A 115343-nucleotide genomic window follows, 5' to 3' on the forward strand; every position below is an offset into this window, starting at 1 on the left:
TGAAAGTCTCATCATACGGCTTACGACTAAGTTTTGGCATATTGTTTCTTCTTTGATGCCTACAAATAGGTGTCAACCTATATCAGTGTAAGACAGCAATACAGATACAACGCTATATTACTTTTAATCAAGCACTACAATGCAAAGAAGCAAGGCCTTCATACATTTAGAACCGCCTCTCCAAATCTCCTTGACAACTAAGCGCCTCAAATTTCGGAAATCGTTTTTAAGGCAATATATGATAGGTGAGAAATTAAAAGAAACTTCATTGAAATACGGTTGTCCTGCAACCCAACAGAAACTTTTTCCGAAAATATAAATAAAAGATAAGTTGCCAAAATAGAGGATAAACATAGAAAAGCCGAAACTAAATGGAAATATAAGATATTTCAGAACAGTAATTCAATACTTTAGCTCCCAAAATACCTGCTCACAGAATTTGTTTTTTTAAGTATATTTTATAATATTTGTAGTCAAATCATTCAAAATCGAAAGCAAGAGCAACAGACCTGAATGATTCATTAATAAGTATATACAACATTTTACTTCAACATCATAAATTAAATGGCTTATGAAAAAAATTACTACTCTATTAACGGCCATTATCGGAATGGCACTCATGAACCAAGTATCAGCAACCCATATCACAGTAGAAGTCCCTACTGCCGGGCAACTGAGCTTTTTAGTACAAGATGCGAACTGTGACAGTATCACCATTTCGGGAAATCTGAATGGAAATGATTTTAGATTCATCCAGAACAATATGCCCAACTTAATATACCTGAACATAGCAAAAACAATCGTACCGGACAATAAAATTCCAAGTTCGGGGCTTCAGAGCAAAACAACTTTACAGCAGGTCATTCTTCCGGATAACGTAGAAACCATAGGAGAATATGCTTTCGACCGATGTTCGAATCTGAGAGAGGTCACTTTTCCAAAAGCATTGACAACAATACTAACACAGGCATTTTCAGAATGTGCCCTTTCGGGAGAGTTGAAGTTGCCAACCATAACGACCCATATAGGTGAGTTAGCATTCGATTATAACCGGATAACCCAAGCCATCTTACCAGACAGTTTAAAAACAATCGACTCCGAAGCATTCAGAGGATGCCAGTTGTTGCAGGAAGTCGTATTCCCGGAAAAACTGACCGCCATCGGCCAATACGCCTTTTACGACTGTATCCGTCTGCATACCGCTACGTTAAAAAGCAAAACCCCTCCGGAAATATTCAACCAGACATTCAACTATACGAAGACATTTTATGTGCCGGAAGGTAGCGGAGATGTTTACTCAAAAAGCCCCAATTGGTCAAATTTAATAGTAATCAATGGGAATACTCCGAAAAAAGTAACTGTAACCTTGACCGCAGCCGGAACTTTAGGAGAAGAAATCCTGAAACAGGTGGATTATGTAACCGATGTAAACGAATTAGTAATAAACGGCCCGCTAAATGACGACGACTTTTATCAGATCAGACAACAAACCACCCATTTGATTTCTATCGACATGACGGGAGCCACCATAGAAACATTACCCGAGAGTTTCTTCTACGAGAGAGCCGCATTACTTGACATAAAACTCCCTGCTACTCTAAAAAGTATCGGAAGATATGCTTTTTACCGATGCTACGGACTGACCCAAATAACTATACCAGAAGGGGTAACGAGTATTAAAGATCATTCCTTTGAGCAATGCCTCTCGCTGAAAGGAATTAAATTGCCGACAAGTCTGACGGAAATCCAGGAGTATGCTTTCCTGGAGTGTAAAAGTCTGGAAAGTATTGAATTTCCCGCTAATGTAGCCAATATCTCCCCCGGAACTTTTTACAATTGCACCGCGCTGCAACAAGTAAAATTCCCGGCCAATCTGAATAACATCTCAAACAATTCGTTTTATCAATGCACGGCATTGGAGAAAGCAAATCTCCCCGAAGGGCTAACAAAAATAGAACATTATGCTTTTTATCAATGCAGTGGATTAAAAGAAGTATCTTTTCCCTCAACTCTGACAACATTAGAAGATCAATCCTTTCGGCGCTGCACTAGTCTGACAGAAATCACTCTGCCCGCCTCACTGACTTATTGTTACCGTCCATTTTACGAATGCCACAACATCAAGAAAGTCACCTGCCTGGCCTCCGTCCCTCCGACACTACAGGACAACTATGATATTCTCTACAATGTAGATAAATCCGGTGTAGAGCTTTCAGTCCCTTTCTGGTCCGTGAACAGCTACAAACTGGCTCCGGGTTGGGATGCTTTTCCCACAATCAGTCCTTTGGACTATGAAACAGACATCATCAATGTGCCCGGCGAACTGGTTATAGCGGCAGACATCCGCTTCAAAAACAACCCGACTGTATCCGTATTTGACAACGGCCAACTGACCGTCAGAGGCACTGATGCACTCTCCATGAAGAAGTACACACAAAGCCACACACTTAGTGGATATGACGACAATAATTGGTCCTATCGCAATCCCGTTTATACGAACTTGCTCAGCGAATCCGGAGCCATGCGTGCCGACAGTGTCATCTACAAGCTGAATCTGAAAAGAGAGTACTGGCAGTTCATCACACTTCCTTTCGATGTGAACAGGGCAGATATGCAAGTGGACAACGACGCCCTCTTTGTCATCCGTTACTACGACGGTGAAGCACGAGCCAACGGCGAAACCGGCAACTGGAAAGACGTACCCGCCGACGGAACGTTGCAAGCCGGAACCGGCTATATCATCCAAGCCAACAAACAGACCCAACTCACCCTGAAAGCCATCAACAATGACAACAAGAACCGACTCTTCTCCGGCAATGCCTTAAAACGGACACTGGATGAATACGCCTCCGAGTTTGCCCACAATGCCAGTTGGAACTTCATAGGCAACCCCTATCCATGTTTCTATGACATTTACTACATGGACTACACCTCTCCTATTACGATATGGGACACCCGCAACCGGACTTACACCGCCGTCTCCACCGAAGATGACAACTACATACTCAGCCCGATGCAGGCATTCTTCATTCAGAAGCCGGTGGAAATGAAAGAAATCAGTTTCTCCGCCGAAGGCCGCCAACTGAATGCCACTGTACGCCAACGCACCACGACCCGTTCCGCCGTTTCACCGGACCGTACCGTCTTCAATTTCACTTTGGACGATGGCACCTACACCGACCGCACCCGCGTAGTTATCAATCCCGAAGCAAGTATGGATTATGAAATGTCCCGCGACGCCGCCAAATTCATGAGCGATGACAAAGACGTGCCACAACTCTTCACACTGGACGCTACTGGTAGATATTACGCCATCAACGAACGACCGTTGGGCAACGGAACTGTCTCCGCAGGCATTTATGCAGGAAAAGCCGGCACATATACCCTGAGCCTGGCAGACGCCACGGTTACAGCAGACGAAGTGACCTTAACGGATAAGCAGACAGGAAGCCAAACGCGTCTTGACCTCTACAGCTACACCTTTACGGCAGAAGCCGGCTTCTGCACCGACCGCTTCGAACTGCGTCTGACCACCCGTACCATCACCGGAATGGAAGAGGAGCGCCAAGATGCGGATGCCACCCAAGTGACAGCGGGAATCGGGCAAATCGTCATATCCGCCCAGGCTGGAAGCGAAGCGATGGTCTGCAATGTTGCCGGGCAAGTTATTGACCGCCGGACACTGACGCAATCAACAACTACCCTTGCCGTGGCCCCCGGATTCTACATCGTAACCATCGGCAAAGAGACATTCAAGATTATGGTAACCAAATAAAAACAGAACATCCATGAAATATATACTCAGCCTATTCATTGCTCTCTGGAGCATCGCGGCGTGGGGACAAGAAGGAGGGGATGGGTTTAACCCCTCCAACCCCGGCGAACCGGGCCAGAGATACAATCTGACGGTCAACGTCACCCCCGACGGAGCAGGCAGCACCTCGCCTTCGGGGAAGCAGCAATACGCTTTGGGAGAATCTGTTTACCTCAGCGCCAATGCCAACAACTATTACCAGTTTGTCGGTTGGGTGCAGGACGGAGATACGATCTCCCGCAACCGCTCTTTCAATTATACCATGCCGGCAAAGAATACGGCCATAACCGCCGTGTTCAAAGCTACCGACAGCTTCAACCCCGACAATCCCGACGATCCGTCGCAGGAAGTCATCAAATATAAACTGATGCTGACGGCCTCTCCGCCCGAAGGGGGAAGTTTCAATATCACTTCAGGAGAACGCTTCAGTGAAGGAGCTTCGATTTCAGTCTATGCCTACCCGAGCAGCAACTATCAGTTTGAAGGGTGGAAACAGGGAGATAAATTACTGTCTACGGAAGGAATATATTCGTTCGTAATGGGGAAAGAAGACGTTTCCATCACCGGTTTATTCCACTTCAATCCGGCAAACCCGGGAAATCCGGGAGCCAATCACTGGGATGCGGAAACAGGCGAACTGATTATTGACGACTTCACTCCGGGAAGCATCATGAATGCCGTAGACCAGGTAACCGGCGGTTCAAACAACTATGGCAAAGTTTCGATGGCCATTGTCAGCGGTCAGATGAATAGCCAGGACTTCGGTATCGTAGACAGGTTGAACAATTGTACATTGATTGACCTAAGCCGGACAGGCGGATATACGGAAATTCCCCCATATGCATTCGACAATACTAATTTATCAACGGCCATCCTACCTGCCTGTACGGAAAAAATAGGTTACCATGCTTTCGGAAATTGCAAAAACCTGACAGACATCAGTTGTTACGCCATCACTCCGCCGATAGCGGATGAACGTGCCTTCGAAGGAATTGCCGAAAATGCCGTCATCCGTGTTCTGTCCTCTTCCATTCCACTCTATGCAGAAGCTGCGGTTTGGAAAGACTTTACCATTCTGCCGCTGACTGAAGATGTCAGAACGTTGGAAGTAAACCTCCCCGCCGGAAGTGGGAGCACTTACAAGAACATGACTATAGAATTACAAAACTTGCAGAACGGACAGAAACAGCGCTACGTTGTATCCGACCGCGTCACTTACACTTTCAACGGGCTACTGAAAAACTGCACTTATAATGTTTATCTGAAAACTCCTGCAGATGTAGTGTTGGGACAAATAGAGAAGATTGAAATAAAAGAGGAGAACCAGTCCGTTACTTTCAGTTCACTGCTAACCCTGCTCGACGTGAATCTGAAGGTGCAGACGCCGGATGGAACAGACGTTACCGATCAGGTACAAGTCACATGGCTGGATGATAAACAGGCATATTTATCACAAGGCAGTTCGCTGAAAGCGCAAACAGCAGGGACGAAGTTGAGCTACCGAATCGTATTGAATCAAGATTTAGGGATGCAATACGCAACGCCGGAGAATCAAGCTTATAGTGTAAAAGAAGAAGGAAACCAACTGGTTTACACTCTAACTCCCATCGAAAAGCTGACTGTTTCGGGACTTGTCAAAAATACCAATGGTGACGCATTACCGGGAGCTGTTATCTCCATCTCCCAAAAGTTAAACGGCAAGTACTCAAAATCTTTTATAGCACAAACCGATACCCAAGGGAAGTTCGGACTGGAAGTCTTTAATGATGAAAGCACGATTTCGGTTTCTGCCACTGACTATATCAGCCAGACACTGACGAAAGCAAACTTCAACGCGGGGACGGATTTGGGAACGGTTGAACTAAAAGCCATATCCGGCACAACAATCAACCTGAGCCTCACTTACACCCCCAGCGTAGCAACTGGCGAGGAAGCCAGAACAGAGAATTGGTATTCCGATTATGCCAATATAGCTTATACTATATATAATGAGACACAAGAAAAAGAAATCACTAATTTCTCAGTACAATATCCTTCCATTGTGCTTTTGGAAGAAGTAGCAGCGGGTGACCGGCTCCGCATCACCGTTAGCAGTAAAAACGAAGCTTTCCGTTCCGTAACAGCCACCGCAACAGTGGACGAGAATGCAGAGAAAGCAAACGTTCTGCTCAACATTATAGCATTGGGCGGTATTAACGCTTCCTATACCGATACTGACAATACCGATATAGTAGGTATCCTCTACGACAGTAAAGGAGAATTACTGAAGAAATATGCTTACTCCAATCAATGCCTTTCCATCAGCAATCTCTCTGACGGGGAATATACCCTGGTCAGTATGGTCAACAGCGCTTTCTTTAATTCTATTTTGAAGATATCCCAATTGGCCGCATCCGGACTGACGGAAGGAACAGATTATGTACAAAACACCGTAACCGTAAAAAGCGGCATTCTCTCTTCCATTACTAACAGCCATATTCCAATGCTGGATGAAAGTAAGCTTTATTACACGGGAGATAACACGTCATTTACTGCCAACAAAGCCTCCATCGTAGCCGGCAATTATCTGACGTTGAAAGGGAAAATTGATTTTAAAGAAGAGTACGCCGCCTCGGTCAGTAACGTGCAACTGATAGTTGACCTACCTGAGGCGTCTTTATATGTGGAAAACTCAGCCATGGCAGGCAGCAACATAGCGAGTTATACTTTGGACAATAATCGACTGACAATTCCATTACACAACTATACCGAATTGGTTCGTTTCTGTGTAATCCCAACCGCCTCCGGTGAGTATATCCCCAATGCTTTTGTACAGTTTACGCTGAACGGGAAAGAATTATTGCAACCTATTGGAGCCGCCACCTGTACAATAAAGGACTTGTCCATCTCCATACCATCAACTGTAGCTAAGAAAACTTTTTCAATCAATGGCACAGCTATTGGAAAATCAGAAGTCGAGATTTACGATAACGGCATATTAATAGGCCAAACAACCTCATTAGCTAATGGACTATGGTTCACCACATGCGAACTTTATAACGCAAAGAATCTATCCTCGCACGATATATACGCTAAGATTAGAACCAAAGACGGAGCAGAGTTACAAACAGAAACTTGTCCTGTGCTCTATAATGAGAACGCAATAGAGGTATCTAAAGTAACGATGATTAATATTGCTCACGGAGCATCTTCGCTGGATCTATTAGAATATGTGACGACTTTTGATTTCATCAATCCGATAACCTCTGCCCAAACATATTGGTATTGGCCTAATTATCCGGATTTTACCTTCAAGATTGATTTCACCAATAATAGTCCGGAAATAATAACAAATGTTGCACTTCATGTGAAAACCTTTTCCAATAATATTGTCCGCATACCCGCAAGCTATAATCAGACTAAGGATATTTGGGTTGCAACTCATCCATTCCAGTCAGAAGCATTGCCTGTGAACCTGAGCGTAACCTACGATTACATCGATTATAGCATGTGCGACTCATTGGCTTACATCAACACGTTAGAAAAGAATATAGGGATTCCTGTAATAGAAGATTATGACGATACAGACAACATATTTACCTACTCTATGAAGTCAAAATCTAGCGACATCGCCCTTAAATGCTTTTTTATTAAAACGGATATAAAGAATAAAGAGGCAATAACAAAGAAAATAGCAAATTCAACATTCAAATTATGCATAGAAAAAGATCCGTTCAAGTATTATGTGAATGATACAGATGCTTATCAGATAACAAGAGAAACAAGCGACAGTCTGTTCGTTTATGCATATTTCGGCTATGATGATGTCCAATCATACAAGGATTATGTGGCTCTATTCGGAAAGAATATAAATACCACAACAAGGATAGCCGGCTTTGACCCCGGAAGTGATCGGATTGCTCCCTCAACGGACCGATTAAACCAATGGCGTGATCATATCATTCAAGGGGCTATAGACGAAGCTAACAGAAAATTGAAATGTGCAGATGATATCACAAATATAAATCTGCACTCAGATATCATGCATTTAAGGCAATGCGTAGGTTTCTCTTTAGGTAGTTTCTTAGCATATTCGGCAAATCTCATCAGTTCATCAAGCGGACGTCCTGAGAATGTCATTGATGCAGGAAATACCCTTTGGGGTGCCGCCGACGCTGCAAGTAGTTTTGGAGATGGAATGCAGGATTTAACAAGGGCAGGACATGCCTACCTGCAACGGATTCATGATGCCCCCGATTGTCCTGATGACAACGGTGGAAAAGGAAGCGATTCCGGAGAATCAGGCAATCCAAATCCTAATTACGTAATGGATCCATCCGGCTATGTTTACGAAGCCGTTGCCAGCAACCGCCTGCAAGGCGTAACCGCCACTTGTTACTACAAAGAAATGGTGGAAGACATGTACGGCGACCTGCACGAGAATATTGTACTTTGGGATGCTGCCGAGTATGCTCAGGAGAATCCACTATTCACAGACGAAAACGGCATGTATGCCTGGGATGTCCCCCAAGGTCTCTGGCAAGTGAAATTTGAAAAAGAAGGTTACCAGACCACTCACAGCGAGTGGCTCCCCGTTCCTCCCCCACAACTGGAAGTGAACATCGGCATGGTGCAAACGATACAGCCCAACGTAACAGCCGTGCGTGGTTATGAGACAGGCATAGAAATTGATTTCAGCAAGTACATGTTGCCCGAAACCATGACTCCCGAACTCATTACCATTACTCGCAACGGAGAGGCCATAACCGGAGAAGTGACATTCAAAAATGCCGAAGCAAATCCGCAAAACAAGGACGAACAATACGTCTCCAAAGTGCGCTTTGTACCTGCCGAGGCTCTGGCTACCACCGACAAAGTGATACTGACCGTCAGCAAACGGGTGAAAAGTTATGCCGGCATACAGATGGAAAGTGATTACAGCCAAGAGATAGCCATTGAAAAAGAACCCAAGGCAGTGGTCGCTTCCGAGATTGAAGTTGTCTATAATGAGACGGCGGAAATAACAGTAACCGTAGAACCCGCAGAAACCTCAACAGGCAAGAAAGTGACCGCAATTTCCGTTTCCTCCACCATTGCTGCCATAGAACCGGCAGAAGCCACATTGGACGAAGAGGGCAAAGCCACCTTCACCATATCGGGCGAACTTCCGGGACAAACCATAATACAGTTTGTCGTCGAAGGTATGGATATGAAGCCGGAGGTGAAAGTGAGCGTTGTGGAAGCCGGAGAAAAAGAAATCACCCGCAACTACACCCTCTCTATGGGTTGGAACTGGTTCTCCGTCAATGTACAAGACCGGAATCTGAATGACCTGTCCGCTCTGCTGTCCCCCATTCAGGAATCCGCCCTCGTCCTGAAAGGAGCGAACGGGGAACTGGCGAACAACGGTGAAAACGGATGGGAAGGTTCACTGAGCAGTCTGAGCGCCACACAGGCTTATAAAATAAAGATGAAGAAAGACGCCACACTTGAACTAAAGGGAAAGGTTGCCGCCCCGGTAAGCAGCACCATCACTTTAGGACAAGGCTGGAACTGGATAGGTTATGTGCCTGCCGTCACCTTACCGTTGGAACAGGCCCTGCAAAACCTGCAAGCCGAAGAAAACGACATCATCAAAGCGTTGGACAGCTTTGCCGTATACGATGGTATCACCTGGAGAGGAAGTCTTACGCACTTAGTGCCCGGTGAAGGCTATATGTACTATTCCAAATCCGTAAAGTCTTTCAATTATGTTACAACCGATACAGACTCCGAAGTATCTTCTTCCTCACCACAGTGGGATTACGATGTCCATCAGTCCGAAGACAATATGATTGTCGTGGCAGAGCTTCATAACGGGGATCAGAAAGCCGAAGCGGGAAGATTCCTCGTCGGAGCCTTTGTAGATGGAGAGTGCAGAGGAATAGCCGTTGAGAAAGATGGTCACCTGTTTATCACTGCCCACGGAGAACAAGCTGATGGCAAACTGACGCTCCGTGCTTTCGATACCGCCGAACAACAAGAGTACAACATCAAAGAGGAAATAGAATGGAGCAGTACCCTGACCGGCACTTTAGATTCCCCCGCCAACCTGCACATAGGCGAGTTGACCGGAATCACTCCTGTATCGGAAAGCCTGTTGATCTATCCAAGTCCGGTCCGCGACCGCCTGTATATCCGAGGGGATATCGGCAACATCGAAGAGGTGCGTATCTCCAATGCTGCGGGGCAGACCTTGATTCTGGAAAAGCGGGTACTCCCCAATGAAGGAATAGCCGTATCTTCTTTGAACAAAGGCATTTATTTCATTACGGTGAAAACCGGGAATGACGTTATACAGCAAAAGTTCATGAAGATAGATTAAGCTTTATTTCGTTCATAATCCTAAAGCCTCCTTTCGATAAATGATTTGAAGGGAGGCTTTTGATTATTATCAAAACACATTCCTAAAACAGCTCTTAACTAACATCATCCCACATTACCATTTTGACAAATTGCATTTCTAATCGACCGAGAATCGGCTATTTCCACCCGAACCCCTTGAGGATAAAAGCAAACGAATAAAAATGAGCAAACGACATTCTATTAGACCATTATCTAAATACTTACATTTCTTTTAGAATGAAATATACCCTGAAAAGTATACAGATTAGTCCTAAGCATGACACAAATAAGTGTTTTACTAGTAAGTAGTAACCCTTTTATCGATAAGTAGTAACCATACCACCTATAAGTAGTAACCTTTTCACCCGTAAGTAGTAACCCTTTTCTGCATAAACAGCTTTCAAACATGCAATAGTATGCAAAAATAGCACATATCTATCCCCTACTTATGCACCGAACATTCCAGAATGAAGATTTATAAATTAACGCATGATAGAGAAAATGACGATATGCCATCACTTCGAAGCGACAAAGAGGCTATTTACTATCAATTAAACAAACTGCAAATTCATAGAGTTATCGAATATACTCGATAAAATACGCATGTTTTTATCGAGTATATTCGATAACTATTCGTATATTTGCTTGTTACCAATTACAAAAAGAGAAATAAACCAAATTAACGATCAAGTTAGCAAGATAGAAGATTCAAACCCAATATTCAATCATTTATGGAACATCCCCTATCCCAATTCAAATACTGCCCCAAGTGTGGCTCCGTACATTTTGACATAAACAACGAAAAGTCCAAACGCTGCGCCGACTGCGGATTTGTCTATTACTTCAACCCGTCTGCCGCCACCGTAGCATTGATTATGAACGAACGGAACGAACTGCTGGTATGCCGCCGTGCCAAAGACCCCGCCAAAGGAACACTGGACCTGCCCGGTGGTTTCATCGATATGGCGGAAACCGGAGAAGAAGGAGTAACACGCGAAGTAAAGGAAGAAACAGGAATGGAAGTGACAAAGGCGAAATATCTCTTTTCCTTACCTAATATATATGTGTATTCCGGTTTTACCGTACACACACTGGATCTGTTTTTCCGTTGCTCAGTCGCCGACACCCTGCATTACAAAGCCATGGATGACGCGGCAGATGTTTTTTTCCTGCCACTAAAAGACATACATACAGAAGATTTCGGATTGGGGTCTATCCGGAAAGGATTAGAAATATTCCTGAAAGAAAGGGGCGAATAATCATTCACCGGACATCCCTATATCCTAAAAAAGCCAAACAGGTGTAACAAATTCGACTTAAAACCCGTACTTTTGTAAAAACGCGTTGTATCATGAAGAATAAACTCTCCCGAATACTATGCACAGCCCTCTGCTGTGCACCTTTGCTCGCAACGGCACAGACCAGCGAGAAAATCACTTCCCCCCAACGGCTTTATCAGGAAGGGCAATCACTGTTCCAACAAAAAGCGTATGCCGCAGCCATCCCGCCGCTGCAAGCATTCATACGCCAAACAGACGCAGAAGGGAAACCGCTGCCTGCCGCAGGCGAACGGATGGAAGCGGAATATATGCTGGTGTGCGCCGCCTATGAATTGAAAGACGGCAAAAGTATAGACAAGTTACAGTCCTATCTGGACGAATATCCCGATACTCCTTACGCCAACCGCATTTATGCACTCATGGCCTCCGTATATTTTTTCGAAGAAAACTATGACGCAGCCATGGCTATGTTCAATGCTGCCCGCCTCGACCTGTTGGGAAATGAGGAGCGCGACGACATGACATACCGCCTCGCCACCTGCTACTTAAAGACAGGTAATGTGAAGGAAGCCGCCATATGGTTTGAAACCCTCCGCAGCACCAGTAAGAAATATGCCGCTGACTGTACCTACTATATTTCCTATATCCGCTATACACAACAACGCTATGACGATGCACTGACCGGGTTCCTGTCCTTGCAGGACAACGGGAAGTACAAAGAATTAGTCCCTTACTACATCGCCGAAATCTATCTGATTAAAAAGAATTACGACAAGGCGGAAATCGTGGCACAGAACTTTCTGTCAGCCTATCCCGACGGTCATTCTTACAGAGCTACGGCAGAGATGAACCGCATACTCGGCACGGCAGAGTACCACTTCGGAAAATACCATGAGGCCATGAAGTCTTTTGAAACATATCTGGAACATAATGGCGAACCCACCCCCAGAAGAGACGCCCTTTACATGCTGGGACTTTCGTACTACAATTGCGGAGTGTTCTCCAAAGCAGCCAACACCCTCGGCGAAGTAACCGCCGAAAACGATGCTCTCTCGCAGAACGCTTATCTTCACATGGGTTTGTCCTATCTGCAAATGTCGGACAAGAACAAAGCGCGTATGGCATTCGAGCAGGCCGCTGCATCCAATGCCGATATGCAAATCAAAGAGCAGGCCGCCTACAATTATGCCCTTTGCATTCACGAAACTTCCTATTCCGCCTTTGGTGAATCCGTTACCGTTTTCGAAAAGTTCCTCAACGAATTCCCAAGTTCGCAATATGTGGATAAAGTAAGCAGCTATCTGGTAGAGGTATATATGAACACCCGCAGTTACGAAGCTGCCCTGAAATCTATCGAACGCATCGCCCATCCAAGTGCCGCCATTCTCGAAGCAAAACAGAAGATCCTGTTCCACCTTGGTACACAGTCTTTCGCAAATGCGCAATTCCAGGAAGCTATCGGCTACTTCAACCAGTCAGTCGCCCTAGGACAATACAACCTGCAAACCAAAGCTGACGCCATCTACTGGCGGGGTGAATCTTATTACCGCCTGAACCGGATGCAGGAAGCCGCCGCCAATTTCAGCGAATACCTGAACCTCACTCCGGACAGAAATACGGAAACTTATGCGCTGGCATACTATAACCTGGCATATATCGCTTTCCATGAGAAAGATTATACCCTCGCCCAAAACCGTTTCCTGAAATTCACGCAACTGGAAAAAGGAGAAAATCCCACCGCACTTGCCGACGCTTACAACCGCATAGGCGACTGCCACTTGCACGTGCGCCGCTTCGATGAAGCCAAACAATACTACACCAAAGCAGAAAGCATGGGAACCCCTGCAGGAGATTATTCCTTCTACCAGTTGGCTTTGGTTGCTGGTCTTCAGAAGGATTACGACGGAAAAGTGGCCTTACTCAACCGTCTGGCAGGCAAATACCCGACTTCACCTTATGCCGTGAATGCCCTTTACGAAAAAGGACGTTCGTATGTGCAGACCAACAACAGCCGCCAGGCGATAGCAACATTTAAAGAGTTGCTGGAGAAATATCCGGAAAGTCCGGTCAGCCGCAAAGCTGCCGCCGAAATCGGTTTGCTCTACTATCAGAATGACGAGTACGACCGTGCAATAGACGCTTATAAACATGTCGTAACCCAATATCCGGGCAGTGAAGAAGCCCGCCTCGCCATGCGCGACCTGAAATCTATTTATGTAGACGCCAACCGCGTGGATGAATTCGCCTCTCTGGCAGCCAAGATGCCGGGTGAAATTCGCTTCGACGCCAGCGAGCAAGACTCTCTGACGTATATCGCCGCCGAAAAAGTATATATGAAGGGAGACATCGCACCTGCCCAATCAAGTTTCGCACGTTATCTACAAAGTTTCCCCAACGGTGCTTTCAGCCTGAACGCACATTATTACCTCTGCATCATCGGCAAAGAGCAGAAAGACGAAGCAGCTGTACTGGAACATGCCGGCAAACTTTTGGAATATCCCGACAATCCTTACTCGCAGGAAGCGCTCATCGCCCGTGCGGAAATCCTGTTCAACCGCAAGCAATACGACCAGGCTCTTGCTGACTACAAACAGTTGAAAGCCAAAGCAACAACCGCCGAACGCCGCCAACTTGCAGCAACAGGTATGCTGCGCAGTGCCGCCTTGATGCAGGATGAGATAGAAACAATCGCTGCCGCCACAGACTTGCTTGCCGAAGCCAAACTGCCCCCGGAGCTCCGCAACGAAGCCCTTTATTTCCGTGGAAAAGCCTACCTGAACCAACGTGCCGACAAAAAAGCGATGAACGACCTTCAGACATTGGCGAAAGATACCCGTACTCTTTATGGGGCTGAAGCTAAATACCTGGTTGCCCAACAACTGTATAACGCGAAAGACTATGCCGCCGCCGAAAAGGAAATACTCAATTTCATCGAGCAGAGTACGCCGCACGCCTACTGGCTGGCACGCAGCTTCATCCTCCTGTCTGATGTGTATGTAGCGATGGATAAGAAACTGGATGCCCGCCAATATCTATTGAGCCTGCAACAGAATTATCATGCTGATGATGACATCGAACAGATGATTAATGAAAGACTGGAAAAACTGAAGTGAGAAAAGTAGGTTAGTAGTAAGTAGTTAGTAGAAAGTAGAATAGCTATATGAAGAAAATACAATGTATATTCGGGACGTTGGCACTCATAGCCTTCCCGACCTGGGTACAAGCCCAAACGCAAGCTAAAGATACTACCCTGAGCCGTACGGTTGTGGTAGAACAAGAATATAACCCGGACATCATGGATGCTTCCAAAGTAAACGTGTTGCCCAAAGTGACACCGCCGACAGTCAGCAAAAAGACTGTAGAATATGACGCCACCCTTGTGCCGGCAGGAAACATCCCTGCAAGCACCATGCAAGCCTATACAGGAGCGGAAAGCCAGGATAAGGCGCAACGCGGATATGCCCGGCTGGGATATGGTAATTACGGTAATCTGGATGCCCGCGCCAATTATCTGTTCGTCCTGCCCAACAGTGACAAACTGAATCTTAATTTCCACATGAACGGCATGGATGGAAAGCTGGACATCCCCGACGCCAAAAAATGGGATGCGCGCTATTATCGTACACACATCGGTATGGACTATGTACATGCTTTCCGGAAAGTGGATTTGAATGTAGCCGGCAACTTCGGAGTAAGCAACTTCAACTTCCTGCCTGAAAGTATAAATAGCAAGCAGAAATTTTTGTCGGGCGACGTACACTTCGGAGTAAAATCGACAAGTGACGAATTACCTCTTCAATTTCATGCCGAAACCAATCTGATGTTCTACGAACGCCAGCACGATTTTCAATACGAGAATGCACAGGAAGCAATGGTACGGACAAAAGCCGGTGCAAGAGGCTCCATCTCCGAAGAACAATTTGTAGGGGTAGACCTGGCAATGGACAATGTGTTCTACAAAAACAACAAATTCAATGATTACACATCAGTGGAACTAAACCCCTATTACCTATATCAGAATGACGACTGGAAAATCCGCCTCGGTGCCCATGTAGACTTTGCTTTCGGATTTGGCAAGAAGTTCCGGGTGGCACCTGACGTAACTGCCCAATACGTCTTCTCCGACAGTTATATACTCTACGCCCAGGCTACAGGCGGACGGCGGGCGAATGATTTCCGCAGACTGGAAATAATTTCCCCTTACGGTCAGACCGAAACACAATTAGATGCTACTTATGAGCAGTTGAATGCGGCCCTCGGTTTCAAGACCAGCCCCGTAACAGGCTTGTGGTTCAACCTCTATGGCGGATATCAAGACCTGAAAAGTGCAATAGCCCCTGTCGGAACTACAGTTATTAATAATTATGTAAGTAGCTACGACTACCTCGATCTGATGCAAGGGAATATGCACAATATATATGCAGGTGCCGAAGTCAGTTACAGTTACAAAGATATTATCTCTTTTTCTGTTTCAGGCATTTATCGTGACTGGAAGACAGCGAAAACAGAGAATAGTAGCGAAGAATGCCTACTTGTCTATATGCCCTCTTTCGAGGCAAATATAAAAGCGGACATCCGCCCCATCCCATCGGTTCTGATTAATTTCGGTTATCAGCACGCCACCCGCGAAAAAGTGGAAGACACACGTGTAGACCCTGTCGGGAATCTATATCTTGGTGGCAGCTACGAAGTCTTTAAAGGCATATCTATTTATGTCCGCACAAACAATTTATTGAACAAAGACTATCAATATTATTGGGGATATCCCACAGAAGGTATCAATTTCATGGGTGGAGTGAGTTTTCGTTTTTAACAAACAGGGAGGCAAAAAAAGTCATTTTTACTAAAAAAGAATATATTCTCCACATATTATAAGGTGGAAACAATTGTTTTTTTCTACTTTTGCGGGCGAATTCAGTGGCAGGAGTCACTATAAAACAGAAATTTATGCCAAAAAACCTTGTCATTGTCGAATCACCGGCAAAAGCAAAAACAATTGAGAAGTTCTTGGGGAAAGATTATAAAGTCCTTTCCAGTTACGGACACATACGCGATTTGAAGAAAAAAGAATTCAGTATTGACGTCGAAAAGAACTTCGAACCGGACTATGAAATTCCGGAAGATAAAAAAGCGCTGGTAAAGACACTGAAATCTGAAGCAAAAGAAGCTGATACCATTTGGTTGGCTTCCGATGAGGACCGCGAGGGAGAAGCCATCGCGTGGCACTTATATGAAGTACTGAAACTGGAACCGGAACACACCAAACGTATCGTATTCCACGAAATTACCAAAACCGCTATTCTGAAAGCTATCGAGCAGCCGCGAAATATCGACACCAACCTCGTCAATGCACAGCAGGCACGCCGTATCCTCGACCGCATTGTAGGTTTCGAGTTATCACCCGTATTATGGAAGAAAGTAAAACCTGCACTCTCCGCCGGACGTGTGCAATCGGTAGCCGTACGCCTCATTGTAGAGCGCGAACGTGAAATACATGCTTTCCAAAGCGAGGCTTCCTATCGGATTACTGCCATATTCCTCGTTCCCGATGCCGACGGCAAACTGGTAGAGATGAAAGCGGAACTTGCACACCGGCTCAAAACTAAAGCGGAAGCCCGGAAATTACTGGACAGTTGCCAGTCGGCCATATTCACCATTGAAGATATTACGACGCGCCCGGTAAAGAAAAGCCCGGCCGCACCGTTCACCACCTCTACCCTGCAACAGGAAGCTGCACGTAAACTCGGTTTCACCGTAGCGCAAACCATGATGGTGGCTCAGCGGCTATATGAATCAGGACGCATCACTTATATGCGTACCGACTCTGTGAATTTGTCAGAATACGCCATCAATGGCAGCAAAGAAGCCATTGCCAATATGATGGGGGATAAATATGTACATCCGCGCCACTTCAGCACTAAAACCAAAGGAGCACAGGAAGCACATGAGGCCATCCGCCCCACCTACATGGAGAATGCACAGATAGAAGGCAGTGCACAGGAAAAGAAACTGTACGACCTGATATGGAAGCGTACCATCGCTTCGCAAATGGCAGATGCCGAACTGGAAAAGACAACCGCAACCATCAGCATCAGCAATGCGTCCGAGACTTTCAGCGCTGCCGGAGAAGTCGTTAAATTCGACGGTTTCCTGCGTGTCTACAGAGAATCTTACGACGATGATGTAGAGCAGGAAGATGAAAGCAACCTGTTGCCTCCACTGAAGAAAGGTCAGAAATTGCAGTACCAGAACATCACTGCCACCGAACGTTTCACGCAACACCCACCCCGCTATACGGAAGCAAGTCTGGTGCGTAAACTGGAAGAACTGGGCATTGGCCGCCCTTCCACTTATGCGCCCACCATTTCTACCATCCAGCAACGCGAGTACGTAGAAAAAGGCGACAAGACCGGAGAGGAACGTTCCTACAACATAATTACGCTGAAAAAGGATAAAATCACAGATGATACCCGCACCGAGATCACCGGAGCCGAAAAAGCGAAGTTGCTGCCTACGGACACAGGTACAGTGGTTACCGACTTCCTGATACAGTACTTCCCCAGCATCATGGATTATAACTTTACGGCAAGCGTAGAAAAGCAGTTCGACGAAATAGCTGAAGGTGAAACGAAATGGACAACTATCATGAAGACGTTCTACAAAACGTTCCATCCGTCCGTAGAGAGCACCCTTGCTGCCAAGAATGCACATAAAACAGGAGAACGTTCATTAGGGAATGATCCCGTCAGCGGCAAGCCTGTTTCGGTAAAAATCGGACGTTTCGGCCCTGTGGTACAGATAGGAAGTGCTGAGGATGAAGAAAAGCCCCGCTTCTCTCCCTTGAAGAAAGGACAATCCATCGAAACAATCACTCTGGAAGAGGCTATGGAACTGTTCAAATTGCCCCGCACCCTCGGCGAGCACGAAGGTAAAACCGTCTCTGTCAATGCAGGACGTTTTGGTCCGTATATCTATTATGGCGGAACCTACACTTCACTCCCCAAAGGCGCAGACCCGATGGAGATTGAACTGGAAGAAGCTTTGGAACTGATAAAAGAAAAAGCGGAAGCGGAAGCCAAGAAGCACCTCAAGAAGTTCGAGGCAGAACCGGAACTGGAAATCATGAACGGAAGATACGGTCCTTACATTGCCTATAAAGGCAGCAATTACAAGATTCCGAAAGATATTGTTCCGGAAGATTTAAGCCTGGACGCTTGCATGGAGATTATCAAACTGCAAAGCGAGAAAGCTGCATCTGCTCCGGCAAAACCGAAGCGCGGAAAGTATGCTAAGAAAAAAGCATAAAACCGATAAGAGTATAAAAACAATCAGCCCCGGAATGACGATGTCTATTCCGGGGCTGATTGTTTTTATATGCGGGCGAATAATTATTCGCCCCTACAAGCATAACGTTTTCTACATTCTGTCCGGCACCTCGATACCCAACAATCCCATACCAAGGCGAACGACTTTCGCCACATTCTCCGACAAAGCAAGGCGGAACACTTTCACGGCCTCATTCTCTTCACGCAGAATGCTGAAATCATGATAGAACTGATTGTATTCCTTCACAAGGTCATAAGTATAATTGGCTATAATAGAGGGGCTATAATCTTCGCCAGCCTGCTTCACAACAGCTGCAAAATCAGCCACCATCTGAATCAGGCCTTCTTCCTTCTCACTCAACTCGATGCCTACAGGAATCTCAGACGGAATGACGATGCCGGCTTCTGCTGCTTTACGCAACACTGATTGAATACGTGCATACGTATATTGAATAAACGGACCTGTATTTCCATTAAAGTCGATTGATTCTTTCGGATTGAACGTCATATTCTTACGTGCATCTACTTTCAAAATGAAGTATTTCAGAGCACCCAATCCTACGATACGGGCGATGTTATCAGCTTCTTCCTGAGTCAGTCCGTCCAGTTTGCCCAGTTCGTTAGAAGTCTCCTTAGCTGTGCTTACCATTTCTTCAATCAAGTCGTCGGCATCTACTACCGTACCTTCGCGGCTCTTCATCTTACCCTCGGGCAATTCCACCATACCATACGAGAAATGCACAAGACTCTTTCCCCACTCAAAGCCGAGTTTATCAAGCAAAATGGAAAGTACCTGAAAGTGGTAGTTCTGCTCGTTTCCTACTACATAAATCATTTTGTCAATAGGATAATCTGCAAAACGAAGCTTAGCCGTACCGATGTCCTGGGTCATATAAACAGAAGTACCGTCAGCACGAAGCAGAAGCTTGTGGTCCAAACCTTCAGGAGTCAGGTCTGCCCATACCGAGCCATCCTCTTTCTTATAAAAGAAGCCTTTTTCAAGACCTTCCACCACCTTTTCCTTACCTTCAAGATAAGTATTTGACTCGTAATATATCTTGTCGAAGCTAACACCCATCTTACGATAAGTTTCATCAAAACCTTCGTACACCCAATTATTCATCTTTGCCCAAAGCGAGCGTACTTCCGGGTCACCGGCTTCCCATTTCACCAGCATCTCGCGAGCTTCATTCATCAAAGGAGAAGCTGCCTCAGCCTCTTCTTTTGTCATGCCTTTTTCCATAAGCCCGGCAACTTCGGCTTTGAAATGTTTATCAAAAGCTACGTAATAGTCGCCTACCAGATGGTCGCCCTTTTTACCGGAAGATTCCGGTGTTTCACCGTTTCCATATTTCAGCCACGCCAGCATGGACTTACAGATATGAATACCCCGGTCGTTCACAATATTCGTCTTTACAACCTTATTGCCATTGGCCATAACAATATTAGCTAAAGCATTACCCAGCAAATTATTACGGACATGTCCCAAGTGAAGCGGCTTGTTGGTGTTAGGTGAAGAATATTCAATCATTACCAACGGAGAATTATCCGTGGCAGCAATAATACCGTACTGTTTGTCAGCATGAATGTTGTTCAGTAATTCTATCCAGGCGGAAGAAGCGATAGTCAGGTTCAGAAAACCTTTGATGACATTGAATGCAGCTACTGAAGGTTCATTGGCTTTCAAGTATTCACCAATCTCTTGTGCAGTCTGTTCCGGTCCCTTCTTCGATATACGCAGGAAAGGAAAAACTACCAGTGTGAGGTGTCCCTCAAATTCTTTTTTGGTTTTTTGCAGTTGCACCTGTGCGACAGGCACATCCTGTCCGTACAGCGCTTTCAGTCCGTTGATGACGGACACTACCAGTTTATCTTCTATATTCATGATTTAAAAGTATTTTCAAGGCGCAAAGATACTATATTTTGGCGAATTACGCGCTGCATCCGTAACGGATAATAAAAAAGGAGACACACGATGCGCCTCCTTCCCTATGTTTTACTCATGAATTAATTCTTTATTCGATAGCCAAAGTCAATTCCGTACCAGGTTTAAATTTAGCCACCTTCTTTGCCGGAATCGTAATTTTTGCTTTCGTCGAGGGATTAATGCCTGTACGCGCCGCTCTTTCCGATACACTGAATGTACCGAAACCAACCAATGAAACTTTTTCACCGGCTTTTAGGGCATTCGTAATTGATGCCATGAAAGCATCCAATGCCTTCTTTGAATCCGCCTTCGTCAAACCGGACTCCGCTGCCATAGCACTGATAAGTTCTGACTTGTTCATAATTTTAAAATTTAATAATTAATATGTTACACAAAAGATATCTGCAATAGTTTATTCACGTACTTCTACAAAAATAGAGCAATATTTCTGAATATCAAATAAAAACATTAAAAAAAGATTGTGTTTTAGCGAAAAAAAAGGAATAGAAAGCCGTTTTTCTGTTATAGAACAGAATTTATTCGTATTTTTGTGACCTATTGATTGAAATAACAAATTATGAATGCTATACCAACAGTTACTAAGAACCTATTAATCATTAATGTACTGGTCTTTCTTGCGACCTTTGTTGCTCAAACTTACAACATAGATTTAGCCCGGTATTTAGGACTTCACTTTTTTCTTTCCGATGATTTCAACGTAGCGCAGCTCATCACATATATGTTCATGCATGGAGGGTTCACACATCTATTCTTCAACATGTTTGCCGTATGGATGTTCGGCCGCATTCTTGAACAAGTATGGGGACCGAAGCGTTTTCTGTCATATTATATGATTTGTGGTATAGGTGCGGGTCTGATCAGTATGTTGGTCACCTACATACGTATCCAGTCAGCAAAAGTAGGAATGACCCCGGAAATGATTGATACCGTATATCGGGAAGGAGCAGGAATATTGCATGACAATATGAACTATACTTATCCGGCTATGGCAAACCTGAACGCACTTCTGAATGGTGTCACCGTAGGAGCTTCGGGAGCTGTATACGCCATCCTGCTGGGTTTCGGAATGTTATTCCCCAACCAGCCGTTGTTCATATTCCCGTTGCCGTTTCCCATCAAAGCGAAGTATTTCGTAATGGGCTACGCACTGATTGAACTGTATGCAGGCTTTGCCAACAATCCGAACGACAACGTAGCGCACTTCGCACATTTGGGTGGTATGATATTTGGGTTTATACTGATAATGTACTGGAGAAAAAAAGACAGAGGAAATGGGTACTATTATAACTGACCTTAAAGAAGCGTTTCGCAGAGGGAATATTTACATCCAGCTGATTTATATCAACGTAGGTGTCTTTGTCATCACTACGTTGACGGAAGTTATTCTGCAATTATTCAACCGCAGCCTTGGCGGCGTATTCGAGTGGCTGGAACTACCGGCTTCACTGACGCGGTTCATCATACAGCCCTGGTCCCTGCTCACCTATATGTTCATGCACGCAGGATTTTTGCATATCCTGTTCAATATGTTATGGCTGTATTGGTTCGGAGCGCTGTTCCTCATGTTCTTCTCGGCAAAACATTTGCGCGGAGTATACATATTGGGAGGTATATGCGGCGGATTGCTGTATATGGCGGCATTTAACATTTTCCCGTATTTCCGTCCGATGGTTGATTATTCACTCATGCTGGGTGCATCCGCTTCCGTACTTGCCATAGTAGCGGCCACGGCCTATCGTGAGCCAAACTATCCGATACGATTGTTCCTTTTCGGCACGATACGGCTGAAATACCTGGCACTTATCGTTATCGGTACGGACTTGCTGTTCATCACATCCAGCAATGCTGGCGGGCATATATCTCATTTGGGGGGTGCGTTGGCAGGTATCTGGTTCGCCGCCGGAATCAGTAAAGGGAGAGATATGACAGCCTGGATCAATAAAATCCTGGATGCCATCGTCTCACTATTCAGCTTCAAGCCCCGCAAGCCTAAAATGAAAGTGCATTACGGAAACAGTCGCCAGCAAGACTATGACTACAACGCCCGCAAAAAGGTGCAATCCGAAGAAATAGACCGCATCCTCGACAAACTGAAGAAATCGGGATATGAAAGTCTGACCACGGAAGAAAAGAAAAGCCTGTTCGATGCGAGCAAACGATAGTATAAGGAAATGGGAATAAAGCATATTGGCAAAGTCGTCGCATATCTGATTTTAGCGGTCAACATCTTCTTCATAGGCTTGTTGCTCCTTACCGCTTACAGCCCGCATATCAAGCCGGTTGCCCATCCTGTTGAGTCCTGCCTCGGATTGACATTTCCTATTTTTCTGGTAATAAACATCTGTTTCCTCATCTTCTGGCTTATCATTCAGAAGTATAAATTCGCGTTATTCCTTCTGGTGGCTCTTCTCTTTTGCTATCCGCAGATGCGCGCTTACTTTCCTCTCAATTTTCATACAAACAAATTGCCGGAAAATAGCTTCAAAGTATTATCATACAACATAATGGGATTTGACGGAGCTGTCAAGAAAGACGGAGAAAACCCTATTCTGAACTATTTGAAAGAAAGTGGAGCAGACATCCTGTGCCTGCAAGAGTACCAAACGGTAGAATCTCCCCGCCACCTCAGCCAAAAGGATGTAGAGAAAGCCCTAAAGGAGTACCCTTACCACAAAATACAGATTGTTGGAAGCGGGAAAGGACATACTAACCGGATAGCCTGCTATTCTAAATTTCCTATCCTTTCGGCACGTAAACTGGATTATGCCAGCGAATACAACGGCTCTGTGGTTTACGAACTGAAAATAGGCGAAGATACCGTAATGCTCATCAACAACCACCTGGAATCCAATAAGCTGACTAAAGAAGATAAAGTAGTATATGAGAGCATGCTCAAAGACCCGGAAACGGAAAAAGTGAAAAGCGGCGCACGCCTGCTTATTCGCAAACTGGCAGAAGCATCTGCCATCCGCGCTCCGCAAGCCGACAGCATTGCACAGGAAATCTCATCGTCACAGCATCCCTACATCATCGTCTGCGGCGATTTCAACGATACGCCTATCTCTTATGCCCATCGGGTGATCAGTAAGGGGTTAAACGATACTTTTACCCAATCGGGCCGCGGCCTGGGTATCTCTTACAATCAGAATAAGTTTTATTTCCGGATTGACAATATCCTGGCAAGCAAAAACCTGAAATCCTATAACTGTACGGTGGACCGCTCGATAAAAGAGTCCGACCACTATCCAATCTGGTGTTACTTGAAGAAGTTGAGAGTGGAGAATTGAGAGTTGAGAGTTTGCAAGTCAATAATTTATAATTAATACTTTATACCTAATACTTATGTTTAAGAAGTGTATTTTTATTTTAGCAACAAGTTGTATGATGTACTCCTGTGCCACACAGACGGAAACCAATCCGTTCCTGACCGAGTTCCAAACTGAACATGGCGTACCGCCTTTCGATAAAATCAAACTGGAACATTACGAACCGGCCTTCCTGAAAGGTATTGAAGAGCAAAACGCGAATATCGATGCCATAGTGAATAACTCCGAAGCGCCGACTTTTGAAAATGTAATTGTTGCCTTTGACAACAGTTCCCCGATACTCGACCGTGTCGGCGCCATTTTTTATAATATGACGGATGCGGAAAAGACGGACGGGCTGAATGAGCTATCTATCAAGCTCGCTCCGACCTTGTCGGAACACAGTGATAACATCTCACTAAACCAAGAGTTGTTCAAGAAAGTAAGCGCCGTATATCAACAGAAAGAATCTTTAGGATTAACCACCGAGCAACAACGTTTGCTGGAGGAGACCTACAAAGATTTCGTTCGTTCCGGTGCAAACTTGTCTCCCGAAAAGCAAGCACGCCTGCGCGAGATTAACAAGCAGTTATCCACATTGGGACTTCAATTCAGCGATAACGTCTTGAATGAGAACAACGCTTTCAAACTCTATATAGATAAGGAAGAAGACCTTGCCGGACTGCCCGAATGGTTCCGCCAAAGCGCAGCCGAAAAAGCTAAAGAAGACGGACAAGAAGGAAAATGGTTGTTCACACTGGGCAATGCCAGCCGCATTCCGTTCCTGCAATACTCCGCCAACCGTCCCTTGCGCGAACAGATGTACAAAGCCTACATCAGCCGCGGCAACAACAACGATAAGAATGACAACAAGAAAATCATAACAGACATCGTCAGCCTGCGCCTTGAGAAAGCACAATTGCTGGGCTTCGATTGCTACTCCAACTTCGTATTGGACAACACGATGGCTAAGAATTCCGCCACCGTTATGGACTTTCTGAACAATCTATGGAATTATTCTCTGCCGAAAGCCAAAGCCGAAGCAGCCGAGTTGCAGAAAATCATGGACAAAGACGGCAAAGGTGAAAAGCTGGAGGCATGGGACTGGTGGTATTACACCGAAAAACTCCGTAAAGAGAAGTACAACCTCGAAGAAGACGAAATCAAGCCTTACTTCAAACTGGAGAATGTGCGTGAAGGTGCTTTTGCCGTTGCCAACAAACTATATGGCATCACGCTGACCAAGCTGGAAGGTATTCCCGTATATCATCCCGATGTAGAAGTTTTCGAAGTGAAAGACGCCGACGGCTCACACCTGGGAGTGTTTTATGTAGATTATTTCCCACGTCCGGGTAAAAGCGGAGGTGCATGGATGAGCAACTATCGCGAACAGCAAGGTGACGTCCGCCCGTTGGTATGCAACGTATGCAGCTTCACCCAACCCGTAGGCGATATACCTTCACTGCTCACCATTGACGAAGTAGAGACTCTATTCCACGAATTCGGCCATGCCCTGCACGGGTTACTAACCAAATGTAACTACAAAGGTATTTCCGGCACGAACGTAGTACGCGATTTCGTAGAATTACCTTCTCAAATCAACGAGCACTGGGCCACTGAACCTGAAGTGCTGAAAATGTATGCCAAACATTACCAGACCGGTGAAACTATCCCCGACAGCCTTATCGAAAAGATTCTGAACCAGAAAACCTTCAACCAAGGCTTTATGACCACCGAACTGCTGGCCGCCGCCATTCTGGATATGAACCTGCACAACCTGACAGACACCAAAGCTCTGGACGTGTTAGCCTACGAAAAAGAAGCCATGAACCAACTGGGACTTATCCCTGAAATCGCTCCGCGCTACCGTACCACCTACTTCAACCACATCATCGGCGGTTATGCCGCAGGCTATTACAGCTACTTGTGGGCAAACGTACTGGACAACGATGCTTTCGAAGCCTTCAAAGAACACGGTATCTTCGATAAAAAGACAGCCGACCTCTTCCGCCACAACGTCCTTGAAAAAGGCAACAGCGAAGACCCGATGACTCTTTACAAGAATTTCCGCGGCACAGAACCGCAACTGGAACCGATGTTAAAAAATCGCGGAATGAAGTAAAAACAATGCTGTACAAAGGTGGTAAATTCTTTGCCGGGTGCAAATATTTGAGTTCCTTTTACTTCCGAATGTGAAAAAAAAACTATATTTGCAGCCTTGTACGCAACAGAAATTAATTAAAAAAGTAATCATAATAAACTAAAAGTAACATGCAAAACAAAGGATTCGTAAGGATTTTTGCAGTATTGCTCACACTGGTGTGTGTGTTCTACCTTTCCTTCTCTTTTGTTACTCGCCATTATAACAATAAGGCAAAAGAGTACGCTAAAGGAGATTTGAAGTTAGAACAAGACTACCTGGATTCTCTGTCAAACGAGAAGGTGTGGTTCGGCAATTGGACACTGAAACAGTGTCGTGAGATGGAAATCAGTTTAGGTTTGGATTTGAAGGGTGGTATGAACGTCATCCTCGAAGTTTCCGTACCCGATGTAATCAAGGCATTGGCGGATAACAAATCCGACGAAGCATTCAACCAAGCATTGGCAAATGCCGCCAAACAGGCTATTACCAGCCAGGATGACGTCATCACCTTGTTTGTGAGAGAGTATCGCAAGATAGCTCCGGATGCACGCCTTTCCGAGCTTTTCGCCACTCAACAATTAAAAGATAAAGTCAACCAGAAGTCTTCTGACGCTGAAGTTGAAAAAGTATTGCGTTCGGAAGTAAAAGCCGCAGTTGATAACTCATACAACGTACTCCGTACCCGTATCGACCGCTTTGGTGTAGTTCAGCCCAACATCCAGAGTCTGGAAGACAAAATGGGTCGTATCATGGTGGAGCTTCCGGGTATCAAGGAACCTGAACGTGTAAGAAAGTTACTACAAGGTTCTGCCAATCTGGAGTTTTGGGAAACATACAATGCAAAGGATGTTGCACCCTATTTGCAAGCCGCTGATAACAAACTGCGCAGCATTTTGGCTAACGAAGTACAGAATGACAGTGTAGCCGTTGACAACACAGCTGCTGCTCCTGTCGTAGCACAAACAACTACCAGCACAGCCGACAGCCTTGCCGCCGCATTGAAAGGCGAAACCAAAGCACAGACTGCCGACCTTGCACAAATCAAGAAAGAACATCCGTTGCTGGCTATCCTGCAAGTTAACGGAGGCGGACAAGGTCCCGTTGTAGCTTATGCCAACTATAAGGATACAGCCGACATCAACAAATATCTGTCTATGAAAGAAATTCAGGCAGAACTCCCGAAAGACCTTCGTCTGAAATGGGGTGTTTCCGCTTACGAATATGATCCGAAAGGACAAACTTTCGAACTTTACGCTATCCGCTCAACCGAACGTAACGGACGCGCTCCACTGGAAGGTGACGTAGTTGTCAGCGCAAAAGACGAATATGACCAGTTTGGTAAACCCGCTGTAAGTATGTCAATGAACACAGACGGTTCACGTCGTTGGGCTCAGTTGACAAAACAGAACATCGGCAAGAGCATCGCTATCGTATTGGATGGTTATGTATATTCTGCACCGAACGTAAACACTGAAATTACCGGCGGTAACTCACAAATCACCGGTCACTTCACTCCCGAACAAGCAAAAGACTTAGCGAACGTGTTAAAATCAGGTAAGATGCCTGCTCCCGCACGTATCGTTCAGGAAGACATCGTAGGTCCGTCTTTGGGACAGGCCTCTATCAACGCCGGTGTATTCTCGTTCGTTGTGGCATTGGTGCTGTTGATGGTTTACATGTGTATCATGTACGGTTTCATCCCGGGTATGGTTGCCAACGGTGCACTGGTACTGAACTTATTCTTTACACTGGGTATCCTTTCGTCCTTCCAGGCGGCACTGACAATGTCCGGTATTGCCGGTATGGTGTTGGCGTTGGGTATGGCTGTGGATGCGAACGTGTTGATTTACGAACGTACAAAAGAAGAGTTGCGTGCAGGCAAGGGTGTGAAGAAAGCTCTCGCCGACGGTTATTCTAATGCGTTCTCAGCTATTTTTGACTCCAACTTAACGTCTATCATCACAGGTATTATCCTGTTCAACTTCGGTACAGGTCCTATCCGCGGTTTCGCCACGACCTTGATTATCGGTATCTTGATTTCGTTCTTTACAGCCGTATTTATGACACGTCTGTTCTACGAGCACTTCATGAGCAAAGACAAGTTGTTGAACCTGACATTCTCTTCAAAGGTTTCTAAAAACCTGATGGCGAACGTACACTTTGACTTCATGGGTGGAAACAAGAAATGGTTGACCATCACAGGTGTTATTCTTGTAATCTGTATCGGTTCACTCTTCGTACGCGGCTTGAGCCAGAGTATCGACTTCACCGGTGGACGTAACTTCAAGGTACAGTTTGAAAATCCTGTAGAACCGGAACAAGTACGCGAATTGATCGCCAGCAAGTTTGGTGATGCCAACGTAAGTGTAATTGCTATCGGTACCGACAAGAAGACAGTACGTATCAGTACCAACTACCGTATCGAAGAAGACGGTAACAACGTTGACTCTGAAATCGAAGCATATTTGTACGAGACTCTGAAACCAGTATTGACACAAAACATCACACTGGAAACATTCATCGACCGCGAAAACCACACAGGTGGTAGTATCGTCAGTTCACAGAAGGTAGGTCCGAGTATCGCTGATGATATCAAGACTTCTGCAATGTGGTCTGTTGTTCTCGCTTTGATTGCTATCGGTCTGTACATCTTGATTCGTTTCCGTAACATCGCATATAGTGTGGGCTCTGTAGCCGCACTGACCAGTGATACATTGATGATTCTCGGTGCCTACTCATTATGCTGGGGATGGATGCCGTTCTCTCTGGAAATCGACCAGACTTTCATCGGTGCTATCCTGACCGCTATCGGTTACTCTATCAATGATAAGGTGGTAATCTTCGACCGTGTGCGTGAGTTCTTCGGTCTGTATCCGAAACGTGACAGAAAGCAGTTGTTCAATGATTCATTGAATACGACTCTGGCACGTACCATCAATACTTCATTGAGTACATTGATCGTGTTGCTGTGTATCTTCATCCTCGGTGGTGACTCTATCCGCAGCTTCGCATTCGCAATGATTCTCGGTGTTGTGATTGGTACACTCTCTTCTCTGTTCGTTGCATCTCCTATCGCATACATGATGCTGAAGAATAAGAAGATTGCTGAACCGGTTGCAGAAACAGCCAAATAAGGAAAATATATAATATAATCCAAACAAAAAGGGGAAGCCGACAGTCGGCTTCCCCTTTTCGTTTTCGCATCTTCCAGTAGTCCCGAGGGGAATCGAACCCCTATCTAAAGTTTAGGAAACTTCTATTCTATCCGTTGAACTACAGGACCAGAATCATTTGCGGTTGCAAAGATAAAGCATTCTCCCGATTTAGCAAGGCAGAACGAATCTTTTATCAAGAAGATTATGGTCAGAAAAGCAATACCACAGACACACAGGGTATCCAAAACTGAAAAGTTAAGGAAAACCACATCTTACAAGATTTTATCAAATTGTAAAGCGACATTCGCTACCTACAGCAGCATCAGTTGTTAAATCAGCTACATTTTGTCAATCCGTATACATTCAAAAACAAATGATAATATGCAACTTTTATTCCTCCATCCCGTACACATAGTTAGAGTTTTGTTCACTCCAAATATCAAAAAATACTCATTTTGCAATTCTTTTAGTACACAATCACAGATTAACTCCAAAAGATTTTGCCAAGTCGCATAACTTTACGACATTTGCAAACGCATCTTTAAAAGCGTAGTACTTTTTTTGTAAGTACCCAACCAACATGAGAACAGATTTTAAGTGATCCTATAAATTAATCATAGTAATACGAAATTATGGCAAACGACATGATGGTAAAAGAACTGGATCAAGTGGTAGTCCGCTTTTCCGGAGACTCCGGCGATGGTATGCAGCTCGCCGGCAACATCTTTTCAACAGTATCGGCTACGGTGGGAAATGACATCAGTACTTTCCCCGACTATCCCGCAGATATCCGCGCCCCGCAAGGCTCTCTGACCGGCGTATCAGGTTTCCAGGTACACATCGGCGCCAACAAAGTATTCACCCCGGGTGATAAATGCGACGTATTGGTAGCTATGAACGCTGCCGCATTGAAAACACAGTATAAGTTTGCTAAGTCTACTGCTTGCATCATTATCGACACAGACTGTTTCCAAGCTTCCGATTTACAGAAAGCCGCTTTCAAGACTGACAATCCTATCGAAGAAATGGGTATCAAGCAAGATGTTATTGCCGCTCCTATTTCTCAAATGGTGAAAGACTGTCTGGCAGAAACAGGTATGGACAACAAAGCAATGCTGAAATGCCGCAACATGTTCGCTCTCGGCCTGGTATGCTGGTTGTTCAATCGTGATTTGAAGATTGCAGAAGACTTCCTTAAAGAGAAGTTTGCGAAAAAGCCGGAAATAGCGGAAGCCAACATCAAAGTTATCCATGCCGGTTACGACTACGGACACAATACACACGCTTCCGTAGCGCATACTTATAAGATAGAGAGTAAGATTAAAACTCCCGGTGTCTATATGGACATCATGGGCAACAAAGCTACAGCCTACGGTTTCATCGCCGCTGCCGAGAAAGCAGGTCTGAAACTGTTCCTGGGTTCTTATCCTATCACTCCTGCTACGGACGTATTACATGAACTCTCCAAACATAAATCCTTAGGTGTCATTACCGTTCAATGCGAAGATGAGATTTCCGGCTGTGCTACGGCTATCGGTGCATCTTTTGCAGGTGCATTGGCTGTAACTACCACTTCCGGTCCGGGTATCTGCCTGAAATCAGAGGCTATGAACCTGGCAGTGATTACAGAACTTCCACTGGTTGTTCTGGACGTACAGCGCGGTGGTCCTTCCACAGGTTTGCCGACTAAATCGGAACAAACAGACTTGTTGCAGGCTTTATTTGGCCGTAACGGTGAAAGCCCAATGCCGGTTATTGCTGCAACTTCACCGACAAACTGCTTCGATGCAGCCTATGCAGCTTGTAAGATGGCTTTGGAACACATGACTCCGGTGGTTCTGTTGACAGACGGTTTCGTTGCCAACGGTTCCGGTGCATGGAAACTGCCGAACCTGGATACATATCCTGAAATCAAACCTCAGTATGTTACTCCTGAAATGAAGGACAACTATACTCCCTATAAACGCAACCCAGAGAACCAGGTACGTTACTGGGCTGTTCCGGGGCAAGAGGGCTATACCCACATCCTCGGTGGCCTGGAAAAAGACAGCAACACTGGTGCGATCTCTACCGATCCTGAAAACCACAACCTAATGTGCCACCTGCGTGCAGAAAAAGTTGCAAAGATTGTTGTGCCCAATGTAGAAGTACAAGGCTGTGCAGATGACGCAGACCTGCTGATTGTAGGTTTTGGCGGTACTTACGGACACTTGTATTCTGCTATGGAAGAGATGAACAAAGCCGGACAAAAAGTAGCTTTAGCCCACTTCTCTTATATCAATCCGTTGCCTAAGAATACGGCTGAGGTATTGAAAAAATACAAGAAAGTGGTAGTTGCCGAACAGAACCTGGGACAATTTGCCGGTTATCTCCGCATGAAGGTAGATAATTTCACTCCGTATCAATTCAATGAAGTCAAGGGACAGCCGTTCGTAGTAAGCGAATTGGTAGCTGCCTTCACCGAGATTTTAAATAAATAATAACCCCGTAAAGTATCGAAAGACATGAGCGAATATACAGCTAAAGATTTCAAAAAAGGACAACCTCGTTGGTGTCCGGGTTGCGGTGACCACTTCTTCTTGAATTCACTGCACAAAGCGTTGGCAGAAATCGGCGTAAAACCTTGGGAAACTGCCGTTATTTCGGGTATCGGTTGTTCCAGCCGTCTGCCTTATTATATGAATACGTATGCGATGCAGACTATCCACGGACGTGCTGCCGCCATCTCTACCGGATGTAAAGTTACCAATCCTAATCTGAGCGTCTGGCAGGTTTCAGGTGATGGTGACGGTCTGGCCATTGGTGGTAACCACTTTATCCATGCTATCCGCCGCAATATAGATATCAACATTCTGTTGCTGAACAACCGTATCTACGGTTTGACAAAAGGACAATATTCTCCGACGTCTCCCCGTGGCTTCGTCAGCAAATCTTCTCCTTACGGTACGGTAGAAGATCCGTTCCACCCTGCTGAACTCTGCTTCGGTGCCCGTGGACGCTTCTTTGCACGCTGTGTAGCTACAGATGGCCCCGGCACAGGAGAAGTGTTGAAGGCTGCTGCCAATCATAAAGGAACTGCCGTATGTGAGATTCTGCAACACTGTGTAATCTTCAATGACGGAACTTACGACTCTGTATACAACAAAGACGGACGTGCCAAAAACGCCATCTACCTGGAACACGGCAAACCAATGCTTTTCGGTGAAAACAAAGAGTTTGGCTTGATGCAGGAAGGCTTCGGACTGAAAGTTGTGAAGTTGGGCGAAAACGGTATCACAGAAAAGGATATCCTCGTTCATGACGCACACTGCATGGATAACACGCTACAACTGAAATTGGCTCTGATGGAAGGTCCTGACTTCCCGGTTGCCCTCGGTGTAATCCGCGACGTGGAAGCTCCGACTTACGACGACGCCGTAATGGAACAGATTGAAGAAGTATCAGCAAAGAAGAAGTATCACAACTTCAAGGAACTGTTGATGACAAATGATATTTGGGAAGTAAAATAAGCTATACGCAAGTACAAATCCGCTTCCCTCTTATAACACCTCATTGCCAAGCTACAAAATAGTGATGGCAATGAGGTGTTTTTCATATAGCCCACAAAATAAATATATTTCGCCCTTTCTCTTTGATAATAAAAGAATTAGTGTATATTTGCATCAGGCATACATTAACCTTTAACATCACTGTACTATGGGTAGAAGATTAATCTTTGACCGGTTTTCGCAGCAAGCTCTCCAGACCTTGCACCGGTATCGTGCCGTAATGTTCAGTCCTACCCTTTATTCATGTTTTTAGTTCGCGAGTGATACTTATTTCAATCATTTACTAAACATGAATAAATTATGGATAATAGACCTACCATAGCCGAGGTACAAGAATGGGTACTGAAGCTACACAACACGTGTGAGCAAACCATCACAAACGAAGAGCGCAAAGAACAGCATAAATATGCCGTCATGGTGCAACGTCCGCAGGACAAGAAGTTCCTGGTGAAGATGCTGGATGAATCTTCACAGATACGTGACCGCAAGAAACTTGCCGCCCGTATTAAAACCTTGATAGACCGCTATGGAGTACCTGAATTCCTGAATAGACGGGATACTTTCCTCTTTAAAATGTACCAGGCCTTCGGACATCATTTCGACTTCATCGCCATACCTATTATAAAGAAGCGTTTACGCATGGATACGTCTAAAGTCATCCTTGACGAAGCGCGTCCCAAGTTAACCCGGCACCTGTCTGAACGTGCACAACAAAAGGTCGGACAAAATGTTAACCTACTGGGCGAAGTCGTTTTAGGCAATGGGGAAGCAGATCATCGGTACCATCATTACTTGGAAGCATTGGAAGCTCCCGATATCAACTATATTTCAGTAAAGATATCCGGTATCTATGCCCAGACACATGCTTTGAATTATGAAGAGAGTTTCCCGGAACTGGTGAAACGTATGTCCGCCCTCTACCAAAAAGCAATGGACTTCCCACATACAGATGAAAACGGAGTGAAACGCGCGAAATTCGTCAATCTGGATATGGAAGAATATAAAGATTCACACTTTACCCTACGCCTGTTTAAAACTGTACTGAGCAAACCGGAATTCAAAGACTATTCAGCCGGCATCGTTGTACAGGCTTATCTGCCCGATGCTTATGATTTCCAGACGGAACTGCTGGAATTTGCAAAGGCACGCTTGGCAGAGGGAGGCGCACCACTCAAAATGCGCCTTGTAAAAGGCTGCAACCTGGAAATGGAAACAGTGATTTCTTCCTTACGCGGCTGGCCCAACCCCATACTTTCCACAAAGACGGAAGTGGACGCAAACTACCTGCATATTCTGGAACGTGCCCTGCTGCCCGAAAATGCAAAAGCGTTACACATCGGAGTGGCTTCGCACAACCTGTTCACAATAGCCTACGCTTATCTGCTAAGTCAGAAGAACGGCAGTTCAGAGTACATGACATTTGAGATGCTGGAAGGTATGGCCGACCATGTATGGCGCGCACAGTCGCAACTGGGTAATCACATCATACTATATGCACCGGTAGTGAAAGATGAACATTTCCTGAATGCAGTCTCTTATCTGGTACGCCGCATGGACGAAAACACGGCTCCAGACAACTTCCTCACTCATTCATTCAATCTGCAACCGGGAACCGACACCTGGAATTTCCTGCAAAAGCAGTTTGAAGAAGCATACCACAAGAAAGACAACGTTTCTCATATCCCTACGCGCACGCAGAACAGGCTTTTGCCGTATTCTCGCGTTCCCCCATCCGATGTGATGAAAAACGAACCGGACACGGATTTTGACCTGCCTCAAAACCAGGAATGGGTACGAAACATCTTTGCCAAATGGAAAAAGTCTTCCAGTGATACTCCGGAAATCATTCCTCTGCAAATAGGAGCCGAAACCATCGTTTGTGAAAAACGCCACAAGTACATGGACCGTTGCCAGAATGATGAAGTATGCATTTGCGAAATGTCGCAAGCCGGTACGGAACAAGTAAAGCGGATCATCGACATTGCAGAGAAAGATCCCGCAGGCTGGCGGAACACTACTTTAGAGGAACGGCATGGAATCATGTTCGAAGCAGCCAATCGCCTGGGTGATATGCGCGGAGACCTGATAGGCAGCATGTGTGCCATAACAGGCAAAACAGTGGTAGAAGGCGATGTAGAAGTCTCCGAAGGCATTGACTACGCCCGCTTCTATACCACAACCATGAAAAAATTCACCGCACTGCATGATGTGGACATCACCTCCAAAGGAACAATCCTCGTCATTTCGCCATGGAACTTCCCATGCGCCATTCCTATCGGTGGCATTGTAGCCGGATTGGCCGGCGGCAATACCGTAATACTGAAACCCGCAACAGTAGCCGCTCCCGTAGCATGGCTATTTGCCAAGGCTTTCTGGGATGCAGGAGTGCCCAAAGAAGCATTGCAAGTCATTATTACCGACCGTGAAGCACTGAAAGAGCTGACCACTGCTCCGGCTATCAGGCATATCATCCTGACAGGTGGCACAGATACAGCCCAAAGCATTGCACGTACCAATCCGTCTACCCCACTTTCCGCCGAAACCGGTGGAAAAAATGCTATTATCCTTACAGCCTCGGGCGACCGTGACCATGCCATTATGAATATCGTTGCTTCCGCTTTCGGAAATGCCGGACAAAAATGCTCCGCATGCTCCCTGCTGCTTGTAGAACGTTCTGTATACGAAGACAAGAACTTCCAGGATAAGCTGAAGGATGCCACCACCAGTATGAAAGTAGGCAGTGTATGGGAAGCCGGTAACATAGTAGGTCCCATGATTACCAACCGGAACGACAAGTTGCTGCAAGCCCTCACACTGGAACCCGGTGAGTTCTGGCTGGTTCCGCCCAAGTTTATCGACGAGAAGCAATACATCCTCGCTCCCACCGTGAAGTGGGGAGTGAAACCGGGCAGTTATTCATTCCGCACAGAATTATTCGGCCCCATGTTAAGTGTAGCTTGCATTGACAATCTCCAACAGGGAATAGAGTTGGTGAACAGTCTGGACTACGGTTTGACTTCCGGCCTGCAAAGTCTGGATGAAAACGAACAGAAACTCTGGAAGAACTCTATTCAGGCAGGTAACCTTTATATCAATCGTGGCATCACGGGCGCTATTGTCAACCGCCAACCTTTCGGTGGAATGAAACTGTCCGCTTTTGGTGGTGGCGTAAAAGCAGGCGGGCCAAACTATTGCGCCTGCCTTGTGAAGATTACCGACAAACCGGAAAGTAATACGGATTATAAGCAAAGTTACCCTCATGCTTATGAAGAAGAATTTGCGCATGCACGGGATATCAATAAGTTATATGGCGAACAAAATGCATTCCGCTATCTGCCATTAAAGAATATGGTGCTCCGCCTTTTCCCGGGCGATAGTAACGAAGAAGCTGAAATGATCGCACTTGCCGCAAAACTCTGCCACACGCCACTGACTATCAGTTTTGACCCGAATGATGATCGCACGGCTGCATTATCACCGGCCGGTTGTGCACTAAAGAAAGAAACGTTCGATGAATTCCTCAAAACAATGAGAACCTATGAACGCATCCGTACTTGTGGCGCCGATATTCCGATGGAAATGTATGAGGAGGCAGCTCGTAGAAATAAATACATTGCCACGGCAAAACCTGTAAAAAACGGACGTGTAGAGTTGATACATTATATCAAGGAGCAAAGCATCTCCTTCGAATACCATCGATATGGTAGTATTCTGGATGTGCCGCCTGTAGAATAACAATTAAAGAAGAGTGTGTTCCGGCTTGTCTGTGGAAAAACAGACAGGCCGGAGCACGCTCATTCCCCGCTCTCCACCGGCAACGGCAAAGAAACAGTAAATTCGCTATATTTTCCTTCTATGCTCTCCACGCTGACATATCCACCATGTTCCCGGGCCACATTCATCACATAGTTCAGCCCCAGACCAAAGCCGGAAACTTTCTTCTTCGCATCCTCATGCCGGGTAATGACACGTTCAAACTTATCAAATACAATCCGTTGAGCTGCAAGCGGAATGCCGATTCCATTATCCCGCACCCTGATCTGAGTATACTGCCCGGAAAGACAGGAAGTAATTTGTATATCTACCGTATCCTTAGAGTATTTCACAGCATTATCTATGAGATTGCTTAAAGCCTCTTTCAGGTATTCTTCATCAGCATAAACTCCCTCTTCCTGCAAGTCAACCTGAAATGTGATAGGCTTTTCCGCCTTAGCAGTGAACGTGTGTACCAGTTCATCCACCATCGGATGAAGTTGAATCCAGTTCTTATCCAACAATAATTGCCCATGTTCCAACTTAGAGATAGTCAGCACTTTATTGGCCAGTGCAAGCAAATGCTGCGCCTCTGCCTCCAGTATATCGAAGTGTTTTTCTTTCTTCCCGGGCTTATCATCCACTTTTCCGCTGCGAAGCACTTTAAGGCCAATCAGGATGGAACTGATTGGATTCTTCATGTCGTGAACCATAGCATAAGAGAAATCTTCACGCATTCGTGCCAATTCATCTTGCCGGCGGATAATATCCACCTGCTTACGTATGGCAAATAACAGAAGCCCCAAAGCCACTATCGTTCCGAAAAACATATAAAGCAACTTGCCGATGAACCCGGCACGAAGATTCCGGACGTAAGCATGTACTCCCTGGGTATCATTCACAGGACACACGAAAGTATAGTGCTGTTCCAATAGTTTCCGGTAATCAGAAAAATATCGTAAATCCTGCTTCAATACGATGGAATCGTTGTGTAAAGATACTGTATCCAAGCGGAACTTGATCCGCTTCAAATTCACTTCATCCAGCTCGTGACGGAAAAAGGTAGCCAGGTCCTTAGTCTGACCGGCCTCAAATGCATCCGTCGCACGTCCGTAAGCTTCATGGATATTACGTATTACTTGTTGCCGGTTCAGTCCGAAACTTCGTCCCACCCAATTTCCAAGCAAGTACAGTACAGCGGCAGTTGCAGTTATTGTAAAGAGTATATAATACGACTTTTTCATCAATAATTCTATATTTCAGGCAAATATAGATAAACTTTTCTTTCCATCTTAACATAAAGATAACATTCTGATAACCTAAATTAATTTCATACTCTTACTATCTTTGCAGCGTAGAAAACAATAAAAAGGAATGATGGAAAAGAAAGAAGTAAATAAAGAAACATTCAACCGCCCGGATGGAGTGGAAGTGAAACTCACAGCAAAGTCCATTAATATAAAAGGATTTCTATTTTTTTTCATTCTGTTCCTGACAGGTAGTTATCTGTTTGTTTATGTATGGGATGAATATTCGTCGTTTAATGCCGGACTTTTATTAGGTACTACTATAAAAGGGATCATCAGTCCTAAATCACTGATTTGCACATTGTTACTTGTCACATTTTACACATTGCTCCAAGCAGGAGTTCTTTATTGGTTTAGCGGAAAAGATAAAAAAGTCCTGCACTGGCATTCAGACTGGACAAGCGTAGGGTTTATCCCAACCCGTCCAATCCCATTGAAATTTTATCGGGTATCCTTATTATTGCCAGGCATCTTATTGGGAATAATGCCCGCAATTCATGGATTCTGCACAGGAGAGGCCAATATATTCTTTTTAGGATTATTGGGAATTTTGGGTGGTACAGGAGATTTTCTTTTTTGGTACAGCCTTCGTGCCTTTGATGATGAAGATCTACTCTTGGCCGGTAAAAAGGCTTTTCAGGCCACTATTATAAAACGCAATTACGGGAAGAATGACTAAAGAGAACTCCGGGGAGAACTACTAAACAAACAGGCTCTCCTTTGCTTTTGCTCAAGACCTTTTTACCGCCAGCACTAAGCCTTATTGGATGTCAACCAAGATTAACAGGCCTGTCAACCTTGGTTAACGGATCCATCAACCTTGGTTGACAAGCCTGTTAACCAAGGTCAACACCTGACTATTCCTTAGGGGAAAGGGATATTTCACTGATTATAAACAGAATATCCCCTTATATAAAACAACAGAACACCTTGTTTGCCGGACGATACAAAGTGAGGGTAAAAAAACTGCCCTCACTCTTTTTTCTGCTCTCACTCACGCTTAACATTCTAATTATTATCGATTTATTCCAGAAGTGAGGGCAGTGAGGGTAGAATGAGCCAACTTTTTACTGGTATTTATTCCTTTTCGCCGAAAGCCAAATCTCCTGCATCCCCCAGTCCCGGAACAATATACGAATGCTCGTTAATCTCCGGATCAATGGCTGCACACCAAATGGTGGTCTTATCTGCAGGCAGTGTCTCAGCAATGTGTTCCACAGCCTGCCGACTGGCAATGATAGAAGCGACATGAATCTCCGCCGGATGCCCTTTCGTCAGCATAGCCTGGTAACTCAACTCCATACTGCTACCGGTGGCCAACATTGGGTCTGTGATTATCAGCGTTTTTCCGTCAATGCGCGGTGAAGCGATGTATTCAATATGAATATCAAACTTCAGCGTATCCTTATACTTCCGGTAAGCGGAAACAAAAGCATTCTCCGCACCGTCGAAATAGCTTAGAAAGCCTTGATGGAAAGGTAGTCCCGCACGCAGGATGGTGCTTAATACCAGTTGGTTATCCGGGGTCTGCACAGGTGCTATTCCCAGCGGAGTCTGGATATTCTTCTGAGAATAGGCGAACTCCTTACTCATTTCATAGGCCATAATCTCCCCGATGCGTTCAATGTTCCGGCGAAAGCGGAGACGGTCGTTCTGTACTTGCACATCCCGGATCTCGGCAACATACTGGTTCAGGATGGAATTTGTTTCGGCAAAATTGATAACTTTCATTATGTGATTTGAATTTATATGCGCAAAGTAAACGATTTCCTGCGCAATTTGCAACATTCAGTTTGCAGATATTGTTATGGAGTTATAAAAGACTTCTCATTAAAGAAAAATTTCTCTAATCAAGTGATTGTTTCGAAAGAAAATACTACTTTTGTACGCGAAAAACAAGGGGCTGTTTGGAATAAGACCCAATTCATACCAATTCCCCCTTGAAACAAGTCAAGGTAAAAAGATATTAGCAAGAGATTAATAAACCAAATACCAAAATTTTAAATCATTAAAAGAAATGGCAAATTTAGATTTAAGCAAGTACGGTATCACGGGTGTGACTGAAATCATTCACAATCCCTCATACGATGTACTCTTCGCAGAAGAAACCAAACCAAGTTTGGAAGGTTTTGAAAAAGGTCAGGTAACTGAACTGGGTGCTGTAAACGTTATGACTGGTGTTTACACCGGCCGTTCTCCTAAAGATAAATTCTTCGTTATGAATGAAGCCAGCAAAGATTCTGTATGGTGGACTTCAGACGAATACAAAAACGACAATAAACCTTGTAGTGAAGAAGCTTGGGCTGACTTGAAAGCTAAAGCTGTTAAAGAATTGAGCGGCAAGCGTCTGTTCGTTGTTGATACTTTCTGTGGTGCTAACGCTGCAACTCGCATGAAAGTACGTTTTATCGTAGAAGTAGCTTGGCAGGCTCACTTCGTAACTAACATGTTCATCCGCCCGACTGCTGAAGAACTTGCTGCTTACGGAGAACCTGATTTCGTTTGCTTCAATGCTTCTAAAGCAAAAGTTGAAAACTACAAAGAACTGGGTCTGAACTCTGAAACAGCTACTGTATTCAACTTGAAGACGAAAGAACAAGTAATCCTGAACACTTGGTACGGTGGTGAAATGAAGAAGGGTATGTTCTCTATCATGAACTACATGAACCCGCTTCGTGGCATCGCTTCTATGCACTGCTCTGCCAACACCAACATGGAAGGCACTGACTCTGCTATCTTCTTCGGTCTGTCCGGTACAGGTAAGACTACTTTGTCAACCGACCCGAAACGTAAGTTGATCGGTGACGACGAACACGGATGGGATGACGAAGGTGTATTCAACTACGAAGGTGGTTGCTACGCTAAGGTTATCAACCTGGACAAAGAAAGCGAACCCGATATCTATGCTGCCATCAAACGTGACGCTCTGTTAGAGAACGTAATCGTTGACGCTGCCGGCAAGATTGACTTCGCAGACAAGAGCGCAACTGAAAACACTCGTGTTTCTTATCCTATCTACCACATCGAAAATATCGTTAAGCCTATCTCCAAAGGTCCTCATGCTCATCAGGTTATCTTCCTGTCAGCTGATGCCTTCGGTGTATTGCCTCCGGTATCTATCCTGAGCCCGGAACAAGCTCAGTATTACTTCCTGTCTGGTTTTACAGCTAAATTGGCTGGTACAGAACGTGGTATCACTGAACCGACTCCGACATTCTCTGCTTGCTTCGGTGCTGCTTTCCTGAGCTTGCATCCTACCAAATATGCAGAAGAATTGGTTAAGAAGATGAACAAGGTTGGTGCTAAGGCATACTTGGTAAACACTGGTTGGAACGGTAGCGGCAAACGTATCTCTATCAAAGATACTCGTGGTATCATCGACGCTATCCTTGACGGTTCTATCGACAAGGCTCCTACTAAGGTTATTCCTTTCTTCGATTTCGTTGTTCCGACTGCATTGCCGAATGTTGATCCGAAGATCCTTGATCCTCGCGACACTTACGAATGTGCTTGCCAGTGGGAAGAAAAAGCAAAAGACCTGGCTGGCCGCTTCATCAAGAACTTCGCTAAGTTCACCGGTAACGAAGCTGGTAAAGCATTGGTTGCTGCTGGTCCGAAACTCTAATCTGAATAAAACCAGTTTTAGATATATACGCGAAAGCGGCTCTTGGTATCAAGAGCCGCTTTTCTTGTTTTTATCTGTTTCGTTTGTTCTTCCTAATTATTTTCCTACTTTTGCGCTATACGTAATATCTAAGAATATGACTTATCTGGATACGGACAAGCAAACGCAGGCTGACTTGAGCATTACAGAAGGAATATATGACGAATATCCCCTCTACTCCTTATTCTCCGAAACGGAGACTAAAAACGGAAAACGCGTGATGCTCGATTGGATCACCTCTCCCCTGAACGATGTATCTGCCATACGAAAAAGACAAGAGGCGATAGCCTGGAAGGAGTTGCCTGACCTCCCTTTGGATGAAGAAGAACTCGACTTCATCGAATATTATCTGGAATACCGTGACCAAATCAGAAGACCTAATATCTTAGTATCGCTGACTTCAGCAATCGACCGTTTATTAAGACACGACGCTCAACGCTATATCATCAGACGAGGCGTGACCTTAATTATCCTGTTATTGAACCGGTTGGAATCATTGCGAAAAAACACTCCGGAAAATGCCCCTTTACTATTGCAAGAATTAGCGCAAAGCATTCAGGACACTATACATAGCAGCGAACTGAAAGAAGTTATCGACCTCTATAAAGATAAAGAGAAATCTCTCTCCAACTATATCATCGACAAATACGACTACCAGTTTCGCTGTATCCATTTTGAACTGATCAGAGGGTTACTTTCTCAAATTTATATACTGGACGTATGCCGCACAGCGCAGCATGTAGCAATCAGCAGAGGTTTCTGCTGCTGTCCGGAAATGACAGAAACGATGGATTTATCTATTACCGGCTTTGTACATCCGTTCACAAAAGAGGGACGAAGTAACGATTGGAAAATGTCAAACGGCAATATATGTATTCTTACAGGCTCTAATATGGCCGGTAAATCAACAACCCTCAAAGCCATCACAATCGCCGTATGGCTGGCGCATTGCGGATTACCGGTTCCAGCCCGTTCAATGACCTGTCCTGTCTTTGACGGAATCTATACTTCAATCAATCTCCCGGACTCCCTGCGCGATGGCAGAAGTCATTTTATGGCGGAAATTCTACGGATCAAAGAAGTACTTCAAAAAGCGAAATCCGGTAAGCGATGCCTGATAATATTGGATGAAATGTTTCGCGGAACCAATGCACAGGATGCCTTTGAAGCCTCTGTCGCAGTAAACGAATTACTCAGAAAGTATCTGCATTGCTCATTCCTTATATCAACCCACATTCTGGAGTATGCCAAACATTTTGAGAAAGACAGTGCATGTTCTTTCTATTATATGGATTCAAGAATTCAGAACGATCAATTTATATGTCCTTATCAACTGCTTGAAGGTATATCCGAAGCACAAGTTGGCTACTGGCTGGTAAGAAAAGAATTGGAAGGTTTAATATAAAAAATCCTCTCTTTTTTAAAGTAACCACTTCATTACTAAATCTTTTTTGTTAGCTTTGCGAAAACCAATATTAAACAAAGCAATATGAAAAGTATCAAATTGATGTTAGCAGGTGCCAGCCTGTTGCTGTGCTGCGGATGTGGCATGCAAGTAAAAGAGAGTACAACTGTGACTGAGAAAGCAAGCAATGAAAATGCAGTGATCGAGAATATGATGTCACGCCGCAGCATCCGTAAATACAAGCCGCAAGCAGTGAACCGCGATACTATGCAGATTATACTGAACTGCGGCATCAATGCACCCAACGGTCAGAACAAGCAGTCCTGGGAAATCCGGGTAGTGGATAATCCGGAATTTATCAATGGCATAACCGAAGTTTACAAGAAACAGAATCCGAAAGCTGCTGAAGATCCTAACTTCAAGAATATGTTCCGCAACGCTCCTACAATAGTATTTATCGCCAATGACAAGTCTTATGATTTGTCACAGATAGACTGCGGTTTGCTGGGTGAGAACATGATTCTTTCAGCCTGGTCTATGGGGATAGGCTCCTGTTGTTTAGGAGGACCGACACGATTTATAAACTCCACACCGGATGCAGCAGAATATTTGAAGAGACTTGAAATCCCGGAAGGATATGAGTTACTCTATTGCATCGCATTCGGTTATCCGGATGAAACTCCGGCAGCTAAGCCGAGAAATGCGGAGAAGATTAAATTCATAGATTAAATATCTCCTGTAAGTCACGCATAAATAAAAAGGAGTGCCACCATTACAGTGAAGCACTCCTTTTCTATCTATTTACAAACAACTTTAGTTTTTATTCGCACGCTTACGTTCTATCTCGTCCAAAATCACTTTACGCATACGCATCGCCTTCGGCGTAACCTCTACGTACTCATCTTCCTTGATATATTCCAGCGCCTCTTCCAGAGAGAACTGTACGGGCGGAATCAGACGAACCTTATCATCCGAACCGGAAGCACGCATATTCGTCAGCTTCTTGGATTTCGTAACATTAATCACGAGGTCGTTATCGTGGGAGTGTTCACCTACCACCTGTCCGGCATACACGTCTTCCTGCGGGAAGATAAAGAACTTGCCACGATCCTGCAATTTATCAATGGCATAAGCAAAAGCAGTTCCTGTTTCCATGGCAATCATAGAGCCATTGGTACGACGTTCAATCTCACCTTTATGCGGTTGATATTCTTTGAAGCGGTGCGCCATGATAGCTTCACCGGCAGAAGCGGTCAGTACATTGGTACGCAAACCGATAATACCACGTGAAGGCATATTAAATTCCAGGTTTACACGTTCGCCTGCACTCTCCATCTTCACCATCTCACCCTTACGGCGGGTTACCATATCGATAATCTTACTGGCATACTCTTCGGGAACGTTCACAGTCAATTCTTCAATCGGCTCGCACTTCACACCGTCAATCTCCTTGAAGATAACCTGCGGCTGGCCTACCTGAAGCTCATAACCTTCGCGGCGCATGGTCTCAATCAATACGGAAAGATGGAGTACACCACGACCGGAAACCACCCATTTTCCGTCTTCCTCACTCTTACGCACACGCAGAGCAAGATTCTTATCTAACTCCTTCATCAGACGGTCGTGGATGTGGCGGGAAGTCACGAACTTACCATCACGGCCGAAGAAAGGAGAATCGTTGATAGCAAACAACATACTCATGGTCGGCTCATCGATAGCGATAGGCGGCAATGCTTCCGGATTTTCAAAATCGCAGACCGTATCTCCAATTTCAAATCCTTCGATACCTACCAATGCACAGATGTCACCGGAAGAAACTTCCGATACCTTCGCGCGTCCCATACCTTCAAACGTATGCAGCTCCTTGATTTTTGATTTCACAAAACTTCCGTCACGCTTGGCCAAAGATACATTCATACCCTCTCTAAGCGTACCACGGTGCACACGGCCTACGGCAATACGTCCGGTATAAGAAGAATAATCCAAAGAAGTCACCAACATCTGCGGAGTGCCTTCCAATTGCGTGGGAGCCGGTATATTCTCTACAATGCAGTCCAGCAATGCGAAGATATTATCAGTAGGAGTCTTCCAGTCCGTACTCATCCAGTTGTTCTTCGCAGAACCATAGATGACGGGGAAGTCCAACTGATCTTCCGTAGCCTCAAGACTGAACATCAGGTCGAACACCATTTCATATACTTCCTCCGGACGGCAGTTCGGCTTATCCACCTTGTTCACCACAACGATAGGTTTCAGACCAATCTGCAAAGCTTTTTGCAATACGAAACGCGTTTGCGGCATAGGACCTTCGAAAGCATCCACCAAAAGGATACATCCGTCTGCCATATTCAGCACACGTTCCACTTCACCTCCGAAGTCGCTGTGGCCCGGAGTATCAATGATGTTGATTTTAGTTCCTTTGTAATTGATAGAAACGTTTTTGGAAAGGATCGTTATCCCTCGTTCACGTTCCAAGTCGTTGTTATCCAGCATTAATTCACCTGTGCTCTGATTGCTGCGGAAGAGATTTCCCGCCAAGAGCATCTTATCGACGAGCGTCGTTTTCCCATGGTCAACATGGGCAATGATTGCAATGTTTCTAATATTTTGCATACAATACCTATATATTTGGGTGCAAAGGTACGAATTTTGCATTAGATATAAGTGTAGCAAGAGAAAAATTTCATTGAATATCATTGCAGTATAAAAGATTATCTCTATCTTTGCAGCCTCTTTAAGAGAATATTAATATATCAATTTAATTAAAAGTTATGTATTTAGACGCTGCTAAAAAGCAAGAAATCTTTGGCAAATACGGAAAGTCTAACACTGATACTGGCTCAGCTGAGGCCCAGATAGCTTTGTTTTCATACCGTATTTCCCACCTGACTGAGCACCTGAAGCTCAACAGAAAAGATTATAGTACTGAAAGAGCCTTGACAATGTTGGTAGGAAAACGCCGTGCGTTGCTGAACTACCTGAAGGATCGCGACATCACAAGATATCGTGCCATCGTTAAAGAGCTCGGCCTGCGTAAGTAATCCGTTACTTGCAGCAAAAGCATTAAGAAGGGAAGCCGTCAAAAGCTTCCCTTTTTTGTTTTCACACCTCTCAAATCTCCATACGGTAAACAAAAGACAAAGGACATAGAAGACATATTAGCGACATACCATGTCTTCTATAAAAGACATATTTCAACTCAAACATGCTTCTTATAGAATTATTTCCTATATTTTGCATATCAAGCAAGTTGAAGTATGGAAAAAGATATCATCAAACAAATCATCCTGAACCAGCAAGAGTCCACCAGCCAAGTGATAACACACTCTCAGCCAACAGAAAATACAAATTGTCAAAATGATAAATCGCGCCTTCTTCGCTCTCTTCTTCCTTCTTATAGAAACAAGAGAGAGATGAAGAAGATACAGTCTCTTTTTATCCGGACACGAAACTTTTCTCCGTGTATTGTTGCACCAAGTAAAAGTTTGTTTTATTTTTGTGCCTTAACAATACAATTTATAACCTAATAGGCGAAAAACATTATCAATTATGGATACAAGCAAGATTGTCGGAGAAAAGATTAAGTCACTCCGTGAAAGCCAGTCAATCAGCATTGAGCAATTGGCCGAACGTTCCGGTTTAGCCGTAGAACAGATTGAACGCATTGAAAATAACATCGACTTACCTTCATTGGCTCCGCTCATCAAAATAGCGCGTGTTCTGGGTGTACGCCTGGGAACTTTCCTTGACGATCAGGATGAAACGGGTCCGGCCATCTGCCGCAAGACGGAGGCCAAAGATAGTATCAGCTTCTCCAATAATGCTATCCAGAGCCGTAAGCACATGGAATATCATTCCCTGTCCAAGTCGAAAGCAGACCGCCACATGGAACCTTTCATCATCGACGTAGCCGCCACAGAAGACAGCGACTTCGTACTCTCCTCACACGAAGGTGAAGAGTTTATTATGGTTATGGAAGGTATTATGGAAATCAGCTACGGCAAAAACACATACTTGCTTGAGGAAGGAGACAGCATCTATTATGACTCCATCGTTCCACATCACGTACATGCCTACGAAGGACAAGCGGCCAAAATTCTTGCAGTAATCTATACGCCCATTTAATATCTATGTTATACGAAAGAACACTCGGCCAATGGCTGGAGCACTGGGCAGAGACTACGCCCGATAAAGAATATATTGTTTATTCCGACCGTAACCTGCGCTTCACCTGGAGCCAGTTCAACCGACGGGTAGACGACATGGCAAAAGGACTAATCTCCATCGGCGTAGAACGCGGAACCCATGTAGGTATATGGGCTGCCAATGTGCCCGACTGGCTTACACTGCTGTATGCCTGTGCCAAAATCGGTGCCGTCTATGTTACCGTAAACACCAACTACAAGCAAGCCGAATTAGAATATTTGTGCGAAAACTCGGATATGCACACCCTTTGCATTGTGAACGGTGAAAAGGACAGCGACTTCGTACAAATGACTTATACCATGCTGCCGGAGCTGAAAACCTGCGAACGCGGCCACTTAAAGAGCGAACGTTTCCCGCATATGCGTAACGTTGTTTATGTAGGACAGGAGAAGCATCGCGGTATGTACAACACCTCAGAAATCCTGTTGTTGGGCAATAATGTGGAGGATGAGCAATTAGATACTCTGAAAAGCCAGGTAACCTGCCATGATGTGGTAAACATGCAATATACATCAGGAACCACCGGTTTTCCGAAAGGCGTCATGCTTACTCACTACAACATCACCAATAACGGCTATCTGACCGGAGAACACATGAAGTTCACGGCCGATGACAAACTTTGTGTCTGCGTACCCCTGTTCCACTGTTTCGGTGTGGTGCTGGCTACTATGAACTGTCTGACACACGGCTGTACGGAAGTTATGGTGGAACGCTTCAATCCGCTGGTAGTGCTTGCTTCAATCCATAAAGAACGCTGCACAGCTCTATACGGTGTACCTACCATGTTTATTGCCGAATTGCACCATCCCATGTTTGATATGTTCGACATGTCTAGCCTACGCACAGGTATCATGGCAGGTTCGCTCTGTCCTGTGGAACTGATGAAGCAAGTGGAAGAAAAGATGTATATGAAGGTTACCAGCGTATACGGTCTGACCGAAACGTCCCCCGGTATGACGGCTTCGCGCATTGACGACCCGTTTGATGTACGCTGCAACACCGTAGGACACGATTTTGAACATACCGAAGTCAGAGTTATCGACCCCGAAACCGGCGAGGAATGCCCGGTAGGGGTGCAAGGTGAAATGTGCAACCGGGGATATAATAATATGAAGGGCTATTATAAGAACCCGCAGGCTACTGCCGAAGTCATCGACAAGAATGGTTTCCTCCACTCCGGAGACCTCGGCATAAAAGATGAAGATGGCAACTACCGTATCACCGGACGCATCAAAGACATGATTATCCGCGGCGGTGAAAACATTTATCCACGTGAGATTGAGGAGTTTCTCTACAAGCTGGAAGGTGTGAAAGACGTACAGGTGGCAGGCATTCCATCAAAGAAATACGGTGAAGAAGTGGGTGCTTTCATCATTCTGAAAGAAGGTGTGGATTTACATGAATCGGATGTGCGCGACTTCTGCACAGGCAAGATTTCACGCTACAAGATACCGAAATATGTATTCTTTATTGATGAATTCCCCATGACGGGTAGCGGTAAGATACAGAAGTTCAAATTGAAAGATGTGGGATTGCAGCTCTGCAAAGAACAAGGGATCGAAATAATTTAAAGAATTAAGAATAAAAACAGGCTGCAGTTTAATCTGCAGCCTGTTTTATATTTACTATAATTCATCAGGCATAGGAACCTTTTGCCCTGTTGCCCTCACGGTAGGCATCGAAGCATCCCAACCGCGAAGACGAGTGCCGAGTTCTTTTGCCATTTCCTTGACTATTTCTGGATGCTGAGCAGCCATATTATTACGTTCACCAATATCTTCACGAAGATTATAGAGTTCAAGCTCAGCAGTATGCATACGGTAGACTAGTTTCCAATCTCCTTTGCGGATAGCACTCATGAAGTCGATGTCATCCTGATCCTCAAAACGGAGCTGATGAGGAAAATGGAAGATGATGCTACGTTCAGGGTCAATGCCTGAAATAGCTTCGGGGATAACAATGGCATTAGCCTCACGTTGATTAGTAATTTCTCCACGTTTCTGAGCTTTAGCCACATATCGGGAACCTTTCTGAATCAGCTTCACTAAACTCCGGCCATCCCGTTCCTGAACAGTTTCGTATTTCTTCACCCCAGCCATTTCAAGAATTGTAGGAAAGACATCCTCCGTTGAAACAGGCGTATTGATACGCGTTCCGGCACTAACCTTGCCAGGCCAGCAAAAGAGCATAGGAACACGAATGCCACCTTCATAAACCGATCCTTTCCCTTCGCGTAACGGAAGATTCTGAGTGTGAGGTTCCCCACCCTTCTCATTCCCAACGCTATGTCCTCCATTATCAGAGTAGAAAATGATAACAGTATTGTCAGCCACCCCCTTAGTTTCAAGGAAATCAAGTACATCCCCTAAACTTTTATCCATACCTTCGACCATGGAAGCATAACGCGCCTGTCCTTCATCCATTCCAGCATCAAGATAGGGCTGAATATAACGTTTATCACGTTGAATGGGGGTATGATTAGAATAATGAGAAAAATAGAGATAGAAAGGAATCTTTTGCCTAATGGGATTTTCAAGCGTTTTGAGTGCTTCACGGGTCATAGCTTCAGTTAAGTGTACATCAGTACCATAATATTGTGACATATTCTGTACCGAGCCATAATCACCCTTACCCGGTAAATTGCCAAAATTATCTTCTGGAAGATAGCTTTTGGGATGGCCATTGCTCGAACCGGCAATGTTAACCACAAACCCCATATTATAAGGATTCGAACCGGGTGTTCCCGCAGGTCCCCAATGTGCCTTGCCTACATGGATGGTGTGATAGCCGGCATCACGTAGAATTTCAACCATAGGAGTTGCATAGAGGGTATGATTGAGACCATATGTTTCGCGTTCCGGTTCAAGAGAAACAGGACAGAAAGCATTATAATTCCACTCCGGATGAGCAAAAATGTCACCAAGATTCTCATTGGTGGCACCAGGGTGACCGCCAATTGCATCCGGAACAACATCCTTATAGAGTGAAATGAACGATGTAATCTTCATGTGGGCAGGGTTCATACCTGTCATCAAAGATGCACGTGTAGGCGTCGAAACCGGACAAGCATAAGCATTTGTCATCATAGTACCCATTTGGGAGAGACGCTCCATATTAGGAGTTTTGAAACGCAAGTTATTTGGATAAGTTTCTTCACCGAAAGGCAGAGAAGATTCTGTCCACCCAAAATCATCTACTAAAAAGAAGACAATATTAGGCCGCTGTCCGGCATAGGCACTCTGCAAGAGAGCGAAGGGAGCAGCCAATGCCAGGCCGTATATTGATTTATTGATTTTCATATGTATTTATTTTTTAGACCATGAGTCACTACGGAACGGGGTAGCTGGTAACCCTTCCTTATTATAAAGATTCGCACGAAAGAAATTCGCAAATGCATAACGCACCGCCACGGGCTCCCGTACTTGAGAAGAGAAAACTTCAATACGGTTGCCGTTGATAATTGCCTTTGAAGGATAAAACTGCTGATCTGCACCAGCTATGTAAAAACCTTTCACGGGTTCATTGTCAGGTGTCATTAAACCGTTGTCCGCATAATCAAAACTCAAGATAAGTTTGTTTCCCGATAATTTCATTGACTTAAACAGCGGACCGGAATACGCTATATTCTTACCATATTGTTTAGCCAACGCCCATAAAGCTAATCGTTCTCCCGGAACACGTTTGTTGCGAGGATGAATATCAAGCGAATCGCCAACGTCAGTGGTAACGACCATCCCCAAATTCTTCACCCCACCCTGCCATGTTTGAAGCTGAGCTTCCCGGATACCGGCGGGTTGATCTTTGAAGGGCGCAATCTGAACGAAGTAGAATGGCAGATCCGGTTGTTCCCATTCTTTACGCCAACTATTAATCATATTAGTAAATACCTGCTGATATTGTGCATAGCGCATAGCATTAGCTTCACCTTGATACCAAATAGCCCCCTTAACAGTGTAACCCAGAATAGGTTTAATCATACCGTTCCACAACGTAGATGGAACTTTATAGAGTTTATTCTGTTTCACGTTCTCTACTCCAAACTCATCGAATACATCCGTATAAAGTGGATTATTTTTCATCACATCCATCTTAGTCCATGATTCTACATGCGTATCACCTTTAGCCGAAAGAATGAGTCCGACAGGAGTATGGAGTTCATTGAAAAGACGACGACCGAAAACAAAACCCACTGCAGAGAAGTTGTAAGCACTTTCCGGAGTACAAACAAGCCACTTTCCTTCACAATCATCGCGTTCACCATCAGGTGCCAGACAATAAGGCACGGTGAAAATACGGATTTCAGGATAATTTGCGTCCTGCAGTTCTTTTTCGGCCTCTTCCATACCGGTTTGCCACTTCACATCCTCTTGTCTGCCAACCGGGAAAAGCATATTACTTTGCCCACCGCAAAGCCACACCTCGCCAATCAAAATATTACTGACCGTTATGATGTTCTCTCCACTAACGGTAATCGACTGTTTTTTCATTGTCGCATGGGGTGTTTTCAATTTCATAGTCCATTTACCATCACCGGAAGCAATGGCAGTCACGGCTTTGGCAGCCCATGAAGATTTAACAGTGATGGTTTCACCCGGTTCTGCCTTACCCCAAATATTGACTCTGGTACCTTGTTGCAAGACCATATTATCAGAAATGATAGCGGGAAGTGTGACTTTAGCCACCACTGGGTTACAAGCAATAATCACCAGCACCGCCAACAATACCCATTGTTTTTTCATTGTTCTATTCATTTAGTAACCAATTCTTTTTTCTTTCCAATACAACAAACAAGGAAACTGATACTACCACCAACAACGACCCACCAAGGCCAGGCAAGTTTGAGAGTTACACCGAAGCAGAATGTACTCCACCAACTTAAAATGCCAGGTTGAAGAAGTAAAACAACCAGACATCCGGTAATCAATGCAGCTACCACACTGTAAACGTTGCCACGACGAGTCAAAACGGCACAAAGGAATATACCCAACATACCGGCATAAGAGAAACTCATGATACCAAGCGCAAAATCAACCAATGACTGATCACCCGCTTCTTGCATCAAAGCAGCAATAATAGCAAAAGCCGTCAATACAATCCCCATAATGATCACAAGAAAGCGTGACTCCTTCAACTCTGATTTAATTTTCACGGTACCCTTATCGCGTTTTTGCCTCCAAGGAAGATAAAGATCGGAAAACAAGCTACTGGTCATTGAGTTAATGGCCGAGTTAAAGCTTGACAATGCAGCAGCAAGCAAGCCCACCACCATCAAACCAAGGATACCCGTTGGCATGTGGTTGAACATATATTGCGGAAATACCTGACGACTATCATTCAACAAGTCACTTGGTGCGGCTGCCCCAAGCAGCTCCGGGCGTGAATAGAACACATATAGCAGTGAGCCGATAATCATAAAAATCACAACAACTGGAAGAGAGATTACCTGGGAATATACAAGTGAGCTTGCTGCCTTTTTCACTGACTTACAAGTCAGCTGACGTTGTACAAACTCCTGATCCGTGCTATATTGTGCAAATTTAAAGATGGCACAAGCAAAGAGAGCCCCAATCAGATTATAGGGTTCAGTCAATGAAAAACTCGTGTCAATCACCTGTAGTTTATTGCCAGACTCCGTATTTTCAAGCACATTGACGATCTCGCCCAATGACAGCGGGATTGCGCTAAAAAGCAGATAAATGGCAATCATACCAGTACCGATTACGAGCAGAATCTGAATTGTATCAATGTAAATCAAACCTTTTATGCCTCCAGCCATCGTATAGATTGTACTAATAATGCCAAGAATCACAATTGAAGCAATCAGATTAGGAAATAATATATCATTATAGAGCATCACAGACACTGCAATGGCAGCAATGAACAGGCGCGAACCGGATGTGAGTAATTGTCCCAACAAGAACATGACACTGGTTGCTGTTTTGGCGCCATCACCAAAACGATTACCCAGATAACCATAGATGGTAATTGTATTGGCTTTATAGAGGGCAGGCAAAATAATATAAGCTGCCATCAAACCGCCAACTATCGCCCCAACGCTAAGCATGATATAAGTAAAGTTACCGTCGAAAGCAATCTGAGGTGCACCGACAAATGTACCGGCACTGATTGATGTTCCAACCGCAGCAAAGGCTACCAACCACGTCGGCATACTTCGTCCGCCAAGGAAATAATCTTCAACATTTTTATTTTTACGAGAGAAGAGGAATCCTATCGTTGTCAAGGCTCCCAGAAATAGAATTACTATAATCCAATCTAATAATTGCATGATATCAGGTTTTAGCGTATTAATTACATATATAAGGTCCATGAATGGAGGTCACAGTATAGTCATCGCCTGCATCATCGAGGGCATAGACATAGAACTCATTACCTCCGGGATGTACGCGAATCACAATATGCCCCTGTTTAGCAGCCATCTGTTTAGTATTAGGATAGGCAACAAGTGCTGTTGCAGGATGAAAGTTGGTCGAGAAGACATCTTTCTTTCCGGGATAAGCCTTCGTCGTAGAAAGAATGCGACGTAATACTTCAATATCCGGCTGCTGCGCCTTGCGATTGTGAACCACAACCACCTGAGGCCGAAGGGCTTTGAGAAGCGTAACGCCCATTGCATCGTAATTCATATGATGGTTACTTTTGCATGCCTCGACTGGACCGGTCACCAAACCAACCGGCAACTCCAGGTTCTGCCAATCCAAATTGGTTACAGCAGGCAGGTCGGCACCGGTGAAGTAATCAAACTTACCATAAGAAACACGGAAAACAATGGAACACTGGTTTTCATCCGGCCATTCACTTTGGGACAGTTGATCAGTGGAAATGAAATAATTACGCTCAATATCTTCAACCCCAGTCCACACACGTCCGTTGGCCGCTATATTACGAATTTCGAAAGTGGGATATTTAGCAGCATTATGAACAAGCACAAGCTGATCTTTCTTACCAACTTTAAATTGCTCAATCTCCATACCGTTTTTCTCCTTCTGCCATTTTATAAAATTCAAATAATTCGGAAATGCTTTACTTATAGGCGCTATAGGATCGTTATAGTCCGGCCAACCACGATCAATGGCCTTCTTGAAAGGGATACAATCGCCCACACCAGATATACCAGTTAGCTGATAGGCTTTATTCTCCGCCCACTTGCATCCTTTATTAACTTCCCCCATGTGATCGATATGAAAGTGAGTCAGAAGCATATAGTCAATTGCCTTATGTTTAGTTCCCTTCATGAAATGGGCAATATATTTTGCATAGGTTTCATAAGGAGCTGTTTCTTCATTTGGTTTTTGTGGTACAATGTTAGGTGATTTTTCTCTAATTTCACCGGCATCAACCAACATCGTAGTACCGTCGGGTAATATAAAGAAAGTACACTCCCCCTGCCCGGTATTGATGGCATGGATATCAAGATAGCCTTCCTCCCACGCAGGTAATACCTTGCCTATTTTCACATCCTGGGCCCGGATAGTCATTGAAAAGAGAACTAATAATGCTATAACCGGTATTTTAAATGGGATATTCATAGTATCTTCTTGTTATTTTATTCAATAATAGCCTTTTGATTCAATATTTCTTTTTGAACCTCTTTGTAAGAGAGATTACGGGGAGTGCTTCCCGCTTGCGCCGCCAAGGCTGCCGCTACACCAGCCGCATGTCCTGTAGCTCCACAAGTAGCCCCTACCCTGACAGTGCCGAGAGCCTCGCGATCAACTGAGATGCAACGACCACCCACCAGCAGATTATCAATCTTGGCAGGTAACAAACTGCGATAAGGTATTTGGAATGGAAGGGGTACATACATGTCATGCATACCGTTTTGATTTTTAGGAGGATGCACATCAATGGGCCAAACACCCAACGCTATTGAGTCCTCAAACTTGCGGTTGGACACAATGTCATCTTTGGTCATGGTGTAAACCCCATCGAGCCTACGGGTTTCGCGAATGCCGATAGTAGCCGACGTATTCATAATCCAACTGTTCTCAAAGCCTTTGCAATGTTTTTTGTAATAGTTGACAATACGGTGAGCATCACTACGTGCCTCCATTTCAGCAGCAGTCAACTCGTTTGCATTAACCGCCGATCCATAAACACGTGTCGTATTAACCCAAGGATAGTTTTTTCTTAAACCACCAAACCAAGGACCACCAAAGAAAGGAAGTTCACCGACTTCACAAGCATGGCTAAGCATCTCACGGTCAATTCCAACATCTCTCCTTCGCGAGGTATATTCGGTCAGCAATTGCTTCCCTAAAAAGCCGGGGTCGGGACCAAACGGTATTGTCAATTCATCTTCATAGTCTACACTTCCCTGTGGGTTAACTTCCGCAAGAAAAAAGGGTAATGTCATAGGCTGAAGTTCAGGTGATATATTAAATCCGGCTCCGGCACGTGCTACGACATCCCCATTTCCGGTACAATCCACTACGATCTTAGCCATAATTGCTTTACGCCCATCCACATTCTCTACAATGGCACCCTTCACTTTATTCCCTTCAACAATGACATCGGCCATCCAGGTATGCAGCAGACATCTTACCTGATATTTCAACAGTAGTTCATCAGCAGTCAGTTTCATTATCTCAGGGTCAGAACTCAATACCCAACTACGGTTATTCTCAACTCCTCCCCGCTTTTCAGCCATTGCAATCCATTCGCCCATGACCCCATCCACACAACGGCGATAAGGACGCAACCAACTGTTGAACCCGGCCAATGTGATCACCAGGCCATTGGTCCACATGCCACCAAACGAACCCATCGCCTCAACAAGCATGGTCGAAGCTCCGGCCTTAGCAGCACCGATAGCAGCACCGACACCGGCAGGGCCACCACCAACAACCAAGACATCAACGTCATTGATGACTTCTATTTGCCTTTCTTTTTCTGTATACGTTTTCATTAATTCCATGATGATAATATGTTATAATAGTATTTTCAAAATTGTACGATTTTCAACATTAGTCTCTTAATTTCAGATTCATCAGAAAGCGACTTAACCTTAAATACCGGAAAAGCATTATATATAAGAACTTGATGTTTACCAACATTCCCGGTTTTCACATTAAAAATCTGATTTCCCAACTCAATTTCAACGTTTCCTTTCAGTTCAATCTCTAAATAGATTCCACCAAAGGTTACGCAAGGTAACGGCTCGTTGAGTACTACCGTTTGATTCTTTTTTAGCAATATATTCCCAACCGTAGTTATGGTCGGGCAAATAAAATCTTTAATTTCATGTTTATCAACCAAAAGGGTTCCCTGACCGTTCAAGTCGGGAGCCAACAAATCCGTAGAAATAAAATTAATATCATTGCGATTAATTTTATTGAAATGCACGAATTTGTCAGCATGTGATTCTCTCATAAGACCATGCGACTTGGCTAATGCAACGTATCGGTCATACTCATCCTCATCAAAGCGGGAAGCACTAATAGCCATAATGCAATCTCCTTGGTTCTGTATCTTTTCAAAGACAGTCTGATATAAAATTCCCATTAACCGGACATCGTAAACTCCAAGATCTCGAATAATCTCATTAGCACGATTATTGGAAGTAATAACGTAATTTCCCTTTCCAAGCACTTCATCTGCAAGAGCGATTATATCTTTATAATGCCGACCTGTTTCATCGAGTAATTTAGGTTCAATAAATGTATAAAGTCCGTTCCGTTTACAGTCGATTAGAAATTCCCTTAATGTAGGTATCCGACTTCTCATTTCCGATTTATCAGCCTTTAAGATAAAATCCTGTTTCAGCTCTATCAGTGTCTTTGTTTTAACTGGAACTTGAACGGAAAGTATTGTTCCGTCAGCATTCAGGCAAGTACGATTTAGTGTACTGTCATGCATCACTACCAGATATCCATCAGCTGACAGGCGTACATCGGTTTCAATAGCTTGAAAACCGGCGCGTTTGGCTAATGAGATAGCCTCCAAAGAATTCTCTCCGGCAATTGTGCCATGCATATTGACACCTCGATGAGCTATAAAGACACGCTGAGCATGTAATCCCGTTGTCCAACTACAGATTATAAAACAGAAAAAGATGAATTTCTTCATTGCTAATATACATTATTCACTGAAAATAAGTAGCAGAACTCCAGATATTTTTCCATACCACCATTAGCTCTGCCACTTATATCATTCTTTAGATAAAACAATTTATGAACTAATATCCTGGATTCTGAGTCATATTAGGATTAATCACCAGCTCTTTCGCCGGAATAGGCCATAAATATTGTCTTTCAGAGAAAGCTCCCTTAGAACAAACCTGTACATAGCCATCGCTTACCATTCTTGAAAAATCAGCAATACCATCTTCATCTATTTCTGGAGCATAAGGCCAGAACCAATGCCCCGGTTTTACCACTTTATCTATCAATTCATTTCCGGGATAGAGTACACCACAGTTTGGTTTATTCAACGCTTTTTGAGCCAATCCCCAACGAATCAAATCGTAATAGCGAAGTCCCTCAAAGGCTAATTCAACCCTCCGTTCACGACGAAGAACCGTTCGGAGCTCTTTCTGATTGGTTGTTGTAATGGCAGGATAATTAGAAACATCACCCAATTCCACGCCATAGGCACGTGCACGCACCTGATTAATAGCATCCAAAACGCTTTGGTCAATCTGGTTCAACTCAATCTTAGCCTCAGCATAAATCAAAAGCACATCGGCATACCGGATAATTATCAGGTCATTCTCGGGTGTGAAGTTTGTAGCGGGTCCCCACGTTCTGTCAACTGACTTTCTCCACACCAAACCAGTAAAGGAAGCAAACTGAGCTCTGGCACGCGTATCGTTATTATTCACCAACTTCCCTGTTGAATAATCCATTACTTTAGTAACCTCCGGATGAGGGGTATACTCATAGCCAACGAACTCACTTCCGAATTCCACGATCGAAGCCGTACAGCGAGGATCTCGATTTCGAAAAGGATTGTGAGAATCAAACAGAGGCGACTCATCAATCAACTTACCATCGGTACACTCGTAAGCTGCAAGCAGTGCCCACGAAGGAACCTTGCTCGAAAAGCCACCCGCTGTACGTGGATAGTAGCTTTTTGCATCACCGATATTACCAATCAGGAGAGCTGTTGAACGAGGCAATAAAAAGATTGATTCTTCGGCATTCTTTGTATAGAATAAATCTCCATAATCTTTATGAAGTTTATAGATACCCAGATCCATACACGCTTTTGCTGCCGTAGCAGCGATCTCATAATCACCGAAATACAACGCATAGCGTGCTTTCAATGCCAAAGCGGCACCTTTGGTTGCTACTTGTTTTCCAGTATAAGAAGCCGGAAGATGCTCAGCTGCATAATCAAAATCATCATAGATGATCTTAATCACATCGGCTTTAGGCGACCGTGCCATTTTAGATGCATCTTCAATAGTCAACAGATCTTCCACATAGACTACATCACCAAAGGCAAAGACCAACATGGCATAATGTGCAGCACGTGAGAAACGTGCCTGGGCTTCATAGGACAACAGAGTTGCCTCATTGATTCCATTTTCACGACCACGATCCAAATTAGCAATGATAGCATTGGAACGGGCAATAGCCTTGTATTGGTTAGTATAAAATGTTGCCAACTCAACACTACCGGACGTATTTGTTTCACTGTTTAACGTTCCATCAACAATGTCAGGACCGGCAACGTCACGATAGAGGTAGTCATCAGACCAAGCTTCTTTGGCAACAGGCCAGAATGCAGTGCGATACAAATCATTCACCGCCATTTCATACTCAGTTTCGTTACTGTACCAGGTTTCACTTGAACCTTGATCCAGTGGGTACAGGTCTAAATCGTTGCACGATACCAATGAAAGTGCGAATACTGTCAGTATAAGATATATATTTTTCATTGCTTTATTCCATTAAAAATTAATATTCAGACCAAACAACACCGAAGTGGTCATAGCATAAGAGGTAGTTCCGCGCTCAGGATCCCAACCATCAGGATAATGACTCAGACAGAACAGATCACTTGCCGACACATAGAAACGAACCCGTTCAATCTTAGCCTTTTGTGTAAGGCTTGCCGGAAGAGTATAGCCCAAAGTAATGTTTTTCAAACGAAAGTAACCACCGTTGAATATCCAGAAGGTTGACATAGCGTTATTACTATCATTGTTCTGATAAGTAAGACGTGGATAACTTGCCGTCAGGTTCTTTTCTTCAGTATTGAAGGAACTCCAATAGTTTCCATCTATAATGGCAGGAATACTCCCCCACTGGTTATGATAAGGTTGAACCATCTTAGAGTTCATGCGTACATTTTGCTTACCAATACCCTGGAAGGCAGTGCTAAAATCAAACCCTTTGTAAGCAGCCGACAATGTTCCACCATACATAAAGCGAGGCTGTGAATTGCCAAGAAGAACGCGGTCGTACTCGGGAGAGATAATACCATCAGGCACACCATTTGGACCAGAAATATCTTTATATTTCACATCACCAACCTGTGTATTGCTATTTAGTGTAGCAGATTTGTCCAGTTCTTCCTGGGTTTGAAACAAGCCCTCAGAGATATAACCATACCATTCATCAAATAAACTACCGGTCATCTTCACTTGATCACCCATGAACTGCGTACCACTCAGATCATCCATTTTAGAAATATAGTCAGAAAGGTTAGCAGAGATGCCATAGGTAAACTCACCAATACGGTCATTCCATGACAGTTCGAGGTCATAGCCTCTGGTATGCATTTTACCCGCATTCTGTGACGGATTAGAATATCCCATATATTTAGGTATTTCAAGATCAAGCAACATGTCTTTTGTACGCTTGTAATAATAGTCGCCCACAAAAGATAAACGCCCGTCAAAGAATCGCGCATCAACACCAATATCGTATGTTTCAGTCGTTTCCCATGTTAGATTGCGTATAGGATATTGGATTTGAGCAGCTCCTTTATAATAGGTAGACTCGCTTGCATCAGCCTTGTTGTAGAACAACGAGTTAGTAAACTCCATCAATGAGACATAAGGGTAATTACCGATCCGTTCGTTACCCAAAGTACCGATAGAAGCTCTTAACTTTAGGAATGATAGCGTTCTACCATTAACTTTTTTCATGAAAGGTTCTTCACAGACAATCCAACCAGCTGATACAGACGGGAATGTACCCCAACGAGAGTCTTTATGAAAACGTGACGAACCATCACGGCGAACATTGACCTGAAGCAAATAACGATTATTGAAGCTATACATAATGCGACCAAAATATGAGCGATAGGCATTCTCATAAGCAGAACCGGAGTTTGCCAAATAGTCTTTAGGACCTGCATCAAGATAAGGATAACTGTCCAGATCGTAATGGTCACTTGAAGCACTCATTGTCTCATGATAATAATAATAGTTTTCATAACCAAGCATAATATTAAAATCATGCTTACCAAACTTTTTCATGTAATTTGCAATAAACTGCGTGGTTAATGAGCGAGAGTCAGCACGATTCTCGGTCAGTTTAGTAGAACCACAGCCGGCAAACGTACCGATGATGGTAGTAGGATCATCTTGTGATGTAAAGCCGGCCTCCTTCTGGAACTTCTTACCTTTGGAAATAGAGAAGTTTGGAGCAAGTACAGCCGATATCTTCAAATCTTTGAACGGAGTGAAGTCAATCGAGACACGCCCACCAATCTTTGTAGAATAGGTTTCATTGTAGCCACCCTCTACCAGACGACCATAGAGGTTATTTCCACCTTTCACATCGGCAAGACCACCGTGCTCCCACTGCCAGGCATAAGCAGGTGAAGCAATCAGGATACTGTTCCACACATCCGAGAACATTGGTTCATGGTTCTTGGCATACTTCACATTTAAATCCAATGAAGCAGCAAGATACTTACTGAATGTCAAGTCGTTATTTAATCTTGCCATATACCTTTCGTAGTAGTTATCAGCATCTTTATAAAGACCATCAACTTTTTCGTAGCTGAGAGATGCTCTTGTTTTGACATTCTGACTACCACCAACAAGATTCACCGTATGGGTTTGACGGGGTGCTGAACCCTTAATCAAGAGATCATACCAATCTGTTATCGGATAGTTATCCGGATCGGTTTTATTGTTGTTTACCCAATTATTAACTTGATCCTCGGTATAAACAGTGTAAAGACCTCCGGCAGGGTTGTCATTGTACTTCAACTCGTTAACCATTTCAAGATAACGTTGGAAGTCAACCTGCTTAGGCTGGGTTGTGGGAATTTCAATACCATATTCGAAGTTATAACTGATGCGCAAGTCTTTGTCAGCCGCACGCTTGGTCGTCACCAGGATTACACCGGCTGCTGCACGAGACCCATAAATGGAAGCCGAAGCCGCATCTTTCAATACCGTGATGCTTTCCACGTCATTAGCATTAACATCATTGATGTTATCAATGGGAATACCATCAACCACGATCAGAGGTGACGAATCACCAATTGTGGTTACACCACGCACCAGGATATTACTTGCACCTGCTCCGGGTTCACTGCTTGAGCGAGTCACTAACACACCCGACACAGCACCTTGAAGGGCTGTAGCCAATTGCGTAGTACGACGTTCGGCAACCTTGTCACCTTTAATATTGGCAGCAGCACCCGTCAGATCTTTCTTTTTAGCAATACCATAACCAATAACCACCACTTCATCTATAAGTTCTGAGTCTTCCTGAAGGATAACGTCGATGGTATTATGGCTACCCACTTTCACTTCTTCAGTTCTGTATCCAATGAAAGAGATGACTAAAGTTGCTCCACTTGCCACTTTTACACTATAATACCCATTCACATCAGTAATGGTGCCGGCAGTTGTTCCTTTTACTCTGATGCTCGCTCCAATGACCGGTTCGCCCTGAGCATCCTGAACGTAACCTGTTATTTCCCGCTCTGATCCGGGAGAATCTTCTATACCATTTGCACTGGCTATAAATATGCTGAAAAACGAGCACACCAGTATCAACGTAGCACGACATAGATGGGAAAGTTTCATTCTGAAAGTCCCTAATAAACTGTGTATCATATCCATAAAAAAGGTTAAACAATTAGTTCTATTTATAATTTACAATTCTATCTTATAAACGTTCTTAAACCGACTCAAGAACATTAAGTTACCCAAAAACAATATTAAACCCTAATGAAAAATGTTAATCTTCCAACCCATAGCCACCTATCTCTGCGATCTTTCGGGGGATTTCGGCATTATCAGTACGGCTTTGGAAATTCTCTGCACCAGCTCCAAGAGCAAATACAGGCACGAAACTCGCCGAATGACCTTTGCTAATCCAGTCTACAAGAGCAATCTCATTGATGATTTTTTTTGCTTCGGCTGCAATAGTTTCATCTTTTTGATATTCACTTTCGACCAGGCTGGCACTGTTGATAAACGAGCTTTCATAGGCTATTTTCAATCGTTCCTCTTGTTGCAGAGTCAATCGAATCTTTTTCCAAAAACCAAAGTTCTCACTGAGCGAATTCTTAACGATGTCCCACGAAACATACCCATTGCATTTCTTTCTTAAATTACCGAGTACCTTTGAAAACTCACGCTCACTGATTTTTTGGTTACTGAGAACACTCAGGTTTAATTCATACGATCCGGTGCCCAACCCAAGCCCACCGGTTTCGTGATCGGCTGTCACTACAATCAATGTTTCATCAGGGTGTTGCTGATAAAATTCATAAGCAACACCTATAGCCCTATCCAAGTCCTGAACCTCATGAATTACCGTTGCTGCATCATTACTATGACATGCCCAATCAATACTTCCACCCTCAATCATGAAGAAAAATCCTTTTTTCGGGTCTTTGGTTAAGACCTTGATACCTGCACGTGTAATCTCCGACAGTGTCAAATCTGTTTTTTGACGATCAATGGCATAAGGAGTTGTACGACTATCTATCTTCGACACTGCAATCTTTTGAAACAGAATCATTCTATCCGACGTACGGGCTTTCTTCTGAAATTCTTTGTAACCACGGGTTATCGTATAACCATTGCTACGGGCAAGGTCATAAAGTCCTATTGAATCCTGAGGAGTTACACCCCAAAAGTCAGCACCACCATAAAAATCAAATCCGGCAGCTACAAGATCATGACCAATGGCATTGTAGTTTTTTCGATTTTCATTATGAGCATAAAATGCAGCCGGTGTTGCATGGTTAACGGCTACACTTGATGCTACACCAACCTTACATCCAGCTTCCCGGGCTCTTACTGCAATACTCTTCAGGGGTGTAACCTTATCTTTCATCACACCAATACAGCCATTACGAGTTTTCACACCTGTAGCCAGTGCAGTACCCGAAGCTGCCGAATCGGTCACACCATTTGTTGCAGAATAAGTGGTTGCAATGGTTGCCATTGGAAATTGCGTAAACAATAAGGAAGTTATCCCAATATTACCCTGAAGTTCAGCACCATATAGTTCTGTCATCTGTATCTGATTTAATCCCATTCCATCTCCTATGAAAAAAAAGATATATTTGGCCTGCTGGGCATGCAGAAAGCAAGCACACAACAAGAATGAGACGAATAACTGTAATCTGACATTTTTCATTGTATCTATCGTTAGGAAGTACTACTTAAGGTGGTTTGGTAACACTGGCATTGCCCCTGCCTGGGTACAAACATAAGCCGAGACATCAACTGCTCTCCGATGAGCTTTCCTAACAGATTCACCTTTCAAGAGCAATGTACAAAAGGCAGCCGTAAAAGAATCACCCGCTCCTACTGTATCAATAACTTTCACTTTGGGAGTTTCCAGAAACGATATATCGTTAGGAGTAATGACATAGCTTCCCATCTCGCCACAAGTCAGAATCAACATTTTCCAACCATACGTTGTAAGGAGTGTCTGGCACTGTTGGAGTGGAGTACCCATAACATCAAACATATTACAAACCTTATCAAGTTCATCATCATTCAGTTTCAAGATATTACTCAAAGAAAACGATTTTTCAATCTGTTCCTTTGTGTAAAAGTGTTGCCTCAGATTGATATCAAAAACCTTGTAAGAACCGGTAGGCATATCGTTAAGAAACTGCTCAATAGTATTTCGCGATATGGAATTACGTTGAGCTAACGAACCGAAACAAACGCAATCGGCTCGATTTGCCAATGCTTTCAATGTTTCGTTATACCGTATGTTATCCCACGCCACACCTTCTTCGATAGTATATTGAGGAACACCACGCTCATTAATACTAACTTGAACGGTTCCGGTAGGACACGACGAGTTCTCAAGCATGTGTGGTAATCCTCTGTCCTCAAAACAGGCTACAATCTCATCACCTAATTCATCGTTACCTATGGCGCTCACCACGATACCGTCAAGCCCCAGTTGAGCCACATGATAGGCGAAATTTGCAGGAGCTCCGCCTAACTTCTTTCCTTCAGGGAAAACATCCCAAAGGACTTCTCCCAAACCAACAACTGTTTTTGTTTTCATAGCTTATCAGATTTTAATTACTGATTTTACAATATTCGATTTATCGCTGACACTCATATCCATCGCATTCTGAATATCATCAAAGTCAAAAATATTGGTCACAATACTTCTCAGATCAATTTTTCCAGAGGCCACAGCCTCAATAGCCATTGGATAAATATGACGATAACGAAATACCGACTTGAATGTGAGTTCCTTATCTATTGCCAAACTAATAGGCAATGTCATCTCCCCACTTTTAGAATACCCTACCAGAACAATGTTCGAACCTTTCCGGGCAACATCAATAGCCTGACGGGTGGTAATTTCCATACCGGCAGTTTCAATGACAAGATTAACACCCTCACCGGCAGTCAGCTTATTGATCTCCTCAACCGGATTGACCATATTTGAATTTATCACAGCGGTTGCGCCAACTTCCAACGCTTTTTCCAAACGCTTTTCCATGATATCTACAACATAGACCGTGTTGACGCCTTCGGCTTTGAGTGCCATTAACGAAACCAAGCCAATGCATCCTGCACCGAAAATCACTGCCGTTTGGCCGACATGTGCTTCACCTTGGTTCGCAGCATGAAACCCCACAGCCAACGGTTCAATAAGTGCACCTTCAAGCGTATCAACATTCTCAGGAAGTTTAAAACAGAGATCGGCTTCATGTGCTACGTATTCCGCAAACACTCCATCTACCGGAGGAGTAGCAAAGAAAACCACATCAGAACAAAGATTGTATTTCCCTTCACGGCAAAAGTGACAATGACCGCATGTCTTACCAGGTTCGAGCGCCACTTTATCGCCCACTTTCAGATGTTTAACGTTCTGCCCCAATTTGACAACAATGCCACCAGACTCATGACCTAACATAAAAGGAGGCTGGACGATATAGTTTCCAATTCTCCCGGTTTCATAATAATGAATATCCGACCCACAGACACCCACATACTTCAACTTAACCAATACTTCATTGGGCTTAACCTCTGGAATGGGGCGTTCTTCAAATCCCATCCGACCAATTCCCAACATCACTGCAACCTTCATTGTGCTTTTCATTTTATTATAGCATTAAATTAGTTAATTAGTCTCAAACGAACAGTCTCATTCGTCCTCTCTACAACGCAAAGCTAAGTCCTATTTAACTGTGTTACAAGGATTTTTCAAGAAAAAAATTACGCAACCGTTCCCGCAACCGTTCCCATTTTACGCAACCGTTCCCAACGTTAAATCGTATATTTTAGAAGATATTGGCATTCATTTTTAGTATATGAATAGATAAAAGTCCTAATTTTGCAGAAAACACACCATAACCATGAGGTACGTTACAATTAAAGATATAGCAGTTGCTTTAGGACTATCAAAATCAACTGTGTCAAGAGCATTAAGTGGAGACAGTAAAAACGTTAGCAAGGAAACGTTGCAGAAAATCGTTGAAACGGCTAACGAGATGGGATATCGTCGCAATGAACTGGCCGTCAACCTACGGTTGAGGAGTACACGCATTATCGGAATTATGGTTCCTGAAATGACAACCACATTCTCCATGAGTTTCATCACCGCTGCCCAAAGTCTGTTGAATCAGCAAGGCTATCGCGTTATTCTGGCACTGTCTGACGAAAATCCAGAGACTGAACGCGTAAACCTAACAATGTTTGATAATGCGCGCGTTGAGGGCATTCTGATCAGTGCCTGCCACAATACCGCCAATCTTGATGTTTACCAGAGCTTTTTGGATCGGCATATCCCGATAGTCCTTTTCGACCGTACAATTTCCAATATCTCCGTTCCTGGAGTAAAGAGCAATGACTATACCCAGTCATTCTTCATGGTTGAACATCTTATACGCTCAGGGAAAAAACAAATTCTCCATCTGACCGGACCTCGTCATATCCAAAATACGATTGACCGCAAGAAAGGCTATCGCGATGCATTGGCTAAATTCCATATTCCCTACGATTCACGATATGCCATCGAATCAGGTATCAGTGTTGAAGATGGTGCCAATGCAATCAAGAAGGTTTTAAGTCTTGACATCCCTTTTGATGCAGTTTTTTGTTTCACAGAGACGCAGGCATTAGGTGCAAAACGGACACTACAAGAACACAACATAGCTATTCCGAGTGAAGTTGCAATCTGCTGTATGTCAGGAACTGCTTTATCGACCTTGGTACACCCACCGCTAACTGCTGTTGAGCAACAGGTTGATGAAATGGCCACAATTGCCGTCCGCCTTATTCTTGAGAAAATCAATGATTTCTCAATTCCCGACCAGACCATCACATTGGAATCGAATATCATTATCAGAAAATCAACGGTTGAGTAATCTGCACTGAAGCACAATTTTCAACTTATTCAACCATCGGTAACGTAAAGAAGAACGTTGTCCCTATTCCCATACCCGAACGTACCCATATCCGTCCGCCCATCCGCTCTACCAACATACGGGAAACAGTCAGCCCCAGCCCGGTACCCTGGGCAAAATTATTAATCTTTCCGAAACGTTCAAAAATCTTCGCAACCCGACTGGCGGGAATACCAAGACCTGTATCTTTCACATAAACCTGCACTATATTACCTCGTTGTTCATATCCCAAATGAATTTCTCCGGCAGGAGTAAACTTTACAGCATTGCTCAATAAGTTCATCAACACCTGCATGACGCGCGACCTGTCTCCCGCAGCATACAAATTCTTATCACTATCATCCAATATCAGCTTAACTCCTTCACTCACCTTTGTCCGGTGCCTGGTGTACTCTTCGAGGCAAGCGGCATACATATTCACTTTGTCCTTCCTGAATTCCAAAGAACCCGCCTCCATTGACGACAAGTCCAGAATATCATTAAACAGGCATAACAGTAATTCGGAGTTCTTCTCAATGATGTTGCAATAATCGTCCTTATCCCCCTCATATCCCGGGTCAACCACCAGTCTCGAAAATCCAACAATCGCATTCAGCGGTGTACGTATCTCATGGCTCATATTGGCAAGGAAAGCAGACTTCAACCGGTCAGCCTCTTCCGCTTTTATACGGGCGGCAGCCAATTCACGCTGGGCATTCACCCGGCTCGTAACATCCCGGCACATGCACAGCAGATACTGGTCTCCCAACGGACACACCAAATTTTCATAATGGTGCATCTCTCCTTCAAACAGCAATGAATGTTCTCCGATACTGGGCTGGCGGGTACGTATCACCTTCTCCATATTGGCACGGATCTTACGGTATTCTGATTCCGGCACTATGTCTTTAAGGTTAGGACGTGATGTATCATCACCGGACAAGCCTTCCACATGATTCGTTTCAGGAGAGGAGAGTAATTCGATATAGTCCAGATTGAAGTCGAATATGGTCAACATATCCGGGATAGCATCCAGTATTTCTTTACCATATTTTTTACTGAAGGCCCCCGGATTTTCATCCGGACATGGAGCTTGCTGGGGAGGACGACTTGCCAGTTGCTCTTCCAATTCCCGGATTATATCCAGTAGTTCTTCTTTTGTTTTATCGTTATAATCCCTCATTTCAAGGTAAATATATTGCTTAGTATTATTTTGGAGAAGCAAATATACATATCTTTTCAATTATATCAACATATATTCCGAGCTTTTATTTAAAAAAAACGAATAGCTTTTGTCCTACTAATCAGAATGTTCTATCTTTGCACCACTTTTTATTTAAAATCATTGATAGATATGTCTAAAGAATTATTCTCTACTCTGCCCTACAAGGTGGCAGACATTACGCTTGCCGACTTCGGTCGCAAGGAAATCGATCTGGCAGAACAAGAAATGCCCGGCCTCATGGCTCTTCGCGAAAAGTATGGAGAAACAAAACCGTTGAAAGGTGCTCGTATCATGGGTTCCCTGCACATGACCATCCAGACAGCGGTACTGATTGAAACCCTCGTAGCACTGGGTGCCGAAGTGCGCTGGTGCTCCTGCAACATATACTCGACCCAGGACCATGCCGCAGCCGCTATTGCCGCAACCGGCGTGCCTGTATTTGCCTGGAAAGGTGAAACACTGGCCGACTACTGGTGGTGTACACTCCAGGCACTGAACTTCCCCGGCGGTAAAGGTCCTACAGTGATTGTAGACGATGGTGGCGACGCTACCATGATGATACACGTGGGCTATGAGGCTGAGAACAATGCTTCTGTGCTGGATAAAGAAGTTCATGCGGAAGACGAGATTGAGTTAAATGCTATTCTGAAGTGTGTATTGGCAGAAGACCCTACACGTTGGCATCGTGTAGCTGCCGAAGTACGCGGCGTATCAGAAGAAACGACCACAGGTGTACACCGCCTGTACCAGATGCAGGAAGAAGGTAAATTGCTGTTCCCGGCATTCAACGTGAACGACTCCGTAACGAAGTCCAAATTCGATAACCTGTACGGTTGCCGCGAGTCTCTTGCAGATGGCATTAAACGCGCTACGGACGTGATGATTGCAGGTAAAGTAGTAGTAGTTTGCGGCTACGGTGATGTAGGTAAAGGATGTTCACACTCTATGCGTTCCTACGGCGCACGTGTACTGGTTACGGAAGTAGACCCGATTTGCGCCCTGCAAGCTGCAATGGAAGGTTTTGAAGTAGTAACGATGGAAGAAGCCTGCACCGAAGGTAATATCTTTGTTACTACCACAGGCAACATAGATATCATCCGCATCGACCATATGGAGAAAATGAAAGACCAGGCCATTGTTTGCAACATCGGTCACTTCGATAACGAAATCCAGGTGGATGCGCTCAAACATTATTCCGGCATCAAGCATGTCAACATCAAACCGCAGGTAGACCGCTACTATTTCCCCGACGGACACAGCATTATCCTGTTGGCCGACGGACGTCTGGTCAATCTGGGTTGCGCCACCGGTCACCCGTCATTCGTGATGAGCAACTCGTTCACCAACCAGACTTTGGCACAAATCGAACTGTTCAACAAGAAATACGAAACCGGTGTTTACCGTCTTCCCAAACATCTTGATGAAGAAGTGGCACGTCTGCACCTCGAAAAAATCGGTGTGAAACTGACAAAACTCACTCCCGAACAAGCCGCTTATATCGGTGTAAACGTGGACGGACCGTATAAGGCTGAACACTATCGTTATTAAAATAACGAAATTGACAATTGACAATTGACAATTGACAATTAGGCTGCGCCGTCATTCTGCATAGCCATTGTCAATTGTCAATTGTCAATTGTCAATTTCATAAAAATCCCGTTTTTATGAAGAAGCTCCTCCCCGACCTCCTGGTCATTCTTATCTTTGCAGTTCTTTCGTTCGCCTATTTCTTCCCGGCGGATATAGAAAACCGCATTCTTTTCCAACATGACACAGCTGCCGGTGCCGGTGCCGGACAAGAGGCAGCAAAGTATCGCCAAGAAACCGGTGAATATACACGCTGGACAAACTCATTGTTCGGTGGTATGCCAACCTATCAGATAGCTCCCAGCTATGAATCGACGAAACCATTGACGTGGATACAGAAGGTATACCAACTGTTCCTTCCCACATACGTGAACCTGACTTTCATTCTGATGCTGGGCTTTTTCATCCTGTTGCGTGCATTTGGCATACCGGTATGGCTGGCAGGATTAGGGGGATTGATGTGGGCGTACTCGTCCTACTTCTTCATCCTGATATCTGCCGGACATATATGGAAATTTATCACACTGGCCTATATTCCACCCACAATAGCAGGTATCGTACTGGCCTACCGGGGTAAGTATCTGGCAGGAGGTATCGTCACAGCACTGTTCGTTGCCCTGCAAATCCTGTCAAACCACGTGCAGATGAGCTATTATTTCCTGTTCGTCATCCTGTTCATTGTAGGAGCTTACTTTGAAGATGCATGGCGCAACAAAACCTTACCGCAATTCCTTAAAGCAAGCGGGGTGCTTGCAGTAGCTGCACTTATCGGTATATGTATCAATCTGTCGAACCTGTACCACACTTACGAGTACAGCAAAGAAACCATGCGCGGCAAAAGTGAACTTGTGGAAACCGGTGATGCCGCCAAGCAAACCAGCAGCGGACTGGATCGCGATTATATCACTCATTGGAGTTATGGTATCGGAGAGACATGGACCCTGTTAGTGCCTAATTTTAAAGGCGGTGCTTCCATTCCCCTCGTTGCAAACGAGACAGCCATGGAAAAGGCCAACCCGATGTATGCCGGATTATACCAGCAATTGCCTCAATATTTTGGAGACCAGCCCATGACATCAGGCCCCGTCTATGTAGGTGCTTTTGTATTATTCCTTTTCATCCTGGGTTGCTTCATTGTCAAAGGACCACTGAAGTGGGCACTAATCGGAGCGACTTTCTTCTCCATCGTTCTCGCATGGGGAAAGAACTTTATGCCGCTGACGGATTTCTTCATCGACTACATACCTATGTATAGTAAGTTCCGTGCCGTATCGTCCATTCTCGTCATTGCGGAGTTCACAATTCCATTGCTGGCAATCTTCGCATTGAAAAAGATACTGGAAGAACCGGAAATACTGAAAAATAAGCTGAAATTCGTAGGCATCAGTTTTGTGTTAACGGCAGGCGTAGCCTTGATACTGGTTATCATACCGGGAGCTTTCAGTTCTTCATTTGTTCCTGCCCAGGAGGCTCAGATGTTGCAGAATGCAGTCAACCAGGGAATGATTCCCAAGGAAGAATTGTCCGGAATCCTTTCTAACCTGGGAGAGATGCGTGCTGCAATGGTTAGTTCCGATGCGTTGCGCAGCTTCATTATCGTTGTAATCGGCTGTACGTTACTGTGGTGCTACTATAGCGGTAAACTAAAGAAAATAGTAGTAATTGCCGGTATCACCATTCTTTGTGTGGTAGATATGTGGGGAGTAAACAAACGTTATCTGCACGACGACCAATTTGTACCCCGCTCTGCCCAGGTCGATACTTTTAAGAAAACGGAAACTGACGAAATAATCCTGCAAGATACTGACCCCAACTATCGTGTGTTCAGCCTTTCCAGAGATGCATTCAGTGAAAACCGAACCTCTTACTGGCACAAGAGCGTAGCCGGTTATCATGCCGCCAAACTGCGCCGCTATCAAGAAATGATAGAGCATCATATTACTCCTGAGATGCAAGTTGCTTATCAAGCCATAGCCGGCGCAGGCGGAAAAATGGATAGCGTGGACTTTTCTAAACTCCACATATTAAATATGTTGAATACGAAGTATTTCATCCTTCCTACCGGGCAAAACCAGACCATCCCTATTATGAACCCGTATGCCTACGGCAATGCGTGGTTTGTAGATAAGGTAGAATACGTGGATAATGCCAATCAGGAAATTGACGCTCTGCACACAATATTACCAACGGAAACAGCCGTAGTAGACGCCCGCTTTAAAGAAATCCTGAAGGATGTAACGACTTCTTATAAAGACAGTCTCTCAAGCGTCCGTCTGACAAGCTACGAACCTAACTGCTTGGTCTACGAAACCAATAATTCGAAAGACGGTGTAGTTGTATTCTCCGAAATCTATTATCCGGATGGCTGGATAGCTACCATCGACGGAGAGCCTGCCGACATTGCGCGTGCCGACTACATCCTGCGTTCCATGTACGTCCCTGCCGGAAAACACACCATCGAAATGCGCTTTGACCCAAAGAGCCTGCACGTGACGGAGGGCATCGCTTACGCAGCACTGGCGTTGATGGTGATTGGAATTATGATATTGGTGATAATATATAGAAGGAAACTAAGTTCACGCTAATATCTTTCAAGGTGGAGCTAACTCCCTTCTATAGCCTCCTTAATATAAACACCCGAATGTAACGGTTACATTCGGGTGTTTATATTAACGCATCTATATATCCAGCATTTCCCATCTATATATCCAACGTCTCCCATCTATATATCCAACACTTCCGATCTATATATCCAACATCTCCCATCTATATATCCAACGTCTCCCATCTATATATCTGTGAAACACGTGAACTTTCCGCTGCAAAAGTTTCTAATAGAATAGCCTTTATTAATGACTATCATTCTTTCAGAAGATTCTTTCAGCCGGAAAACCGATGGGTAGTACGGTTGACGAGATATGAAAGAACTGAAAGATAATAAGGGGACCTTGCAGACCACATACGAAACCTAAATTATTTATATCTGCTTCTATATTCTTTGGGAGTAATCTCCATTTCCTTTGTGAATGCCTTCGAGAAATGAAACTGGTCATAATATCCCAACCGGAAAGCAATCTCCTTGATTTTTAAGTCAGAGAATTGCAGATAAGAACAAGCACGCTGGATTTTCAGCTGATTGTAATATTCCATCGGAGCATAAGAAGTTCTTTCCGAAAACAAAGCGCTGAAATGGGATGCAGAGTAGTTCACATGCTGCGCTATATCTTCCAGCGTGATTTTAGTCTCCATATTCTCTTTCATATACGAGATGCTTTTCTGTACAAAGTCAGTTTCCCTCACCTTTTTTATTTCCCTAAACTGATTAATATACTTCAAAGAAGCGAGAAAGTGCATCAGGCAGAAGCTTACATACTCCAGATTTTCAGGGTTATACCCCATTTCCAGATTCTGAAACATTTCCTCGAATAGTAGAAAACGGTCATCATAACGGCTTTTGTCCGACTCTTCCAGAGATATAATCTTACCTATTATAGATGAGAACATAGTCACACTCTCGCCACAAAAGTGTATCCAGTAAATGCTCCATGGGTTAACCTCATCAGCACCATATGCATGTTTTTCATTGGCAGGTAATATAAAGGCCTGGTTTTTATTCAAGATATGCTTTTCACCATTATAGGCAATCCAGCCACACCCTTCTTCACAATATATAAAAACATTCTCATTCGTTCCTTGTTCCCTCTCCCTGAAATGGAATTGCGCACGAGGATAGTAGCCTATGTGACTGACAAATAATTGCTTTGTAATATTATTCTCCCGTTGAAGGTTACGTATATTATAAGGTGTAACAATAGCCTTCTCTCCTTTAAAGCCTTCCGCTACTTTTTCCATGATATATAATTTTGGTTGATTTTTACATATTTCTCATAGTATTTTACATGTATACCTGTTTTTGTAGTATTTTCGAGGTATTCCACTGATAAATATAATAAGATTATACATACTTTTGATAACAATCTGCATTTTTTTATTGACTTTTAAGGCATACATTTGCCATACATTAAAACTGATATCATGAAAACAAAATCTATTAGCAACAATTTTTACCTCTTGCTTATTTCATTAGTTTCAGCCATGGGCGGACTACTTTTCGGATACGATTGGGTAGTTATCGGTGGCGCCAAACCTTTCTATGAAGTTTTCTTCGGAATAGCCAATTCTCCCGGCATGCAAGGGTGGGTTATGGGCAGTGCCATCCTCGGTTGTTTAATAGGAGTCATGGTTGCCGGTGTCCTATCCGACCGGTACGGACGTAAACCTCTCATGATAGCTGCCTCCATCACATTTACCGTCTCTGCAATCGGAACAGGAGCTGTGAATGACATTGACTGGTTCATTTTCTACCGTATATTTGGCGGTATCGGAATCGGAATCGCTTCCAATCTCTCACCTATGTATATTGCCGAAGTCTCTCCCGGTGAGGTAAGGGGAAAATTCGTATCTATCAATCAGCTGACAATAGTATTAGGTATTCTGGCCGCCCAGATTGCCAACTGGCTGATTGCAGATCCGGTGATAGCCGGTGAGGATATGCTGAATACGTGGAATGGGCAAATGGGATGGCGCTGGATGTTTTGGGCAGAAGTTGTTCCCTCGTTACTGTTCTTTATTCTGGTATTCTTCATTCCTGAAAGTCCCCGTTGGCTGGCCACCAAACACCAATACACCAAAGCCGAAAGTATTTTAAGCCGTATAGGTGGAAAAGAATATGCAAAAACAGAGGTTGCGACCATAAGAACTGTTTTGCAGGCAACCAAAGAGAAAGTAAATATCCGCCTGCTCTTCCAGGGAAAAATGCCGGGGATATTATTGATAGGTATCGTTATCGCAGCTTTCCAACAATGGTGTGGCCTCAATGTCATTTTCAATTATGCACAAGAAATCTTTGCGGCAGCCGGTTATGGTGTTTCCGACATTCTGTTTAATATTGTAGTGACGGGCGTGACGAATGTAATATTCACTTTTGTGGGTATGTACACTGTAGACAAGTTAGGACGCCGTTCGCTTATGTTGTTCGGTGCTTCGGGATTGGCCTGCATTTATATAATCATGGGAGTATGCTACTACCTCAACATTACCGGAATAGCAGTACTGACAATGGTAGTATTAGCCATCGCCTGTTATGCCATGACTTTGGCTCCCGTGACTTGGGTGGTATTATCTGAAATATTCCCGAACCGCATACGTGGTATGGCAATGGCTGTTTCCACCTTTTCCCTTTGGGCTGCGTGCTTTGTTCTGACATATACATTCCCGCTATTGAACTCCGGATTAGGAGCTTACGGCACTTTCTGGCTATACGGGATTATATGTATTCTCGGATTTATATTCATCAAAATCAAGTTGCCCGAAACGAAAGGAAAATCTTTGGAAAGCATTGAAAAAGAACTGACTAATTAAAATAAGAATATCACTTTTTAAATTCATTTTTACTTAAGCGATGAAGCCTGTTCACCGTTTAAATCACCCTTATTGTCTCAAAAAATAATAAATACCTTATGGAAAAGATTACAGAATATTTGATTCAGCCCACTCTTTTTGAAAAAGGAGTAGTAAAAGTCTGGAAAGAGACCGTAAAGCTTCCAACCTACGAAATAGGCGAGGAAGAGAAAAACCCTATTTTCCTGGAGAAACGCGTTTATCAGGGAAGTTCGGGAGTAGTATATCCCTATCCTGTTGTTGAAAAAATATGCGATGAGAAGAAGGAGAAGGAATACAAAGCCTATTTTCTTGAAAATGAATATCTCAAGATAATGATACTGCCGGAATTGGGTGGACGCGTGCAAATGGCCTACGATAAAGTAAAGAAACGCCATTTTGTATATTACAACCAAGTCATCAAACCTGCATTGGTAGGATTGACCGGCCCCTGGATATCAGGCGGAATAGAATTTAACTGGCCTCAGCACCACCGTCCCAGTACTTACCTTCCCACCGACTGCACCATTGAAGAAAATGCGGACGGCAGTAAAACCGTATGGTGTAATGAGGTGGAACGCATGTTCAATATGAAGGGAATGCAGGGATTCACACTACATCCGGGCAAATCCTATCTGGAAATCAAAGTCAAGGTCTACAACCGTACTCCTTTCCCGCAAACTTTCCTATGGTGGGCCAACCCTGCCGTAGTTGTCAACGACCATTATCACTCGGTTTTTCCACCCGATGTGCATGCCGTCTTTGACCACGGGAAAAGAGATGTATCCAACTTTCCGATTGCCACAGGAGTATATTACAAACAAGATTACTCGGAAGGGGTTGACATCTCCAAATATAAGAATATCCCTGTCCCTACTTCATACATGGCTATCCAGTCACGCTATAACTTTGTCGGTGGTTATGAGGAAAATGTACAGGCAGGACTATTACACGTAGCCGACCATCATCTGTCCCCCGGCAAAAAACAATGGACCTGGGGTAACGGTGATTTCGGGATTGCCTGGGACAGAAACCTCACCGATGAAGACGGCCCTTATATTGAACTGATGACCGGAGTCTACACAGACAACCAACCGGACTTTACCTGGCTGCAACCTTACGAAGAAAAATCATGGATGCAATACTTCATGCCATACAACGAAGTAGGATACGTTAAAAATGCATCCAAAGATTTCATTCTGAACCTGGACGTAGCGGATAATACCGCCCATATCATAGTATATGCAACCGGACAGCAAGAAGACATCAAAATCGAATTAAAAGATATAACCGGAAAAATCCTGCTAAGCCAGATAACAGCCCTTTCCCCGGAAAGCATATTTAAAACTCAAGTAGAGACTGCCGGACAACTGCCGGAAGAACTCATCCTCTCCATATACAATAGTGATGGAAGAGTTCTTTTAGAGTATAAGGCCGACAAACCGGAAATAAAGCCCACACCAGATCCCGCCAAAGCAGCTAAACAACCCGAAGAGATAGCTTCCATAGAACAGCTTTTCTTAACCGGATTGCATCTGGAACAATATCGTCATGCCACATATGACCCTATGGCTTATTATAGGGAAGCTCTGGACAGAGAACCCGGTGACGCCCGTTGCAACAACGCAGTCGGTTTATTGAATATGCGCCGCGGAAAGTTTGAAGAAGCTGAGAAATATTTCCATAAAGCCATAGCTACACTGACAGAGCGTAGTCCTAACCCATATGACGGAGAGCCCTATTACAATTTAGGATGGAGCCTGAAAATGCAAGGTAAATATGATGAAGCATACAATGCTTATTACAAATCGACCTGGAATTCAGCCTGGAGAGATGCAGGATATTTCGGTGTAGCCCAAATAGACTGTATCAGAAAGGACTGGACCGCCGCTTTGGAACATATCGACCTGGCACTCATACACAACTGGCACAACCATAAGGCGCGCCAGCTTAAAGCCTCTATTCTAAGGTATTCCGGACAAACAGATGAAGCATTAAAATTCATCGGAGAATCGTTGACCATTGATAAATTCAATTTAGGATGCCGCTTTGAAAAGTATTTCATCGAAAACGTCTCTACTTATTTACAAGAGATGAAAGAGATGCTTAACGGCAGTGTACATAACTATATTGAATACGCATTCGACTTTGCCGCAGCCGGAATGTACGAGGAAGCATCCCGGATAATGCACACCTATATGGATGGAGAAACCGCCATTTACCCCATGGCAGCCTACATGACAGGATATTTTGCAGCGATGTCGGGAGATACGAAATTGGCATTGCAATGGTACCGGAAGGCGCAAAATTTGTCTCCTCACAAATGCTTCCCCAACAGAATTGACGAAATAAATGTATTGGCAGATGCCATGAAGATGAATCCGGAAGATTTCAAAGCTCCCTACTATCTGGGAAACTTCTGGTATGCACACCGCTGTTATGAAGAAGCTATTGCCTGCTGGGAAAAATCAGTAGAGATCAATAACCAGTTCCCTACAGCTCTACGCAACCTCTCATTGGCTTATTACAACAAGAAAGGCAGGAAAGAAGAAGCGCGCAGATTATTGGAAAAAGCATTCGAACTGGATGAAACGGACTCCCGTATCTTTATGGAGTTGGACCAACTGTACAAGAAAATGGGAAAACCCCATGCAGAACGCCTGGCTCTTCTTGAGGCACATCAGGAATTGGTGGCACAACGGGATGACTTATGCATAGAACGAATAACCCTCTATAATCAGTTAGGAGAGTATGAAAAGGCAAAAAGACTGATAGCCGCACAAAAATTCCATCCGTGGGAAGGTGGTGAAGGTAAAGTCACAGGGCAATATATTCTCTGCCGGGTAGAACTTGCCAAGAAAGCTATTAAAGAGAACCGCTATGCGGAAGCCATCAGCCTTTTAAAAGAGACAGAACATTATCCGCACAATCTGGGTGAAGGCAAACTGATCAACGCCGAAGAGAATGAAGTGGACTACTATAAAGGAATAGCCTACCAAAAGCTGGGCAACGAAGTTGAATCCACTAAGTATTTAATGAAAGCGACACAAGGTTCCAGCGAGCCTCAACAGGCATTTTACTATAATGACCAACAACCTGACAAGATTTTCTATCAGGGACTTGCCTGGAGGGCATTGGGAGAAGAGAGTAAAGCACGCAGCCGCTTCAATAAACTGATTAACCACGGCAAGAAACATCTCTTCGATGAATGCAAAATCGATTATTTCGCAGTATCCTTACCAGAACTTGCGATCTGGGAGGATGACCTGAATGTACGTAACAAGGTTCATTGCTATTATGTTATGGCATTAGGATACAGTGGCATAGGAGAGAAGGAATTAGCAGAAGAATATTATGAAGAGGTAAAAAGACTTGATGTGAATAAACAAGTGTTCAGGATGTGATTGCTCTTATTGTACAGGGATGTGCCAGAATCGACACATTTCCCTGTACAGTAATTCACTTAGAAATAAACTATTAGTTAACAACAATATTAATATTATGAAGAGTTTGTTTAGATTATCAGCATTATTAATGCTGCTTTGCTTTATGGGATGTTCGGACGATGAGGGTATCTCCTATCCTACATCTGATGCCCCGGAAATAAAAGTGTTGCGTGATGAATTGTATTCTAATCCCAACAGAAAGTTTGTGATTAAGGCTGATTTAAAAGATGATTTGGGCCTTAAGTCTTTGAAAATTGTGATTCCAGAATTTTATCTGGATAAGGAAATTGTATTCCCGACAGATACTTTAGTTACAGAATATAAATTGGCTTATGAGTTTCTAGCACCAAAGGATACAAAAAATGAAGATGTATATAAAGTAAATCTTGCACTGGAGGATGTTTCTGGAAATATTGTGACCAAAGAGCTTACATTACATTTGGATGGAGACTTTAATGCTCCTAATTTTTCAAATGTATCACCACAAGATGGAACGGTACAGCTATTGGAGAGCAAGATGGAATTGTCACTTTCCTTTAAAGTCACTGATGATTCAGGTTTAGATTCAGTATATGTGGAAGAACCGATACTGGGTATCATGGAAAGAATCAAATTAGACGGCGAGAAAGAGTACTCTTTCAGCAAGACTTATTCTTTACCATCCAAACCGGAAGAGTATGAACTAAAAATAACAGCAATTGACAACTTTGTAGAAGCTAACAGGAAAACACAGAAAATTAAATATACTGTTTCCAGCGAAATGGTTACTTTATTCCTGGCCGATGTTCCTAAGGGAACTAATTTAACAGCCGATGTTTGTGGAGTACCGATGCTCTATCATAAAAAATCAAATGGTACATTTACTTTCAAATATTATGCAGACTGTGATAACAAGGAAATCTACTTTTTGGGACAGGAAAACTCTTTTGAACCTCATTGTTTCGGTGTATCAGGCGAGAATGGCAAATTACTAAACAATCCTTCTGCCGCTCCAATAGTGCTGCCTATAAAGGGATATTATGAGATTGTGGCAAATACCAAGGAGCAGACGTATACTGTGACTCCTTATATACCTTCTTCAGCAGTGCACGATTCTCCTGATATCACAATGTGTGGTTACGGATTTGAGGGTGCCGGATGGAATCCTTCCAATAAGGATTGCCTACTCACTCCAGACGCAGAGAATCCGTATATACTTGGACGAACTCTCATACTGAACGAAACCCAGCTTAATGTAACCATTACTTATCCGGGCTGGAGTAAATACTGGCGCTTGCTTGAAAATGGTATTATTGATTATATGGGTTCAAGCCAACCTTATTTGAAAGTAAACCAAAAGGGAAGTTATAAATTCATTATTGATACTGAGATTGCACGTGCTAAATTACTGAAAGAATAATCATTAAACGATGTATATAGTCATGAAAAGAAATATTATATTTTCTCTTATCGTTTCTTTCTTCTGCCTTGCTGCAAATGCACAGATAAAGGTTCGGGGAACTATTGTTGACGATAGAAATGAACCTTTGATAGGTGTTAATATCCAGGAAGAAGGAACTACCAACGGTAGTATATCTGATGTGAATGGACAATACAGTATAACAGTCACCGGAATAGATTCCAAACTGTCATTCTCTTTTATCTCTTACAAAACCATTGTAGAAAAAGTAGGAAATAGAACTGTCATTAATGTAACCTTGGCAGAAGATTCAGAGCTACTTCAAGAAGTGGTAGTGGTAGGCTATGGTGTACAGAAAAAGAGTGATCTAACAAGTTCCATCTCTTCCGTAAAAGGAAAAGAGGTAAGGTCAATGAACGTGAGCAATGCTACTGAAAGTCTCCAGGGAAAAGTGGCTGGTGTGACAATTGTAGGAGCTGGAAATCCAGGTGGTCAGCCAAAGGTTTTGATTAGAGGTTTCTCTACCATCAACTTGTCCACTGATCCATTGTATGTAGTTGATGGGGTTCCTATGGGCGAAGGAATCAATTTCCTTAATCCCAATGAGATTGAGAGCATCGAAGTCTTGAAAGATGCTTCTGCCAGTGCCATTTATGGTAGTCGTGCCTCAAATGGAGTTATTATGGTTACTACTCGTAAGGGAGTGGAAGGCAAACCTTCATTCTATCTCGATATGCATTATGGTGTGCAAGAGATGAAAAATCCTTATGACATGGCAGATGCTGTGGAGTATGCTGAAATATTGAATACTGCTGCCCGTCAGGCCGGTTATCCTGAGGAATTTGACAATCCCGCTTCTTTTGCAGGTAAAACAACAAATTGGTGGGATGCAGGTATTCGCCAGTTCACCCCTCAATTAAATGCAAGTTTGGGTGTGCAGGGTGGAACGGAGAAGAACAAATACTCGGTTAGTTTGAATTATTTCCAGCAAGATTCTTTCTATCAGAAGGGAGGATATAAACGATTTACCGCTCGTTTTACCAACGATTATAAGTTTAATAAGCATTTCTCAGCCGGATTCTCATTAAATCCGCGTTATGAGTCATGGGGTAATCCTACTAATTGGTCGGACTTTGACAGAGTGGATCCGATTACCCCTATTTTCAAGTCTGAAGATGAATTGAATGGTACTGAAAATGAATATAGTCTGTATTCCCGTTCTCCGTCTCAAATTTGGAATCCGGTTGGTTATGTTCACAGATGGAATCAAAGCAATAATTCTTATGCTTTGTCGTCCTCTGCTTATCTTGAAATCAAACCGATAAAAGATTTGATATTTAGGTCTCAATTCTCCATAGATTTAGATACTCGAATTTCCAATACGTTTGCACCGGATTTTGTTATTGATGCGGCTCATGAGTTTCAGACAAACAACAAGTTCACGCGTAACAAACCTACTTATCGTAATTGGAGTTTGCAGAATACGTTGACTTACCTGAAAACTTTTGCGAATAAGCATAATTTTTCTTTTATGGTGGGTAACACCCTGGAAGAATGGAATAGCACTACTTTGTGGGGAAGCTATGAAAAGATGCCCAACAACTCAGATAATTTGCATGAATTGGATGCCGGTACCGTCAATCCACAAACCGGAGGTAATTCTTCTACCACTTCTATTTTGTCTTATTTGGGTAGACTAACTTACAATTATAATGATAAGTATTATCTGACAGCTACTTATCGCGTGGATGGTTCTTCCAAATTCCTGTCTAAGAACAAATGGGCCTCTTTCCCTTCGGCTTCCATAGCTTGGCGTATGTCTAATGAACCGTTTATGGAAAGCACAAAGTCTGTGCTTAATAGCCTTAAACTCAGAATAGGTTGGGGACGCGTAGGCAATCAGAATCTTCCTTCAGGAGTTTATATGTCTCAATTAGGACAAGGTTACTATGTCTTGGGCGATAATGTGGTGAACACAGTTTACCCCAGTTTGGTTAAAAATGAGGATGTGAAATGGGAAACTGTAGAGGATTACAACTTCGGTATTGATTACGGATTATTTGATAATCGTTTAACAGGATCTTTTGAGTATTATATAAAGAATACCAGAGATATGCTTTTTCAGAAAGCTTATCCCAGCTATTCCGGCTATCCGGGTGATGCTAAGATTTGGACAAATGTAGGTTCTATGCGTACCAAAGGTTTTGAAATGACAATCAGCTACAATGACCATTGGGGAGATTTTACCTTTGGAAGCACTTTAAACTTAACTACTTTCAACGTGAATATGACAGAACTAACAGGCGATAAAGATCCATTGTATGGAAATGGTGAAAAGACAAAGACAATAGAAGGTGAAGAACCTGCTTTCTTCTACGGATACGTAGCAGACGGCATCTTCCAAAATCAGATTGAGTTGAATAGCCATACTAACAACAAAGGACAGTTCTTGCAACCTAATGCGCAAGTCGGCGATATTCGATTTAAAGATGTAAATGGAGATGGGCAATTGAATGCAGATGACCGCACAAAGATTGGCTCTCCATGGGCTGATATGACGATGGGGCTTAATCTGAATTTAGGTTATAAGAACTTTGATTTAGTGGCAAACTTCTATGCCAGCATTGGCAATGATCTTGTTAATCAGAATATTCAAGAATTGTACAATGCCGCCGGTAGTGGTGGAAAAGTGAATAAAGTGAGCGGCTTGCTTGATATGGCTTGGCATGGTGAAGGTACTTCCAACTATGTCCCTCGCTTATCTACTCAAGACCATAATGAGAACTTTACCAAATTCTCATCTTTCTACATAGAGGATGGTTCTTACTTAAGATTAAAGAATTTACAATTGGGGTATACTTTTAAGAAAATTCCCGGTGTCAATAAACTGAGATTATATATAGCAGGACAAAACTTGTTTACCTTAACTGGCTATAACGGCGTTGAGCCCGAAGTTTCAGGTAGTGTGTTGAGTTTTGGATTTGGCGGATGGACTTATCCAGTACAACGTATATACTCAGTAGGTGTAAATGTAACATTTTAATAGATTGTAAATCATGAAAAAGAATATATTTGCTTTCATTATAGCGGCTTCATTGGGATTGGGATTTATGTCCTGTGAAGATTTTATTGAACACGAAAAAAGAGGTGTTCAAGATTTGGATAACTATTTTAAGACAGATACAGAATGTCGTGACTTTGTCATTGACTTGTATAAGCGTGCATTGTTGAATAATGACTGGCAGCCGATAGCTCATACCAGAATAACGAATGAAACGGCTACCGATGATGCTTGGATGGGAAATACCGGACAATCCGCTGATGGATTCAGTCCAGCTTCGGAATACTTGATCACTCCCAATAGAATGGGATATCTTACAGATTTATTCAAGGAGAGATATAAGAATATTATGGCATGTAATATTGCCATAAATTCTATTCCCGAAGCTCCTATTTCTGAAGACAAAAAAAAGTCCTATGTTGGTGAAGCTCTATTTTGTCGCGCATATAATTACTTGGATCTTGTAGGCAATTTTGGGGGTGTACCATTGGTACTTAAAATGCTATCATCCAATGATATGAATCTAGGACGTTCTAGTAAAGAAGAAATATATCAGCAAATAGAGAATGATCTTAAGTCAGCCGTTCACATGGTAAATACTACGTATGGAAGTGAAGGAAAAGGTAGGGCTACTGTATGGACTTGTACTGCATTATTAGCAAGAGTTTCATTATATCAAGGAAAATGGAAAGAAGCTTATCATTATGCAGATACCACAATCATGAATAGTGGCTGTAAACTTGAACCTGATTTCCTGGATATTTGGAACGTTAATAATCACAATGGCATAGAATCGCTTATTGAAGTTCAGACAAGTCCTGAAGTGGGTAAAATTTTGGGCAATCCCCTTTCCACACTTTGTGGAGGACGCGGTGAAAGTTTGGAAAATTTCCCCAGTAAAGACCCCAATGACATTATGGATGGTTGGGGATGGGGAGTACCCACCAGCGATTTGGAAAATTGTTATCTTTCGGAAGAAGATGAGATAAGAAGACGCAGTACAATAACGGTATGTGGTGATGCTGTATATGGTGATGAGGACTTAAATCCTACTTATGTATTTGACTTGGCACAGAACAAATCTGGCCGCGTAATCCGTAAATATTATATTCCTATTGCTACTCGCAGGACTTTAGAAAATAAGAGGTATAACGCTCCTTTGAATACACCGATTATCCGTCTGGCAGAGATGTATCTGACCCGTGCGGAAGCAGCTTTTCACTTGGGTATGCTTGATGAAGCAATGGATGATGTAGATATCATCCGTGCCCGGGTAAAACTCTCTCCAAAGAAAGGGACTGTTTCCGGTAATGCGGTACTTTATGCTATCTGGAAAGAGCGCAGAATGGAATTGGCATTTGAAGGATTGCGTCTGTTTGATATTAGGAGACAGATAGATCCGGCCACAAATCAACCCGTTATAGCTGGTTTGTTCGGTCCGAATGGAAGTTTTGTTCGTTACAATATGTATGAATCAACGGATCAGTATGAAACGAGCAACCTTAAAGAGCTACAGAACAAAGGTATCAACTTCGATATCAATAAACATTTGGTATGGCCCATTCCTCAATCGGAAATAGACCGTAGTTTTGGTACTGTAACACAGAATCCTAATTACTAATAAACATAAGAGATCAAACTTAAATTTTATAGAAATGAGAAATAGTAAATATTTGCAGATATTAGGTATCTGTACGCTGTTTTCAGTTACGGCATGTAGTTCCAATTTGGAGATTCCAGAACCGCCTGTTTACAATAAGGTGAGAAATATTTCAGTAGACTTAAATCAGGAAATGCAGACGATTGACGGCTTTGGGGCATCAGATGCTTGGCGCTGTCAGATGGTAGGAAAATATTGGCCAGAAGAGAAAAAAAATCAAATTGCCGATTGGCTGTTTAGCCAGGAAGTCGATGAAAATGGAAATCCAAAAGGCATCGGCTTGTCCATGTGGAGATTTTACATTGGTGCGGGAAGCACAGAACAAGGGCTTGATAGCGACATTGCGGATGAGTGGAGACGGTCTGAATGCTTTTTATCAGCTGATGGTACTTACAATTGGAATAAATATGAAGGACAGAAATGGTTCTTAAAGGCAGCTCGTGATAGAGGGGTTGAGCGTTTTCTGGTTTTTAACCTGAGCGCTCCGGTTCATATGTCCATAAATGGGAAAGGCTTTTCAATTAAAGAGAAAAGGATGAATATCAAGGCAGGTATGATGCCTGATTATGCAGACTTTTTAGTAGAGTGCATTGATAACTTGCAGAAGAAAGAAGGAGTTAAATTTGATTATTTAAGTCCCGTGAATGAGCCACAGTGGGATTGGAGTAAAGGCAGCCAGGAAGGGACTCCCGCCACTAATGAAGAAATATCTCAGTTCGTAAAATTACTATCAGAAAGACTCAGCAAAAAAGGATTGGCTACCAAAATAGCATTGGGCGAAGCTGGGAGTATTCAATATTTGTATAAAAATGTAAATGATGAGAACATTGATAATCAGATTGATGATTTTTGGAATCCGTCATCTCCGTTGAGCATTGCTTCTCTGCCCAATGTAGAACGAGTAATGACTGGACACAGTTATTGGACTGTTTGGCCCGTCAAGGATTTAGTCTCACATCGTAAAGCCTTGAATGATAAAATAAAAGAGCATAGCGGATTAAAATATTGGCAAACAGAATATTCTATCCTCGAAAGCCCCGGAGAGTCCGAAATTCCTAACGGAAACGGAAATAAACGCGATTTGGGTATGCAAACGGCACTTTTTGTTGCACGTACTATCCACAATGATTTAACATTGGTAAATGCCTCCTCTTGGTCTTGGTGGACAGCTCTTACCCGTGCAGACTACAAGGACGGTTTGGTATATCTGGATGATGGAACAAATAATGGTTCACAAGTTACAAATTATTGCAAGAAAGATGGATTTGCCAGAGACTCCAAACTTATGTGGATGCTGGGTAATTATTCTTTCTTTGTCCGTCCGGGCATGAAGCGTATTGCCGTTATTACCGAAAATCCAGACCCTGAGAAAGAGGGTAAAGATGTTATGATTAGCGCATACAAAGACAGTTCTTCCAAAAAGATAGTTTTGGTGGCAGTTAATGTCGGTTCTGTCAACCGAAAATATAATCTTCAAGATTTGAAACTGAAGAATCAGACTTTAACTCCTTATACCACTTCTGAAACATCCAATCTAGGAAAGGGAACGGCAATAAAAACTAATGAGATTGTTGTTCCGGCAAAGTCTGTCGTAACTTTTGTTGGTGAACTGGAATAATGTAATGAATAACTTAAAATATTGACTCTATGCGTAATATTTTCTTTCTCATATTAAGTTGCTTTTGTCTGCTTTCAGTACACGCACAGAATGAAACGTCAAAAGATCATATTTCATTAGCTGGTATCTGGAACTTCAAATTAGATCCTTTGAATATTAGTATTCCGGTAAAAGGAAGCAATTTTGTATCTAAGTTTCCAGAAGAAATAACTCTGCCGGGGTCTACAGACCAAGCTGGAAAAGGATTCAAAACGCAAGATATGAGTTCGCTTCGGCTTACTCGCATGTTTGAATATAGTGGAGCTGCTTGGTATGAGAAAGAAAATATATTTATTCCTGAATCTTGGAAAGACCAACAACTTTTTCTGTTTTTGGAACGAGTACATTGGGAAAGCCAAGTGTGGATTAATGGAAAATTTGTCGGAAAAGAGGAAAGTCTTTCTACGCCACATTTGTATGATATAACTTCTTGTGTGAAGTTTGGAGACTGGAATACTGTTCGTATCAGGGTAGATAATGGAAACATCCACGATATAGCCTATACACATGCCATCAGTGCTGAAACACAGACTAATTGGAATGGCATTATTGGACGTATGGAGATTCAGGCTGTGAGTAAGGTACATATTGCTGATGTGCAGATATATCCTTTACAAAAAGAAAAAAGGCTAAAGATTGTGGCGCAGATTGCAAACTATAGTAACCTGCCGGTTAAAGGCGATATACGGATAAATTGTCACTTCTTGAATGATTCTCAGGATTTGCATCTAAAGGAGAAAAATACAACTTTTGATAGTTCGGATTCTTTAATACACTTGGTACATTACTATGATTTGGGAGATAAGCTATACACTTGGGATGAATTTGAGCCCAATCTGTATAAAATTGAATACGAGATAAAGTGTTGCGGTAAGAGTGATGTGCGAAAAATAAAGTTTGGTATTCGTGACTTTGGAACAAAAGGTACGCATTTCACGATAAATGATATTCCTACATTTATTCGCGGTGCTGTAAATTCCTGCGAGTTCCCCATTACCGGTTATCCTCCGATGGGTTATGAAGAGTGGAAAAAGGTAATGAATGTCTATAAAGATTACGGATTGAACTGCATTCGTTTTCATTCTTGGTGTCCCCCTGAGTCCGCATTTCAAGTTGCGGATGAACTGGGCTTGTATTTACAAGTCGAAAACTCGGACTGGCGTTTTACGGTAGGGGAAGATGAGGCAACCAATGCTTTCTATTTAGATGAAGCTCAACGCATTTTTAAGGAATATGGAAATCATCCGTCTTTTGCCTTCTTTTGCGAAGGCAATGAATTAGTTGGAAAAGGTTGTGTTGATTTTCTAAAAGAAATGCTAACTGAATGGAAGAAAGACTCACGTCATCTTTATGTGGCTGCATCTGGTTATCCCACAGTGGGAGGAAGTGATTTTTTCGATTTTTATGGTGCTCGTCCACAGCGCTGGCAGGAAGGTCTGAAAGGACGTTTTAACTCGCAGCCATTAAACACAAGATATGATTACATAGATTATGTAAAAAAATTCTCAATACCTATGGTAACTCATGAGATAGGACAATGGTGTGCTTATCCTGATTTTAACCAAATATCTAAATATATAGGGGTTTTAAAACCTTATAACTATGAGCTATTTAGAGAAGATCTCCGTAATAAAAAAATGCTTGATCAGGCTCATGATTTTCATATCGCTTCAGGCAAGTTCCAAGTTCTTCAAAAAAAGGAAGAATTTGAATCTTATTTCCGTACCCCTGGTTTCGGAGGCTATCATTTACTTCAACTAAACGACTTCCCTGGCCAGGGTACTTCACCAGTCGGAGTTGTTGATGTTTTCTATGACGCTAAGCCTTATGTGGATGCCCAAACATTCAAACAGATACAAAGTCCTTGTCTTCCTTTATTACGTACTGATAAATTGGTATGGACTCAAAATGAGACTTTTGAAGGAGATGCCCAAATGGTTAATTTCTTAAAAGAAGAATTGAAGGGAGCGATAGTGGACTGGAAACTCGAATATCTGGACGGCAGCATTTATAAAGACGGTTCCTTTAAACTGGATATTCCGAATGGTGGCATTACTGATTTGGGAAAAATTTCTATTCCTCTGACCGGGATTTGTCAAGCTACGAAGATGGTATTGAAGATGGAAATCAGAAACACCTCATTTTCCAATAACTGGGCTATATGGGTTTACCCAGACAAGTTACCGGAAATATCAGAAAAAAAAGTAATGTTGACCAGAGAATGGAACAATAAAGTCAAACATTATTTGCAAAAAGGAGGAACGGTATTGCTGCTTGCTGATACTGCCCAAGTAAAATCTGACGTGCCCCCTTGTTTTTCCAGCATATCCTGGAATGCAGTTTGGTCCGGTACACCTCCAAACACTTTAGGTATTTTATGTAATCCCGGACATGCCTTATTCAGACATTTTCCAACAGAAGAACATTCAAACTGGCAATGGTTCGACTTGGTGCGTAATTCGAAACCGATGTTGCTTGATCATACTACTTATGAATTTAAACCCTTAGTGCAGATTATTCCAGATTGGAACAACAATCGAAAGATAGGCCTAATTTTTGAAGCTAAGGTGGGTAAAGGAAAACTAATGGTTACTTCTATCGCCTTTGACCGGATTATGGCTCATAGCCCTGTTGCACGGCAGATGTATTACAGTCTGATAAGCTACCTTAATTCATCTGATTTTTCTCCGGAAGTGGCCCTTACTAACGAAATGATTGACAGAATATTTATTCAGCCATGAAACACAAGAATATCCCTTTGATATTGTTGATCCTTTTTTCAGCCGTGACATATAATTTATATGCCCAGCAGAAATACTGGAATGAGCACACTCAACTCACTCCATGGCGTTTTCCATTGGTGGCAGACAAGACCGGACTCACTTATGAAGATCTCACGGGAGACGGTACGCCGGATATCATCCGTGCTTTCATCCTCGACAGCATTCCCGTCATGTGGATTGATGACGACGGAGATATGCGATATGGTGACTTGGAAGGTGATACAGATAATGATTGCCTACTGATAGACCTGAATAAAGACGGTATCTTCGGTGGTCCGAAAGATCTCTGCATAGATTGGGTAGACACAGACGAAGATGGAATAGCCGATATGCAATTGGTTATTTATAACGGCAGTGCCGATGCTCGTTGCGGCTATGACTGGGACTCTGATTTCATTATTGTTATAGATATTGAGAAAGATGATATCAAAAGTTTCATCGACTGGAACCAACTACTCCCTCTATGCTGGGAGCATAGTGGTCATTCAAACTTCTTTCAGGATTATCATGGGAACACATTATTGCTGAAAATGCATTCATCCAGTTTCAGAGTTGCCGACACTCGCTTCAACTGCGAAAACCCTTTCATTTTCTACGACCACGACAATGATAACCTGACAGAAATGTCTGTCCGCCTGATGGATATCCCACACGTCCGTCCCTGTAACGGGGACAATCCCCATGAAATATTCAGAAAAGTATCTGATGAAATAGATGTTGTGTATAGCGGCCGCATTCCCTGGGCAAGTATCTCTTGGGATGTGGATAATGATAACGGGCAGGGCAACGAGTTCGATTTTGATATGACTGTTCATTTCTATGGAAAAGGATTCGATTACTCTGATCAGATACATAAATTTAAAAACCTGCGCGGGCTTCCGGAAGCTGACAGATATATCTATGATCCACGTTGGCGACAAATGTCCGAACTTATCTATCCGGACGAGAAAGTGGCTTACGATATGATTTTCCGAAAAGGGGAGTGGGATTACTGCTGGTTTGTCTTTGATGAGGACGACGACTGCAACCGTTGGGAGCGTGTAGAGTTCTACTATCCATACGACCTTTTCAAAGTAGGTACCGCACAAGGCGGACTCGATAGCCACAAGCAAGCGGATGCTGCCGGTGACCGTGGAGAGTTCGACCAAGATAACTCCGGAAAAGGAAAACTGTACCTCTCCCCCATCGACGGAAAGATACATCTTTTCGGTGCTGAATGGGGCGCCTGGCGCATTGACCAAAATGCAAAATGCTTTCAGGGATACGGCGGATTATATCCCCCGGGAGAAAAAGAGCAACGTTTACACAAAGACCCGGAGTCTTTCGCAACAGTCAAGTACACGGATACTGATAACAATGGATTTTTCGATCTGATAGAATATGACCTTGACGGAGACAGAATCTTTGAAGAACGTGTATCTTTGCCCGAACTGGGTATCGATGATTCGGGGATGATTTATGATACCTCCAAGATGAAATATGAAGATACCCAAGCATTATTTGATATATGTACAAATGAAATATGGAAACGAGGACAAGATGCCATAGAAGTAGCAGGACAATATAACCTGAATACAAGCTGGTACGCATTCTGGAAACAACCCCACACTCCGTTCGAACGATATTCATACGGATATTGGCTTAATTTCTATATTTATAAAGACCTTTGCCATCTGGCAGAGCTGAATAAAGATACTAAAATGCGAAAACGATTGGATAAAGCATATTATTCAGGCAATTGGAAGGAGGCACTAAAATGAAGAAGATTTTGAAACTTTCCTGCGTTGCATTATTGATGTTTTCCTGTACGCCGACAGAATCAATAATAGATTTGTCCGGTGAATGGGAAGTAAAGATAGATTCCATACAATGCAAGGTAATGCTTCCGGGCTCTCTTGCCGAAAACAAAGTGGGTTGTCAGCCCAAAGATTCTGCAACCAATACCCTGACTGAAACCTATAGTTATCAGGGAGCAGCATGGTATGAAAAAGATATTGAAATTCCGGATTCATGGCAAAATCATCCTATAGAGTTGTTCATGGAAAGAACAAAGGTTTCCGAAGTATTTATCAACGGAACATTTCTAGGAAGCCGGAACAGTGTATCCACGCCACATATATATATAATTGATTCGCTGCTTAAAACCGGCAAAAACAATATCAGAATCAAAATAGACAATACAAAAAGCCTACTTCCATTGGGTGGCTCCCATGCATACTCTGAACATACCCAGAGCAATTGGAACGGTATTCTCGGTGACTTCCACTTAAGAAAACTACCGGACATCTGTATCCAGCAAATACGAATAGACAGTCCATCCGATGGTAACTGCCTCATAACGGTATCCCTCTTTAATTATTTAGAGGAAACAAGCAAAGGAATAAAAATAGCAGTTATGGATTCCGAAAACAGCAAGGTGGCAGAAGAAGTAGTCAATGCATCTATTCCTCAAGGCAAATCCGAGCATACAGTAAAAGTTAGAATCCCCGTTCCGCAGTTATGGGATGAATACACCCCCTACCTGTATAACTTCCGGATAGAGATACCCAATTATGACTCACGATATGTTCAGACCGGATTAAGAGACTTCAAAACAGCAGGAACACAATTCATCAACAATGAAAGAGTAATCTTTTTACGCGGGAAAAACGAAGGCGGAGTTTTCCCGTTGACCGGATATCCAAGCATGGACATCAATGATTGGAAACGATACTTCGAAACCATCCGTTCCTATGGCATCAATCATGTACGTTTCCATTCATGGACACCTCCCCAGGCAGCCTTCTACGCCGCTGATGAAACAGGTATATTCCTTCAGCCCGAACTTCCTTTATGGGGAACATATCAAGAAAAGGACACTACCCTCATCTCCTATATGAAACAGGAAGGGAAGAGAATCATTCAAGCATATGGGAATCACCCTTCATTTGCCATGTTCAGTTTAGGCAATGAGCTTGAGGGAGACACCGCTATAATGGCAAGTATAGTGAAAGAGTTGAAGCAATATGATAAACGCCATCTCTATATTTTGGGAACCAACAATCATTACTGGAATCCTCAACCCCATCCAGTAGAAGATTTCTTCGTTGCTATGCGGCACGGAAAAGCGACTGACAATAACAGTACAGACTTGCGTGGCTCTTTCTCTTTTGCCGATTCCAATCAGGGAGGTATAATTAATTGCAATGCCCCCAACACCAAGCGTAACTTTGCAACAGCCATACAAAACATGGACAAGCCGGTAATAGGACACGAAACCGGCCAATATCAGGTATATCCTAATTTCGAGGAAATAGACAAATATACAGGAGTATTGCGTCCGCTAAATTTCATGGTATTCAAGAAAAGGTTGGAAAATACCGGTATGGATGCTAAAGCAAAAGATTTTCTGAAAGCATCGGGCGCATTGGCAGCATTATGCTACAGAGAAGAAATCGAAATGTCTCTCCGTACTCCGCAGTTTGGTGGTTTTCAATTGCTTGATTTGCAAGATTATCCGGGACAAGGCACTGCTCTTGTAGGCATTCTTGATGCATTTTTGGAATCCAAGAATGTTATCTCCACAGAAAAATGGAATGAATTCTGTAACGACATAGTACCATTGGCCCGTTTTTCCAAATACTGCTGGAACACGGACGAAACATTTGTTACAGAAGTCCAGATTACCAACTATGGACAGTCCGATATAAAGGACAAAATCATATCATGCACATTGTCTACCGAAGATGGAGGAATTCTTTATTCAGAAGATATCGGAAATGCAGCCATTCCGCAAGGCCGATTATCAACTTTCAAAAGTTTACATATACCACTTAACCACATAAAGGAATCCCAAAAGCTGACTTTCCGCATTGCCCTAAAAAATACGTCTTACCACAATTCATGGAATATATGGGTATATCCCCGTTATGATAAAATAAGAGAAGGAGTCATAGACGGAGTAACCGTGACCCGCGATAGTAAAGTCTTCGCAAAATTATATCAAGGAGAAAAACCGGTTTTATATATCCCCAAAGAAAAGGATATCAAAGGCCAATCAGTAGGAGGACTTTTCATAAGTGATTTCTGGAACTACAAAGTCTTTAACAATGTAACCAAAAGCCTTGGGAAAGAGTCTTCTCCCGGAACACTGGGATTGCTAATTGAAAATCCGGAACATGGCATTTTCAATTCTTTTCCAACGGATTTCCACTCTAACTGGCAATGGTGGAATATTATAAAGAAATCCAGCCCTATAATACTAAATGAAATGCCAAAAGATTATTACCCGATTGTACAGGTAATCGACAATTTCGAACGAAATCATAAGCTAGGGTTGATATACCAATTACCGGGAACAAAAGCATTAGTATGTTCTTCCGACTTGTTTGCAATAGCTGACGAACCGGAAGTTAAGGCACTTTTCCACAGTTTATTAAACTATTTGAAAACAGAGAAAAAACAAAAATAAAAGAATATGAAATATCTGTATTTACTATTATGCACATTGTTAGGGTTTGATGTCATGGCACAGACCAGTCAACCCTCCGAATTCACGCAAATCCGCCAAGAACTGCAAAAGAAATGGCCGGATAACAGAACTGTAAACCTTGTATTTCATGGCCACAGTGTCCCTTCCGGCTATGCCAACACACCTAATGTAAAAACACTTCAGGCTTATCCCCACCAAGTTCTGGAAGCCGTCAAAGAAATGTATCCATACGCAGTGGTCAACTCTATCACCACATCCATCGGCGGTGAAAATGCCGAACAAGGTGCCAAACGGTTCAGACAAGAGGTTCTGCCCCACCACCCGGACGTCTTATTCATAGATTATGCTTTAAATGACCGTAGCATCGGATTAGAAAGAGCACAGAAAGCCTGGGAGAAAATGATAAAAGAAGCGCAAAAACAGCATATCAAAGTCATCTTACTCACCCCAACGCCCGATCTGACCGAAGATATATCGGATGATAATTCTCCGCTTGAACAACATAGCCGCCAGATACGTCATTTAGCCCACGACTATAAAACAGGACTGATAGACAGCTATGCAACCTTCAAGGAGAAAAGGAAGAATGGAGAAGATTTGAAAATGTACATGAGCCAAAGCAATCACCCCAATGAAAAAGGGCATCATGTGGTGGCCGGGCTTATCTTGAATTATTTCTTCGATGAGGCGAAATGGAACGAATACCACCAAAAGCAAACCATGAAGATCATGAAAAAGGTAGCCGACTGGCAACTGATGAATTTTGAAAATCAAGTACGGAAAGGCTCCCGATGGGCAAATTCGCATGCCTACTGGGCATGGACTAACGCGACCATGTATATCGGCATGGCAGAATGGGCGGAGATGTCTGATGACCCCAAATACTGGGATTTTCTGCTCACCATAGGCGAAAAAAATCAATGGCAGACTGGCCCCAGCATCTATTTCGCCGATGATATCTGTATCATCCAACCTTATGCCATGTTATTCAATAAATACAAGGAACCACACATGATCAAAAAATCCGTTGAGACCTTGGACACTCTCATTGCCAACCCCAGACACAACAGCCTGAGCTATTACGCTGACGGTTCACATTCCCGCTGGTGCTGGTGCGATGCCTTGTTTATGGCTCCGACTTCTTTTGCACGCATCGGAAAAACAACAGGAGAACCAAAGTATTTTGAGTTCATGGATAAAGAGTTCCGAATCACTTATGACAGTCTCTACTCTGCTACCGACAGTTTGTTTTTCAGAGATACCCGATACATCAACATGCGTGAACAAAATGGGGAGAAAGTATTTTGGGGACGAGGAAACGGCTGGGTGACGGGAGCACTGACCTTCATCATCGACCACATGTCTGCCCAACATCCCTCACGCACTTTCTATATCAGCCTTTTCAGGCAAATGATGAAAAAGATATCTAAGCTTCAGGATAAACAAGGCTTCTGGCACTCTTCTCTACTGGACATAACTTCCTATCCCATGCCGGAAGCCAGTGCATCAGGTTTCTTCACATATAGCTTGTTTTGGGGCCTTAATCATGGATATCTTGAAAAAGAAGAATATCTGCCTATCGCAGAAAAGGCATGGAATGCATTGGTTTCCGTCGTACACGAAGACGGCAAGATAGGTTATGTACAACCAATAGGAGCTGACCCGAAGAAGGTAGATATGAACGACACAGAAGTGTATGGTACGGGGGCTTTCCTGCTAGCTGCAACCGAATATGTCAAATACTTAAAGCATACAAAATGAGAAATAGACTTTTACTCGCACTGCTCTTTATCCCTTGCCTGCTTTCAGCGCAAAACGGATATTATTTCTTCACTGAAAGCGATATCAGCCAAATACGCTCAGCCGCAAAAACGGAATGGGGAAAGAGCATTATAGAATCACTGAAAGATACCGTGGAAGCCCGGCGAGAATATCCCCTAACCGTACCTTTACTGGAAGGAGGACATATACACGATTATTTTTGTCCCGAACACAAAGTACGTTTTTCATTTGACTGGAATAAGCCGGAAGCACATTACTGTTCACAATGCAAGCATTATTGGACAGGAAATAAGCGTTATGATTGGGCATGGGTAAATGTGGCGCATACTCATAATTACAGCTATCTACGTAACTGTATGTATCTTTATCTCGCAACAGAAGAAAGAGTCTATGCGGAATATATCCGGAACATGATGCTGGATTATGCATCGAAATACCTCACATACCTCGAGCACGACACGGCCAGAAAAGTCGGTCCCTGGGGAGGAAAGATGTTCGGGCAAAGCCTTGATGAGTCCGCATGGGCCAGTGACGCTTGCAGGGCATATATGGTGGCAAAACCAATCATGACACCGGAAGAAATAAAAGAAATAGAAAAAGGCTACCTGATTCCCTGCTCGCAACTCTTACTGAAAAGAAGAGGCACTGCCAACTGGCAAGTATGGCACAATAGCGGACTGATAGCTTTGGGAATAGCTTTACAAGACGACAGTATCATCAACACAGCACTCAATGATCCGGAATGTGGTTATCACGCACAAATGGAACGCTACGTTTACAATGACGGCTGGTGGGGTGAAGGTTCGCCCACTTACCATTATTATCCGCTGCATGCCATCATCCTGTCAGCTGATGCCGTACGCTGCCGGAATATCAACCTGTACGATGAAAAGTTATATAAGATGTTGGCTGCTCCGGCAGCCGGAGCCTATGCCGATTTATATTTCCCCGCACATAACGACGGATGGTATGGTGAATCCCTGATAGCCCAGATCAGTTTATACGAAATAGCTTACCAACGCTATAACAATGATCCGTTCTTTATGAATGTGTTGCAACAATGCTACCGGTATACTTCAAGAACAGCAGCCGAAGCACTAGAAAACTGCATCGAGATACCCCAAACCAGGTCAATACCTTCCTGGCCGTCCGTACACTTTGAGAATACCGGATATGCCGTACTCAGGTCAGACGCAAGAACCGTCGTCATCAAGTATGGCCCACATGGAGGCGGACACGGACATCCGGACAAACTCTCTATCTCTGTTCATAATGGCGACAAAGAAATAGTCTCCGATATGGAGACATGTGCCTACGGCGTACCAGCCTTTACCCAATGGTATCGGAAAACGCTGTCACATAGCACACTGAGCGTAGATGCAAAAGACCAGAGCGAATCAACAGGCAAGCTGCTCTCTTTCAAAGTCCGCAAAGATGGTGGAGAAGTGCTTGCCGAAGCACCGGAGGCCTATCCCGGAGTAAGGATGAACAGGAAACTGGTGTTGAAGAAAGACAAACTCACAGATATATATACAGCACTATCGGACGATGAGCATCTTTACGATTATGTATTGATACTCACAGAAAAGCCCGTATTCAGCCAAGCCGGAGAATCAATAAATCTGAATGACTCACCGGCTTACAGTTACATAAAAGACGCGGTTATCAGGAAACAGTCATTCCCTATAAGTTGCAAAGTAGGAAATGCGAGTTTGGTTATTCATATGCCTGACAAACAAGATTTTGAAGTCATCACCGGAGAAGCCCCCGGAATTCCGCCGGGCAACGGAAGTGTACTGGCAAAGTATGATTCGCCTTTCTGCTATCCTCTCATTATACGAATCAAGGATAAAAACTTTAAGATAAGAACTGAATGGAAATTTTAATTTGATATCATGAAAATAAGTAGACTTTTAATTGCCTGGGGCATAATCGCCCTGTTTATGAGTTCCTGCAAACAGCCAATGCAAGAAATTGACCTGTCAGGAGAATGGGAAGTGGCGCTGGACAGCCTGGATAAAGGAATCTCCGAAAAGTGGTATGCAGAATCCTTTTCTGACCGGATTCTCCTTCCCGGAACACTTTGTGATGCCGGTTATGGCACTCCCTGTGCCCTTGAGCCTGTTATGGAAAAAGAAATCTTCCTGAATCTGAAACGGAAGTTCGATTATCTGGGTCCTGCATGGTACAGAAAAGAAATCTCTGTTCCCGAAGAATGGAAAGATAAAGATATAATTCTCACCTTGGAACGTGTCATCTGGAACTCTCAAGTATGGATTAACGGAATGCAAGTAGAAGGATTTAATGAAAGTCTTACCACCCCGCATTATTTCAACTTGGGCAAATATCTTGTTCCGGGAGAGAACAACGTGATTGCCATCCGCATCGACAACCGCAGACAGCATGATATCTCCATCAGAAACCTGGCACATGCCTACACCAATGATACCCAGACCATTTGGAACGGCATCTTAGGTAAGATTGCGCTGACTGCCAAAGATAAAGTCCGGATTGAAGAACTACGTTTAACTCCCAATATTGACAATCAGACGGTTAATGTCACTGTAAAAATAGGGAGCGATGATACGGCTCTTGTGTCCGGAAAGCTCCGGCTATCCGTGAAAGACCCGAAAGGGAATAAACTTCCGGAGAGAGAAGTAGAGATAAACAGCATGGAAACAACCTTTGAATACTCGGTTGAAGACGCCATGTTATGGGATGAATTCACCCCCAACATCTACGAAGCGACCGCCACTCTTGAAGTCGGAAACATGACTGACTCCAAAAGTGAAACATTCGGTATGAGAAAACTGACCAATAAAGAGGCCCTTCTGCAAATCAACGACCGCAGACTTTTCCTTAGAGGTACACTGGAATGTTGCATTTTCCCCCTGAAAGGTTATCCTCCAACGGACAATGCCGGTTGGGAGAAAGTCTTCAATGCCGCCCGAAATTACGGTTTGAATCACATACGCTTCCACTCTTGGTGTCCGCCGGAAGCAGCTTTTGACGTGGCAGACAAAATGGGCTTTTACCTTCAGATAGAATTACCTTTATGGGCACTTAATGTGGGAGAAGACCCGAAAACTGTAGATTTCCTGTATGATGAAGCCAAACGCATCATGAAAGAGTATGGCAATCATCCTTCCTTCTGTTTCTGGAGTTTGGGTAACGAGTTGCAGGGAGATTTCAGTGTGATGGATAAGCTGCTCACCACTATCAAGCAAGAGGATAAACGGCACTTGTATATGACCACTACATTCACGTTTGAACCCGGGCATGGCAGTTGGCCCGAGCCCAACGACGACTTCTGGGTTAGCCAATGGACCAAGAACGGCTGGGTACGCGGACAGGGCATCTTTGACGATCAGCCCGCAAGCTTCAACAAAGATTTCTCCACTGCAATAGAAGGTTTACCTGTTCCACTCATTACGCATGAAATAGGGCAGTACAGCGTATTCCCCAACCTGAAAGAAATTGATAAATACACCGGCAACCTACTGCCTTTGAATTTTAAAGCGGTAGCCAAAGACCTTGAGAAGAAAGGAAGACTGTACTTGGCCGAAGATAACCTGATGGCCAGCGGAAAACTTGCCGCCATCTTATATAAGGAAGAAATAGAACGGGCACTCAAAACTCCCGGATTCAGTGGCTTCCAGTTATTGGATTTACACGACTTCCCCGGTCAGGGCACAGCACTTGTCGGAATCATCGATGCTTTCTGGGAAAGCAAGGGATTAATCACTCCTGAGGAGTTCCGACAATTCTGTTCACCGATAGTTCCTTTGGCCCGGTTTGAGAAAGCAACCTACATAAACAATGAGACTTTTGAAGTTCAGTTTGAAGCCGCCAACTTCAGTGACAAGGCACTGAATGATGTCCAACCGGAATGGATATTGAAAGATTCTAAAGGCTCCACCATCGCAGAAGGAAAACTGGAGAAACAAGAAGTAGCAATCGGTAATGCCTTAAAATTGGGAAATGCATCCATCCCCTTGAAACCGGTAGCAAAGGCCGACCGCCTCACTTTATCCATTCAGTTTGCAGGTACCGACTACCGTAATTCCTGGAATATCTGGGTATATCCGCAAGAAATGCCGGAGGTTGGTACTGAAATTGCTTACACACGAAGCTTTGCCGATGCAGAGAAAGCACTCAACCAAGGAAAGAAAGTCCTACTGAATCCTGCCCAAGAAGATATCAACGGATTGGAAGGTAAGTTTGTGCAAGTATTCTGGAGTCCTGTTCACTTCCCCAATCAACCGGGAACAATGGGCATCCTTTGCGACCCGGCACATCCCGCACTGGCTGATTTCCCGACCGAAATGCACAGCAACTGGCAATGGTGGGATATCTGCAAGAATGCAACAACTATGGAACTCGATAGTCTGAAGAACAACATGCAGCCCATCATAAGAATGGTTGACAACTTCTATAAGAACCGGAACTTGGGTTTGCTGTTCGAGGCAAAAGTTGGAAACGGAAAATTGCTGGTGTGCAGCTCGGACTTGATAAAAGACCTCGATTCCCGTCCGGTATCCCGGCAATTACGTTACAGCCTATTGAAGTACATGGGAAGCAGCGCATTCCATCCGGAAGAAGAGCTTTCATTCGAACAGATCAAAAAGGTCCTTCATAATGTGAACAAGAAAAAAGAAGAAAAGAAATCTATCTATGAATAGATAGGACTAAAAAAAGCCGTTCCCTCCCCTCACGGGGGTGGAACGGCACAGTCAATAATACATGAAAAAACGCTATTTAGAGAGAGTCTCTACACATTTGGTTTTTGAGGATGATCCTGCGGTTGAGGCGGTTCTTGTGGCTGGCGCATTCCCTGCCACTTTACAGGGGCAATTGTTTCTTTTCTTGCTCCTGTACAAAGACCACGCTGCATATCAGGCAGACAGCCAACAAACACCATATTCTGTTATCTTTCATTCCGCGTCAGTTTTTTATTCTGATGCAAATGTAATGGAGAGAAAGAACATCTGAAAATAAAATCTACGAAAGGGAAGGTTTTGCCGACGAGTAGGTCATTAATCCAATCAGCATCATGTTCTACGCTTTTAAGGGTACATACAGCGTAAACTCACTAAACTCTTTTTCAACGCTATTCACTGTCACGCTGCCATCATGGGCATCCATAACCTGATAGACATAATTCAATCCCAACCCAAAACCGGCAACTTTACCAAGTCTGGAACGCTTGAAAGCTGAAGCACGCTCAAACTTCTCAAAGATATATTGCCGGGCCTTCTCCGAAATCCCGATACCGTTATCATGCACTTTGATCAGAGTATGTGACAACTTATTTAGTAACTAGCCTCTAAAAGTGACAACCGTTTTTAGTATAAGTCAAATTGGACTAAAACCCCCACTTCAATCCAGCTGACAAATAAACAGTCGGGTAAAAATTAGTTTCTTCTTTATCCTTGAACATACTATTGGCAAAGCCTTTCAACGTGCGTTTAGTCAGATCGGCAGACCTGAGCCAATTGCCTCCTATCCCTAAATAAAGATAAGACTTCTTCCCTATCTTATATTCCGGACACAAATACGACCGTATCATAGCGGAAGCATACATCATCGACTTTCCGTCCACATCCATCACCGAAGATATTCCATCCATCTCCATAGCCACCAGCCTCAGCTTAAATCGTTTGCCCAACCGCACTGCTCCCGATATCTCCATGCCCGAAGAGAGGTTTACATTCACTTCATAATTACCAGAGAGCTGCCAATTAAGGAAGAACATCGGCATTGCAATCGGCACACCGAATGAGTTCGTCACTCCCGCTCCAATACCTAAATCCAGATTCTTCCTGCACTTATACACAAAAATAACCGCGCCATTCACCAACACACTCTCCCACGTAATCGCATCCGGCGCAGAATAAACACCACCGCCCATACTCGCAATCATATACCACTTTTTTGAAATAGGGCGCACGTGTGTCAAACTAAGATTGGCATTCAGCACTTCATCAGGATGTATATCCAACACCATATCCTTATTATGAAGCATTGCATAAGTGCCGCTCACCGATGCCGACCACATGATGGGTTGCCCCGAAGCATTCTGTTTCAACGAAAAAGGCAAGGTATAAGCTCCGCTGACTTTAAACAAGTCGCCGGAACCCAGCTTATCACCCGCCTCATCCTTGAAAGAGGATGAAGGCATATACTCCGTTTTAATCACTCCCTGTGCATAGCTGCCCACTGCCGCTAACGAAAGCAACAGAAATGTAAGATAAGAGAACCGTCTCATTGCTAATAAATTAGATTATATATTTATTGCAAAGAAACACGTTCAGGACGTTCAGCGTAAGCGTTTTCCGACCAACTTCACCAACCGCCTGCTGAAATTCAGAAATCAAAAGATAAGCCGGAAGGAGTTATTCGAGGAAAGGGATTTTCACCGTAAACTCCGCACTGCTTTCGGTGATGACAATCTCCTTATTATAAAGAGCATATTGCTTTTGCAGGTTTCCCAATCCCACACCACCCCTGTCCACCGACGTCCGTAGTTGCAGATTATTGGAAATCACAATGCCATCATCCGCCATGTCAATCCGGACAATCAAAGGGCTTTTCAAAGTCGCTATATTATGCTTTATCGCATTTTCCACCAGCAGTTGCAGGCTGACGGGGATAATCTTTCGGTTTCCATATAAATCACTTTCTCCGACTTCAATGAACAGGGAATCCTCAAAACGTATTTTCTCCAGAAAGATATAGCGTTCCAGAAAATCCAGTTCCTCCTTCAGAGTAACCATCGGACGATTATTCGTCAACAACAGGTAGCGATAAACGCCCGACAGCTTCTTAGCAAACTGGTTCGTCTTCTCTGCATCACTATATGCCAGCGAGGAAAGTACATTCAGACTGTTGAACAGAAAATGCGGATTTATCTGCGCCTTCAACGTCTCATACTGATATTGAATCTTTTCTTTCTCAACGAGTGCCAATTTCTTCTCAGCTTCCATCTGGCTCTGCTGATAAAAGAATATCTCAATCAGAAGAACAATCATACAATTCCAAAGTACCACGGGCAGAGACATTTTCAGTATGGCATAATCTTCAGGCCAAGGTTCATTTAAAATTATGGACAGGCCATAATTTGCCGCCACACCGAATATACTCACCCACACAGATGTCAATAGCAAATCGACAAATATCCTCATCGTGTTGCTGACACAGCCCAACCGCTTATGCACAACAAAGATGATAAAGAAGTCCACAACCCCTACCAGAATACAGGCTGGCAGATTAAGCAGGTATTGAGTTCCCAAATTTAAGCTCCGGGGAGCATCAGAAAGAAGCTCCGCCACGTACTGAAATGCAAACAATGAAACAGCAATCAACAGTACAAAAAGAAGGATATACCACTTATTCTTCATTGCCGGCAGTATTTAAAGTACACCATCCACCCATTTCAGAAAATCGGGAACACGCACACGGCTAATCAATATCTCATGTGGGCACTCAGGTTGCAGGCTCAGCTTCAAGCGACTGTTGAAGTACTTGGATATTTTCCGGATAGAATTGATATTCGCAATACAGTTCCGGGCTACACGGAAGAAAGTCCGCTCATCCAATAGTTGCTCCACCTGCTCCAACGTATAATCCACGATATAACGTTTATCGGAGAAGGTATGCAGGAAAACCACTTTATCCTCACTATAAAAGAAAGCTATATCCGGAGTCTCCACGTAATGATAGGAATCACCCTTCTGAATGAGGAAACGATTCTTCTTGTAATTGCTCATCAGGGAACTTTCCAACTGCTTATAATCCGGCACGGCAGGAGTTGTCATCCGGAGTTGCTCAAACTTACTCAGCGCTGCCTGCAAATCGGTTTCCTCTACAGGTTTCAACAGATAATCCACACTGTTCACCTTAAACGCCCGGATAGCATGCTCATCATAAGCGGTAGTGAAGATGACGGGTGTGGCAACATGAATCTGCTCAAAGATGTCAAAGCTGCTTCCATCCGTCAGACGAATATCCAGCAACATCAGGTCCACCGGATGATGCTTCAAAAACTGCACAGTCTGTTCTACAGTGGACGCCCATGCCTCCAACCGGTAATCAGGGCGCAACTTCTCCATCATTCGCTTCATCTCTTCGTAAGCGAAACGCTCGTCTTCTACTAACAGGTACTTTACCATTCGTCTCTTACTTATTAAGAATCTGCTGTAAATGTACAGATTATCATCCATACCCGGCAATGGAAAGATGAATTTTCCGATGAACTTCAGAAACTGACGGATGAAATGATATGGTAAAAGCAGCATTATAAAAAACTCGCTGCCTATTTTCTCTTCAGGGTTATTCCTTTTCTCATATCAGATATATTAAGGTTCCGGCAACTTACTACCTTTATCTTTTATAGTGAACCAGGGTATCGCTCAATAATCCAAACAGGTTTCTTTTCGGAACAGTTACGAATGTGATTCACCACAGAATAAGACAGAGTTTACGGAGAAAATGCTGCTAAGTTGCCGCACCGCTACTTTTATCTGTTCTTCCTGCGACGGCTAATGAAAAACATAGTAAACGCTTACTCTTTCCACCATGGGGATTTTTTCTTTCCTTCATGGAGAAACTTTCTTTCCACCATGGAGGAAAAAAAAATCTCCATGGTGGAAAGAATAGCCATTCGCATACAAAGGTATTAAGTTTGGGCAGAAAGCAGTCTAAGAATGCCTAAGAAAAGGGTTAGTGGTTGGAAGAAGAAAAAAAACGGTTACGGGCTACAAGTTTCATTCCTTTCCGTTCCGATTATGAATTAGTCGACAAGCAAAGAAAAATGAAGTATAGAAGCCCTCACTTCTTCAGCAACCGCCGCGTAAGATAGTGCACCGGATACCACACAGAAAGGAAGCCGACAGCGATTACCGTAATAAATATCAGTATCACATCCGTCACGTGAACACTCACAGGGTAAGCATCGACAATAAAACTACCGCTGCCGCCACCTAAGGAGATGATGCCGAAACGCTGCTGGAAGAAACAAAGCAACAGACCGAGAATAATACCCGCAAGCGCACCGAACAGAGAAATGAGCCGCCCTTCAAACAAAAAGATACGGGCTATCAGGCGGTCGTCCGCACCAAGATTGCGCAAGGTCTCCACATCTTCGCGCTTATCAAGTATCAGCATGGAAAGGGAACCGATGACATTGAAACAAGCAATGGCAAGAATAAACGTAAGGAAAAGATAGGATATGAACTTCTCTATCTCCATGATGCGGAACACATCAGCCTGCTGCTCGTAACGGTTCAGCACCACATAATCATCTCCCAACATACGGGAAATCTTTCTCTGAACTGCCGACGCATCAGCATCCGGCTTCAACTTCAGCTCAATGGCCGACACTTCCGTATCATAATTGAAAAGGCGGCGGGCAAAATCGAGGGAAGTAAGGATATAGCGCGCATCATACTTCTGCTGGTTCACTACAAACACCACACCGGGAGAGAATAGATAATCCCGATTGAAAGAGGCGGAAGGATTGGCCATATTCACCCGCACATTCCGTTTAGGCGCATAGACTTGCAGCGGATCGACAAACTGAAGCCCCGTACCCAGTTCGGATATCAGTTCCACGCCCAGAACGCCATAATCTACAATGGAGTCGTGCAGAATAAACTCACCCGCACCATACAGCAGACTGTCAATGGAAGTCAACTGCTCGAAGTTGTCTTCCACGCCTTTGATTACAGCCATAGCCTGACGGTCTTTATACTGCACCATGGCGTTCTCTTCCAGCGTCTCTGTCCAAACGTCAATTTCGGGCAAAGCACGTACTTCACGAATGGCCGCCGTGCCCGGTTCAAAGACTTTCCCCTCACGAACGGTAATCTTCAGCTCGGGGTCGAAAGCCGTAAAGAAACCCGCCACCATATCCTGAAAGCCATTGAATACGGAAAGAGTACACACCAACGCCAGCGTAGCCAATGCTACCCCGCACACCGAAATGCCGGAAATAATATTGATAGCATTGTGCTTCTTCTTGGAGAAGAGGTAGCGGCGGGCTATGTAGAAGGGAAGGTTCACTTCAGCAACTCATCTATTTTTTCAAGATAATCCAGCGAATCATCCACGAAGAACTTCAGTTCGGGAATGATGCGGAGCTGATGGCGCACACGGGTACCCAACTCATAACGAATAGACTTCATGTTTTCATTGATATTCTTAATCATCTCTTCCGCTTTTTCCGAGGGGAAAATGCTGAGATAAGCACGCGCCACACTCAGGTCGGGACTGATGCGCACTGCACTGACTGACACCAATATGCCCGGCATGGATTTAGTCTGCAATAAGAAGATTTCGCTCAACTCCTTTTGAAGTAAACGACATATTTTGTTCTGTCTGGTAGTTTCCATTACTATACTATTTCTTTAATTTAGAGACAAAGTTACTGAAATATCTCGGTTAGCTGATAATTTATACTTTTTTTAGCACGATTATCGGACCAATCAATTCATAATAAAATTACCTTTGCAACGACACTAATCAAAAAAAACATGAAAAGACCTGTCTTCACACTACTATTTCTGTTTTCCTTGCTTCTTAGCAGTTACGCTAACCAAGACAGTAAACAAGATAGCCTATGGAAAGTTGCAAATCAGCATATGAAAGAGCAACAATATGAAAAAGCCGCCAATCTATATAAAGAATTAGGAGAGAATATTGATACTGATTACAAGGAAATCAACTCCCACAAAGTAAAGGATTTACGGGAGACATACTCCATTGACGAATTGCAATTGGCTAACAACCAACAGCAGAATCATTTGTTATTATTAGCCCTTATCATATTACCTTGCCTTATCATTGTTGCCGGCATCTGTTTCCTCTATCTGAAAAGACAGGCAAAGAAGTTGATGCTCTCGAAGCGAAAGCTACAAAAAGCGGAGAAAGCTGTGGAAAATTCAATACGCAACAAGAGCCTGTTCATATCAAATATGAGCCACGAAATACGGACTCCGCTAAATGCCTTGTCAGGCTTTTCCGATGTGCTGACCACTCCGGGCATTGATGAGGAAACCCGAAAACAATGTAACGACATCATCCAGCTGAACTCACGCCTGTTGTTGAATTTGGTGAACGACGTGGTAGATATCTCCTGCCTTGACATTACAAATATGAAATTCAACCTCAAACAATGTGATGCGGTAGACCTGTGCGAAGGCATCATTCAAACCCTGGAAGGCATCAAGCAGACACAGGCTGAAATATTCTTCAAAACAGAACTTCCCTGTTTAGAAATCGAGACTGACACACTTCGGTTACACCAAGTGTTAATCAATATATTAGTCAACGCTACCAAATTTACAAAAGAAGGAAGCATCACCCTGCAACTGGAACAAACCGAAGAAGGCATGGCACAATTCTCCATCACCGATACCGGCTGCGGCATCCCGCTGGAAAAGCAGAGCAGAATATTCGAACGTTTCGAAAGAGTAAACGAGCAATCTCAGGGAACCGGGCTGGGACTGGCTATCTGCCATCTCATCATCAGTCGCCTTGGTGGAAACATCTGGATAGACCCGCAATACACCGATGGCTCACGTTTCGTTTTCACTCACCCGTTAAAGCAGGAGGGCAAAGCATGAAAAAAACAACATTTATCCTTTTGTTTGTAGTGGGAATACTTTTCCAGATAAAGGCAGAATCACCGGCTTCGGTAAGCAAACAATTTCGTGACAGTATCTTCCAAAGCATTAACTCTGAAACAAATGATACTCTCCGTTCTAAGATATTGAGAGAAGCATTCCAGCAATATATAGGCCAAGAGACAGCTTTAGAATATCTGGATTCAGCTCTTGCACTTTCCAAACGAAAAGGAATGCATGAAGAGGAATTATACACCCTCTTTGACTACTGCCGTCACTATGAATACCGGGGCGAGACTCCCAAAATGGAACGGCATTTCCTGAAATTGAAAGAAGCCGCCTATCAGTATAAAAATTATTCACTCTATTATACAATCTGGTTAGCCATACTCCAAATCAGATGTGCCCAAGGAGATACGGAATACGCCATCATGCAAGCTAAAGAAATGCAGAAAGAGGCCAACCGAATCAAGTATAAAAGCGGAACATTCGTTTCGCTTATTGCTCTGGCACAAGCACAAGACTTCGCAGAGCAATATGATGAAGCGGTAGCAAACTATAAACAAGCCTTGGTAGTAAATCCAAATGCTAACAATTATTCTCTTTTGTTGATACATCAGAACTTAGGGGGAATATACTTGGAGCAGAAGAAGTATACAGAGGCTCTCAGTGAATTGGAACAGCAACAAGAGGTACTGAATAAAATGCTGAAAGAAGACCCACAATCTATAAACACATTAAAAAGCATTTTCCTGGAAACTGAGATATCTTTTGGCAGAGTTTATGCAAAAACCGAAGACAAAAACAACCTAAAGTTGCACCTGACAAAGGCCGAAAAGTTTTATGATAAAGAAAGTTTTTTTAGTTACTATATTGATTATCATGCATTATGGGGAGTGTACTACAAACTCATAAAAGACTGGAACAAATGTTTCCACGAGTTTAATCTGGCCATATCTGCTTGCCGCGGAGCAGAACCTTTTCATGAGAACAGTATTCTCAAAATGAAAGCAGAGGCTATGTTGGAAGCCGGACAATATGAGGAAGCAGCCGGTATTTATAAAACAGCAGTCTTAAAAGGAGATTCTCTCAACCAAGACATGTTGCAGCGACATGAAGAAGTATACCAGGCTAACTACAAAATCCAGAAAGCATTATTAGACAAGGAACTGATGACCAAGCAATACCGTTGGATATACGTCGGAGCATCCGCCATCATACTTATCCTGATGCTTCTTGCCATCATACGCGCCCTCCGCATTCACCGGCAATTACGCCGTTCGGAAGAAGAAACCCGGCAAGCATTAGAAACGATAGAGGCAGCGGATAAAATGAAAGAATATTTCCTGCAAAACATCACCTACGAAATCCGCATACCATTGAACACTGTCGTAGGCTTCTCCGAACTGTTGTCTGCCGAGAATGACCTTTCCGAGGAAGAAATACAGGAATATTCGGTTGCCATAAAGAATAATTCAGAAAAGTTATTGGCTCTGATAAACAACATACTCGATTTGTCACGCCTTGAAGCTGGAATGATGCGGTTTAACGTGCAGGAATACGATGCCATAGAGCTTTGCCGGGAGGTGAAGATGATGGTGAATATGCAGACTACGATGGTGAACCCGCACTTTCATACAGAATTGGAAACACTGACCATACAGGCAGATAGCAGATGGTTCATGAAGCTACTTTCATCCCTGCTGACTGTTCCAAGATTATATGACGGAGAAATCTGCCAGGTGGAATATAGCCTGACCAGAGAAGGGCAATGTCTTAGAATCACAGTAAAGGGAAGTCCTCTCTACCAGGTATGGGAAGACGAACAGGAGCAACGAATCCTGCACGATATCAACAGGCTTTATCTGGAAGCGTTTAAAGGAAGTTATCAGGTTTCGGAGGAAGAAAAAGTGGTTACGATTACTTACCCTCTGGGTTAGAGGTTATTTTTTACGAATAATCGTCAGCCCGTCACGCAAAGGAAGAATCACCTTTTCCACCCGTGAATCTTGTGCAATAAGATCATTAAAGGCCTTAATGCCTATGGTCTGCAAATCAGTGCGATGCGGTTGTTCTTCGAGGACATGGCCGTCCCACAAAGTATTATCAGCAATGATATAACCACCATCAGAGAGACGTGGCAATACCATCTCATAATATTCTATATACTTACGCTTATCACCGTCAACAAAGGCAAGATCAAAAGTGACGTCAAGTTGCGGAATCATCTCCAGTGCATCACCTATATAGAATTTAATTTTGTCTGCATAAGCGGAATTCTCCAACCAGGGACGGGTGAAGTCTTCCTGTTCATCATTGATTTCGAATGTATACAGCATCCCGTCTTCCGCCAGTCCCTCGGCCATGCAAAGAGCGGAATAACCGCTGTAAGTGCCTATCTCCAAAATACGACGGGGACGTATCATTTTAACGAACATCTTCAGCATACGCCCTTGCAAATGTCCCGACGCCATGCGCGGATACAGCAACTTAATATGCGTATCCCGATAAAGGGCTTTCAGATATTCACCCTCATCATCAATATGCCGCAAAATATATTCGTCTATGGTCATAAGAATTGAAAATTGAAAATTGGAAATTGACAATTACTTTGCAACATAACCGCGCAGCCTAATTGTCAATTTTCAATTATCAATTGCTAATTGATTAAAGGTATCTGTTTTTATTCGGCAATACACTTTCTTCGGAATACTTCAAAGCATCTCCTACGACGTTTATTTCGAGGAATGAAGTGTGCGTTCCGGCTTTACCACTACTCAGATAGCCTACCATATCGGTTTCAGACAAACGACCTTCTTTCAACAGACGGCGCAAAGCAGCGAAGTAGTATTCCTGTCCGTTGGCAAGCTCTGGCATGTAGATAGCTTCCACACCATAAGAAAGAGCCAGGTGGCGCATTGTTTTTTCCTTATAACAAATGGCGAGCACCGGATATTTACCACGGAAAGCGGCAAGGTTGCGTGCAGTGCGTCCGCTGTAACTGTCGGTAATGATGGCGCGTATCTTCAATTTTGAAGTAGCTTTTACAGCTTGTTTTGCCAGGAAGGCGGTCACATCATTACTGTTTTCATCCAGCGGAATGCGGATGTCATTATCAGCCAGTTTATCTTTTTCTGCCTGTGCGGCAACTTTCGTCATCGTTTTCACGGCATCCAACGGATATTTACCGTAAGCCGTTTCACCGCTCAACATCAAAGCATCCGTACGATAATAGATTGCATTGGCGATATCCGTTACTTCTGCACGGGTAGGACGCGGATTTGTAATCATTGTATGGAGCATCTGGGTAGCTACGATTACCGGTTTCTTAGCCAGAATGCACTTGCGGATAAGCAAACGCTGGATACCGGGGATACGTTCCTGCGGCACTTCAATGCCCAAGTCACCACGAGCCACCATCACACCGTCGGCCACTTCCAGAATTTCATCGATGTTATCCACACCTTCCTGATTTTCAATCTTGGCAATGATGCGGATGTCACTGTTGTGGGCATCCAGAATTTCCTGTATATCCAGAACATCCTGTTTATTACGTACAAAAGAATGAGCTATGAAATCGATGTCTTTCTCGATAGCATAAAGAATGTTATTGCGGTCTTTCTCCGTCAGTGAAGGAAGGTTGATACGTACACCGGGTACATTGACGCTCTTACGACTTCCCAGCGTAGCTTCATTCTGCACCTCACATACCAGATATTCGGGAGTCTTATCAACAACTATCATTTCCAGATCACCATCGTCGATAAGTATATGAACTCCAATCGATACATCATGCACAAAATTAGGATAAGAAACAGAAATGCATTCGCGGGTAGTGGAAAGATCAGGATTGCCCACCACTTTCACCCGGTCTCCTATCTTATAAGATATGGGGTCATCACTGATAGTGGTGCGAACTTCCGGACCTTTGGTATCCATCAGGATAGCGATGCGGTTGGACACCGCACGAACATTAGTAATCAACTTCTCAAGTCCATCATATCCAAGATGCGCCGTGTTCATACGCACCACGTTCATACCGGCTTCAAACAAGCCTTTTATAAAATCAACCTCACAACGTTTATCTGAAATAGTTGCAACGATTTTCGTCTGTTTCAATAACATAAGCTCAATTTAATTATGAATTTTGAATAATGAATTGTCAGCGCAATGATGCTGCACAGTCATTCATCACTTATAATTTATCATTTATCATTAGTCAACGCTTCGAGCGCCAAGCGGTAGGAATTTAGTCCGAAACCGCAAATCACACCTTTACAGGCGCAGGCAATCATAGACACATGGCGGAAAGCCTCGCGGGCATGCACGTTGGAAATATGCACCTCGATAACCGGAGAAGTAACCGAACGGATGGCATCCTGCAAAGCGATGGAGGTATGGGTGTAAGCACCTGCGTTCAGAATGATTCCATCCACCTCAAAACCGGTTTGCTGAATTTTGTCTATCAGCTCTCCCTCAATGTTTGACTGAAAATAGTCTATCTGCACATCGGCATACTTCTTGCGGAGTTCGGCAAGGTAATCCTCAAAAGTAACACTGCCGTAAATGGAAGGTTCACGCTTACCCAGTAGATTGATATTCGGGCCGTTAATTATTTGTATCCTCATAACACAATTTTTTATACCTTTGTCCCGGAAGTATCAGCTTCGTATCTGACACGAAACGAATACCACCTGTTTTTGCGGTGCAAAGGTAGAAAAAAGAAATGAAATTAGACGAAAAAACAAGAAATAAGGAGAAGGAAGCACTGATAATCAGAAAGTACCGGCAATATCTGAAGCTGGAAAAAGCCCTTTCTGCCAATACACTCGACGCTTACCTGACGGACCTTGGCAAACTGCTTCGTTTTCTTGACGCAGAGAAGATCAGTATGCTCGAAGTCAGCCTGGACGACCTGCAACGTTTTGCTGCCGGATTACATGACATCGGCATCCATCCCCGTTCGCAGGCACGCATCATTTCAGGGATAAAATCGTTCCTCCACTTCCTTGTCATAGCGGATTATCGGGAAGACGACCCCAGTGAATTGCTTGAAGGTCCCAAAATAGGTTTCAAAATACCGGAAGTGCTCACCGTAGAAGAGATAGATACCATCATCTCCACCGTAGACCTGAGCAAGAAAGAAGGGCAACGCAACCGGGCCATCCTGGAAACCCTGTACAGTTGCGGGTTACGCGTATCGGAGCTGTGCAGTCTGAAACTATCCGAGCTCTACTTTGACGAAGGTTTTATCAAAGTAGAAGGAAAGGGCAGCAAACAACGCCTGGTCCCCATCTCCCCCCGTGCCATCAAAGAAATCAAGAACTGGCTGATAGACCGCAACCTCGGAAAAATAAAGAAAGGATTTGAAGATTATGTCTTCCTTGCCCGATGGGGAAACAGCATCTCCCGCATCATGGTTTTCCACCTGATTAAGGAGTTGGCGGAAAAGGCCGGCATCACCAAAAATATCAGTCCCCATACCTTCCGTCATTCCTTCGCCACGCACCTGCTCGAAGGTGGCGCCAACCTCCGTGCCATCCAATGTATGCTGGGTCATGAGTCCATTGTAACCACGGAAATTTATACGCATATCGACCGCAAGATGTTGCGCAGTGAAATCATTGAGCACCATCCCCGGAACATTAAGTTCCGAAAAGAGCGAGGATTTCATTAAATTATAATAAAATTAGCCATCCATTTCATAATCTGACAAGAGATTTAATATCTTTGTGAGCCCATTACCTTAGTGGTAATGGGCACTGAGAGAAACCAATAGACTAATTTCAATTACAAACAATTAATTTATACCTAAGATGACTAAGAAATTGTATCTGCCTTTGTTAATGGCACTGGTTGTTGCTCTTTCATCATGTAGCAGCAAGATGGGTGAGTTATCCTCTGATTACTTCACCGTTACTCCACAGGTTCTTGAAGCCGTAGGCGGCAAAGTACCGGCCACAATCAACGGAAAATTCCCCGAAAAGTATTTCAACAAGAAAGCTGTAGTAGAAGTGACTCCGGTTCTGAAATGGAACGGTGGAGAAGCTAAAGGACAGCCTGCAGTATTCCAGGGAGAAAAAGTAGAAGGTAACGACCAGACTATCTCTTACAAGATGGGCGGCAACTACACCATGAAGACTTCTTTCGACTATGTTCCTGAGATGGCTAAATCTGAACTGTATCTGGAGTTTAAAGCCACTATCGGTAGCAAAACAGTTACTATTCCTGCTGTGAAGGTAGCTGACGGTGTGATTTCCACCTCTGAATTTGTTGAGCAAACGTTGAGCAGCGCCAACCCCGCTAACGGTGACGACGCTTTCCAACGCATCATCAAAGAGAAACACGATGCTAACATCATGTTCTTGATCCAGCAAGCTAACGTTCGCGCCAGCGAATTGAAGACCGCTAAGGAATTCAACGAAGAAGTAAAGAACGTAGACGGTGCCGTAAACAAGAAGATCAGCAACATCGAAGTTTCTGCCTACGCATCTCCCGATGGTGGTGTAAGCCTGAACACTAAACTGGCTGAAAACCGCCAGGACAACACTGCAAAGGTTATCAACCAAAACCTGAAGAAAGCAAAAGTAGACGCAGCTATCGATACTAAATACACTGCTCAGGACTGGGAAGGTTTCCAGGAACTGGTATCTAAATCAAATATCCAGGACAAGGAACTGATTCTTCGCGTTCTGTCTATGTACTCTGATCCTGAACAAAGAGAACAGGAAATCAAAAACATCTCTTCTGTTTACAAAACACTGGCTGACGAAGTATTGCCGCAATTGCGTCGTTCTCGTTTGACTTTGAACTACGAAATCATCGGTAAGTCTGACGAAGAAATCACTAACCTGGCAAACTCTGATGCTAAGCAGCTGAATATCGAAGAATTGCTGTATGCTGCAACGCTGACTAACGACCCGGCTAAACAAGAAGCTATCTATATGAAAGCTACTCAGATTTACCCGAACGACTACCGTGCATACAACAACTTAGGTAAATTGGCTTATCAGGCTGGTAACCTTGACAAAGCTGAAAGCTACTTCAAGAAAGCCGCTTCTCTGAACAACGCCGCTGAAGTTAACATGAACTTGGGTCTGATTGCTCTGAACAAGGGTGACAAGGCAGCTGCTGAATCTTATCTGAGCAAAGCTTCCGGTGCTAAAGAACTGAACGAAGCTCTGGGTAACCTGTACATTGCTCAAGGTCAGTATGACAAGGCTGTAAACGCATTCGGCAGCACAAAAACCAACAGTGCAGCTTTGGCACAAATCCTGGCTAAGGACTACAACAAAGCTAAGAGCACATTGGCAAGTGTAGAAAAACCGGACGCTTATACTGAATATCTGATGGCTGTATTGGGTGCAAGAACTAACAATGCTTCTATGGTAACCAGCAGTTTGAAGAGCGCTGTAGCAAAAGATCCGTCATTGGCTAAGAAAGCTGCTTCTGACTTGGAATTTGCTAAGTACTTCACTAATTCAGATTTCATGAGCATCATCCAGTAAGAATTCTTACTAATTTAATTAGTGTTTTCATAATAATAAGATTTAATTATAAGACAACTATGGGATGCCCGACATTGAGAAATGTCGGGCATTTCTTTTTTATTATCCGCAAAAGCCGTACTTTCGCAAAAAAGTATTAGGACAATGAAGAAAGCCTGCCTGTTATATCTTTTATTAATCGGCCTGTCTGCCTGTGGCGGAAAGAAGACTGATGCCGTCAGCCTCAACGGCGAAATCAAGGGATTGGGGAGTGATACTCTATATTTATATGGTGCGGACAGAATGTACGACCGCATGGACACACTGATAGTTGAAAAGGATAAATTCTCCGCCACACTTACTGTGGACACACTGGTATCCACTATCCTGCTATTCAGCGACGGCACGGAATATCCGCTTTACCTGAATAAAGGAGATAAAATACAGATAAAAGGCTCTAACGCAGAATTATCCGCATTACAGATAAACGGCAATGTGCCTAATACGGAATTGACCACTTTCAATCAGGAACTGAAGGGATTGGGCACGCCATCCGTAAAGGCTTTGGAAGAAAAAGCCGAGAATTTCATTAAGAATCATCCCTCTTCATTAGCCAGCATCTACTTATTGGATAAATACTTTGTTCAGGCTTTGCAACCGGACATAGAACGCATCAAAATGTTGGCAGACGGCA

At 43.6% G+C, this 115343-nt stretch carries 67 protein-coding genes, 1 tRNA gene and 2 pseudogenes (1 of these 70 running past the window's edge); 42 read left to right on the plus strand and 28 right to left on the minus strand.

The features are described from left to right. Positions 1–571: 571 nt before the first annotated feature. The 6 genes from BUC01_RS00010 to topA all read left to right on the plus strand — a co-directional run bounded on the left by BUC01_RS00010 (position 572) and on the right by topA (position 18762). A complete protein-coding gene (locus tag BUC01_RS00010) occupies positions 572–3775 on the plus strand; it encodes a leucine-rich repeat protein (RefSeq protein WP_073312336.1) in 3204 nt (1067 codons plus the stop codon). A 13-nt stretch (positions 3776–3788) separates the two neighbouring features. Further along, entirely contained in the window at positions 3789–10157 is a 6369-nt protein-coding gene (locus tag BUC01_RS00015) for an InlB B-repeat-containing protein (RefSeq protein ID WP_073312344.1), read from the plus strand. Positions 10158–10908: 751 nt separating this feature from the next. Beyond that, a complete protein-coding gene (locus BUC01_RS00020; RefSeq protein WP_025831856.1) occupies positions 10909–11436 on the plus strand; it encodes an NUDIX hydrolase in 528 nt (175 codons plus the stop codon). 92 nt (positions 11437–11528) lie between these two features. Then, the gene (locus BUC01_RS00025) at positions 11529–14570 is read left to right on the plus strand and encodes a tetratricopeptide repeat protein (RefSeq protein ID WP_025831858.1); all 3042 of its coding nucleotides are present in this window, start codon (positions 11529–11531) and stop codon (positions 14568–14570) included. A 47-nt stretch (positions 14571–14617) separates the two neighbouring features. Next, a complete protein-coding gene (locus BUC01_RS00030) occupies positions 14618–16270 on the plus strand; it encodes a TonB-dependent receptor (RefSeq protein ID WP_073312345.1) in 1653 nt (550 codons plus the stop codon). Positions 16271–16404: 134 nt separating this feature from the next. Beyond that, the gene (topA, locus tag BUC01_RS00035) at positions 16405–18762 is read left to right on the plus strand and encodes a type I DNA topoisomerase (protein WP_025831860.1); all 2358 of its coding nucleotides are present in this window, start codon (positions 16405–16407) and stop codon (positions 18760–18762) included. 111 nt (positions 18763–18873) lie between these two features. Here the strand turns inward: topA and argS are convergent, their stop codons facing one another. Then, a complete protein-coding gene (argS, locus tag BUC01_RS00040) occupies positions 18874–20667 on the minus strand; it encodes an arginine--tRNA ligase (RefSeq protein ID WP_073312346.1) in 1794 nt (597 codons plus the stop codon). Between the two features lie 130 nt (positions 20668–20797). After that, complete coding sequence (locus BUC01_RS00045) at positions 20798–21070, minus strand: HU family DNA-binding protein (RefSeq protein WP_025831861.1); 273 nt, start codon at positions 21068–21070, stop codon at positions 20798–20800. Between the two features lie 216 nt (positions 21071–21286). Between BUC01_RS00045 and BUC01_RS00050 the strand changes: the two genes are divergently transcribed. The 5 genes from BUC01_RS00050 (at position 21287) to secDF (ending at position 29312) form a co-directional block, all read left to right on the plus strand. Then, complete coding sequence (locus BUC01_RS00050; protein ID WP_034524292.1) at positions 21287–22021, plus strand: rhomboid family intramembrane serine protease; 735 nt, start codon at positions 21287–21289, stop codon at positions 22019–22021. Next, positions 22002–22892: a rhomboid family protein gene (locus tag BUC01_RS00055; RefSeq protein WP_025831864.1), complete on the plus strand. Its 891-nt coding sequence runs from the start codon at positions 22002–22004 to the stop codon at positions 22890–22892. Before BUC01_RS00050 ends, BUC01_RS00055 begins: the two co-directional genes overlap by 20 nt. Positions 22893–22907: 15 nt before the next feature. Then, positions 22908–24017 (plus strand): endonuclease/exonuclease/phosphatase family protein, encoded by a 1110-nt coding sequence (locus tag BUC01_RS00060; protein ID WP_073312492.1) that lies wholly within the window; start codon positions 22908–22910, stop codon positions 24015–24017. Positions 24018–24072: 55 nt separating this feature from the next. After that, a complete protein-coding gene (locus tag BUC01_RS00065; protein WP_073312347.1) occupies positions 24073–26157 on the plus strand; it encodes a M3 family metallopeptidase in 2085 nt (694 codons plus the stop codon). A gap of 149 nt (positions 26158–26306) precedes the next feature. Next, positions 26307–29312 carry a protein translocase subunit SecDF gene (gene secDF / locus BUC01_RS00070; protein ID WP_073312348.1) on the plus strand — a complete coding sequence of 1002 codons (3006 nt, stop codon included), beginning with the start codon at positions 26307–26309 and terminating at the stop codon, positions 29310–29312. A gap of 77 nt (positions 29313–29389) precedes the next feature. On the opposite strand, the gene BUC01_RS00075 is transcribed toward secDF, so the two are convergent. Next, positions 29390–29461: transfer RNA gene (locus tag BUC01_RS00075), tRNA-Arg, on the minus strand. Positions 29462–29965: 504 nt separating this feature from the next. On the opposite strand from BUC01_RS00075, the gene BUC01_RS00085 reads away from it, so the two are divergent. From BUC01_RS00085 to BUC01_RS00095, 3 genes are all read left to right on the plus strand, one after another. Further along, the gene (locus BUC01_RS00085; protein WP_073312350.1) at positions 29966–31813 is read left to right on the plus strand and encodes a 2-oxoacid:acceptor oxidoreductase subunit alpha; all 1848 of its coding nucleotides are present in this window, start codon (positions 29966–29968) and stop codon (positions 31811–31813) included. A gap of 24 nt (positions 31814–31837) precedes the next feature. Beyond that, complete coding sequence (locus BUC01_RS00090; RefSeq protein WP_022392641.1) at positions 31838–32842, plus strand: 2-oxoacid:ferredoxin oxidoreductase subunit beta; 1005 nt, start codon at positions 31838–31840, stop codon at positions 32840–32842. Between the two features lie 339 nt (positions 32843–33181). Next, positions 33182–36616, plus strand: coding sequence for a bifunctional proline dehydrogenase/L-glutamate gamma-semialdehyde dehydrogenase (locus BUC01_RS00095; RefSeq protein WP_073312352.1), 3435 nt, complete (start codon positions 33182–33184; stop codon positions 36614–36616). Between the two features lie 59 nt (positions 36617–36675). On the opposite strand, the gene BUC01_RS00100 is transcribed toward BUC01_RS00095, so the two are convergent. Further along, a complete protein-coding gene (locus BUC01_RS00100) occupies positions 36676–37878 on the minus strand; it encodes a sensor histidine kinase (protein WP_025831870.1) in 1203 nt (400 codons plus the stop codon). Positions 37879–38008: 130 nt separating this feature from the next. Between BUC01_RS00100 and BUC01_RS00105 the strand changes: the two genes are divergently transcribed. Further along, positions 38009–38620 carry a hypothetical protein gene (locus BUC01_RS00105; RefSeq protein WP_244895716.1) on the plus strand — a complete coding sequence of 204 codons (612 nt, stop codon included), beginning with the start codon at positions 38009–38011 and terminating at the stop codon, positions 38618–38620. 398 nt (positions 38621–39018) lie between these two features. Here BUC01_RS00105 and upp read toward each other — a convergent pair whose 3' ends face one another. Continuing rightward, positions 39019–39672: a uracil phosphoribosyltransferase gene (gene upp, locus BUC01_RS00110; protein ID WP_025831872.1), complete on the minus strand. Its 654-nt coding sequence runs from the start codon at positions 39670–39672 to the stop codon at positions 39019–39021. Between the two features lie 286 nt (positions 39673–39958). Between upp and pckA the strand changes: the two genes are divergently transcribed. The 3 genes from pckA to BUC01_RS00125 all read left to right on the plus strand — a co-directional run bounded on the left by pckA (position 39959) and on the right by BUC01_RS00125 (position 43739). Next, the gene (pckA, locus tag BUC01_RS00115) at positions 39959–41566 is read left to right on the plus strand and encodes a phosphoenolpyruvate carboxykinase (ATP) (protein WP_025831873.1); all 1608 of its coding nucleotides are present in this window, start codon (positions 39959–39961) and stop codon (positions 41564–41566) included. A gap of 136 nt (positions 41567–41702) precedes the next feature. Continuing rightward, a complete protein-coding gene (locus tag BUC01_RS00120; RefSeq protein WP_025831874.1) occupies positions 41703–43010 on the plus strand; it encodes a MutS-related protein in 1308 nt (435 codons plus the stop codon). Between the two features lie 84 nt (positions 43011–43094). Beyond that, positions 43095–43739 carry a nitroreductase family protein gene (locus tag BUC01_RS00125; protein WP_025831876.1) on the plus strand — a complete coding sequence of 215 codons (645 nt, stop codon included), beginning with the start codon at positions 43095–43097 and terminating at the stop codon, positions 43737–43739. Positions 43740–43823: 84 nt separating this feature from the next. Here the strand turns inward: BUC01_RS00125 and typA are convergent, their stop codons facing one another. Next, positions 43824–45623 carry a translational GTPase TypA gene (typA, locus tag BUC01_RS00130; protein ID WP_025831879.1) on the minus strand — a complete coding sequence of 600 codons (1800 nt, stop codon included), beginning with the start codon at positions 45621–45623 and terminating at the stop codon, positions 43824–43826. A gap of 158 nt (positions 45624–45781) precedes the next feature. Between typA and rpsO the strand changes: the two genes are divergently transcribed. The 3 genes from rpsO to BUC01_RS00145 all read left to right on the plus strand — a co-directional run bounded on the left by rpsO (position 45782) and on the right by BUC01_RS00145 (position 48787). Further along, positions 45782–46051: a 30S ribosomal protein S15 gene (gene rpsO / locus BUC01_RS00135; RefSeq protein WP_009132440.1), complete on the plus strand. Its 270-nt coding sequence runs from the start codon at positions 45782–45784 to the stop codon at positions 46049–46051. Between the two features lie 508 nt (positions 46052–46559). Then, positions 46560–47135, plus strand: coding sequence for a helix-turn-helix domain-containing protein (locus tag BUC01_RS00140; protein WP_007211819.1), 576 nt, complete (start codon positions 46560–46562; stop codon positions 47133–47135). 5 nt (positions 47136–47140) lie between these two features. Next, positions 47141–48787, plus strand: coding sequence for an AMP-binding protein (locus BUC01_RS00145; protein ID WP_073312355.1), 1647 nt, complete (start codon positions 47141–47143; stop codon positions 48785–48787). A gap of 54 nt (positions 48788–48841) precedes the next feature. On the opposite strand, the gene BUC01_RS00150 is transcribed toward BUC01_RS00145, so the two are convergent. From BUC01_RS00150 to BUC01_RS00200, 11 genes and pseudogenes are all read right to left on the minus strand, one after another. After that, positions 48842–50515 carry a sulfatase gene (locus tag BUC01_RS00150; RefSeq protein WP_025831885.1) on the minus strand — a complete coding sequence of 558 codons (1674 nt, stop codon included), beginning with the start codon at positions 50513–50515 and terminating at the stop codon, positions 48842–48844. 15 nt (positions 50516–50530) lie between these two features. Continuing rightward, positions 50531–51955 (minus strand): annotated as a pseudogene (locus tag BUC01_RS00155) (sialate O-acetylesterase); the annotation flags it as partial. A gap of 8 nt (positions 51956–51963) precedes the next feature. Further along, positions 51964–53502 (minus strand): sodium:solute symporter family transporter, encoded by a 1539-nt coding sequence (locus BUC01_RS00160; protein WP_025831886.1) that lies wholly within the window; start codon positions 53500–53502, stop codon positions 51964–51966. Between the two features lie 19 nt (positions 53503–53521). Continuing rightward, positions 53522–54763 (minus strand): ComEC/Rec2 family competence protein, encoded by a 1242-nt coding sequence (locus tag BUC01_RS00165; protein WP_073312359.1) that lies wholly within the window; start codon positions 54761–54763, stop codon positions 53522–53524. Between the two features lie 17 nt (positions 54764–54780). Beyond that, positions 54781–56151: an FAD-dependent oxidoreductase gene (locus BUC01_RS00170; RefSeq protein WP_073312361.1), complete on the minus strand. Its 1371-nt coding sequence runs from the start codon at positions 56149–56151 to the stop codon at positions 54781–54783. A gap of 26 nt (positions 56152–56177) precedes the next feature. Further along, entirely contained in the window at positions 56178–57302 is a 1125-nt protein-coding gene (locus tag BUC01_RS00175) for a glycerophosphodiester phosphodiesterase (protein WP_025831889.1), read from the minus strand. A gap of 109 nt (positions 57303–57411) precedes the next feature. Continuing rightward, positions 57412–59118, minus strand: coding sequence for a RagB/SusD family nutrient uptake outer membrane protein (locus BUC01_RS00180; RefSeq protein WP_025831890.1), 1707 nt, complete (start codon positions 59116–59118; stop codon positions 57412–57414). Positions 59119–59130: 12 nt separating this feature from the next. Continuing rightward, positions 59131–62235, minus strand: a complete 3105-nt coding sequence (locus BUC01_RS00185; RefSeq protein ID WP_244895717.1) for a SusC/RagA family TonB-linked outer membrane protein — start codon at positions 62233–62235, stop codon at positions 59131–59133. Positions 62236–62389: 154 nt separating this feature from the next. Beyond that, positions 62390–63802 carry an alkaline phosphatase gene (locus tag BUC01_RS00190; RefSeq protein ID WP_073312363.1) on the minus strand — a complete coding sequence of 471 codons (1413 nt, stop codon included), beginning with the start codon at positions 63800–63802 and terminating at the stop codon, positions 62390–62392. A gap of 21 nt (positions 63803–63823) precedes the next feature. Then, positions 63824–64693: a carbohydrate kinase family protein gene (locus tag BUC01_RS00195; RefSeq protein ID WP_025831892.1), complete on the minus strand. Its 870-nt coding sequence runs from the start codon at positions 64691–64693 to the stop codon at positions 63824–63826. Positions 64694–64699: 6 nt separating this feature from the next. Continuing rightward, positions 64700–65743, minus strand: coding sequence for an NAD(P)-dependent alcohol dehydrogenase (locus BUC01_RS00200; RefSeq protein WP_025831894.1), 1044 nt, complete (start codon positions 65741–65743; stop codon positions 64700–64702). Between the two features lie 256 nt (positions 65744–65999). Here BUC01_RS00200 and BUC01_RS00205 point away from each other — a divergent pair, with 256 nt between their 5' ends. Continuing rightward, positions 66000–67010 carry a LacI family DNA-binding transcriptional regulator gene (locus BUC01_RS00205; protein ID WP_025831896.1) on the plus strand — a complete coding sequence of 337 codons (1011 nt, stop codon included), beginning with the start codon at positions 66000–66002 and terminating at the stop codon, positions 67008–67010. A gap of 25 nt (positions 67011–67035) precedes the next feature. Here BUC01_RS00205 and BUC01_RS00210 read toward each other — a convergent pair whose 3' ends face one another. Beyond that, complete coding sequence (locus tag BUC01_RS00210) at positions 67036–68211, minus strand: PAS domain-containing sensor histidine kinase (protein ID WP_025831898.1); 1176 nt, start codon at positions 68209–68211, stop codon at positions 67036–67038. Between the two features lie 171 nt (positions 68212–68382). Between BUC01_RS00210 and ahcY the strand changes: the two genes are divergently transcribed. Next, positions 68383–69801: an adenosylhomocysteinase gene (ahcY, locus tag BUC01_RS00215; protein ID WP_025831901.1), complete on the plus strand. Its 1419-nt coding sequence runs from the start codon at positions 68383–68385 to the stop codon at positions 69799–69801. Between the two features lie 116 nt (positions 69802–69917). Next, positions 69918–72425, plus strand: a complete 2508-nt coding sequence (locus tag BUC01_RS00220) for a YfhO family protein (protein WP_073312365.1) — start codon at positions 69918–69920, stop codon at positions 72423–72425. Positions 72426–72813: 388 nt separating this feature from the next. Here BUC01_RS00220 and BUC01_RS00225 read toward each other — a convergent pair whose 3' ends face one another. Next, on the minus strand, positions 72814–73692 hold the full coding sequence (locus tag BUC01_RS00225; protein WP_025831020.1) for an AraC family transcriptional regulator: 879 nt from the start codon (positions 73690–73692) through the stop codon (positions 72814–72816). Between the two features lie 183 nt (positions 73693–73875). Between BUC01_RS00225 and BUC01_RS00230 the strand changes: the two genes are divergently transcribed. From BUC01_RS00230 to BUC01_RS00290, 13 genes are all read left to right on the plus strand, one after another. Beyond that, entirely contained in the window at positions 73876–75261 is a 1386-nt protein-coding gene (locus BUC01_RS00230; protein ID WP_025831021.1) for a sugar porter family MFS transporter, read from the plus strand. 98 nt (positions 75262–75359) lie between these two features. Continuing rightward, entirely contained in the window at positions 75360–78683 is a 3324-nt protein-coding gene (locus BUC01_RS00235; protein ID WP_025831022.1) for a DUF5107 domain-containing protein, read from the plus strand. 97 nt (positions 78684–78780) lie between these two features. Further along, on the plus strand, positions 78781–80124 hold the full coding sequence (locus tag BUC01_RS00240; RefSeq protein WP_243462355.1) for a hypothetical protein: 1344 nt from the start codon (positions 78781–78783) through the stop codon (positions 80122–80124). A gap of 22 nt (positions 80125–80146) precedes the next feature. Next, entirely contained in the window at positions 80147–83167 is a 3021-nt protein-coding gene (locus BUC01_RS00245) for a SusC/RagA family TonB-linked outer membrane protein (protein ID WP_025831024.1), read from the plus strand. 13 nt (positions 83168–83180) lie between these two features. Beyond that, a complete protein-coding gene (locus tag BUC01_RS00250) occupies positions 83181–84806 on the plus strand; it encodes a RagB/SusD family nutrient uptake outer membrane protein (protein WP_025831025.1) in 1626 nt (541 codons plus the stop codon). A gap of 34 nt (positions 84807–84840) precedes the next feature. Continuing rightward, entirely contained in the window at positions 84841–86463 is a 1623-nt protein-coding gene (locus tag BUC01_RS00255) for a glycoside hydrolase (RefSeq protein ID WP_025831026.1), read from the plus strand. Between the two features lie 29 nt (positions 86464–86492). Next, positions 86493–89243, plus strand: coding sequence for a sugar-binding domain-containing protein (locus BUC01_RS00260; RefSeq protein WP_025831027.1), 2751 nt, complete (start codon positions 86493–86495; stop codon positions 89241–89243). Then, positions 89240–91045: a hypothetical protein gene (locus BUC01_RS00265; RefSeq protein ID WP_025831028.1), complete on the plus strand. Its 1806-nt coding sequence runs from the start codon at positions 89240–89242 to the stop codon at positions 91043–91045. The genes BUC01_RS00260 and BUC01_RS00265 overlap by 4 nt, the downstream gene beginning before the upstream one ends. After that, positions 91042–93735, plus strand: coding sequence for a glycoside hydrolase family 2 TIM barrel-domain containing protein (locus BUC01_RS00270; protein ID WP_139261775.1), 2694 nt, complete (start codon positions 91042–91044; stop codon positions 93733–93735). Before BUC01_RS00265 ends, BUC01_RS00270 begins: the two co-directional genes overlap by 4 nt. A 6-nt stretch (positions 93736–93741) precedes the next feature. Beyond that, positions 93742–95517, plus strand: a complete 1776-nt coding sequence (locus BUC01_RS00275; RefSeq protein WP_025831029.1) for a glycoside hydrolase family 88 protein — start codon at positions 93742–93744, stop codon at positions 95515–95517. Further along, positions 95514–97424, plus strand: a complete 1911-nt coding sequence (locus BUC01_RS00280) for a heparinase II/III domain-containing protein (RefSeq protein ID WP_073312369.1) — start codon at positions 95514–95516, stop codon at positions 97422–97424. Before BUC01_RS00275 ends, BUC01_RS00280 begins: the two co-directional genes overlap by 4 nt. A gap of 9 nt (positions 97425–97433) precedes the next feature. Next, a complete protein-coding gene (locus tag BUC01_RS00285; protein WP_025831030.1) occupies positions 97434–100220 on the plus strand; it encodes a glycoside hydrolase family 2 protein in 2787 nt (928 codons plus the stop codon). Between the two features lie 61 nt (positions 100221–100281). After that, positions 100282–100530, plus strand: a complete 249-nt coding sequence (locus BUC01_RS00290; protein WP_139261776.1) for a hypothetical protein — start codon at positions 100282–100284, stop codon at positions 100528–100530. A gap of 66 nt (positions 100531–100596) precedes the next feature. Here the strand turns inward: BUC01_RS00290 and BUC01_RS00295 are convergent. The 6 genes and pseudogenes from BUC01_RS00295 to rbfA all read right to left on the minus strand — a co-directional run. Next, positions 100597–100839, minus strand: a pseudogene (locus BUC01_RS00295) (sensor histidine kinase); the annotation flags it as partial. 64 nt (positions 100840–100903) lie between these two features. Continuing rightward, a complete protein-coding gene (locus tag BUC01_RS00300; protein WP_025831033.1) occupies positions 100904–101806 on the minus strand; it encodes a DUF6268 family outer membrane beta-barrel protein in 903 nt (300 codons plus the stop codon). 127 nt (positions 101807–101933) lie between these two features. Then, positions 101934–102938, minus strand: coding sequence for a sensor histidine kinase (locus BUC01_RS00305; protein WP_073312371.1), 1005 nt, complete (start codon positions 102936–102938; stop codon positions 101934–101936). A 12-nt stretch (positions 102939–102950) separates the two neighbouring features. Further along, entirely contained in the window at positions 102951–103709 is a 759-nt protein-coding gene (locus tag BUC01_RS00310) for a LytR/AlgR family response regulator transcription factor (protein ID WP_025831034.1), read from the minus strand. Between the two features lie 658 nt (positions 103710–104367). Next, positions 104368–105600: an FtsX-like permease family protein gene (locus tag BUC01_RS00315; RefSeq protein ID WP_025831035.1), complete on the minus strand. Its 1233-nt coding sequence runs from the start codon at positions 105598–105600 to the stop codon at positions 104368–104370. After that, entirely contained in the window at positions 105597–105929 is a 333-nt protein-coding gene (rbfA, locus tag BUC01_RS00320) for a 30S ribosome-binding factor RbfA (RefSeq protein ID WP_009130318.1), read from the minus strand. Before rbfA ends, BUC01_RS00315 begins: the two co-directional genes overlap by 4 nt. A gap of 141 nt (positions 105930–106070) precedes the next feature. Between rbfA and BUC01_RS00325 the strand changes: the two genes are divergently transcribed. Together BUC01_RS00325 and BUC01_RS00330 are read left to right on the plus strand one after the other, a co-directional pair. Further along, positions 106071–107162, plus strand: a complete 1092-nt coding sequence (locus BUC01_RS00325; protein WP_073312373.1) for a sensor histidine kinase — start codon at positions 106071–106073, stop codon at positions 107160–107162. Then, positions 107159–109102 carry a tetratricopeptide repeat-containing sensor histidine kinase gene (locus BUC01_RS00330; protein ID WP_025831036.1) on the plus strand — a complete coding sequence of 648 codons (1944 nt, stop codon included), beginning with the start codon at positions 107159–107161 and terminating at the stop codon, positions 109100–109102. The genes BUC01_RS00325 and BUC01_RS00330 overlap by 4 nt, the downstream gene beginning before the upstream one ends. Positions 109103–109105: 3 nt before the next feature. Here BUC01_RS00330 and BUC01_RS00335 read toward each other — a convergent pair whose 3' ends face one another. From BUC01_RS00335 to aroQ, 3 genes are all read right to left on the minus strand, one after another. Continuing rightward, positions 109106–109735: an O-methyltransferase gene (locus BUC01_RS00335; RefSeq protein ID WP_025831037.1), complete on the minus strand. Its 630-nt coding sequence runs from the start codon at positions 109733–109735 to the stop codon at positions 109106–109108. Positions 109736–109829: 94 nt separating this feature from the next. Next, positions 109830–111287: a pyruvate kinase gene (pyk, locus tag BUC01_RS00340; protein WP_025831038.1), complete on the minus strand. Its 1458-nt coding sequence runs from the start codon at positions 111285–111287 to the stop codon at positions 109830–109832. 80 nt (positions 111288–111367) lie between these two features. After that, the gene (gene aroQ / locus BUC01_RS00345) at positions 111368–111790 is read right to left on the minus strand and encodes a type II 3-dehydroquinate dehydratase (RefSeq protein ID WP_025831039.1); all 423 of its coding nucleotides are present in this window, start codon (positions 111788–111790) and stop codon (positions 111368–111370) included. Positions 111791–111888: 98 nt separating this feature from the next. Here aroQ and xerD point away from each other — a divergent pair, with 98 nt between their 5' ends. From xerD to BUC01_RS00360, 3 genes are all read left to right on the plus strand, one after another. Then, on the plus strand, positions 111889–112839 hold the full coding sequence (gene xerD / locus BUC01_RS00350) for a site-specific tyrosine recombinase XerD (RefSeq protein ID WP_025831040.1): 951 nt from the start codon (positions 111889–111891) through the stop codon (positions 112837–112839). 139 nt (positions 112840–112978) lie between these two features. After that, on the plus strand, positions 112979–114670 hold the full coding sequence (locus BUC01_RS00355; protein ID WP_025831041.1) for a tetratricopeptide repeat protein: 1692 nt from the start codon (positions 112979–112981) through the stop codon (positions 114668–114670). A gap of 144 nt (positions 114671–114814) precedes the next feature. Beyond that, positions 114815–115343: the 5' portion of a TlpA disulfide reductase family protein gene (locus BUC01_RS00360; protein ID WP_073312375.1), read on the plus strand. Its footprint extends 533 nt past the window's final position; only the first 529 of its 1062 coding nucleotides appear in the window; it begins with the start codon at positions 114815–114817; its stop codon lies beyond the right edge, outside the window.

The organism is Bacteroides stercorirosoris, assembly GCF_900142015.1.
Lineage (GTDB): Bacteria > Bacteroidota > Bacteroidia > Bacteroidales > Bacteroidaceae > Bacteroides > Bacteroides stercorirosoris.

Excerpts from the sequence above, each read along its gene's own strand:
- BUC01_RS00100 (WP_025831870.1), bottom strand. The coding sequence starts at position 37,878 with ATGAAAAAGTCGTATTATATACTCTTTACAATAACTGCAACTGCCGCT.
- upp (WP_025831872.1), bottom strand. The coding sequence starts at position 39,672 with ATGAAAGTTATCAATTTTGCCGAAACAAATTCCATCCTGAACCAGTAT.
- BUC01_RS00015 (WP_073312344.1), top strand. The coding sequence starts at position 3,789 with ATGAAATATATACTCAGCCTATTCATTGCTCTCTGGAGCATCGCGGCG.
- BUC01_RS00205 (WP_025831896.1), top strand. The coding sequence starts at position 66,000 with ATGAGGTACGTTACAATTAAAGATATAGCAGTTGCTTTAGGACTATCA.
- BUC01_RS00175 (WP_025831889.1), bottom strand. The coding sequence starts at position 57,302 with ATGAAGAAATTCATCTTTTTCTGTTTTATAATCTGTAGTTGGACAACG.
- BUC01_RS00020 (WP_025831856.1), top strand. The coding sequence starts at position 10,909 with ATGGAACATCCCCTATCCCAATTCAAATACTGCCCCAAGTGTGGCTCC.
- aroQ (WP_025831039.1), bottom strand. The coding sequence starts at position 111,790 with ATGAGGATACAAATAATTAACGGCCCGAATATCAATCTACTGGGTAAG.
- BUC01_RS00265 (WP_025831028.1), top strand. The coding sequence starts at position 89,240 with ATGAAACACAAGAATATCCCTTTGATATTGTTGATCCTTTTTTCAGCC.
- BUC01_RS00195 (WP_025831892.1), bottom strand. The coding sequence starts at position 64,693 with ATGAAAACAAAAACAGTTGTTGGTTTGGGAGAAGTCCTTTGGGATGTT.
- BUC01_RS00010 (WP_073312336.1), top strand. The coding sequence starts at position 572 with ATGAAAAAAATTACTACTCTATTAACGGCCATTATCGGAATGGCACTC.
- BUC01_RS00210 (WP_025831898.1), bottom strand. The coding sequence starts at position 68,211 with ATGAGGGATTATAACGATAAAACAAAAGAAGAACTACTGGATATAATC.
- topA (WP_025831860.1), top strand. The coding sequence starts at position 16,405 with ATGCCAAAAAACCTTGTCATTGTCGAATCACCGGCAAAAGCAAAAACA.
- BUC01_RS00285 (WP_025831030.1), top strand. The coding sequence starts at position 97,434 with ATGAAAATAAGTAGACTTTTAATTGCCTGGGGCATAATCGCCCTGTTT.
- BUC01_RS00260 (WP_025831027.1), top strand. The coding sequence starts at position 86,493 with ATGCGTAATATTTTCTTTCTCATATTAAGTTGCTTTTGTCTGCTTTCA.
- xerD (WP_025831040.1), top strand. The coding sequence starts at position 111,889 with ATGAAATTAGACGAAAAAACAAGAAATAAGGAGAAGGAAGCACTGATA.
- BUC01_RS00230 (WP_025831021.1), top strand. The coding sequence starts at position 73,876 with ATGAAAACAAAATCTATTAGCAACAATTTTTACCTCTTGCTTATTTCA.
- rbfA (WP_009130318.1), bottom strand. The coding sequence starts at position 105,929 with ATGGAAACTACCAGACAGAACAAAATATGTCGTTTACTTCAAAAGGAG.
- BUC01_RS00255 (WP_025831026.1), top strand. The coding sequence starts at position 84,841 with ATGAGAAATAGTAAATATTTGCAGATATTAGGTATCTGTACGCTGTTT.
- BUC01_RS00185 (WP_244895717.1), bottom strand. The coding sequence starts at position 62,235 with ATGAAACTTTCCCATCTATGTCGTGCTACGTTGATACTGGTGTGCTCG.
- BUC01_RS00300 (WP_025831033.1), bottom strand. The coding sequence starts at position 101,806 with ATGAGACGGTTCTCTTATCTTACATTTCTGTTGCTTTCGTTAGCGGCA.
- BUC01_RS00190 (WP_073312363.1), bottom strand. The coding sequence starts at position 63,802 with ATGAAAAATGTCAGATTACAGTTATTCGTCTCATTCTTGTTGTGTGCT.
- BUC01_RS00325 (WP_073312373.1), top strand. The coding sequence starts at position 106,071 with ATGAAAAGACCTGTCTTCACACTACTATTTCTGTTTTCCTTGCTTCTT.
- BUC01_RS00150 (WP_025831885.1), bottom strand. The coding sequence starts at position 50,515 with ATGAAAATCAATAAATCAATATACGGCCTGGCATTGGCTGCTCCCTTC.
- pyk (WP_025831038.1), bottom strand. The coding sequence starts at position 111,287 with ATGTTATTGAAACAGACGAAAATCGTTGCAACTATTTCAGATAAACGT.
- BUC01_RS00120 (WP_025831874.1), top strand. The coding sequence starts at position 41,703 with ATGACTTATCTGGATACGGACAAGCAAACGCAGGCTGACTTGAGCATT.
- BUC01_RS00085 (WP_073312350.1), top strand. The coding sequence starts at position 29,966 with ATGGCAAACGACATGATGGTAAAAGAACTGGATCAAGTGGTAGTCCGC.
- BUC01_RS00065 (WP_073312347.1), top strand. The coding sequence starts at position 24,073 with ATGTTTAAGAAGTGTATTTTTATTTTAGCAACAAGTTGTATGATGTAC.
- BUC01_RS00025 (WP_025831858.1), top strand. The coding sequence starts at position 11,529 with ATGAAGAATAAACTCTCCCGAATACTATGCACAGCCCTCTGCTGTGCA.
- BUC01_RS00275 (WP_025831029.1), top strand. The coding sequence starts at position 93,742 with ATGAAATATCTGTATTTACTATTATGCACATTGTTAGGGTTTGATGTC.
- argS (WP_073312346.1), bottom strand. The coding sequence starts at position 20,667 with ATGAATATAGAAGATAAACTGGTAGTGTCCGTCATCAACGGACTGAAA.
- BUC01_RS00250 (WP_025831025.1), top strand. The coding sequence starts at position 83,181 with ATGAAAAAGAATATATTTGCTTTCATTATAGCGGCTTCATTGGGATTG.
- BUC01_RS00050 (WP_034524292.1), top strand. The coding sequence starts at position 21,287 with ATGAATGCTATACCAACAGTTACTAAGAACCTATTAATCATTAATGTA.
- BUC01_RS00335 (WP_025831037.1), bottom strand. The coding sequence starts at position 109,735 with ATGACCATAGACGAATATATTTTGCGGCATATTGATGATGAGGGTGAA.
- BUC01_RS00280 (WP_073312369.1), top strand. The coding sequence starts at position 95,514 with ATGAGAAATAGACTTTTACTCGCACTGCTCTTTATCCCTTGCCTGCTT.
- rpsO (WP_009132440.1), top strand. The coding sequence starts at position 45,782 with ATGTATTTAGACGCTGCTAAAAAGCAAGAAATCTTTGGCAAATACGGA.
- BUC01_RS00305 (WP_073312371.1), bottom strand. The coding sequence starts at position 102,938 with ATGAAGAATAAGTGGTATATCCTTCTTTTTGTACTGTTGATTGCTGTT.
- ahcY (WP_025831901.1), top strand. The coding sequence starts at position 68,383 with ATGTCTAAAGAATTATTCTCTACTCTGCCCTACAAGGTGGCAGACATT.
- BUC01_RS00330 (WP_025831036.1), top strand. The coding sequence starts at position 107,159 with ATGAAAAAAACAACATTTATCCTTTTGTTTGTAGTGGGAATACTTTTC.
- BUC01_RS00200 (WP_025831894.1), bottom strand. The coding sequence starts at position 65,743 with ATGAAAAGCACAATGAAGGTTGCAGTGATGTTGGGAATTGGTCGGATG.
- BUC01_RS00055 (WP_025831864.1), top strand. The coding sequence starts at position 22,002 with ATGGGTACTATTATAACTGACCTTAAAGAAGCGTTTCGCAGAGGGAAT.
- BUC01_RS00090 (WP_022392641.1), top strand. The coding sequence starts at position 31,838 with ATGAGCGAATATACAGCTAAAGATTTCAAAAAAGGACAACCTCGTTGG.
- BUC01_RS00220 (WP_073312365.1), top strand. The coding sequence starts at position 69,918 with ATGAAGAAGCTCCTCCCCGACCTCCTGGTCATTCTTATCTTTGCAGTT.
- BUC01_RS00290 (WP_139261776.1), top strand. The coding sequence starts at position 100,282 with ATGAAAAAACGCTATTTAGAGAGAGTCTCTACACATTTGGTTTTTGAG.
- BUC01_RS00125 (WP_025831876.1), top strand. The coding sequence starts at position 43,095 with ATGAAAAGTATCAAATTGATGTTAGCAGGTGCCAGCCTGTTGCTGTGC.
- BUC01_RS00030 (WP_073312345.1), top strand. The coding sequence starts at position 14,618 with ATGAAGAAAATACAATGTATATTCGGGACGTTGGCACTCATAGCCTTC.
- BUC01_RS00310 (WP_025831034.1), bottom strand. The coding sequence starts at position 103,709 with ATGGTAAAGTACCTGTTAGTAGAAGACGAGCGTTTCGCTTACGAAGAG.
- BUC01_RS00095 (WP_073312352.1), top strand. The coding sequence starts at position 33,182 with ATGGATAATAGACCTACCATAGCCGAGGTACAAGAATGGGTACTGAAG.
- BUC01_RS00270 (WP_139261775.1), top strand. The coding sequence starts at position 91,042 with ATGAAGAAGATTTTGAAACTTTCCTGCGTTGCATTATTGATGTTTTCC.
- BUC01_RS00245 (WP_025831024.1), top strand. The coding sequence starts at position 80,147 with ATGAAAAGAAATATTATATTTTCTCTTATCGTTTCTTTCTTCTGCCTT.
- BUC01_RS00140 (WP_007211819.1), top strand. The coding sequence starts at position 46,560 with ATGGATACAAGCAAGATTGTCGGAGAAAAGATTAAGTCACTCCGTGAA.
- BUC01_RS00145 (WP_073312355.1), top strand. The coding sequence starts at position 47,141 with ATGTTATACGAAAGAACACTCGGCCAATGGCTGGAGCACTGGGCAGAG.
- BUC01_RS00225 (WP_025831020.1), bottom strand. The coding sequence starts at position 73,692 with ATGGAAAAAGTAGCGGAAGGCTTTAAAGGAGAGAAGGCTATTGTTACA.
- BUC01_RS00165 (WP_073312359.1), bottom strand. The coding sequence starts at position 54,763 with ATGAATATCCCATTTAAAATACCGGTTATAGCATTATTAGTTCTCTTT.
- pckA (WP_025831873.1), top strand. The coding sequence starts at position 39,959 with ATGGCAAATTTAGATTTAAGCAAGTACGGTATCACGGGTGTGACTGAA.
- BUC01_RS00235 (WP_025831022.1), top strand. The coding sequence starts at position 75,360 with ATGGAAAAGATTACAGAATATTTGATTCAGCCCACTCTTTTTGAAAAA.
- BUC01_RS00180 (WP_025831890.1), bottom strand. The coding sequence starts at position 59,118 with ATGAAAAATATATATCTTATACTGACAGTATTCGCACTTTCATTGGTA.
- BUC01_RS00045 (WP_025831861.1), bottom strand. The coding sequence starts at position 21,070 with ATGAACAAGTCAGAACTTATCAGTGCTATGGCAGCGGAGTCCGGTTTG.
- BUC01_RS00160 (WP_025831886.1), bottom strand. The coding sequence starts at position 53,502 with ATGCAATTATTAGATTGGATTATAGTAATTCTATTTCTGGGAGCCTTG.
- BUC01_RS00240 (WP_243462355.1), top strand. The coding sequence starts at position 78,781 with ATGAAGAGTTTGTTTAGATTATCAGCATTATTAATGCTGCTTTGCTTT.
- typA (WP_025831879.1), bottom strand. The coding sequence starts at position 45,623 with ATGCAAAATATTAGAAACATTGCAATCATTGCCCATGTTGACCATGGG.
- BUC01_RS00355 (WP_025831041.1), top strand. The coding sequence starts at position 112,979 with ATGACTAAGAAATTGTATCTGCCTTTGTTAATGGCACTGGTTGTTGCT.
- BUC01_RS00170 (WP_073312361.1), bottom strand. The coding sequence starts at position 56,151 with ATGGAATTAATGAAAACGTATACAGAAAAAGAAAGGCAAATAGAAGTC.
- BUC01_RS00105 (WP_244895716.1), top strand. The coding sequence starts at position 38,009 with ATGATGGAAAAGAAAGAAGTAAATAAAGAAACATTCAACCGCCCGGAT.
- secDF (WP_073312348.1), top strand. The coding sequence starts at position 26,307 with ATGCAAAACAAAGGATTCGTAAGGATTTTTGCAGTATTGCTCACACTG.